The sequence below is a fragment of the Lentibacillus sp. JNUCC-1 genome (genome assembly GCF_009741735.1).
Classification (GTDB): Bacteria; Bacillota; Bacilli; order Bacillales; family Amphibacillaceae; genus Lentibacillus_B.
Genome location: NZ_WHOH01000003.1, coordinates 687,130 through 802,472 on the forward strand (window position 1 = coordinate 687,130; position 115,343 = coordinate 802,472).

The 115,343-nt window shown below is 42.5% G+C and carries 109 protein-coding genes, 2 rRNA genes, 10 pseudogenes, 3 riboswitches and 1 other annotated feature (2 of these 125 only partly in view); of the genes and pseudogenes, 87 read left to right on the top strand and 34 right to left on the bottom strand.

Annotation, left to right across the window (positions count from 1 at the left end; genetic code table 11):
* Positions 1-1,221 carry the 3' portion of a hemolysin family protein gene (locus JNUCC1_RS13920; protein WP_156647128.1) on the top strand. 78 nt of this gene lie to the left of the window's left edge, so 1,221 of the gene's 1,299 nt are visible here — the last part of the coding sequence; its start codon lies beyond the left edge, outside the window; its stop codon occupies positions 1,219-1,221.
* A gap of 80 nt (positions 1,222-1,301) precedes the next feature.
* Positions 1,302-2,105 carry a VLRF1 family aeRF1-type release factor gene (locus JNUCC1_RS13925; protein ID WP_156646031.1) on the top strand — a complete coding sequence of 268 codons (804 nt, stop codon included), beginning with the start codon at positions 1,302-1,304 and terminating at the stop codon, positions 2,103-2,105.
* 46 nt (positions 2,106-2,151) lie between these two features.
* On the opposite strand, the gene JNUCC1_RS13930 is transcribed toward JNUCC1_RS13925, so the two are convergent.
* The 4 genes and pseudogenes from JNUCC1_RS13930 to JNUCC1_RS13945 all read right to left on the bottom strand — a co-directional run bounded on the left by JNUCC1_RS13930 (position 2,152) and on the right by JNUCC1_RS13945 (position 5,140).
* Positions 2,152-2,565, bottom strand: a complete 414-nt coding sequence (locus tag JNUCC1_RS13930) for a Fur family transcriptional regulator (RefSeq protein ID WP_156646032.1) — start codon at positions 2,563-2,565, stop codon at positions 2,152-2,154.
* A pseudogene (locus tag JNUCC1_RS13935) lies at positions 2,534-3,408 on the bottom strand (metal ABC transporter permease). Before JNUCC1_RS13935 ends, JNUCC1_RS13930 begins: the two are co-directional and overlap by 32 nt.
* Entirely contained in the window at positions 3,405-4,181 is a 777-nt protein-coding gene (locus JNUCC1_RS13940) for a metal ABC transporter ATP-binding protein (RefSeq protein WP_156646033.1), read from the bottom strand. The pseudogene JNUCC1_RS13935 and the gene JNUCC1_RS13940 overlap by 4 nt, the downstream one beginning before the upstream one ends.
* Before the next feature lie 20 nt (positions 4,182-4,201).
* The gene (locus tag JNUCC1_RS13945) at positions 4,202-5,140 is read right to left on the bottom strand and encodes a metal ABC transporter solute-binding protein, Zn/Mn family (protein WP_156646034.1); all 939 of its coding nucleotides are present in this window, start codon (positions 5,138-5,140) and stop codon (positions 4,202-4,204) included.
* 188 nt (positions 5,141-5,328) lie between these two features.
* On the opposite strand from JNUCC1_RS13945, the gene JNUCC1_RS13950 reads away from it, so the two are divergent.
* Positions 5,329-5,622 carry a metal-sensing transcriptional repressor gene (locus JNUCC1_RS13950; RefSeq protein WP_156646035.1) on the top strand — a complete coding sequence of 98 codons (294 nt, stop codon included), beginning with the start codon at positions 5,329-5,331 and terminating at the stop codon, positions 5,620-5,622.
* Positions 5,623-5,634: 12 nt separating this feature from the next.
* Positions 5,635-8,018 (top strand): annotated as a pseudogene (locus JNUCC1_RS13955) (heavy metal translocating P-type ATPase).
* Between the two features lie 55 nt (positions 8,019-8,073).
* Here JNUCC1_RS13955 and JNUCC1_RS13960 read toward each other — a convergent pair.
* Both JNUCC1_RS13960 and JNUCC1_RS13965 read right to left on the bottom strand, forming a co-directional pair.
* Positions 8,074-8,253, bottom strand: a complete 180-nt coding sequence (locus JNUCC1_RS13960; protein WP_156647129.1) for an H-type small acid-soluble spore protein — start codon at positions 8,251-8,253, stop codon at positions 8,074-8,076.
* A 50-nt stretch (positions 8,254-8,303) separates the two neighbouring features.
* Positions 8,304-8,663 carry a hypothetical protein gene (locus JNUCC1_RS13965; RefSeq protein WP_156646036.1) on the bottom strand — a complete coding sequence of 120 codons (360 nt, stop codon included), beginning with the start codon at positions 8,661-8,663 and terminating at the stop codon, positions 8,304-8,306.
* A gap of 249 nt (positions 8,664-8,912) precedes the next feature.
* Between JNUCC1_RS13965 and JNUCC1_RS13970 the strand changes: the two are divergent.
* From JNUCC1_RS13970 to JNUCC1_RS14070, 22 genes and pseudogenes are all read left to right on the top strand, one after another.
* Positions 8,913-11,311 (top strand): annotated as a pseudogene (locus JNUCC1_RS13970) (3-hydroxyacyl-CoA dehydrogenase NAD-binding domain-containing protein).
* Positions 11,312-11,332: 21 nt separating this feature from the next.
* Positions 11,333-12,508, top strand: coding sequence for an acetyl-CoA C-acetyltransferase (locus tag JNUCC1_RS13975; protein ID WP_331713791.1), 1,176 nt, complete (start codon positions 11,333-11,335; stop codon positions 12,506-12,508).
* Between the two features lie 36 nt (positions 12,509-12,544).
* On the top strand, positions 12,545-14,329 hold the full coding sequence (locus tag JNUCC1_RS13980) for an acyl-CoA dehydrogenase family protein (RefSeq protein WP_156647130.1): 1,785 nt from the start codon (positions 12,545-12,547) through the stop codon (positions 14,327-14,329).
* Positions 14,330-14,438: 109 nt separating this feature from the next.
* The gene (locus JNUCC1_RS13985; protein WP_156646037.1) at positions 14,439-14,801 is read left to right on the top strand and encodes an arsenate reductase family protein; all 363 of its coding nucleotides are present in this window, start codon (positions 14,439-14,441) and stop codon (positions 14,799-14,801) included.
* Positions 14,802-14,868: 67 nt separating this feature from the next.
* Complete coding sequence (gene gcvH / locus JNUCC1_RS13990) at positions 14,869-15,255, top strand: glycine cleavage system protein GcvH (RefSeq protein WP_156646038.1); 387 nt, start codon at positions 14,869-14,871, stop codon at positions 15,253-15,255.
* 125 nt (positions 15,256-15,380) lie between these two features.
* The gene (locus tag JNUCC1_RS13995) at positions 15,381-15,734 is read left to right on the top strand and encodes a toprim domain-containing protein (protein ID WP_156646039.1); all 354 of its coding nucleotides are present in this window, start codon (positions 15,381-15,383) and stop codon (positions 15,732-15,734) included.
* Between the two features lie 39 nt (positions 15,735-15,773).
* Positions 15,774-16,094, top strand: coding sequence for a thioredoxin family protein (locus JNUCC1_RS14000; RefSeq protein ID WP_197431794.1), 321 nt, complete (start codon positions 15,774-15,776; stop codon positions 16,092-16,094).
* Positions 16,095-16,161: 67 nt separating this feature from the next.
* A riboswitch (SAM riboswitch) is annotated at positions 16,162-16,277 on the top strand.
* 107 nt (positions 16,278-16,384) lie between these two features.
* A complete protein-coding gene (locus tag JNUCC1_RS14005; RefSeq protein WP_156647132.1) occupies positions 16,385-17,416 on the top strand; it encodes a methionine ABC transporter ATP-binding protein in 1,032 nt (343 codons plus the stop codon).
* A complete protein-coding gene (locus JNUCC1_RS14010) occupies positions 17,406-18,074 on the top strand; it encodes a methionine ABC transporter permease (RefSeq protein WP_156646040.1) in 669 nt (222 codons plus the stop codon). The genes JNUCC1_RS14005 and JNUCC1_RS14010 overlap by 11 nt, the downstream gene beginning before the upstream one ends.
* A gap of 746 nt (positions 18,075-18,820) precedes the next feature.
* Entirely contained in the window at positions 18,821-19,675 is an 855-nt protein-coding gene (locus JNUCC1_RS14015) for a MetQ/NlpA family ABC transporter substrate-binding protein (RefSeq protein ID WP_156646041.1), read from the top strand.
* Between the two features lie 209 nt (positions 19,676-19,884).
* The gene (locus tag JNUCC1_RS18320; RefSeq protein WP_197431751.1) at positions 19,885-20,055 is read left to right on the top strand and encodes a hypothetical protein; all 171 of its coding nucleotides are present in this window, start codon (positions 19,885-19,887) and stop codon (positions 20,053-20,055) included.
* 264 nt (positions 20,056-20,319) lie between these two features.
* Positions 20,320-21,105: a Fe-S cluster assembly ATPase SufC gene (sufC, locus tag JNUCC1_RS14020; protein ID WP_156646042.1), complete on the top strand. Its 786-nt coding sequence runs from the start codon at positions 20,320-20,322 to the stop codon at positions 21,103-21,105.
* 15 nt (positions 21,106-21,120) lie between these two features.
* Positions 21,121-22,434: a Fe-S cluster assembly protein SufD gene (gene sufD, locus JNUCC1_RS14025; protein WP_156646043.1), complete on the top strand. Its 1,314-nt coding sequence runs from the start codon at positions 21,121-21,123 to the stop codon at positions 22,432-22,434.
* Positions 22,435-23,655 carry a cysteine desulfurase gene (locus tag JNUCC1_RS14030; protein ID WP_156646044.1) on the top strand — a complete coding sequence of 407 codons (1,221 nt, stop codon included), beginning with the start codon at positions 22,435-22,437 and terminating at the stop codon, positions 23,653-23,655.
* Positions 23,645-24,094: a Fe-S cluster assembly sulfur transfer protein SufU gene (gene sufU, locus JNUCC1_RS14035; RefSeq protein ID WP_156646045.1), complete on the top strand. Its 450-nt coding sequence runs from the start codon at positions 23,645-23,647 to the stop codon at positions 24,092-24,094. The genes JNUCC1_RS14030 and sufU overlap by 11 nt, the downstream gene beginning before the upstream one ends.
* A 41-nt stretch (positions 24,095-24,135) precedes the next feature.
* On the top strand, positions 24,136-25,533 hold the full coding sequence (gene sufB, locus JNUCC1_RS14040; protein WP_156646046.1) for a Fe-S cluster assembly protein SufB: 1,398 nt from the start codon (positions 24,136-24,138) through the stop codon (positions 25,531-25,533).
* 201 nt (positions 25,534-25,734) lie between these two features.
* Complete coding sequence (locus JNUCC1_RS14045) at positions 25,735-26,553, top strand: sulfite exporter TauE/SafE family protein (RefSeq protein ID WP_156646047.1); 819 nt, start codon at positions 25,735-25,737, stop codon at positions 26,551-26,553.
* A gap of 12 nt (positions 26,554-26,565) precedes the next feature.
* On the top strand, positions 26,566-27,960 hold the full coding sequence (locus tag JNUCC1_RS14050; RefSeq protein WP_156646048.1) for a bifunctional metallophosphatase/5'-nucleotidase: 1,395 nt from the start codon (positions 26,566-26,568) through the stop codon (positions 27,958-27,960).
* A gap of 69 nt (positions 27,961-28,029) precedes the next feature.
* Positions 28,030-28,335, top strand: coding sequence for a YunC family protein (locus JNUCC1_RS14055; RefSeq protein ID WP_156646049.1), 306 nt, complete (start codon positions 28,030-28,032; stop codon positions 28,333-28,335).
* Positions 28,336-28,411: 76 nt separating this feature from the next.
* The gene (yunB, locus tag JNUCC1_RS14060) at positions 28,412-29,188 is read left to right on the top strand and encodes a sporulation protein YunB (protein ID WP_231784227.1); all 777 of its coding nucleotides are present in this window, start codon (positions 28,412-28,414) and stop codon (positions 29,186-29,188) included.
* A 184-nt stretch (positions 29,189-29,372) separates the two neighbouring features.
* Positions 29,373-30,913 (top strand): annotated as a pseudogene (locus JNUCC1_RS14065) (sodium-dependent transporter).
* The gene (locus tag JNUCC1_RS14070; protein ID WP_156646050.1) at positions 30,914-31,018 is read left to right on the top strand and encodes a methionine/alanine import family NSS transporter small subunit; all 105 of its coding nucleotides are present in this window, start codon (positions 30,914-30,916) and stop codon (positions 31,016-31,018) included.
* 41 nt (positions 31,019-31,059) lie between these two features.
* On the opposite strand, the gene JNUCC1_RS14075 is transcribed toward JNUCC1_RS14070, so the two are convergent.
* Positions 31,060-32,067, bottom strand: a complete 1,008-nt coding sequence (locus JNUCC1_RS14075) for a M23 family metallopeptidase (protein ID WP_156646051.1) — start codon at positions 32,065-32,067, stop codon at positions 31,060-31,062.
* Positions 32,060-32,662 (bottom strand): YhcN/YlaJ family sporulation lipoprotein, encoded by a 603-nt coding sequence (locus tag JNUCC1_RS14080; protein ID WP_231784229.1) that lies wholly within the window; start codon positions 32,660-32,662, stop codon positions 32,060-32,062. Before JNUCC1_RS14080 ends, JNUCC1_RS14075 begins: the two co-directional genes overlap by 8 nt.
* 126 nt (positions 32,663-32,788) lie before the next feature.
* Here JNUCC1_RS14080 and JNUCC1_RS14085 point away from each other — a divergent pair, with 126 nt between their 5' ends.
* Positions 32,789-33,064: a YutD family protein gene (locus tag JNUCC1_RS14085; RefSeq protein WP_331713792.1), complete on the top strand. Its 276-nt coding sequence runs from the start codon at positions 32,789-32,791 to the stop codon at positions 33,062-33,064.
* 18 nt (positions 33,065-33,082) lie between these two features.
* On the opposite strand, the gene JNUCC1_RS14090 is transcribed toward JNUCC1_RS14085, so the two are convergent.
* The 4 genes from JNUCC1_RS14090 to JNUCC1_RS18805 are packed head-to-tail and all read right to left on the bottom strand — an operon-like array spanning position 33,083 to position 34,844.
* Positions 33,083-33,370 (bottom strand): hypothetical protein, encoded by a 288-nt coding sequence (locus tag JNUCC1_RS14090; protein ID WP_442915485.1) that lies wholly within the window; start codon positions 33,368-33,370, stop codon positions 33,083-33,085.
* Between the two features lie 45 nt (positions 33,371-33,415).
* Entirely contained in the window at positions 33,416-33,730 is a 315-nt protein-coding gene (locus JNUCC1_RS18795) for an amidase family protein (protein ID WP_331713793.1), read from the bottom strand.
* Positions 33,697-34,155 (bottom strand): hypothetical protein, encoded by a 459-nt coding sequence (locus tag JNUCC1_RS18800; protein ID WP_231784230.1) that lies wholly within the window; start codon positions 34,153-34,155, stop codon positions 33,697-33,699. Before JNUCC1_RS18800 ends, JNUCC1_RS18795 begins: the two co-directional genes overlap by 34 nt.
* Positions 34,152-34,844 (bottom strand): amidase family protein, encoded by a 693-nt coding sequence (locus JNUCC1_RS18805; RefSeq protein ID WP_231784231.1) that lies wholly within the window; start codon positions 34,842-34,844, stop codon positions 34,152-34,154. The genes JNUCC1_RS18800 and JNUCC1_RS18805 overlap by 4 nt, the downstream gene beginning before the upstream one ends.
* A gap of 320 nt (positions 34,845-35,164) precedes the next feature.
* Between JNUCC1_RS18805 and JNUCC1_RS14100 the strand changes: the two genes are divergently transcribed.
* The 28 genes and pseudogenes from JNUCC1_RS14100 to JNUCC1_RS14230 all read left to right on the top strand — a co-directional run bounded on the left by JNUCC1_RS14100 (position 35,165) and on the right by JNUCC1_RS14230 (position 57,989).
* Positions 35,165-35,914: an SAF domain-containing protein gene (locus tag JNUCC1_RS14100; RefSeq protein ID WP_156646053.1), complete on the top strand. Its 750-nt coding sequence runs from the start codon at positions 35,165-35,167 to the stop codon at positions 35,912-35,914.
* Positions 35,915-35,990: 76 nt separating this feature from the next.
* Positions 35,991-37,124, top strand: a complete 1,134-nt coding sequence (locus JNUCC1_RS14105) for an AAA family ATPase (RefSeq protein ID WP_156646054.1) — start codon at positions 35,991-35,993, stop codon at positions 37,122-37,124.
* Positions 37,125-37,148: 24 nt separating this feature from the next.
* Positions 37,149-38,515 (top strand): annotated as a pseudogene (locus tag JNUCC1_RS14110) (CpaF family protein).
* On the top strand, positions 38,487-39,416 hold the full coding sequence (locus JNUCC1_RS14115) for a type II secretion system F family protein (RefSeq protein ID WP_156646055.1): 930 nt from the start codon (positions 38,487-38,489) through the stop codon (positions 39,414-39,416). Before JNUCC1_RS14110 ends, JNUCC1_RS14115 begins: the two are co-directional and overlap by 29 nt.
* Positions 39,417-39,419: 3 nt before the next feature.
* Positions 39,420-40,355 carry a type II secretion system F family protein gene (locus JNUCC1_RS14120; RefSeq protein ID WP_156646056.1) on the top strand — a complete coding sequence of 312 codons (936 nt, stop codon included), beginning with the start codon at positions 39,420-39,422 and terminating at the stop codon, positions 40,353-40,355.
* An 18-nt stretch (positions 40,356-40,373) separates the two neighbouring features.
* Positions 40,374-40,592 carry a hypothetical protein gene (locus JNUCC1_RS14125; protein ID WP_231784232.1) on the top strand — a complete coding sequence of 73 codons (219 nt, stop codon included), beginning with the start codon at positions 40,374-40,376 and terminating at the stop codon, positions 40,590-40,592.
* A 43-nt stretch (positions 40,593-40,635) separates the two neighbouring features.
* The gene (locus JNUCC1_RS14130) at positions 40,636-41,439 is read left to right on the top strand and encodes a hypothetical protein (protein ID WP_156646057.1); all 804 of its coding nucleotides are present in this window, start codon (positions 40,636-40,638) and stop codon (positions 41,437-41,439) included.
* The gene (locus JNUCC1_RS14135; protein WP_156646058.1) at positions 41,424-41,801 is read left to right on the top strand and encodes a vWA domain-containing protein; all 378 of its coding nucleotides are present in this window, start codon (positions 41,424-41,426) and stop codon (positions 41,799-41,801) included. Before JNUCC1_RS14130 ends, JNUCC1_RS14135 begins: the two co-directional genes overlap by 16 nt.
* Positions 41,802-41,836: 35 nt before the next feature.
* Entirely contained in the window at positions 41,837-42,058 is a 222-nt protein-coding gene (locus JNUCC1_RS14140; protein ID WP_231784233.1) for a hypothetical protein, read from the top strand.
* A 165-nt stretch (positions 42,059-42,223) separates the two neighbouring features.
* Positions 42,224-42,388 (top strand): hypothetical protein, encoded by a 165-nt coding sequence (locus JNUCC1_RS18325; protein WP_231784234.1) that lies wholly within the window; start codon positions 42,224-42,226, stop codon positions 42,386-42,388.
* 59 nt (positions 42,389-42,447) lie between these two features.
* Positions 42,448-43,542, top strand: coding sequence for a hypothetical protein (locus JNUCC1_RS14145; protein WP_197431753.1), 1,095 nt, complete (start codon positions 42,448-42,450; stop codon positions 43,540-43,542).
* An 18-nt stretch (positions 43,543-43,560) separates the two neighbouring features.
* Positions 43,561-44,394 carry a hypothetical protein gene (locus JNUCC1_RS14150; protein WP_156646061.1) on the top strand — a complete coding sequence of 278 codons (834 nt, stop codon included), beginning with the start codon at positions 43,561-43,563 and terminating at the stop codon, positions 44,392-44,394.
* 6 nt (positions 44,395-44,400) lie between these two features.
* Positions 44,401-44,679 carry a hypothetical protein gene (locus JNUCC1_RS18330; RefSeq protein WP_197431754.1) on the top strand — a complete coding sequence of 93 codons (279 nt, stop codon included), beginning with the start codon at positions 44,401-44,403 and terminating at the stop codon, positions 44,677-44,679.
* A gap of 23 nt (positions 44,680-44,702) precedes the next feature.
* Complete coding sequence (locus JNUCC1_RS14160) at positions 44,703-45,419, top strand: hypothetical protein (RefSeq protein ID WP_156646063.1); 717 nt, start codon at positions 44,703-44,705, stop codon at positions 45,417-45,419.
* A gap of 17 nt (positions 45,420-45,436) precedes the next feature.
* The gene (locus tag JNUCC1_RS14165; protein ID WP_156646064.1) at positions 45,437-46,249 is read left to right on the top strand and encodes a hypothetical protein; all 813 of its coding nucleotides are present in this window, start codon (positions 45,437-45,439) and stop codon (positions 46,247-46,249) included.
* A gap of 111 nt (positions 46,250-46,360) precedes the next feature.
* A complete protein-coding gene (locus JNUCC1_RS14170) occupies positions 46,361-47,716 on the top strand; it encodes a hypothetical protein (protein ID WP_197431755.1) in 1,356 nt (451 codons plus the stop codon).
* A gap of 72 nt (positions 47,717-47,788) precedes the next feature.
* Positions 47,789-48,607 carry a hypothetical protein gene (locus JNUCC1_RS14175; RefSeq protein ID WP_156646066.1) on the top strand — a complete coding sequence of 273 codons (819 nt, stop codon included), beginning with the start codon at positions 47,789-47,791 and terminating at the stop codon, positions 48,605-48,607.
* Between the two features lie 13 nt (positions 48,608-48,620).
* Positions 48,621-49,328, top strand: a complete 708-nt coding sequence (locus JNUCC1_RS14180; protein ID WP_156646067.1) for a hypothetical protein — start codon at positions 48,621-48,623, stop codon at positions 49,326-49,328.
* Positions 49,329-49,358: 30 nt separating this feature from the next.
* Positions 49,359-50,180, top strand: coding sequence for a hypothetical protein (locus JNUCC1_RS14185; RefSeq protein ID WP_156646068.1), 822 nt, complete (start codon positions 49,359-49,361; stop codon positions 50,178-50,180).
* Between the two features lie 33 nt (positions 50,181-50,213).
* A complete protein-coding gene (locus tag JNUCC1_RS14190; protein ID WP_156646069.1) occupies positions 50,214-50,711 on the top strand; it encodes a hypothetical protein in 498 nt (165 codons plus the stop codon).
* A 48-nt stretch (positions 50,712-50,759) separates the two neighbouring features.
* Positions 50,760-51,596: a hypothetical protein gene (locus JNUCC1_RS14195; protein WP_197431756.1), complete on the top strand. Its 837-nt coding sequence runs from the start codon at positions 50,760-50,762 to the stop codon at positions 51,594-51,596.
* Positions 51,597-51,648: 52 nt separating this feature from the next.
* Positions 51,649-52,467: a hypothetical protein gene (locus JNUCC1_RS14200; RefSeq protein ID WP_156646071.1), complete on the top strand. Its 819-nt coding sequence runs from the start codon at positions 51,649-51,651 to the stop codon at positions 52,465-52,467.
* A 39-nt stretch (positions 52,468-52,506) separates the two neighbouring features.
* Positions 52,507-53,325, top strand: coding sequence for a hypothetical protein (locus JNUCC1_RS14205; protein WP_197431757.1), 819 nt, complete (start codon positions 52,507-52,509; stop codon positions 53,323-53,325).
* 27 nt (positions 53,326-53,352) lie between these two features.
* Positions 53,353-53,748, top strand: a complete 396-nt coding sequence (locus JNUCC1_RS14210; protein ID WP_331713794.1) for a TadE/TadG family type IV pilus assembly protein — start codon at positions 53,353-53,355, stop codon at positions 53,746-53,748.
* On the top strand, positions 53,745-54,461 hold the full coding sequence (locus JNUCC1_RS14215) for a pilus assembly protein TadG-related protein (RefSeq protein WP_156646073.1): 717 nt from the start codon (positions 53,745-53,747) through the stop codon (positions 54,459-54,461). Before JNUCC1_RS14210 ends, JNUCC1_RS14215 begins: the two co-directional genes overlap by 4 nt.
* Positions 54,462-54,474: 13 nt before the next feature.
* On the top strand, positions 54,475-54,990 hold the full coding sequence (locus JNUCC1_RS14220; protein ID WP_156646074.1) for a hypothetical protein: 516 nt from the start codon (positions 54,475-54,477) through the stop codon (positions 54,988-54,990).
* A 98-nt stretch (positions 54,991-55,088) separates the two neighbouring features.
* Positions 55,089-56,435, top strand: a complete 1,347-nt coding sequence (locus JNUCC1_RS14225) for an Mbeg1-like protein (protein ID WP_156646075.1) — start codon at positions 55,089-55,091, stop codon at positions 56,433-56,435.
* A 213-nt stretch (positions 56,436-56,648) separates the two neighbouring features.
* Positions 56,649-57,989, top strand: a complete 1,341-nt coding sequence (locus JNUCC1_RS14230) for an RDD family protein (protein ID WP_231784235.1) — start codon at positions 56,649-56,651, stop codon at positions 57,987-57,989.
* 42 nt (positions 57,990-58,031) lie between these two features.
* Here JNUCC1_RS14230 and JNUCC1_RS14235 read toward each other — a convergent pair whose 3' ends face one another.
* Positions 58,032-58,301: an SAV0927 family protein gene (locus JNUCC1_RS14235; protein ID WP_197431758.1), complete on the bottom strand. Its 270-nt coding sequence runs from the start codon at positions 58,299-58,301 to the stop codon at positions 58,032-58,034.
* Positions 58,302-58,458: 157 nt separating this feature from the next.
* Between JNUCC1_RS14235 and JNUCC1_RS14240 the strand changes: the two genes are divergently transcribed.
* Genes JNUCC1_RS14240 through JNUCC1_RS14250 form a run of 3 tightly spaced genes read left to right on the top strand, consistent with a single transcriptional unit; the run spans position 58,459 to position 60,332 of the window.
* Positions 58,459-58,866 carry a DUF86 domain-containing protein gene (locus JNUCC1_RS14240; RefSeq protein ID WP_231784236.1) on the top strand — a complete coding sequence of 136 codons (408 nt, stop codon included), beginning with the start codon at positions 58,459-58,461 and terminating at the stop codon, positions 58,864-58,866.
* Positions 58,867-58,880: 14 nt separating this feature from the next.
* Positions 58,881-59,516, top strand: a complete 636-nt coding sequence (locus JNUCC1_RS14245) for a helix-turn-helix transcriptional regulator (protein WP_156646078.1) — start codon at positions 58,881-58,883, stop codon at positions 59,514-59,516.
* A gap of 45 nt (positions 59,517-59,561) precedes the next feature.
* Complete coding sequence (locus JNUCC1_RS14250; protein ID WP_156646079.1) at positions 59,562-60,332, top strand: TIGR01457 family HAD-type hydrolase; 771 nt, start codon at positions 59,562-59,564, stop codon at positions 60,330-60,332.
* 231 nt (positions 60,333-60,563) lie between these two features.
* Here the strand turns inward: JNUCC1_RS14250 and JNUCC1_RS14255 are convergent, their stop codons facing one another.
* Positions 60,564-61,076, bottom strand: coding sequence for a phosphatidylglycerophosphatase A family protein (locus JNUCC1_RS14255; protein ID WP_156647137.1), 513 nt, complete (start codon positions 61,074-61,076; stop codon positions 60,564-60,566).
* 65 nt (positions 61,077-61,141) lie between these two features.
* On the opposite strand from JNUCC1_RS14255, the gene JNUCC1_RS14260 reads away from it, so the two are divergent.
* On the top strand, positions 61,142-62,113 hold the full coding sequence (locus JNUCC1_RS14260) for a hypothetical protein (RefSeq protein ID WP_156646080.1): 972 nt from the start codon (positions 61,142-61,144) through the stop codon (positions 62,111-62,113).
* A 23-nt stretch (positions 62,114-62,136) separates the two neighbouring features.
* Positions 62,137-63,102, top strand: coding sequence for a 2-hydroxyacid dehydrogenase (locus JNUCC1_RS14265; RefSeq protein ID WP_156646081.1), 966 nt, complete (start codon positions 62,137-62,139; stop codon positions 63,100-63,102).
* Between the two features lie 33 nt (positions 63,103-63,135).
* Here the strand turns inward: JNUCC1_RS14265 and JNUCC1_RS14270 are convergent, their stop codons facing one another.
* Positions 63,136-63,360: a NifU family protein gene (locus JNUCC1_RS14270; RefSeq protein ID WP_156646082.1), complete on the bottom strand. Its 225-nt coding sequence runs from the start codon at positions 63,358-63,360 to the stop codon at positions 63,136-63,138.
* A gap of 178 nt (positions 63,361-63,538) precedes the next feature.
* Here JNUCC1_RS14270 and JNUCC1_RS14275 point away from each other — a divergent pair, with 178 nt between their 5' ends.
* Together JNUCC1_RS14275 and JNUCC1_RS14280 are read left to right on the top strand one after the other, a co-directional pair.
* Positions 63,539-63,865 (top strand): YuzD family protein, encoded by a 327-nt coding sequence (locus JNUCC1_RS14275; RefSeq protein WP_156646083.1) that lies wholly within the window; start codon positions 63,539-63,541, stop codon positions 63,863-63,865.
* A gap of 71 nt (positions 63,866-63,936) precedes the next feature.
* Positions 63,937-64,293 carry a HesB/IscA family protein gene (locus JNUCC1_RS14280; RefSeq protein WP_156647138.1) on the top strand — a complete coding sequence of 119 codons (357 nt, stop codon included), beginning with the start codon at positions 63,937-63,939 and terminating at the stop codon, positions 64,291-64,293.
* A 190-nt stretch (positions 64,294-64,483) separates the two neighbouring features.
* On the opposite strand, the gene JNUCC1_RS14285 is transcribed toward JNUCC1_RS14280, so the two are convergent.
* Positions 64,484-65,470, bottom strand: coding sequence for an NAD(P)/FAD-dependent oxidoreductase (locus tag JNUCC1_RS14285; RefSeq protein WP_156646084.1), 987 nt, complete (start codon positions 65,468-65,470; stop codon positions 64,484-64,486).
* Between the two features lie 330 nt (positions 65,471-65,800).
* Between JNUCC1_RS14285 and JNUCC1_RS14290 the strand changes: the two are divergent.
* From JNUCC1_RS14290 to JNUCC1_RS14300, 3 genes and pseudogenes are all read left to right on the top strand, one after another.
* Positions 65,801-67,016: pseudogene (locus JNUCC1_RS14290) on the top strand (NAD(P)/FAD-dependent oxidoreductase).
* Positions 67,017-67,105: 89 nt separating this feature from the next.
* A complete protein-coding gene (locus JNUCC1_RS14295) occupies positions 67,106-67,417 on the top strand; it encodes a YuiB family protein (protein WP_156646085.1) in 312 nt (103 codons plus the stop codon).
* Positions 67,418-67,504: 87 nt separating this feature from the next.
* Complete coding sequence (locus tag JNUCC1_RS14300) at positions 67,505-68,149, top strand: 3D domain-containing protein (protein WP_156647139.1); 645 nt, start codon at positions 67,505-67,507, stop codon at positions 68,147-68,149.
* Between the two features lie 123 nt (positions 68,150-68,272).
* Here the strand turns inward: JNUCC1_RS14300 and JNUCC1_RS14305 are convergent, their stop codons facing one another.
* The 3 genes from JNUCC1_RS14305 to deoD form a co-directional block, all read right to left on the bottom strand.
* A complete protein-coding gene (locus tag JNUCC1_RS14305) occupies positions 68,273-68,746 on the bottom strand; it encodes a divergent PAP2 family protein (RefSeq protein ID WP_156646086.1) in 474 nt (157 codons plus the stop codon).
* 110 nt (positions 68,747-68,856) lie between these two features.
* Positions 68,857-69,459, bottom strand: coding sequence for a biotin transporter BioY (locus JNUCC1_RS14310; protein WP_231784237.1), 603 nt, complete (start codon positions 69,457-69,459; stop codon positions 68,857-68,859).
* Positions 69,460-69,592: 133 nt separating this feature from the next.
* On the bottom strand, positions 69,593-70,300 hold the full coding sequence (deoD, locus tag JNUCC1_RS14315) for a purine-nucleoside phosphorylase (RefSeq protein ID WP_156646087.1): 708 nt from the start codon (positions 70,298-70,300) through the stop codon (positions 69,593-69,595).
* A gap of 237 nt (positions 70,301-70,537) precedes the next feature.
* Here deoD and JNUCC1_RS14320 point away from each other — a divergent pair, with 237 nt between their 5' ends.
* The 3 genes from JNUCC1_RS14320 to JNUCC1_RS14330 all read left to right on the top strand — a co-directional run bounded on the left by JNUCC1_RS14320 (position 70,538) and on the right by JNUCC1_RS14330 (position 72,557).
* The gene (locus JNUCC1_RS14320; RefSeq protein WP_156646088.1) at positions 70,538-70,801 is read left to right on the top strand and encodes a phosphocarrier protein HPr; all 264 of its coding nucleotides are present in this window, start codon (positions 70,538-70,540) and stop codon (positions 70,799-70,801) included.
* A gap of 82 nt (positions 70,802-70,883) precedes the next feature.
* Positions 70,884-71,372: a cation:proton antiporter regulatory subunit gene (locus tag JNUCC1_RS14325; protein ID WP_156646089.1), complete on the top strand. Its 489-nt coding sequence runs from the start codon at positions 70,884-70,886 to the stop codon at positions 71,370-71,372.
* Positions 71,373-71,378: 6 nt separating this feature from the next.
* A complete protein-coding gene (locus JNUCC1_RS14330; protein WP_156646090.1) occupies positions 71,379-72,557 on the top strand; it encodes a cation:proton antiporter in 1,179 nt (392 codons plus the stop codon).
* Between the two features lie 63 nt (positions 72,558-72,620).
* On the opposite strand, the gene JNUCC1_RS14335 is transcribed toward JNUCC1_RS14330, so the two are convergent.
* The gene (locus JNUCC1_RS14335) at positions 72,621-73,019 is read right to left on the bottom strand and encodes a kinase-associated lipoprotein B (protein ID WP_156646091.1); all 399 of its coding nucleotides are present in this window, start codon (positions 73,017-73,019) and stop codon (positions 72,621-72,623) included.
* A 96-nt stretch (positions 73,020-73,115) separates the two neighbouring features.
* On the opposite strand from JNUCC1_RS14335, the gene JNUCC1_RS14340 reads away from it, so the two are divergent.
* Both JNUCC1_RS14340 and JNUCC1_RS14345 read left to right on the top strand, forming a co-directional pair.
* Positions 73,116-73,325, top strand: coding sequence for a hypothetical protein (locus JNUCC1_RS14340; protein ID WP_156646092.1), 210 nt, complete (start codon positions 73,116-73,118; stop codon positions 73,323-73,325).
* An 883-nt stretch (positions 73,326-74,208) separates the two neighbouring features.
* A complete protein-coding gene (locus tag JNUCC1_RS14345) occupies positions 74,209-74,781 on the top strand; it encodes a superoxide dismutase family protein (protein ID WP_156646093.1) in 573 nt (190 codons plus the stop codon).
* Between the two features lie 35 nt (positions 74,782-74,816).
* On the opposite strand, the gene JNUCC1_RS14350 is transcribed toward JNUCC1_RS14345, so the two are convergent.
* From JNUCC1_RS14350 to JNUCC1_RS14370, 5 genes are all read right to left on the bottom strand, one after another.
* Positions 74,817-75,992 carry a MalY/PatB family protein gene (locus tag JNUCC1_RS14350; protein ID WP_156646094.1) on the bottom strand — a complete coding sequence of 392 codons (1,176 nt, stop codon included), beginning with the start codon at positions 75,990-75,992 and terminating at the stop codon, positions 74,817-74,819.
* A 213-nt stretch (positions 75,993-76,205) separates the two neighbouring features.
* Positions 76,206-77,552 carry a glucose-6-phosphate isomerase gene (locus JNUCC1_RS14355; protein ID WP_156646095.1) on the bottom strand — a complete coding sequence of 449 codons (1,347 nt, stop codon included), beginning with the start codon at positions 77,550-77,552 and terminating at the stop codon, positions 76,206-76,208.
* Between the two features lie 136 nt (positions 77,553-77,688).
* Positions 77,689-78,057, bottom strand: coding sequence for a S1 domain-containing post-transcriptional regulator GSP13 (gene yugI / locus JNUCC1_RS14360; protein ID WP_156646096.1), 369 nt, complete (start codon positions 78,055-78,057; stop codon positions 77,689-77,691).
* A gap of 77 nt (positions 78,058-78,134) precedes the next feature.
* Complete coding sequence (locus tag JNUCC1_RS14365; RefSeq protein WP_156646097.1) at positions 78,135-79,154, bottom strand: potassium channel family protein; 1,020 nt, start codon at positions 79,152-79,154, stop codon at positions 78,135-78,137.
* A 102-nt stretch (positions 79,155-79,256) separates the two neighbouring features.
* Positions 79,257-79,814, bottom strand: a complete 558-nt coding sequence (locus tag JNUCC1_RS14370) for a thioredoxin family protein (protein ID WP_156646098.1) — start codon at positions 79,812-79,814, stop codon at positions 79,257-79,259.
* 137 nt (positions 79,815-79,951) lie between these two features.
* Between JNUCC1_RS14370 and JNUCC1_RS14375 the strand changes: the two genes are divergently transcribed.
* From JNUCC1_RS14375 to JNUCC1_RS14385, 3 genes and pseudogenes are all read left to right on the top strand, one after another.
* On the top strand, positions 79,952-81,025 hold the full coding sequence (locus JNUCC1_RS14375) for a M20/M25/M40 family metallo-hydrolase (protein WP_156646099.1): 1,074 nt from the start codon (positions 79,952-79,954) through the stop codon (positions 81,023-81,025).
* Between the two features lie 664 nt (positions 81,026-81,689).
* A pseudogene (locus JNUCC1_RS14380) lies at positions 81,690-85,987 on the top strand (S8 family serine peptidase).
* Between the two features lie 131 nt (positions 85,988-86,118).
* A riboswitch (FMN riboswitch) is annotated at positions 86,119-86,265 on the top strand.
* Positions 86,266-86,427: 162 nt separating this feature from the next.
* Positions 86,428-87,012, top strand: a complete 585-nt coding sequence (locus JNUCC1_RS14385; RefSeq protein WP_156646100.1) for an ECF transporter S component — start codon at positions 86,428-86,430, stop codon at positions 87,010-87,012.
* Between the two features lie 531 nt (positions 87,013-87,543).
* On the opposite strand, the gene JNUCC1_RS14390 is transcribed toward JNUCC1_RS14385, so the two are convergent.
* Entirely contained in the window at positions 87,544-87,930 is a 387-nt protein-coding gene (locus JNUCC1_RS14390; protein WP_156646101.1) for a hotdog fold thioesterase, read from the bottom strand.
* An 18-nt stretch (positions 87,931-87,948) separates the two neighbouring features.
* Positions 87,949-88,881: a 1,4-dihydroxy-2-naphthoate polyprenyltransferase gene (locus JNUCC1_RS14395; protein WP_156646102.1), complete on the bottom strand. Its 933-nt coding sequence runs from the start codon at positions 88,879-88,881 to the stop codon at positions 87,949-87,951.
* Positions 88,882-89,896: 1,015 nt separating this feature from the next.
* Here JNUCC1_RS14395 and ltrA point away from each other — a divergent pair.
* The 9 genes and pseudogenes from ltrA (at position 89,897) to ytkD (ending at position 99,437) form a co-directional block, all read left to right on the top strand.
* Positions 89,897-91,216 carry a group II intron reverse transcriptase/maturase gene (gene ltrA, locus JNUCC1_RS14400; protein ID WP_442915481.1) on the top strand — a complete coding sequence of 440 codons (1,320 nt, stop codon included), beginning with the start codon at positions 89,897-89,899 and terminating at the stop codon, positions 91,214-91,216.
* A gap of 355 nt (positions 91,217-91,571) precedes the next feature.
* Positions 91,572-92,969, top strand: coding sequence for an isochorismate synthase (locus JNUCC1_RS14405; RefSeq protein ID WP_156646103.1), 1,398 nt, complete (start codon positions 91,572-91,574; stop codon positions 92,967-92,969).
* The gene (menD, locus tag JNUCC1_RS14410) at positions 92,966-94,708 is read left to right on the top strand and encodes a 2-succinyl-5-enolpyruvyl-6-hydroxy-3-cyclohexene-1-carboxylic-acid synthase (protein ID WP_331713796.1); all 1,743 of its coding nucleotides are present in this window, start codon (positions 92,966-92,968) and stop codon (positions 94,706-94,708) included. The genes JNUCC1_RS14405 and menD overlap by 4 nt, the downstream gene beginning before the upstream one ends.
* Before the next feature lie 38 nt (positions 94,709-94,746).
* Positions 94,747-95,510: pseudogene (gene menH, locus JNUCC1_RS14415) on the top strand (2-succinyl-6-hydroxy-2,4-cyclohexadiene-1-carboxylate synthase).
* A gap of 16 nt (positions 95,511-95,526) precedes the next feature.
* Positions 95,527-96,344: pseudogene (gene menB / locus JNUCC1_RS14420) on the top strand (1,4-dihydroxy-2-naphthoyl-CoA synthase).
* A gap of 68 nt (positions 96,345-96,412) precedes the next feature.
* Positions 96,413-97,864, top strand: coding sequence for an o-succinylbenzoate--CoA ligase (locus JNUCC1_RS14425; protein ID WP_156646104.1), 1,452 nt, complete (start codon positions 96,413-96,415; stop codon positions 97,862-97,864).
* Between the two features lie 103 nt (positions 97,865-97,967).
* A complete protein-coding gene (locus JNUCC1_RS14430) occupies positions 97,968-98,288 on the top strand; it encodes a hydrolase (protein WP_156646105.1) in 321 nt (106 codons plus the stop codon).
* A gap of 106 nt (positions 98,289-98,394) precedes the next feature.
* Positions 98,395-98,934, top strand: coding sequence for a hypothetical protein (locus JNUCC1_RS14435; protein WP_156646106.1), 540 nt, complete (start codon positions 98,395-98,397; stop codon positions 98,932-98,934).
* A gap of 26 nt (positions 98,935-98,960) precedes the next feature.
* The gene (ytkD, locus tag JNUCC1_RS14440) at positions 98,961-99,437 is read left to right on the top strand and encodes an RNA deprotection pyrophosphohydrolase (protein ID WP_156646107.1); all 477 of its coding nucleotides are present in this window, start codon (positions 98,961-98,963) and stop codon (positions 99,435-99,437) included.
* A 92-nt stretch (positions 99,438-99,529) separates the two neighbouring features.
* On the opposite strand, the gene JNUCC1_RS14445 is transcribed toward ytkD, so the two are convergent.
* The 4 genes from JNUCC1_RS14445 to pckA form a co-directional block, all read right to left on the bottom strand.
* A complete protein-coding gene (locus tag JNUCC1_RS14445) occupies positions 99,530-100,336 on the bottom strand; it encodes an ABC transporter permease (protein ID WP_156646108.1) in 807 nt (268 codons plus the stop codon).
* Positions 100,320-101,132, bottom strand: coding sequence for an ABC transporter ATP-binding protein (locus JNUCC1_RS14450; protein WP_331713798.1), 813 nt, complete (start codon positions 101,130-101,132; stop codon positions 100,320-100,322). Before JNUCC1_RS14450 ends, JNUCC1_RS14445 begins: the two co-directional genes overlap by 17 nt.
* 12 nt (positions 101,133-101,144) lie before the next feature.
* Positions 101,145-102,101 (bottom strand): ABC transporter substrate-binding protein, encoded by a 957-nt coding sequence (locus tag JNUCC1_RS14455; RefSeq protein ID WP_156647142.1) that lies wholly within the window; start codon positions 102,099-102,101, stop codon positions 101,145-101,147.
* 297 nt (positions 102,102-102,398) lie between these two features.
* Entirely contained in the window at positions 102,399-103,985 is a 1,587-nt protein-coding gene (gene pckA, locus JNUCC1_RS14460) for a phosphoenolpyruvate carboxykinase (ATP) (protein WP_156646109.1), read from the bottom strand.
* Positions 103,986-104,194: 209 nt separating this feature from the next.
* A riboswitch (SAM riboswitch) is annotated at positions 104,195-104,301 on the top strand.
* Positions 104,302-104,407: 106 nt separating this feature from the next.
* Here pckA and metK point away from each other — a divergent pair.
* Positions 104,408-105,607 carry a methionine adenosyltransferase gene (gene metK, locus JNUCC1_RS14465; RefSeq protein WP_156646110.1) on the top strand — a complete coding sequence of 400 codons (1,200 nt, stop codon included), beginning with the start codon at positions 104,408-104,410 and terminating at the stop codon, positions 105,605-105,607.
* Positions 105,608-105,699: 92 nt separating this feature from the next.
* Here the strand turns inward: metK and JNUCC1_RS14470 are convergent.
* Positions 105,700-106,214: pseudogene (locus JNUCC1_RS14470) on the bottom strand (gamma carbonic anhydrase).
* A gap of 192 nt (positions 106,215-106,406) precedes the next feature.
* Between JNUCC1_RS14470 and JNUCC1_RS14475 the strand changes: the two are divergent.
* Positions 106,407-107,768: an IS4 family transposase gene (locus JNUCC1_RS14475; RefSeq protein ID WP_156646111.1), complete on the top strand. Its 1,362-nt coding sequence runs from the start codon at positions 106,407-106,409 to the stop codon at positions 107,766-107,768.
* A 258-nt stretch (positions 107,769-108,026) separates the two neighbouring features.
* Here JNUCC1_RS14475 and JNUCC1_RS14480 read toward each other — a convergent pair whose 3' ends face one another.
* Entirely contained in the window at positions 108,027-108,608 is a 582-nt protein-coding gene (locus tag JNUCC1_RS14480) for a tRNA (mnm(5)s(2)U34)-methyltransferase (protein WP_156646112.1), read from the bottom strand.
* Between the two features lie 138 nt (positions 108,609-108,746).
* Positions 108,747-108,962, top strand: a binding site (T-box leader).
* A 49-nt stretch (positions 108,963-109,011) separates the two neighbouring features.
* Here JNUCC1_RS14480 and leuS point away from each other — a divergent pair.
* Positions 109,012-111,426, top strand: a complete 2,415-nt coding sequence (leuS, locus tag JNUCC1_RS14485) for a leucine--tRNA ligase (RefSeq protein WP_156646113.1) — start codon at positions 109,012-109,014, stop codon at positions 111,424-111,426.
* A 63-nt stretch (positions 111,427-111,489) separates the two neighbouring features.
* Here the strand turns inward: leuS and JNUCC1_RS14490 are convergent, their stop codons facing one another.
* Positions 111,490-112,242, bottom strand: a complete 753-nt coding sequence (locus JNUCC1_RS14490) for a hypothetical protein (RefSeq protein WP_156646114.1) — start codon at positions 112,240-112,242, stop codon at positions 111,490-111,492.
* A 477-nt stretch (positions 112,243-112,719) separates the two neighbouring features.
* Between JNUCC1_RS14490 and JNUCC1_RS14495 the strand changes: the two genes are divergently transcribed.
* Positions 112,720-114,286, top strand: a 16S ribosomal RNA gene (locus JNUCC1_RS14495).
* 186 nt (positions 114,287-114,472) lie between these two features.
* Positions 114,473-115,343, top strand: a 23S ribosomal RNA gene (locus JNUCC1_RS14500); it runs 2,049 nt beyond the window's last position.
* Together the 16S and 23S rRNA genes form the textbook arrangement of a ribosomal RNA operon.

Genomic DNA, 115,343 nt, shown 5'->3' on the forward strand with positions numbered 1-115,343 from the left:
ACTGAATTTGCGATTGTTAAAGTAAGAGCAACACGCATTAATCATTTGATTGAAACAGGAAATAAAGGTGCAAAAAACGTAAAAAAAATCATAGAACATCTTGATGCCTATTTATCTGCATGTCAGTTGGGCATTACAGTGACAGCGCTTGGTCTTGGGTGGTTAGGGGAGCCTACCGTGCAAGCGTTGTTCACACCACTTTTTGACAGTTTAAACATGTCTCCTGCTGTAACTAAGATTGTGTCTTTTGCTGTCGCCTTTTTCATTGTGACTTTTCTGCATGTTGTGGCAGGAGAACTCGCACCAAAAACAATAGCCATCCAAAAAGCGGAAAAAGTTGCATTGTTATGTGCGAAACCCTTGATCTTCTTTTATAGGGTGATGTATCCATTCATTTGGCTTTTAAATGGTTCTTCCCGTTTGTTTATCCGTCTCTTCGGTTTTAGAGCGGTTCAAGAAAGTGAGGTAGCTCATTCTGAGGAAGAATTGCGCCTGATTCTGTCTGAAAGCTATAAAAGTGGAGAAATCAATCAAACTGAAATGACTTACGTTACGAATATATTTGATTTTGACGAACGCTCAGCCAAAGAAATTATGGTGCCGCGGACAGATATGGTTTGTTTATACAAAGACACCAGCCATCAGGAAAACCTGGACGTGATTAAAGAGCGCCAATTCACCAGGTACCCGGTAGCAGAGGGTGATAAGGATCATATTGCCGGCTTAGTTCATATAAAAGAATTAATGACATATGAATTGGCCAACGACGGGGGTTCTATTTCCAGCTTGATTCGACCCGTACTCCATATCTCTGAGGGAACGCCAATCAAGCAAGTTCTGATTTCCATGCAAAAAGAACGTATTCATATGGCCATAGTTATAGATGAATATGGGGGTACAGCTGGGTTAGTTACTGTTGAAGACATTCTTGAAGAAATTGTCGGAGAAATCCGGGATGAATTTGATACCAATGAAAAACCTATGTGGGAACAGTTGGATGAGCATACATATCTTGCAGACGGTAAGCTGCTGCTGGAAGATATTAATGAACGATTAGATACAGATCTGCACGATAAGGAAATTGACACGATCGGCGGCTGGATCCTCTCACATGATATGGATGCAGGACACGGCACAGTGATTGAACACAATGGCATTCAGTTTATAGTAGAAGAGATCGACGGCTTTCGAGTGAAAAAAGTTAAAATCATCATAGAATGATACCACAGAAACGAATTATGTTTAGATTGTGCGATTTTAGGTTAAATCCCTATTAAGAATGATACAAGGGGTGAAGCATTTTGAATTTGCATGATTATATTAAACGCCTGGAGAATGTTACAGGTGATGAGAAGAACAAAGTATTCACAATGTATTTAAACACTGACCCATCAGACCCCGATCAACAAGGGGGAGAATGGAAGATACATTTAAAAAATGGCTTGAGAAATTTTGAAAGCTATCTAAAAGAAGATGATGATAAGACAGAACTGAATCATTTCAAGCACGTGAAGGAAAAAGTTGAAAAATACATGCACGATAACGAGCAGTCCTTACAAAAAGGCGTGTTCATCTTTGCAACTGGTGACGATGAATTGTGGATAGCCGAGCGGGTGCAAATGCCTGTGAAAACCGATTTCTTTTGGGAAACGACACCTGCTTTAGACCAGCTCAAAGAATTGCATCAAACTTATCCGAAAACAGGTGTGGTCCTTGTGCAAAATGATCAGGTTAAAGTGCTGAAAGCGAATGCTAATGAAGTTGAAGACACGAAAATGTACGAGCTTAATATTGACACAGATCAGTGGCATTTGCACGAAGGTCCGCATAGAGCTGATGCTTCTATGGGTTCAGGAGGAAAGAATCTGCAGCAGGACCAATTTAAAGAACGTTTTGAGGCAAATAAACAACGCTGGTTTAAGAGCATAGCACCTAAGCTTGATAAGCAGGCAAAAGATGACGGCTGGGAAGAAATTGTCATTATGGGCGAATCGGATGAAGCGGACGAACTTGCATCTCAAATGCAAAAAAACCCGGATAAACTGATTTATAAAAACATGCTTGACCACAAAGAAGATGCAATTCTTGAAGAAATTTACAACTAACACGATTAAAGACCGAGCCAAGGTATATACCTTGGCTCGGTCTTTTCTATGCTGTCTGACATGATGGGCATAGTCCATATATTTCAAATTTATGATCGTCAATCTGATAGCCTGAAAGGGACCGTGTCAAATTGTCCATGGGGCAAAGATCAATTTCTTTCGTGGCCCCACACACGTTACATATGAAGTGATGGTGATGATCATGGGAACAACGCAACCGGAAATGTTTTTCTCCTTGCAAAGTGGTCGATTCCAATAGCCCCATTTCCTGATAGAGATGCAAATTCCGATATACCGTATCAAAACTGATTGTAGGGTAGATATTTTCCATATACGTATTGAGATCTTTTGCAGTGCGGTAGCCATCAGCCTTTTCAAAAAACCGTATAATATCCAACCGTTTATCTGTTACTTTAAAGTTATGGGTCTTAAGCATGTTGAGTGCTTCCTGTTGATTCATCTTCGTAACCCCCTTTAGGTCTTGTTGAGTGTCGTTTATATAGCAATGTTCCAATTAAAATGAGGATCGCTGTAACAACTATGGTTCCGCCCGGGGGATTCCGAGCTGGTAACCGGAAATAAGACCAATAACAACGGCCAATTCCCCAAAAACAACCGACATGATCACCATTTGCTTAAATCCCTTCACAACTCTGATGGCAGCTGCGACAGGAAGGGTCATCAAAGCGGATACAAGCAGCACACCAACAATCCGGATTGAGGCGGCAATGACGAGCGCAGTCAGAACGATAAACATCAAATGAATCCATTTGGCATGGATCCCCGAGGTTGCTGCGTGCTCCTCATCAAACGACAGGGTCATTAACTCTTTGTAAAATAAAACAAGAATGCTCACGACGAATATGGATACGCCAAGAATTACATAGAAATCTGTTTGACTGACAGCTGATACAGACCCGAATAAGTAGTTAAACAGATCCGTGTTAAACCCATTGGCCAGCGAAATGAAAATGACACTTAGTCCAACACCGCCAGATAAAATAATGGGAATTGCAAGCTCTTGAAACGCTTTGTAAACACGGCGCAAGCGCTCGATCAACACCGAGCCGCCAACTGAAAAAACCATTCCGCCATAGAGCGGAGACAACGCGAATCCCCAGGTTTTATCAAGGAACAGAGCAAATGCTATCCCGGCAAGTGTGACGTGAGACAAAGCGTCGGCTAAAAGCGACAGCCGTCTCACAACAATGAAGGAACCGAGAAGCGGGGCAATGATGCCGATTAACAACCCGGTATAAAACGTATGTCTTAAAAAATCATAATGTATAAAGTCGGAAATCAAGAGTGGGCCTCCTTCTGATGGTGATCATGGGTCACCAGCTTTACGGGATAGCCGTAAAACTTTGATAAATCCTCAGCCGTTAACGATGTGTAGTCATCTGGCTTGCCATGAAAATGCAACGTTTGATTAATGCAGACAATGTCAGTCGCGTGTTCGGTCATTGTACCTGTATCGTGTGTGACCAGGAGCATGGTGATGCCGTTGTCTTTATTCAAATGGTTCAATAAGTCGTAAAACCGGTCCACATTCTCGGCGTCAACCCCCACTGTTGGTTCGTCTAAAATCAACAGCTCCGGATCACTGACGAGTGCTCTTGCAATAAAAACACGCTGTTGTTGTCCACCGGATAGAGCACCAATGTTCCTGTGGGTAAACTCCCCCATCCCGACTTGTTCAATCGCTGAAATGATTTTCTTTTTATGCTTTTTGGTTAAAAACTTCAAATAACCGACTTTTGAAGTCAGTCCCATTGAAACAACCTCATAAACAGTCGCAGGAAATCCTTTATTAAATGCGTTTGATTTTTGTGATACAAATCCAATCTTATCCCAGTTTTTGAACTGCTGAATGGGCTGGCCAAATAACTGAATATCCCCTTTTTGCGGCTTGAGCAAGCCGAGCATCAATTTTATTAAAGTTGTTTTTCCGCCGCCATTCGGACCTGTGACCCCCATAAAAGCACCGCGGGGAAGTTCAAAATCTATATGATGAAGAACGTTTGTTTTTTCATATGTGTAAGCGACGTTACGCATGGTAATGACTGGTTGTTGCATGGGGTTCAGCCTCCTTATCGTTAATAGGATGTAGCAGTGTCAAGCACTTGCAGATTGTCTTTCATAATCGACAAATAGTCCCGGCCATTGTCGATGTCGTTTTCAGTGAGCACGCTCAAATTATGGATGACGAGCGCTTCTGCACCAATATTTTCCTGAATGATTTCAGCGACTCTGTTAGATGTGTTTTGTTCAAAAATCATATATTTAACGTCATATGCTTTAGCCTGTTCAATAATCGATACGAGCTGTTTTTGAGAAGGTTCTTCGCTTGAAGACAGACCGCTTACCGGTATTTGCTCAATGCCGTATCGCTCTTCCCAATACCCATAAGCAGCATGGGAAACCACGATCTGACGTTTAGGGTTATTTTGGAGTGTGTGTTGAAAGTCCTGATCCAAATCTTCAAGGTCGTTTTTTAATGACTTGAAGTTTGTTTTAAATTCGTCTGCGTGAGCTGGATCGAGTTCAATCAGAGCTTCCTTCACAATGTCAGCCATATTTGTCATTCTTATGGGGTCAAACCAGATATGTGGGTCATGATCACCATGATCATGACCGTCATGTTCATGGTGATCATGATGACCTTCTGCAAACAATTCATGGTGTTGGCCGATTTCCACGAGCATAGGACTGTCCTCATTTGAAGTCAGTGCCCCGGCTGCAGTTTCGGCAAAGCTCTCCATCCCCATTCCCAAGTATATAAAAGCATCACTGTCCGCAATGTCTGTCATGTCTTTTGCAGATGGTTCATACGTGTGGGCATCTACACCGGGTGGGTAAATGGTTTTGGCAACGATATGACCGGCTCCTATACGCTCAACAGCATATTGTATCGGATAGATAGATGTATAGATGGTTAAATGTGCCTGCTTACCCTCAGCGTCATTTGTGCTGCACGCAGTTGCTATGAGCACCAAGCATGAGAGTAAAATCAATAGTGGAGATAAACGCTTCATTGCTGTATAATCCTCTTTTCATTACAAGTGATCATTATTATATCGGAATCATTCCGATTTGTAAATCATAATTGTTACGATTTAATGACCAAACCGTATTAAAATTTGATTTTTATACAGTAGGGGGTATAGTATAAGTGTGAAGACATTTAATGCATTTATCTTATATATAGAGGGAGCGATGGCATATGAAACATGAGCATCCGGTTGTTCCAAGAACCGATGAGGAAAAGACGGCCCTTGTCAACCGTCTCAAACGGATTGAAGGGCAGGTAAGAGGGATTCAAAAAATGATTGAAGAAGATCGGTATTGTGTTGATGTTCTTGTTCAAATCAGTGCAATTAATGCTGCTTTGAAAAAAGTTGGTTTTACATTGACCGAACGACATATGAAACATTGTGTGAGCGATGCTGTTCAGTCAGGTGAAGGCGATGTTGCGATAGAAGAATTAATGGATGTCCTGAAACAATTCAGCAAATAAAGGGGTGGCAATATGAGCACAACAAAACATGCTGATCTGGGTGTCACCGGGATGACCTGTGCTGCCTGTTCAGCACGAATTGAAAAAGTGCTGAACAAGATGGACGGCGTCTCAGCAGAAGTGAATCTAACGACTGAAAAAGCAACGATTGATTACAATCCGGAACAGACGGATATCGATGCCATTTCGTCCCGCATAGAAAAGCTCGGTTACGGCGTTCTAACTGAAAAAGTTGAGCTGGATGTATTTGGCATGACCTGTGCCGCATGTTCTGCTCGAATAGAAAAGGTTTTAAATAAACAATCAGGTGTGCAAACGGCAGCTGTCAATCTGGCCAATGAATCGGCTATGATCGAATACACGCCGGGTTTGATTGATCAAGATACCCTTATTAGCCGCATCCGGAAATTAGGATATGATGCTAAAGTCAAGGCTGATGATCAGGAGAAACAAACCCATAAAGAAAAAGAGCTTAAACGCATGAAAGTCAAGCTGGTGGCTTCTGCATTGTTATCCATCCCATTGCTTATAACTATGCTGGATCACTTATTTGGCATCGCTTTGCCAGCCGTTTTTAACAATCCCTGGTTTCAGTTCGCCTTAGCCACGCCTGTGCAATTGATCATTGGGTGGCAATTTTACCGGGGAGCATACAAAAACTTGCGAAATAAGAGCGCCAACATGGATGTTCTTGTAGCCCTCGGTACAAGTGCCGCTTACTTCTACAGTTTGTATGAAGCCATTAAAACCATTGGCAATCCGGGTATGCACCACACCTTTATTTCGAGACAAGTGCGATCTTAATTACGCTGATTCTGTTTGGGAAATACTTGGAGGCTAACGCAAAAGGAAAAACAACCCAAGCCATCGCGAAGCTTCTGAGTCTCCAAGCGAAACAAGCACGGGTGATCCGTAATGGGGAAGAAGTGATGATTCCTGCTGAAGACGTTCAGATAGGTGAGCGGATAATTGTAAAACCCGGTGAAAAGATTCCTGTTGATGGCCGAATAGAGTCGGGCAGTACATCAATTGATGAATCGATGATCACAGGAGAGTCGATCCCTGTTGAGAAACAAGTCGGAGCTGATGTAATCGGTGCGACGATGAATAAGAATGGCACCATTGAATTGACCGCAACGAAAGTCGGAAAAGATACGGCGCTTGCTTCTATTGTAAAAGCCGTAGAGGATGCCCAGGGCAGTAAAGCGCCTATTCAGCGGATGTCGGACGTTATATCCGGTTATTTCGTGCCTATAGTCGTCGGCATTGCATTATTGACCTTTATGATTTGGTATTTCGTCACAGCTGCGAACGACTTTGAAATGGCTTTAACTGTGGCGATTGCTGTACTGGTCATTGCTTGTCCATGTGCCCTTGGTCTGGCTACCCCAACATCTATTATGGTCGGAACAGGAAAAGGCGCTGAAAACGGTATACTGTTTAAAGGCGGGGAACACCTCGAGCGGACGCATCAGCTTGACACTATTATTTTGGATAAAACGGGGACCATTACAAATGGCAAGCCTGAAGTCACCCATTTTTCCGGTGATCAAGAAGCTCTGCAAATGCTGGTTAGTGCAGAGAAAGGTTCAGAACACCCGCTTGCAGATGCAATTGTCGCATATGGGCAAGAGAAGCAGGTTGAACTGCTTGATGCAGAAACATTTGAAGCTGTCCCAGGGCATGGCATCCGTGCTCGGATTGCTGGCAAAGATGTACTGGCAGGGACTCGTAAACTGATGAAGGAACAGGAAGTTGACGTTTCAGAAATGGAAGATGAACTCATCAACTACGAAACGAAAGGTCATACGGCTATGCTATTGGCAGTTGATGGTATCATACGTGGTATGGTGGCGGCAGCAGACACTCCTAAGACTACCTCTTTGGAAGCGATCAGACAATTGAAAGAAGAAGGTCTTGAGGTCATCATGCTTACCGGCGATAATGAACGAACAGCCCGCGCTATTGCTGCAGAGGTCGGAATCGACCATGTAATTGCGGAAGTGCTGCCGGAAGAAAAAGCAGCCAAAGTAGCCGTGGTTCAGAAGCAAGGCAAAAAAGTTGCCATGGTAGGGGATGGAATCAATGACGCCCCAGCTCTTGCCACAGCGGACATTGGCATTGCAATCGGTACTGGAACTGAAATTGCAATTGAGGCAGCAGACATTACAATCTTGGGCGGCGAGCTGCTGCTGATTCCAAAAGCGATCAAATTAAGCCATGCCACGATAAGAAATATCAAACAAAACCTGTTTTGGGCTTTTGGCTATAATAGCGCCGGTATTCCAATTGCAGCATTGGGATTGCTGGCACCTTGGGTCGCAGGAGCGGCCATGGCCCTTAGCTCAGTAAGTGTGGTCTCAAACGCGCTACGATTAAAACGAGTGAAAATATAAGGAGTGAAAAAGCCCTGCTGTATTCGATGAATGTCGATATACGCAGGGCTTTCAATCATCCTTCATTGAGTTCCTCTATATTCACTTCAAATTCATCAGATGGGTCATCTAGCGCATAAACACGTGCGACTTTGGCACTTTCATCCACGTGTTGAATGAAGATCTGCTGTCCATCATAATTCACACGAATCAAATCACCCGACTCCACGATCTCGCTCGCACGTTCCACATTCATCAAAAAACTCCCTCCTTCCATTTTGACGGGCCAGTCCCCTAAATCTAAAGTCACAGGGGACCGGCTCCGGATAAACTGATTTGGTAGACGCCGCGGTCTGTGGTAATTATGAAAGTGTTGCCGTTGTATTCATACAGGGAAGTGTCTTCCAGTGGAATTTCATAAGTCATATTAGGAAGGGACTGAAAATCATCGGCAGTCAATGTTTCACCGTAGCCATTTAACAGCAGAGCATACTTTGACACGTATCCATCCATTCCTTCGGGTTCTTCTGAGTATGAAATGTGATCCAGCTCTACACGAATCATATCTACGTCGTCCATTTCAATTTTTTTAATGATAATATTTTTACCATTCCATTGGTTGATTAATTCATTGAAAGCCTCAATCGATAAAAATTGCGGTTCCATCTCCATCCCTCCTATGTATAACATGCCAGCCATATAGAATTTCATGCGGCTGATCGACTGGAAAAAATCGGTGCGTCCATGTTAGTTCAGTCAGCAAAAATCATATTTTCACACGAATCTGATCTATTTGTATTGCGAAAAACTAAGGAGTCCTCTATAATGGAAAATAGGTGGATAGGCAACTATCTTTATTTTTTCAACCGAAAATGAATGAGTATTCATTCAAGCATACAGATTGGGGGATAAAACATGAACCGTACGATCAAACGTGCAGCTGTTCTCGGGTCCGGTGTTATGGGCTCTGGCATTGCAGCACACTTGGCAAATGTCGGCATTCCAACTATTATGCTGGATATCGTGCCTAAAGAATTGACTACACAGGAAGAGCAAAAGGGTTTAACCTTGGATGACGCAACTGTTCGAAATCGAATGGCTGCACAAGGAAAGAAAGCCCTGTTGAAACAAAAACCATCTTTGATCACATCGAAAGCGAGTCTTGATCTGATCGAAGTTGGGAATATGGAAGATCATATGGAGAAATTGAGCGAGGTGGACTGGATCATAGAGGTCGTAGTTGAAAACCTGGACATTAAGAAAAAGGTATTTGCCAATGTCGATAAATACCGACAGTCAGGTACAATTGTGACATCCAATACATCCGGCATTTCAGTTGAAGACATGTCAGCTGATTGCTCTGAAGACTTTCGCAAGCATTTCATGGGCACACACTTTTTTAACCCGCCCCGTTATTTAAAACTGCTTGAGATCATACCAACAAAAAGTACAGATCCAGAAGTATTGTCTTTTATGAAAACGTTTGCTGAGGATGTATTGGGTAAGGGCGTGGTCGAGGCAAAAGACACACCGAACTTTATTGCCAACAGAATTGGAACATACGGATTGCTTGTAACCGTGCAGGAAATGCTTAAAGGTGGTTATTCTGTAGGTGAAGTGGATTCAGTGACAGGTCCTATGATTGGCAGACCTAAAAGCGCGACGTTCCGGACGCTGGATGTGGTTGGTATCGATACGTTTATTCACGTGGCGAACAACGTATACCACCAAGTTGAGGGTGAAGAAAAAGAAATATTTGCAGTTCCTGACTTTATGCAAAAGCTTCATGATAAAGGCTGGATTGGCGAAAAAAGCGGACAAGGCTTTTATTTAAAGAAAAAAGGTAAAGACGGCAGTGTGATCTATGAACTAAATCCTGAAACGATGGAATATGAAGACCGTCGTAAACTCAAGACAGCTGCTACTGAAATGGCTAAACAGGAAAAAGGCTCACAACGTAAATTGAAAGCATTAATTAAAGCAAAAGATGACAAAGCGGGAAAACTGGTCTGGAACGTGTTAAAACCGACATTGCTTTATTCAGCTGAGCTTCTCGGTGATATTGCCGATGATGTTACAGCGATTGATAATGCAATGAAATGGGGCTTCGGCTGGGAAATGGGTCCATTTGAAACGTGGGATGCCATTGGTGTAGCTAAATCAGTCGAGCGCATGCAGAAAGAAGGCGAGACAATTCCAGACTGGATTCTGAACATGCTTGAATCCGGACATGATCAATTTTATAAAACCGAAAATGGTGATGTTTACTACTACGATCAAGGTGAATATCATAAGCAAACGTTTAACCCAAAAGAGATCCATTTAAGCCGTGTAAAAGAATCAAATGGTGTAATTAAGAAAAATGCCGGTGCAAGTTTAATAGATTTGGGGGACGGCGTGGCGTGTCTTGAATTTCATTCTCAAAGTAACGCCATCGGTCTCGACATTATCCAAATGGTGAATTATGCGATTGAAGAAGTCGAGATGAATTATGAAGGTCTTATTATTGGCAACCAAGGCAAAAACTTCTGTGTCGGCGCAAATATCGGCATGATGCTGATGGCTGCTCAAGACCAGGATTTCTTTGAACTTGATATGGTTGTTCGTCAGTTCCAGAATATGACAATGAATATTAAATATGCACAAAAGCCCGTTGTGACAGCGCCATTTAACATGACCGTTGGAGGTGGTGCAGAGGTATCACTTCCGGCAGCGGCGATTCAGGCCTCGGCTGAAACCTATATGGGGCTGGTGGAATTCGGTGTGGGTCTTATCCCTGGCGGTGGGGGAACCAAAGAATTGTATCTGAAAGAACTGCGAGGGATCCCTCAGGATGTCGATGTTGATCTGACAAAGGTAGCATCTGATGTATTTGAGAAAATTGCCATGGCTAAAGTATCCACGTCTGCTGAAGAAGCCCGGGAAAATGGGTTTATGAGCGGAAGGGATGCCATAAGCGTTAATCCGGATCATTTGCTTTATGACGCAAAACAAAAAGTCCTTGCACTTTCTCAAACAGGGTATACAGCACCTAAGAGAGAAAAGATTCCAGTTGTGGGGGACCCCGGGTATGCAGTGATGCTGCTTGGAGCGAAAACGCTGCAATTTGGGGCTATGCTTCTGACCATGACGTCAAGATAGCTGAAAAATTAGCTTATGTTTTGTCAGGTGGCAGAATTAAGCAGGGTTCTGTTATTGATGAACAGACCATGCTGGATCTCGAACGCGAAGCATTTCTTAGTTTAATAGGAGAACCAAAAACGCAGCAGCGCATGCAGCATATGCTGATGAAAGGCAAACCGCTTAGAAACTAATTTGCAGAGGGGGAAGATAAGGTGAAAGAAGCAGTTATCGTAGCAGGTGCCAGAACACCTGTAGGAAAAGCAAACAAAGGATCACTTGCACATACACGGCCCGACGATTTAGCAGCTCTGACAATCAGGGAAACGCTGAAACGTGCCGGCAACTATGAAGGAACCATTGACGACGTTATCATCGGCTGTGCCATGCCAGAAGCTGAACAAGGCATGAACATGGCCCGAAACATTGCAGGGCTTGCCGGATTGAAGGACGATGTACCGGGAATTACGATTAATCGTTACTGTTCATCAGGATTGCAAAGCATCGCCTATGCTTCAGAACGGATTATGGTTGGCGGAAGCGACACTGTTATTGCTGGAGGGGCAGAGTCGATGAGTCTTGTCCAGATGCCCGGTCACGTGGTCAAACCTAATCCTGCGCTCGTAGAAAATGCTCCAGGATATTATATGGGGATGGGGCACACGGCTGAAGAAGTGGCACAACGTTTTAATATCTCCCGAGCAGATCAGGATGCTTTTGCAGTACAAAGTCATCAGCGCGCAGCAAAAGCAATTAAGGAAGGTAAATTTGAAGATGAAATTGTTCCCGTAGAAGTTAAGGAAAGAATTCTGGGTCAAAACAGTAAGATAGAAGAGCGCTCACAAATGTTTAAGATGGATGAAGGTGTGCGGCCAGGGACCACCGAAGAAGTACTTGCCAAATTGCGGCCGGCATTTCATGTCAGTGGCTCTGTAACAGCTGGAAATTCTTCACAAATGAGCGACGGTGCTGCATCAGTCCTTGTTATGGAACACGAAAAAGCCAAAGCAGAAGGTCTCACGCCACTGGTGAAATTCCGTTCGTTTGCTGTTGCAGGCGTAGAACCGGAGATCATGGGTGTCGGTCCTGTCGAAGCCGTTCCAAAGGCATTGAAACTTGCAGGTCTAGAACTTTCGGATATTGGACTATTCGAATTGAATGAGGCGTTTGCTTCTCAATCTGTTCATGTCATTAATCAGCTGGGGTTGGATCCATCGATTGTCAATGTCAACGGCGGTGCGATCGCACTTGGTCATCCGCTTGGGTGTACTGGAACAAAACTAACTCTGACACTGGTACATGAAATGAAAAGGCGCAATGTCCAGTTTGGCGTCGTAACGATGTGTATTGGCGGCGGAATGGGTGCTGCCGGGGTATTTGAATTAATGTAAATTGAGTCCAATCCTATAAATGAAAGGATGTTTATGATGAGCGAAACAAAAGAAAAGCTGTTTAAAGGCGGGGCGTTTTTAATTGAAGATCTGACAGGAGACGATGTGATTACGCCAGAGGATTTCACTGAAGAACATAAGATGATCTCCAAAACGACTGAGGATTTTGTAGTTGGGGAAGTCGTTCCTAAAATTGACAACCTGGAGAATCACGAATTCGAGCATTCAGTAGATCTGTTAAAGAAAGCCGGGGAGCTCGGTTTGCTAGGTGCGGATGTTCCTGAAGAATATGGCGGCCTTGGTCTGGATAAAATCAGTTCATCTCTTATTACGGAAAAGTTTTCCCTTGGAGCCGGCTTTTCAGTTACACACGGTGCACATGTCGGAATCGGATCTTTGCCGATTGTGTTTTTTGGCACGCATGAACAAAAAGAAAAGTACCTCCCGAAATTGGCAACAGGTGAATTATTGGCAGCGTACGCATTGACTGAACCAAGCTCAGGGTCAGATGCTTTAGGTGCAAAAACAACTGCTAAGCTCAATGATGCTGGTACGCATTACCTGTTGAACGGTGAAAAGCAGTGGATCACAAACTCTGCGTTTGCCGATGTGTTTATCGTTTATGCCAAAATTGACGGCGAGCATTTCTCAGCGTTTATCGTTGAACGAGATTTCCCAGGAGTGTCAACTGGGCCGGAAGAGAAGAAAATGGGTATTAAGAGTTCATCAACAAGAACTCTTGTACTAGAAGATGCCGAAGTACCAGTAGAGAATCTTCTGGGGGAAAAAGGCCGCGGACACATTATTGCTTTTAACATCTTAAATGTGGGTCGTTATAAACTGGCTATTGGCGGTGTTGGCGGTGCGAAACGCGGCATCGAACTGGCAACAAAGTATGTCAACGAACGCAAACAATTCAATACACCTATATCCAGTTTTGCATTAACGAAAGAAAAACTTGGGACAATGGCGTCCAACACGTATGCCAATGAAAGTGCTGTTTACCGGACTGTTGGACTATTTGAGCAGCGAATGGGTTCTTTGACAGATGAGCAGATGAAAGACGGCCGTGAAGTTGCTAAAGCCATTGCGGAATATCAGATCGAATGCTCGATGAATAAATATATGGCCACTGAGCTGCTTGATTATGTTGTCGATGAAGCTGTCCAGCTTCACGGTGGCTACGGGTTTATGCAGGAATACGAAGTTGAACGCATGTATCGTGATTCCCGAATTAACCGTATTTTTGAGGGGACCAACGAAATTAACCGGCTCATCGTCCCGGGAACCTTGCTTAAGAAAGCGATGAAAGGTGAGCTTCCATTGCTTGATAAGGCACAAAATCTGCAAGAAGAGCTTATGATGATGGTGCCGGAAGAACCAGGCATAGAGCCACTTGAACAAGAAAAATATCTCCTCGGGAATGCAAAGAAAATGGTTCTTCTCGGTGCTGGGCTGGCAGCTCAGAAGTATATGCAAAAAATTGAAGACGAACAGGAAATACTTTCTAATCTTGCCGACATGACTGCGGAGGTCTACAATATGGAATCAGCCATTTTGCGGACTGAGAAAGCGTTCAGTACAACTGGCGAAGAGAAAAATACGCTAAAATTGTTATACACACAAGTTTATGTCCAAGAAGCATTCAACCGTATGGAAGCAGCAGCCAAAGAAATTCTGATTGCCGTTGAAGCAGGAGATAACTTACGTATGATGCTTTCATCATTGAGAAAGCTGACACGTCATACCCCTGTGAACGTGATTGCGAAAAAACGTGAAATTGCAGCTAAAATTATTGAAGAAGAAAGGTATCTCGTATAGTCAGTCATACATCCCCATGCACAGGTTATGTGCATGGGGATGCTTTTCGTCGAAATTACATATTGGTTTTGATATAATAAGGCTAGCTTTCAAAATCGGAGGGATGCGAATGGGCATGGTGTTTTACTGGTACCCGAATTGCAGTACATGCAGAAACGCAAAAAAATGGTTGGATGCCAACGATCTTGCGTATGAATCTGTACATATCGTCGAACAGACGCCATCGAAAGAGGAAATTCTTAAGTTGATTGAAACAAGCGGTCTGCCTGGCAAGAAATTTTTTAACACAAGCGGCAAAAAATATCGTGAGCTGGGTATGAAGGATAAAATGAAAGATTTATCCACGGACGAAATGGCAGCTTATCTTGCTTCGGATGGTATGCTCATTAAGCGTCCGATCGTCACGGACGGCACACATGTAACGGTTGGCTTCAATGAAAATGTTTTTAAAAACACATGGTTGAACCAATAACATGAAAAGTAAATTATAAACGTGTTATACTACAAGAGAATGTGTATGAACTAATGGAGGGATATTCATGAATTTACCAAAGGATTTATTATACTCAGAAGAACACGAGTGGATTAAAAAAGAGGATGGCAAGGTCAGAATCGGTATTACCGAATTTGCTCAAGATGAGCTTGGTGACATCGTTTTTGTTGAACTTCCAGAAGTAGGCGATGAACTTGAAGCAGACGAGCCATTTGGCAGCGTTGAATCTGTTAAAACCGTTTCAGAATTGTATGCACCGCTAAGTGGTAAAGTTGTGGAAGTTAACGAAGAACTCGAAGACAGCCCTGAGCTGGTTAACGAGTCCCCTTATGAGAAAGCATGGATGGTCGTAGTAGAACCTTCTGACGAATCAGAGTTCGATGACTTGCTTTCAGCTGAAGGTTATAATGAAGTCATCAGTGAGGATGACTGAGCATAGAATAAACTATAAAGGCTGGCTGGCACCTCATCGAGGCGTGCCAGCCTCTATACATTTAAAAAGAATTCGCAGGTGTAAGCAAGCGTTTTTCTTGAACGGGTAAGGAGTGCTGTGGCAAGATGACAAACATACCTGAAAAAATTATGATCGTTGAAGGTTTGACTGATAAGAAACAGGTGGAAACGGTGCTTGATGACGATGTATTAGTGGTATGCACGAATGGAACCCTCGGTGTCGAAAAGTTTGATGAAATGCTTGAAGAATATGATCTCGATCACAAAGAAGTATTCATTCTTGTGGATGAAGACGAATCCGGATTTAAACTCAGACGTCAGCTTCGGCATGAACTGCCGCATGCAGTTCATATTTATGTCTCCAGTGAATACCGTGAAGTGGCCACTACCCCGTTTGACATTCTGGCGACAGCTTTGGCAGGCCGCCATATCAATGTTAATCCTAATTTTCTTATTTGAACCATTTTTAGCGACCATGAGACACACCAATTGAACAGGATGATTGAGTTGCAGCAAATAACTGAAACGCGTCTCAAAGAAGATAGCTACCTATTGTATATTCACACCCCTTTTTGTGGAACATGCCACTTGGCAAGGACCATGCTGGAAAAAATAGAAGCTGTTCATGCTCAAGATATATTTTATGAAATGAATGCTTCTTTGTTTCCGGAATTTATGCAGGAAGCCAAAGTGGAAAGTGTCCCATGTTTCTTGATTAAACAAGGAGGAGTGGTTCAGGAAAAGGTTTACGCTTTTAAATCAACGGCAAACATTTATACGTACTTGCTCAAGTACAAACCTGAGCTTTTTGTAAAGTAGACGTTGACATCAATTAAATGTCATGCTATGATTTTATACACTTAATTAAAACTTAATGAAAATCGAACTCTTATCAAGAGCGGTGGAGGGACTGGCCCTTGGAAACCGCGGCAACCATCAGACGCATTTTTAGTCTGGTAAAGGTGCTAACTCCAGCAAAGCATAAGCTTTGAAAGATAAGAGAACGTGAAGACATATACTCACGTCTTTCTGTTCTCTTACAGAAAGACGTTTTTCTTTTGTGTTACAGTGTCCAACGCATTTGTTTGTACAGGAAGGTGAGGATGAAATTGATCTCGATTAAGGCTTTAAGCAAACAATATGATACAAAAGGTGACGGTCCAATTAAAGCAGTCGATGGCCTGACGCTCGATATATCTGAAGGAGAAATTTTTGGCATTATTGGATATAGTGGTGCGGGTAAAAGCACATTTGTCCGTCTGCTCAATCGACTGGAAGAACCGTCAAGTGGCAGTGTCACGATTGACCGTGAAGATATCACAAAAATGAGTTCTAAAGCGCTGCGAATCGCGAGGCAGGATATCGGAATGATCTTCCAGCATTTTAATTTGCTGTGGTCACGGACAGTCGAGGACAATATTGCGTTTCCGCTTGAAATAGCAGGTTACCCTAAAGCAGAACGAAAAAAGCGTGTTCAAGAACTCGTACGACTTGTCGGATTATCAGGAAGAGAATCCGCGTACCCTTCACAATTAAGTGGCGGACAGAAACAACGCGTCGGTATCGCCAGAGCGCTCGCTAATGAGCCTAAGGTGTTGCTGTGTGATGAAGCGACTTCAGCACTTGACCCTGAAACGACCGATGCCATACTCGATTTGCTTGTGGACATTAATCAGAAGTTAGGTCTTACGATTATTCTTATTACCCATGAAATGCATGTCATCCGGAAGATCTGTAATCAGGTGGCAGTTATGGAGTCTGGAAAAATAGTTGAACAAGGCGAGGTTTTGGACGTGTTTTCACATCCTGAACAAAATGTCACCAAACGGTTTGTGGCGCAGGTTATGGGCGAGGATGAGACAGAATCATTCGAACTGCTGACCGAAGACTTCCCCGAAGGCACGTTGGTCAGATTGCAGTTTGTGGGCGAAACGGCTAATAAGGCACTCATCAGTCAACTTGCCAAACAATTTCCGATTGACATTAATATCGTACAGGGAAAAATCACACAAACTAAACACGGCTCATATGGAACACTCGTTGTGCAATTGCTTGGGGAAACGGGTGAATTGGAGCAGGTTGTACAATATATAAGAAAAGAGACGGCAATTGGTGTGGAGGTGTTAAGCCATGTGGAATGAATGGTTTCCAAATATTAAGCTTGAAGATTTCATCGAAGCGACAAATGAAACATTTTACATGACGATTGTAGCCTTGATCGGAACCTTCATTTTTGGAATATTACTCGGCCTCCTTCTTTATCTTACAAGCAAAGGAGGTCTCTGGGAAAACAAATTAACCAATATGATAACAGCATCTGCAGTTAATATTTTCAGGGCTATCCCTTTTATTATTTTGATCTTGCTGCTCGTGCCGTTTTCAAAGTTCCTCATTGGGACGATGCGTGGGCCAAACGCGGCACTCCCGGCCTTGATTATTGGGGCGGCGCCGTTTTATGCGAGGCTTGTGGAAATTGCTTTGAAAGAAGTTGACAAGGGAGTCGTGGAAGCCGCACAAGCTATGGGAGCTAAAACACGAACCATTATCTTTCGCGTCCTGCTGCCGGAATCTATGCCGGCTTTGGTTTCGGGTTTAACAGTTACAGCCATTGCGCTTATTGGGTATACGGCCATGGCGGGTGTCATCGGTGCAGGTGGTCTTGGGAACTATGCCTATTATTTTGGGTTCCAGCGCCGCGATCAGGATGTTGTATTCATATGCTCAGTAGCCATTGTCATCATCGTATTCCTTTTCCAGTTTATCGGCGACTTCATTTCCAACAAACTCGATAAACGCTAAAGCAAATAAACAATATTTCCAGAGTACTGATTGTTACTAGTTATTAAGGCACAGTATAAGTAAACTGCGAACTAACTAGTTAGATCTAATTTGGGATTTTATGACTGCCACTGGCAACCGCTCGGGGAAAACACTTCGCGTCCAGCGGGCGCTGCTGAGCCTCGGGCCCACAGGACGTGGGTCATGAAGGCGTTGCGACAGGACGTCGCGGTTTTAGCCTCCCTTCCCCTATGACGACCTCCGGGGTCTCACCGAGGCTTTGCATCCCGCAGGAGTCTCCGCGTTTTCCCCCGAGCTAGGTTAGAGGGTGTAAATGTCCCAGATGAATATGTGTGCAGGGCCGTCCAAGCCACTGAACAAACATAAAGTGATTGGAGCGGAGGGAAGTCGACTCCTGCGGGAACAGCACGAGTCCGAAGACCCCACAGCGAGCGGTTTTTGCGAGCGAGGAGGCTGAGGCCGTGCCCGCGGAAAGCGACTTCCCGCAGCGGAAATCACGATGCTCTTCCGAACATATATGGTGTTTGGCTTAGCTATATCGGAAAATCACATGAAATTACTATACGAGTCGCAACCTAAAACTTCACAGGCTAGGGGTCTTAAGTTTTTTTCATTAGTTCGGAGTTTGTGTCTACTATGCGTTAGGCGTTTTAATGTGAAAGCCACGTTTTTAGAAAAGTGTTTCCGAAGCTAATGTGCATTTTAGCTTTTATATAAAAATTCATTGTAAAGAGGAGAGAAGTTATATGAAGAAGTTGGTTGTGTTTTTAGGTCTTTTACTTGTTGTATTTTTGACGGCTTGTGGGGATGGTGAGACAAATTCAAATGATGAGGGTGCTGCAAATGGGGGTTCCGATGAGGAAACGAGCATTAAGGTCGGGGCGACGAGTGTGCCGCATGCTGAGATTCTTGAAGAAGCAAAACCGATTTTAGCTGAAAAAGGTATTGAATTGAACATCCAGGAGTTTCAGGATTATGTAACGCCAAATGACGCACTGGCTGAGGGTGAAATTGATGCCAACTATTTCCAACATATCCCTTATCTTGAGCAAACAATAGCAGATACAGGATACGATTTTGATCATTTTAAAGGAATTCACATCGAACCAATGGGCATTTACTCCAAAGATTTCACGAGTCTTGACGATGTTCCAAAAGGTTCTGAAGTCATCCTCAGTAATTCAGTAGCAGATCATGCCCGTGTGCTTGCCCTTTTCGCTGAAGCCGGTTTGATTGAATTGGATGACTCTGTGGAGGCAAGTGAATACACGTTTGACGATATCACGGCCAACCCTAAAGAACTTGAATTCCTGCCTGATTATGATGCAGCATTTTTACCGGAACTGTATGAAACAGAAGATGATGTACTTGTTGTCATCAATACGAACTATGCCATAGAAGCTGGACTCAATCCACTTGAAGATGCGTTATTTATTGAAGGTGAAGAATCCCGTTATGTAAATGTGGTTGCTGTGCGTTCAGAGGACAAAGATCATGAAGCACTGAAAACATTGGTGGATGTCCTGCACTCGGATGAGATTCAAACATTTATTAAGGAAAAGTATGATGGAGCAGTCGTACCTGTAGGCGGAAATGAATAACTGAAAACAAATATTGAGTAATATTAAGCATTTCGACGATATTAGCTCAATATATCAAGGAGAAAGATTTGAATGATTCACAGCTCAAATGGCTGATTTGTATCAAGTTTAAACCGGAGTTATCCGTGTTGTGTATCCTCTTGTGTGTATGTTAAAGTAATACCTGACATAACATGAAAGGATGATTCACTATTAATAGTGACATTAGGATGGATTATACGCCCAAAATGGAAAAAGCGATGCAACAATCGCATAAGATGGGCTATGCGGAATACAGCAGAAACTTGGATAACCGCTTGGCAGTTGAAAAAAAACGCCACCAAGAATACGAAAAAAGCAAAATGATGGTTACTGAAATGAAACATCAAGTTTACAAATAATATATGTCAAAAATACAAAATGGTGCCTCTTTAAACAGAAGGCACCATTTTACATATTAAACACCTTTGATTCTCAATACAACATCGAGATAGTAGAAAGTAGTCGATAAGTGTATTACAATAGAAGATAGGTTTTAAAAGGTAAGTGTTAAAAGGTTGTATTTACTTTTTAAATGCTTTAAAATTGTAATGAGAATAAATTGAGAATGGACGTGGCTGTCTGGGCTCAATAAAAATAAATACAAGTATTTGGAGGTATCGAACATGGCAGGATCAGTTCTAGAAATCAAAAATCTTCATGTAACCATTGAAGGGAATGAAATATTAAAAGGTGTTAACCTTACGATAAAGGGTGGCGAGTTCCACGCGGTTATGGGGCCAAACGGAACAGGGAAGTCAACATTGGCTTCAGCAATCATGGGACACCCTAAATTTGAGATCACAGAAGGCAGTGTTCACCTGGATGGTGAAGATGTACTCGAAATGGAAGTTGATGAACGCGCACGTGCCGGTCTGTTTTTGGGTATGCAGTACCCAAGCGAGATCAGTGGTGTAACAACATCTGATTTCTTACGTTCTTCTATTAATGCACGTCGTGAAGAGGGCGATGAAATTTCCTTAATGAAATTCATCAAAGAGATGGACGAAGTGCTTGATTTTCTTGAAATTGATAAAAACATGGCCCAGCGTTATTTGAATGAAGGTTTCTCAGGCGGTGAGAAAAAACGTAATGAAATTCTTCAACTCATGCTGTTGAAGCCGGAAATTGCGATTTTGGATGAAATCGACTCTGGCCTTGACATCGATGCATTGAAAGTGGTCTCTAAAGGGATTAATAAAATGAGAGAGGATAACTTTGGCTGCTTGATTATCACACACTATCAGCGTTTGCTGAATTACATCACCCCAGATTATGTCCATGTTATGATGCAGGGCAAAGTTGTTAAATCCGGTGGTCCAGAGCTCGCTCAGCGTCTCGAAGCTGAAGGTTATGAGTGGATCAAAGAAGAACTTGGCATTGAAGATGAAACAGTCGGGCAAAACGCATAGAGAAGGAGGGGTATCATGACGGTTGAAACAAAACGATTATATGATAAAGCTTACGTTGAACAATTTTCAAAGGCACATCAGGAACCGGAGTGGATGACGACTTTGCGTCTTCAGGCCCTTGAACAAGCTTATGCGCTTGACTTGCCAAAACCTGATAAAACAAATATCACGAGATGGAATTTTACTCGTTTTAAACATACTGCAGAAAAAGAAGCTGCAGAGATTACATCACTGCAGGAACTTCCTGAAACGCTTCAGGATTTCATCGATCAAGAAAATATTACAGAGAACCTGCTTATTCAGCGTGACCAAACGGTGGCGTACGTGAACGTCAGTCAAGAGCTTAAAGATAAAGGCGTTATTTTTACAGATATATTCACCGCTTTAAGAGACCATGAAGATCTTGTTAAACGTTATTATATGAAAGATGCGGTTTCAGTTGATGAACATCGATTGACAGCTTTGCATGCCGCGCTCATGAACGGTGGAATATTTGTCTACGTCCCTAAAAATGTTGAAATTGAATCCCCTCTTCAGACGATTTTCTGGCAGGAAGATCCGGAAGCAGCTCTATTCAACCATGTGCTTGTAGTAGCAGATGAGAGCAGTTCACTCACATACGTTGAGAACTATGTTTCCAATAATGATGAAGAAGAAACGATTGCGAACGTTGTAACAGAAGTAATCGCCAACGATAATGCCAATATTTCTTTTGGTGCAGTTGATCACTTTGCAGCTGGCACGACAACCTACATGAACCGCCGTGGTGTTGCATATCGCGATGCCGTCATTGACTGGGCACTTGGACAAATGAACGACGGCCATACTGTATTTGAAAATGTGACCCATTTGGTTGGAGACAACTCAGCCACACATCCAAAAACAGTAACGGTTGGCAATGGCAAACAAATCGTTAACTTTACAACGAAATCTGTTCATAGCGGAAAAGATTCCGAATCTCACATTCTTCAGCATGGTGTGATGAAAGATAAATCAACGGCTATCTTTAACGCCATAGGAAAAATATACAATGGTGCATCAGGGTCAAATGCAGAGCAAGAATCACGTGTTCTGATGCTCAGTGAGAAGGCACGCGGAGATGCGAATCCAATTCTGCTCATCGACGAAAACGATGTAACGGCCGGGCACGCCGCTTCTGTTGGCCGAGTGGATCCGCTGCAGCTGTATTATCTCATGAGCCGCGGGATATCCAAAGAAGAAGCAGAGAGCTTGATCATCTTTGGCTTCCTCGCTCCTGTTGTAAACTTGCTGCCAATTGAATCTGTCAAGAAACAATTGACACAAGTGATTGAAAGGAAGATGTCCTAAATGGATGTCAAGGCGATTCGTAAACAGTTTCCAATTCTTCAACAGGAAGTAAACGGACACCCGCTTGTATATCTCGATTCGTCAGCAACATCGCAAAAACCGCTTCAAGTTATTGAAGCGGTGGATGCTTACTATCGAGAGGACAACTCTAATGTGCACAGAGGTGTTCATACGCTCGGTTCACGTGCCACTGAGAAATATGAGGGTGCAAGGGAAAAAACCCGCCGGTTCATAAATGCTAACAGCAGTGCTGAGATTATTTTCACACGGGGAACGACAACAGCGATTAACCTCGTGGCAACAAGCTACGCAAGGATGAATCTCGGACCTGGTGATGAGATTGTTATTAATGAAATGGAACATCACAGCAACTTGATCCCATGGCAGCAAGCGGCAATGGCAACAGGTGCAACCTTAAAATATATACCACTGCAGGAAGACGGCACATTGGCAATGGAAGATGTCAGAAACACCATCACATCCAACACAAAGATTGTTGCCGTTACACACGTATCTAACGTCCTCGGAACAATCAATCCTGTAAAAGAGATTGCGAAAGCAGCTCATGATCAGGGAGCAGTTATTCTTGTTGATGGTGCACAAGGCGCGCCCCATATGAAAGTAGATGTGCAGGAGCTTGATGTGGATTTCTATGCATTCAGCGGTCATAAGATGTGTGCGCCAACCGGCATCGGCGTTCTTTACGGTAAACGAAGCTTGTTGGAAAATATGGAGCCAATTGAGTTTGGCGGTGAGATGATTGATTTTGTTAATCTCTACGACTCCACCTGGAAAGAGCTTCCGTGGAAGTTTGAAGGCGGCACACCTATTATTGCCGGTGCAATAGGTCTGGGAGCAGCAATTGACTTCCTTGAAGATGTCGGGCTTGATCATATTCTTGAGCATGAGAAAAAGCTGGCCGATTATGCCATGAAACAAATGAATACAGTAGAAGGCATGGAGATATACGGTCCCAGAGAAAGAGCGGCACTCGTCACCTTTAATTTAAAAGATGTTCACCCTCATGATCTGGCCACCGTCCTGGATGCAGAAGGCATTGCTGTCAGAGCAGGCCATCATTGTGCACAGCCGCTTATGAAATGGCTTGACACAGTGGCTACTGCGCGGGCAAGCTTCTATTTATACAACACAGAAGAAGACGTTGATCGACTGATAGAAGGACTCTCTAAGACAAAGGAGTATTTTGGTGATGTCTTTTAACAACCTTGATACACTATACAGACAAGTGATTTTAGATCACTATAAAAACCCCCGCAATAAAGGCCACGTTGAAGGCGATGCCTTAACCGTGGATATGAATAATCCGACTTGTGGTGATCGTATTCAATTACAGATGCGCGTAGAAGACGGAAAGATTCAGGATGCCAAGTTTAATGGGGAAGGATGCTCTATCAGCATTTCTTCAGCTTCAATGATGACACAGGCCATTAAAGGCAAACCTGTTGATGAAGCGCTGCATATGTCAGAATTGTTTTCAGATATGATGCTGGGTAAAGAAGTGGACATGGACGCGTTAAGTTTGGAAGATATTGAAGCCTTACAAGGTGTTTCAAAATTCCCCGCACGTATTAAATGTGCGACGCTAGGCTGGAAAGCCATGGAAAAAGGTGTTCAGGATGAGGGATCCAAAGCAGAATAGTCGCATGCCAAACGGTTACTATTCATAAGGAGGTTTTACACATGGCTAAAGAAATGCCAGAAATGGAAGAGTATAAATATGGATTCCATGATAAAGATATTTCAGTTTTCCGCACGGAGAGAGGTCTCACGAAAACCGTCGTCGAGGAAATTTCACGTCAAAAAGATGAACCTGAATGGATGCTGGAACAACGCTTGAAAGCATTAGAAATATTTTACAGCAAACCAATGCCTCAATGGGGCGGGGATCTCTCTGAATTGAACTTTGATGAGATCATTTACTATGTTAAACCATCTGAAGCCCAAGGCAGATCTTGGGATGAAGTGCCTGAAGAAATTAAGAATACGTTTGATGCACTCGGTATCCCAGAAGCTGAACAAAAGTATCTTGCTGGTGTGTCTGCACAATATGAATCTGAAGTGGTTTATCAAAGCCTTGAAAAAGATCTCGAGGAAATGGGGATTATTTTTAAGGATACCGACACAGCACTAAGAGAACATGAAGATTTATTCCGTGAATATTTCGGGAAAGTCATCCCGGCTGCAGATAATAAATTCTCGGCCTTGAATACAGCAGTTTGGTCAGGTGGTTCATTCATCTATGTACCAAAAGGTGTGCAAACAACCTCGCCGCTTCAGGCTTATTTCCGCATTAACTCGGAAAATATGGGGCAGTTTGAGCGCACGTTGATCATAGTTGATGAAGGTGCTTCTGTCCATTATGTTGAAGGGTGTACGGCACCAGTATATACAACTAACTCCTTGCACAGTGCGGTCGTTGAAATCTTTGTTAAGAAAGACGCGTATTGCCGCTATACAACGATTCAAAACTGGGCAAACAACGTTTATAACTTGGTTACGAAACGTGCAACATGCGATGAGAACGCGACAATGGAATGGATCGATGGTAATATGGGATCCAAACTGACAATGAAATATCCGTCCGTACTTCTTCGCGGAGAAGGATCACGCGGTACGACGATCTCAATTGCACTTGCCGGTAAAGGTCAGCACCAAGATGCCGGTGCGAAAATGCATCACTTAGCACCAAACACATCGTCATCAATCGTGTCCAAGTCGATTTCCAAACATGGCGGAAAGGTGTCTTATCGCGGGATCGTTCACTTCGGCCGCAAAGCTGACAACGCCCGCTCGAACATCGAGTGCGATACGCTGATTATGGATAATATATCCACATCAGATACCATTCCGTACAATGAGATTTATAACGACAACATCTCATTGGAACACGAAGCAAAAGTCTCGAAAGTATCTGAAGAGCAGCTGTTCTACTTGATGAGCAGAGGTCTTGAAGAGCAAGAAGCTACAGACATGATTGTTATGGGCTTCATCGAGCCATTTACCAAAGAACTTCCAATGGAATATGCCGTTGAAATGAACCGTCTGATCAAACATGAGATGGAAGGTTCAATCGGCTAAGACACCAAAACCTCTTGCCACAACTTCTTTTGTGGCAAGGGGTTTTTTGATTGCATAGAACTCGATGGGGAGTGCCCAGGCGTTTCCGCTTTCGTTCTTTGTTTTACATATGCGCACTTGGCGTGCAAGACAAGTGTTAAATGGTGTATAGTATTAAATACATGCAATGAACGAACAACATAGGAGATTGAAGGGATTCTATTGGTTTATGTTATCTGTATTTTAATTGGTATTATGACTGCATTTGCCGGCAGCCTTATTGGTCTTGGCGGCGGAGTGGTGCTTGTTCCCACAATGCTATTGCTGTATCAGTATTCTGATGCATTCGGATGGGCGACGCCGCAGACAATTGTAGGGATTTCACTGGTGGCGATGGTGTTTACCGGGTTGTCCTCCACATTGACGTATTATAAAAAGGGGCGTATCGATACCAAGACAGGTACTCTTTTTTTATTTGGAAGTATTCCAGGAGGGGTCATAGGCGCTTGGTTGAATCAGTTTATTAATGCCGAGAGCTTTTCTTTGTATTTCGGCCTTTTAATGATCGGATTGTCATTGCTTTTTTTCATCAAGCGTAAAGACCCTGATCAAGGGCTGTCGAGTGAAGACAAACATGTTCGCACGTTTACACTGAATGGAGAAGTATACCGCTATAGAGTATCGGTCTGGCTCGCATTCTTTCTGTCGCTTGGTGTTGGAATGTTGTCAGGTTTATTCGGTATCGGCGGTGGTTCTATTATGGTGCCAGCAATGATCCTTTTATTCGGCATACCTGCCCACATTGCAGCCGCCACATCAATGTTCATGATATTATTTGCCAGCATCATCAGCTCTGGCACACATATTGCACTTGGCCATGTTGCCTGGGAGTATGTATTTTTCTTCATTCCTGGTGCTTATATTGGCGGGACCCTTGGGGCAAAAGTCAATCAATTGCTCAAAGGCAATACCCTTGAACTTATTTTAAGAATTATGCTCGTGCTTATAGGCCTCAGATTAATTTATGATGGAATTGCTTAAGGGGTTTTTTCTATGCAGGAAACGATCCATATTTATTATACCAACGATCTTCACAGTTATTTCGAGCATTGGCCTCAGGTCGTAGGTTTTTTGAAAGACAAACAAATGCAGGATGAGGTCAACGGTCATACTTCCCTTCGTGTGGACATTGGTGACCATGTTGACCGGGTGCATCCCATAGCCGAAGCATTTATGGGGAAAGCCAATATTGAGCTTCTGAATGAGGCGGATTATGATGTTGTCACACTTGGGAACAATGAGGGCATTACAATGGCACATGAAGATCTTGAAGACTTGTATAACGAAGCATCATTCAGCGTTGTATGCGCCAATCTTTCTAGTGAAACCGATAGAACACCGAGCTGGCTTCAGTCACACGTTCAAATTCAATCATTACATGGGCTCCGAATCGGGTTTATCGGGTTAACGGCTCCATTCAATGATTTTTATGAACTGCTTGATTGGCATGTTGAGAGCCCATATGTCACACTGGATGACCATCTGCATGACATGAAACAATCGTGTGATGTGATTGTGTTGCTCTCACACCTTGGTTTGAGTGAAGATCAGGAAATTGCCCGTCGTTTTCCAGAAATCGATATCATCATCGGCGGACACACGCACCATCTCTTAAAAACGGGTGAATACGTCGGGAATACACTAATTACGGCAGCAGGCAAGCAGTGTCAATATGTTGGAGAAGTTGTTTTACATTGGAATAATAACATCCAAAGGCTTGTTAAAAAAGAAGCTTATGCGGTTGATATCAGTCACTTGGCCAAAGATATGCCCACTTCCCAGAAGCTTCAGCAATTGGATGAAGAAGCAGACCGAATTTTATCTGTGCCTGTTGGTTATACGTCTCGTACACTAAAGGCACGGTGGTTCAATCATACGGAATTAATGCAGGCTCTGACGGATACATTGTTGAACTGGACTGGTGCAGATGTTGCGATGTTAAACGCGGGTCTCATTCTCGACGATATTCCGGCCGGAGAGATCACCTACAAGCGAATTCACAGCGTGTGTCCCCATCCGATCAACCCGTGTGTTGTGAAAGTTACTGGAGCGGAATTGCTTGAAATCATCCGTATGGCGGAAACGAAAGACTTCACAGAGATCAAGCTGAAAGGGTTCGGTTTTCGCGGCGAGGTTATTGGCAAAATGATCTATTCGGGAATAAGGCTGGAGACAGTCAAACGTTCTGACGGTGAGGAAGTTATTATAAATGCAACCATTAATGGGGTTTCCATTCAGCCGGATGAATCGTACCGACTGGCAACAGCGGACACCTTCACATTTGGCAGACTTCTCCCGGAAGTGGCTAAATCGGAAAGCAAAACATTTTTTCTGCCGGAGTTTTTAAGGGATCTGCTTCTTAAAACAGTGAAGAATCTTAAACTTTGAATACGGGTGACACTATGTGCCTCCTTTGCATACACTGCTGTGTACATGATAAAGGAGGTATGCAGATACATGATCACCGTGAATCCGCTTGAAATTGAAGGTATGATGTTTACTGCCATTCGGGTTGAACTGCCCAAGACGAATCTGCTTGTCATAACAAACGAAACCGGGTATGTTATGTGCGGCGCACTGGATGTTGAAGTATTTAACAGCCTTCTTGCGGACCGAAATGTCATCGCAGCGAGAGCCCTTGGTGTAAAAACGATCGATGAGTTGCTGGAAGCACCCTTAGAAAGCGTCACAGATGCATCACAGACATTCTATGGTTGGAAGCCTGGTATTCCGGTAAGAGAAGCCCTGTTAAATATCGCTTGAAGTCTTTAACTCCAAATTCAAATATGATTCTAACCCTCTTGAAACAAGCATATCTTGTTTTGAGGGGGTTTTTGTTATGATGAGAAAAAAGCGGTTGAAGCGAACCCGCACGCCGCCTCAGGCCAAAAATATTATGATTTTGACGAGTATTGTGTTTGCATTAATGGTTTATGGCAGCATTGAGTTAATTGACAAAGGGATCGAACCGACTTTAATGGACATCGGAACTGCAAAAACAAAAGCATTTGCGACACGGGCGATTAATACAGCCGTTAAATTCGCCGAGGATTATGAGTTTGAAGAAGTATCGACCGTTACTTATGACGATGAAGGAAAAGTTGCGACTTTTAATTGGAATTCAGCTGTAATTAGTGAAATCAATCGAGTTGCCACGGATCGGGTAGAGGAGTTCTTTCACAGTATGAACGAGGGAAAGTTGCCTGAGTATGATGAGGCACTAGAAGAAATACCGGAGTTTGGTGAAGGGGCTGAAGATTTATCCAAAAAAGATTTAACAGTAGTTGAAATTCCTGTGGGTCAGGCGACAGGCAATACCATTTTAGCTAACCTCGGGCCAAAAGTACCAGTGAATATGGAGTTTGTAGGCAGTGTTCATACAGACGTGGTAAGAGAAAGTGAACCCTTTGGTATTAATGCTACATTTTATACGATTTATTTAATTGTAGAAGCAGAGGTACAGGTGGTCATACCCTTTACGACAGAGGTAATGCCGGTGAAAACCCGGATTGACATCGATTCTGGCGTTATTATGGGAGACATCCCTGAGTTTTACGGCGGAGGTAATAATGATCCCTCAATTTCAGTTCCAAAAAAAGATATAACAGGGGATTAAATGATAACGCTGAGCTGATCATGAATAGCAGAATATAAAACATATACCAAATAATTTTAATATTGTTTTGACAATGTCTGCGAAGCGCGTTATAATCTAATTTAATATCAGAAAAAGAAAAAGATTTTAAGTTAAGCCAATATAATAATTCTATTGGCGAGTAGAAGAAGGAGGAGGAGATTACATGGAAACACGTTCTCAGTGGGGGACGCGAGCAGGTTTTGTACTGGCCGCGATGGGTTCGGCAATTGGTCTTGGGAACATTTGGCGATTTCCGGCAACAGCGTATGAAAATGGAGGGGGCGCATTTTTCATACCATACTTAATCGCATTATTGACGGCTGGAATTCCAATTTTGATCATGGAGTTTACAATGGGTCATAAGTACCGTGGCTCTGCTCCGTTAACATTCCGTAAAATCAATAAAAAATCAGAATTTGTTGGCTGGTGGGCTGTGATGGTTGCTTTTGTCATCTCTACCTATTATTCAGTCATTATTGCCTGGGCAATATCTTATTCGATTTTTTCTCTAAATTTATCTTGGGGAGACGACACAGGTGCATTTTTAATGGGGATTATTTAAACCGATCTGTGGATCCCGGACAGACAGGCAGTTTTGTACCAGGCGTGCTGATCCCACTTATTATCGTATGGATTGTTGTACTCGGTATTTTGTTCCGAGGTGTTCGTAAAGGGATTGAAACAGCAAATCGGATATTCATTCCAACATTGGCAGTTATATTTTTGATTATTGTTATTCGGGCTGTCACATTACCAGGTGCAATTGAAGGTCTGGAAGCTTTCTTCAAACCGGACTTTTCTCAGATATTTAATTCCGATGTATGGGTGGCTGCCTATGGACAAATATTCTTCAGTTTATCCATTGCATTTGCCATCATGATTACGTATTCAAGCTACTTGCCGAAAAAGTCGGATATTACCAACAACGCTTTTATTACCGGCTTCGGAAACTCGAGTTTCGAACTCCTGGCAGGCATTGGGGTGTTTGGGGTTCTTGGGTTTATGGCTACAAGTACCGGAGTGCCTATAGATGAAGTTGTTGAGGGCGGCGTTGGACTGGCATTTGTCGCTTTCCCTGCCATCATTAATGAGTTTCCGGCATTGAATGAGTTGTTTGGTTTCCTTTTCTTCGCCTCACTCGTTCTGGCTGGGCTTACATCACTTATGTCGATTATTGAAACGTATGTTGCGGGACTGTCTGATAAGTTTAATATCTCCCGTAGTAAGGCTGTCATATTTGGCGGTGGCACGGCCTTTATCGTGTCACTGTTGTTTGCAACTCAAGGCGGTTTGTTCTTCCTGGATGCAGCGGACTACTTTATTAACCAGTTTGGTGTCGCGATGCTTGGTCTCGTTGAAGTTGTGCTGATTGCCTGGTTCTTCCAGCAGCTTAAAAATCTGCGCACACATGCTGATGAAGTTTCGGATATCGGTTTGGGAGCTTGGTGGACCGTGAGTATTGGTGCCATCACACCGATTGTTTTGGGATACATGATGTTTGATCTCCTCAAAACAAATATCCTTAGAGAATTCGATACAGATACAGGGAACTATGAAGGATACTCGGATATGTTTATTTACTTCGGAGGCTGGTCTGTTGCAATTGGAGCCCTTGTAGTCGGCGTCATCCTTTCTATGATCGCATGGAGAGGTCCACATGCAGAGTCAGCAAGTTATAAATCCGAAACAAAGGAGGCCAAATAAATGAGTGGAAGCGCGATCGCTGTTATGGTACTCGGAATGGTCATTATTTGGGGAGGCTTAGCTGCCAGCGTGCTCTACGCTGCCCAGAAAGCCCGTAAACAATAAATAAAAATGAAAGCAGGGGTTGCGACAAGCGCCCCTGCTTTTTACTGGTTATTCTTACTCATGCGCTCCCATTTTCGTAAATAAGGGAAGGGGTCAAATGACCATTCGCTATAACCGTTATCTTTGTACATACCATAATGGAGGTGTGGTGGGAATTTGCCTGAAGTCCCTGGTGGACCATATCCCGTTGAACCAACGCTGCCAAGCTGGTCGCCTGGTTTGACGACAGTTCCTACTTTGATATCCTCTGTATAACCGCTCATATGGGCATAGTAATGATAGATGTTGTGAATATCACGGATCCCTATGCGCCATCCACCGTATAAATTCCAACCTTTTAATTCGACAACACCATATGTGGTTGATTTGACGGGAACGCCATAGTCAGCAAAGATGTCTGTGCCTTCATGAATGCGAAGGCCTCCAAATCCACGGCGGTCTCCCCAAGTATTCTTATAACTATAATTATAATTGGTCGCCACAGGGAAATCCCGATCGGTCAATTCAATGGATTGAAATTTCCGGTAAACTTTAGCCGTGTTTTTAATGGTCTGAACCGTTAAGTCACGCTGGTAGTAATTCCATAGGGCGATGTGAATATCCTCCATGGACGGGCCTTCTTTCATCAGTTGCACAGCAAATGTGTACAAAACATCTTCGGGATTTTCAATATCTGCTTTACCATCCCCATCCCCGTCAAGGCCAATACCGTTAAAGACAGTTATGGCATCCATATCATTTGCTAGGGTGATGTTGCCTGCACCATGCCATTCCAAAGGATCCATATCCAAGGAGATCATTTCATCATCTGGAACGTTCTTTTTAATGCTGCGTTCATATTGGTCGATTGCAGCTAAATAATACCAGGGGATGAGGGTTAGAGCCTCCGTTTTTTTATAAAGCGCCATGCGCTCATCCCATACAGTGTTTTTCGCTGAGTCATCTGCATAGATTGAAAGGGGGTGTGCCAGGAATATGACAACACCCAAAAACAGAATTTTAGTTTTATGACTGAACAATGGGCTCACTCCGTAAATTGTGTCATTCATTTTCGCCGTCAGATGGCATTTTTTTATTTTGATCAATGCCTTGAGGAGATTTTTTCATTTCAGTAATGATGCTTTCGATCGTATTCTTGTAGTCAGGATTGGCGACACTTGAGTTGTGCAAGCTGTGAATGTCGTTGATCAGTATCTTGTTGTCAGATACATAAACCTTATAAAAGCTTGGCATCACTGCGACGGCTGTTTGTTTCGCTATGTCGGCAGCTTGTTGCGCCTCACGGTCATCTGCCTTGTCATATGCAATCAAAACGGTGTCGCTTGTGACGAGTGTTGCGACCTCATCAAATCCCTTGTTCCGGAGTATGGTGCGTGTGATGATGTCAGCCATTTTTTTCCGGTCGACGGTGATCATGCGGTCATCTTCTGCATTTTGATCGAGCTGTTCTTTCTTAAACCTGACATAACCTAGTCGGTAATCTTTTTCGTTATCAGACGTATGGTCCTGATTACTCAGTTCTTCGTCGGGATGCAAGTTGTTAAGGGTGTCATTTCCATCATCAATAGCATTGTTATTATCGTTGGCACAGGCCGACATGAAGAGTAAGCCACTGCATGCCACTGTTAGAAATAATAATCGCAAAATCTGTCACCTCATCTTCTTGTTTAGGCTTAGTGTGGTTCAGAGGATCGTTTTCATACAACTATTTTTTATGGCTACAAGCGCTTAAACGTGGTAGACTAAAGTCAGATTAAGGGGGGAAGGCTCGTGGTGGAAATTAACGGCAAAACCTATGAAATCATAAAGAACGTTCGGGATGGTTTTGATGCTGAGGCCATAGAAGAGAAATACAGCGATATCCTGACCAAATACGATTACATTGTGGGTGATTGGGGTTATGAACAATTACGGCTGAAAGGATTTTATCAAGATCGGAATCCAAAAGCCAATTATGAATCGAAGTATAGTGCAATAGCAGATTACATATACGAGTATTGTAACTTTGGATGTGCCCATTTCATTTTGAAAAAAATAGATAAATAAGAGCAGCAGCTGTTGAGGCTACTGCTCTTTTTGATCAGGATCACCTGATTCATCATGAAGCGGATGAGAGCCCGGGGCTTGTCTTGGTAAATCATCGTGCTGCTCCTTATCCGCGTAGATAAAAGCGCTTTGCCGACGCTGACCTTCTTCCCATGGTGTGGATTTTCCGTAAGCGGGTTCATCCTGTCCAATGGGTGAGCCAAAGGAGCCTTCAGGAAATTCTTCAGGGATCAGCTCATCGCGCATGCTTTTCACATTGGCAAAGTCGGAGTAGCGGTCATTTTGTTTGTTCTTCAATGATATCACCCTTTCCAGCTTAGTATTGCCGGCGAAAGGGTAAGTTATAACCACTTACTGATCATGCAATGTGCACCTTTGATAACCGCCCCATTCTTTCTCGATCAACTCTCCTAGTTTGAATAACTTTTCCTCGTTACCATTTTTACTCATAAGCTGTACCGACATAGGCATGCCGTTGTCATCTTTTCCGACGGGAATTACAAGAGCTGGGAGCGCCCAGACATTCGCATACGCTGTATAGGTCATATATTCTGTATATGTTTTTCGGATGGAGAAGATTTCTTTATAGACATGTCCGTGTTTTTGGGCACCACTGTGATAGACCGGAGAAATCAGGACACGATTTTCAAAGTAATCATGAAGCACCTGGTCCCTTGTTTAATAACTTTTTTAATTTCCAGCTGTCTTTGAGACGATGGTTTAAAAAGCCTGGCCCCAACTAATGCCCATGTTAAATAAGGATGGTGGTCAGTTGAGTGGGTCAGCTTTTCTTTAATCAGTGTACCAAGTGCTGTTTGGGTGTCTTGTGTAAAAGCTGCACGTTTAACTGAATCACCCCAATCAATAGACATGATTTCCTGCCAAATCTGAGCGGCTTCAGCGAAATACGGCGGGACTGTATACTCATGTTGAAAAGCTGTCCCCAAACGTGTTTTCAGTTGCTGGAGAAATGTGCGCATGGTCTGCTGTAATGGGTAAGATATGTTCGGATCTAAGATAGCCACTTTCAAGTTGTCAAGGTCTGAGTTTGTTGAAGTAGGCTCAGCCATCACGTTATATAACAACCTCATATCGCGGACAGACTTGCCCATTGGCCCCATGCCGAGCATCCTGCGTTGTAAAGGGGGCCGGAAGGAGGGTAATGGCCAGCATCACTGACCTGATAACGCCCTGGCTTGAATCCTACGACCCCATTGAAATGGGCAGGGAAACGAATGGAGCCGCCAATGTCTGACCCTAAGCCAGCAGCGGCCCCGCCTGCAGCTAGCAGCGCACCTTCACCACCGCTTGATCCTCCGGCAGTACTGGTCAGATCCCAGGGATTGTTGGTTCTTCCATATAATTTGTTATCTGTTTCCTGGCAAAAACAAAGTGCAGGTGTGTTCGTTTTACCTAAAATAATGGCACCTGCTTCTCTCAAACGTCTAATAACCTCAGCATCATTTTTTGCACGTAAAACATGCCTGTGCACAAGGCCACCTGTCGTACTCATTCCTTTTACATCAAAAGATTCTTTGACACTAATTGGCACGCCTTCTAAGGGGCGGATGTTTTTACCGGAAACCAAACGTTCATCAGCCAGGCGCGCTTCGTCTAAAGCCTCTTTAAACCGATGTTCCACCATAGCATTTAATACGGGATTAATCGTTTGAATGTGTCCGATAAATTGTCTTGTAACTCCTTCACTCGTTATTTTATGAGCTCGCAGCATTTTCATAATATGGGTTGCATCCCAGGAAAAATCTGTTTTGTCGATCATGAGTAATAAGCCCCTTTCGACTATTTTGAATTCCATTATTTAACAACATTATACCATTGAAAACAAAAGGTTTTTAAAAACAGTAGAAAAGACCCACGCTATATTAAGTTGACATAAAAAAATAAGCAATAATCCCTATACATAATGTCACTTTTTGTTCATAATTTGTTTTTTATTTTATTAATTGATCGACAGTTTAGTTCTTAAGTCTTAAGTTGATATCTGGAACGATTTGACAACCGTTTTAAATATGTAAAAATTGGGTAGGTACTTTATAAGTATTAGAAAATTAGAAAGAAAATGAAGAGAGGTTTAGGGGAATGCTCGAGTCGAAAAGAAGAGCCATTATCTTTTTTATTATCGCTATTTTGCTTGCAGCCACATCAGGCTATTTGGTTCTTAAGAAAGTACAGACATTAAACGCCGATTTAGGAACCATGGTGAACGTTTATGTGGCAGGAAAAGATGTGTCATCACGGGCGGTGATCACACCAGATGACATCACGACGGAAGAAATGCCGAAGAAATACGTCAGAGATGAATACATACAAGATCCGGAAGATTTCAAGAACAAAGTCTCTGTCGTACCTTTGTCAGAAGGAAACATTATCACAAAGTCTATTCTTAAAGAAGCTTCTTCCGTTACAGAAGCAAATAACCGTTTGATTTCAATACCTAAATCAGATCCTGTATTTTTTGATGAAAGATTAACAGCACTTGACCGGGTGGATATTATCGTATCCCATGAGGTTGAAGGTGAGATGAAGACCGAGGTATTCATGAAGGATGTCAAGGTTGCAACAATCACTAAAATTGATGATAAATTTTCGGGTGTCCAATTGGAAGTTGCACTTGAAGATGCGCCGGAACTGATTCATATGCATCACTATGCAGACCGATTTCGTGTCGTAAAAGCAAATGTTGGTAAGGCAAAACGACCACATAACGTCCCGGCAACAGAAGAAAATGATGCAGAAGCTGAAAACGACGCACCAGCAGAAAAGAAGCTAAACAAGAGGACGCTGAAGACAGCAAAGAAAAAGAGCAAGAAGAGAAGCCAAAAAAGATGAAAAGAAAGATGACAAAAAAGAAGACAAAGAAAAATAACGAGGTCAAAAGCCACTAGAAACCGTTGGAGGAAGCCATATGAAAACGATGAGTGACATATATATATTCGGGCATAATGACGAGCTGTACCCAATTGTTGAAGCCACAGTAGCTGAAGGCTTTCAATTGAAACACGTGACGCCCGAAGACTTGAAGAAATTGACCATCCAGATCGTCTTGGTTCTTAAAACAGAGGAAGAGTCGCCGCTCGATCAAGTTCAACACGTTTTATCAGAACAGCCTGATGCAGCAGTTGTTTTTGTAAATAATCAGCCGGAATTCGAACTGCTGCGGGACTTGACCCGGCTTGGAGTGAATGACTATTTTGTTCTGCCTGAAGAGGAGTGGTTGCTCACAGAACGCATTAAAGGACTTGCTGAAGCAAAGCTCATTTCAAAAGAAAATACGACTGCTGAAGGATTTAGGCGGGGTGGCGGTAAAGTCTTTACCTTTTACAGCGGGAAAGGCGGTACGGGTAAGTCACTGATCAGTTCGACATTTGCTCAAACGCTTAAACTAGAATCTACTGGAAAGGTGCTCTACATTGACTTGAATATGCAATACGGGGGAGCCGAAACTTTTCTTGGAATTGACAGTGAGCGGTCTGTGATAGATTTGTTGCCTGTCATCAACGAGCTAAACGAACATCACCTCAGAAATGTATCAGAAACATTAGAGCCATCCGGGCTTGACGTGCTTGTGAGTCCGCGGGATGCCGAGATAGCCGAAAAAATTGATGAGTCCTTTATTATGCGGCTGATCCGGGCAAGTAAGAGAAGTTATGATTTCATTATCATTGATACCCCATCCAATCTTGATGTTAAAACCTTTACAGCACTGGAAGAGTCCGATCGAATCTATTACTTAATGAATCTTGATACCATATCCATTCGGGTCCTTAAAGGGGTTGAAACGTTACTAAAGCAGCTCGGTGTAGATCCGGAAGAACGTCTCGAACTTATTATTAACTTCAAAGGAAAAGACAATGAACTATCAAAGAAAGATATCGAGCGCTTCGTTACGTATACGATTGCCAGTGAAATACGCAGGGACTTTAAAGGCGTTCAAGCTCACATGAATAAAGGAGAACCTTTAAGGCGTGAGCCTCAAGAGAAGAAATTGACCCCCGTGGCCAAAGATATTCAGAAATGGGTTCGTTCAATGCTGAAATAATTGATAAAGGCAGGTGAATACAAGGTGGCGCTTTTTCAAAGACAATCAAGACAATCGCAAGCAGAGCGGGACCAGGACTTTAAAATTAACAATACATATATTGATAACCTCGTAGAACACTACAAGTCCAGGTTGCTGACAGAAGTCAATCTTGAACAGATCACAAGCCTTCCAGAAGCTGATAAGAAACTATCAATCGAGCGATTTATCAATCAGTTCATGGCAGAGGAAAAGGTCGTCATCCCAAGACAGGATAAAGATGCTCTCTTATCCATGCTGATTGATGAAAGTGTCGGGTTCGGCCCCTGGAGCCGCTTTTAAAAGATGATGATATCACTGAGATATTGGTGAATGGCCCAAGAGAAATTTATATCGAAAAACGCGGAAGACTGGAGCGCTCTGATGTGGCTTTCAAGGATGAGGCACATGTGCGGCACATTGTGGATCGGGTTGTTGCCCCGCTTGGACGCCGGATCGATGAAAGTTCACCAATGGTGGATGCCAGACTGCCGGACGGAAGCCGTGTAAACGCGGTCATTTCCCCCATCAGTCTTGGCGGTACCATCATTTCTATTCGTAAGTTCCGCAAAACACCATTTGAAATGAAAGATCTGCAAGGTTTTGAAACCTTTACGGAAGATATGTCAACGTTCATGCAAGCTTTGGTTCAAACAAAGCTGAATGTGTTGATTTCAGGTGGAACAGGAAGCGGTAAAACGACATTACTGAACGCCTTGGCCAAAGCCATTCCGCATTCAGAACGTCTGGTGACGATTGAAGACTCTGCAGAACTCAAATTCGATCGTTCCAACGTTGTAGGTCTTGAAGCCCGTCCACCAAACGTAGAGGGAACAGGTGAAATCACCATCAGACAGCTTGTAAAGAACGCACTGCGGATGCGGCCTGATCGAATCATAGTCGGTGAGGTTCGTGGAGCGGAAGCGTTTGATATGCTTCAGGCCATGAACACTGGTCACGAAGGTTCTCTGACGACTGTTCACTCCAATACACCGCGAGACGCCATTAATAGGGTAGAGGGCATGGTTGTCATGGCTGGTATGGATCTCCCAACACACATCATTAGAGAATACATTGTGGGAGCACTTGATTACATCGTTCAGGTTCAGCGGTTAACGGACGGCACAAGAAAGATAACCAATATATCCGAAGTGGCGATTGGTGATGAAGGCAAAATTGAAGTGAGAGACATCTTCCACTTTAAGCGAACTGCCATGGACCAGGACGGCACAATACACGGTTATTATACGCCGACAGGCATTGTACCTAAATGCCTGGAGCACTTAAATGTGTTTGGCATCGATTTTCCAAAAGAATTTTTTGAACCAGAGGGGGATGCTGTGGATGAATCTGGCCGTATCTATACTTTATAGTCTTGCCGTCTTATCCCTTCTGTTTTGGCTCTATTTCTATCTTGGCTATCGTAAGCACCGAAAAGAGTGGACACAGCAAGTGAGGCAATGGTACCCCGAGGAAAAAAGAAAAAGCTTCATCAGTAAATGGGGGGATAAGTTCGACGAGCGTGAAGGCGCACAAAAGCTGCGAAACAAACTGCAAAGTGCGAATCTGGGTCTTTTGCCCTCAGAGTATATCGGAATTTTAGTCGTCGGTTATCTCTTATTGTTTGTTGTTTTCTTCACCATTTTTAATATGGTAGCCAATTTGAGTATGATCCTGCCGCTCGGTATTGTTATTGCATCGCACTACCTATTATTTTATTTCAGAAAAAACAACTACGAACTGAGGTTTAACGAACAACTGGCTGAAATTTGCCGCTTACTTGCCAATTCGGCACGGTCGGGACTCACGATCAACCAGGGGATTGACTTGATTGCCCGAGAGGTTTCCGCACCGGCGGGTCCAGAGTTTAGCAGGATTTCGAACGAACTAAAGCTTGGTGTTTCGCTTGAAGTTGCCCTTAGATCTGTGCAAAAGCGTAATAAATCGAGGGATTTCAACTTATTTATAGCCACATTATTGATTCAGAAAAAGACGGGCGGAAATTTGGCCACAACGCTTGATACAATGGCCAATACATTCGAAGACCGCAAAGTACTGACGCAGACTATTAAAACCATGACCTCTGAGCAGCGGTATATATCTTTAGTTATTCCAATTATGCCGATTTTCTTGTTGCTTATTATGAACAACGTTATTGATGGTTTTATTGAGCCCCTTTGGTCAGGTTTTGGGCTCGTTATATTGTTCCTATTTCTGGGGGTCATTACACTGGCAACATTGCTCATTAGAAAAATAACGGATATCAAGGTGTAGCCTATGGACGCGCTTATCATACTTTCAATCATCGCATTTTGGTTTTGTATCGTTTTGTTTTTAAAACATTTCTGGTCATTTCTACAGGAAAAACGTACAGTTCTGCACCATGTTTCAGAAGTCACAGCCACAGATCCTTTCGAAAAGAAAATTAAAAAACGCAACAAACGTGCAGCCGTATTTCACAGAATCACCACATACGCGGACGATTTCTCGGATCTTGGTCAGCGCATTAATTTTTTCAGTGAAAATCATGATGTTGAAGAATGGCTGCGAAAATCAGGCAACCCGTTGAAATTGACAGTTGAGAGATTCCAAGGTTTAAAGATCTTCTTGTTTCTCGTAGGCGCTTTTGCTGGCGCCCTTGCACTTGTCATCGGGTTCCCGTTTGCACAATATATTTTAGCGTTTGGCCCACTATTGGGATACTTCTTACCTATTATTCTAGTAAGGAGGGAGGCTAAAAAGCGCCAGGAAAGGTTAAGAGCTGACTTGCCAGATTTTCTTGATACGGTCAGTACAAGTGTTCAGGCAGGCGTCAGTCTCGATCAAGCATTAAAGGAGGTGATTCGTCACTTTGATGGTCCCATTCGTGAAGAGTTCTCCAGGTTCAACCAGGAAATTGAATTGGGCGTTCCAAGAGAAAGAGCGTACAGGGAATTGTTGCGTCGAAATGACAATCAAGAATTTCAATCGTTGATTAAAGCCCTGCTCCAGGGTATGAATCTCGGTGTACCGATCGCTACAACATTTAAGATTCAAGCCGAGGACATGAGACAGATTCGTGAAGAGCAGGTTAAAGAACTGGCGGCCAAAGCATCGCCAAAGGTTACACTCGTCACAACGTTTTTAATCGCCCCAGTCTCCATCTTAATGATCGCAGGATTGATGATCATGAACATGTTGATGGGTGAAAACAGTATTTTTAATATGTTTTAAAAAATAGGAGGAATAAAAATGATGAACATGTTAACGAATTTGTATGCGAAGACAATGAGTCAGGTGAATGCTTGGAAGAAAGAGGAGCAAGGTTCACAGACGTTGGAATGGATTGGAATTGCTGCAGTAGTTATCATTGTAGTCGGTTTAGTATCAACAGCATTTGATGGCTCTGAAATTGGTGCTGACATCTATGACAAGTTCACAACTTTCCTAGGGAAAATAGGCGGGGAGTAAAGTATAACGGTTAAGTCACTCATCATAGGTAGGAGTTTTGTTAATGATAAATCTTAAATTGCCTTTAGTACTGGTCATTAGTGCAACCTTGCTAATAGGTTGCACAAGTGACGAAGATTCACAAAACGAGATCGAGGAAAACAAATCTAATCCAAAACAAGAAACTAGCGAACGAAATGATGAGTCCACCAATGATTCAATTAACGACATTACTTCAGAAGAGTCTTTCTTAGAATCGGTATCTTTTTTAGAGGATATTCCATCAACCCCGGGTACTGCTAAGGAATTAATTAATCAAGCTGAGGGTGAATTTGCTATCCATTCCTCAGAGTGGGGGGATGAGAAATACAGTGAACTTGCAAAAGAAACCGAAAAACTAAAACCGCTCCCTAAAGATGCTAGCGAAAAGGAATTGGACCTCTACTATAATTACATCTATTCATTGGTAGCTGAGGATTTTCCTGATCCACAAGAAACTATAAAAAAGTGGGAGTTTGGGTCATTTGGAGATCCTGACTTACCTGACTCAAGATACCATTTTAAGGAAAACTACAACATTGAAGTTCTGCTTGACGCAAGTGGGAGCATGGGCGCTTATATTGGCGAGCAAACCATGATGCAAATTGCTAAGGAGTCCATCAATAACTTCATGAAGCAGGTGCCAGAGGAAGCAAACGTTTCTTTCCGTGTTTATGGTCATAAAGGCACTGGTGACAGCAGCGATAAGGAAATGTCTTGCTCAGCCATTGAACAGGTTTATGGATATGCGACATATGATGAGGACAAATTCCAAAAAGAACTGGATAAAATAGAACCAGCCGGCTGGACCCATTGGCAGACGCTCTAAAACAGGCTGAAGATGCGCTTAAAGAATTTGATACCGCACATAACACAAATTTAATTTATGTTGTGAGCGATGGCGTTGAAACATGTGATGGTGATCCAGTGCAAGTTGCTAAATCATTAAGCGAATCAAATGCTCAGCCCATTATAAATATCATAGGCTTTAATGTGGATACCGATGCTCAAAAACAACTGAAACAAATGGCGGATGTATCAGGAGGAATATTTTCAACAGCAGATAACCAAAAGCAACTTGAGGAAGAGTTTAATCGTGCAGAAAAAGTTTTAGAAGCATGGGAAGCATGGAAAAAGATGCTCTTAAAGATGTTGATAGCATGGAGGTCCACAGTCAATTTGACATTTTAAGTTTTAACAATGAATGGACGACTAAGTCAACAAGAATGTTTAATAATCTGAGGCGTGTTCCAAAGCGCTTGGAAAAAGAAGGTATTATTAGCTCTGAACAATTAAGTGACCTCTTAAAAAGAAATAATGACATTGAAAAACTCATTAAGACTACTTCAAGTGAATTGAAGGAAGAGTTAAAAGATATCAACACTGAAAAACTGGAAGAAATGAAGCAGTCTATTAAGGACAAATACAATAAACAAACGAGTGAATAATCAAGGGTCTAAATGCTAGTAATCTTTGTTTTAACCATCATGAGAAGTCCCTGAATAAGTGCATGCCCCTTATTCAGGGACTTACTAAAAACTACGCATCCTGTCCACGGGAGGGCGTATGATGTCCAAAACTGAGAAAAAATGCGTACATTTTACCTCGTTATAATGATTTTTATTTATGTCAGTTATGTGCCTGTTACATTTTACGAATGGATATGGAGTGATGGCGGAACCCCATATACAGCATTCTTACTTGGAGTCGCCATCCCACTAATACGGGTGAATCATATACGGGATATCCGTAGAAAAGAAGAGGAATCCAGCATGTGAGTAATCATTAATAACGCTTATATGGGGTGATGACGATTGGGGCTCTATTTAAAAAGTGCATGTTATTAACAGCCGTCGTTCTAATAACCTTTTTTCCAGTATTGTCACCGACTGTGTATGCCATTAGTTCCTGGACAGGGGACTCGTGGGAAGGAAATCCTTGGAGTGGCAGTCCTTGGGATGGATCTAATCTTAAATGGATTGGAGAAGATATTAAACCATCACAAGCTAACGATATAGAGGTTCCAGAGAATGAAATTGAATTGCCATGGTATCTGGAAGGAGGGGAGGGAGACGATTCTTCCAGTGATGATTGGACAGCCGATGGATTTATAGGGAATCGAATTAATGGTAAGCCTACCGCTGGAATGATTGCAGAGGTTGGAAATGATGACTCTAATAAAAAAATAGCGGACTCCATGGAGTTTTTAACCACAGATATAATGGGTGGAAATGCAAAGTTTATATCTGACGGACTAAAACACCAACGATATTTGGATAGCGGACAAAATGGCTCTGGTTTTGGAGCTACCTCAAGAAGTGTGTATAGTAATATGCTTGTGAATGGTTTTAAGCTTTCTGGAGCAGACAACAAATACATGACTGCAGCAGAATCGGCTGTTTATTTTAATGAGGGTGTTCAAGGTTATAAAGTGATTAAAAATGCCCATGATTATAGACAAATTCCAACTAAAAAAAGAGATTTGTCTAGCAAAGCAAATACCATAAAAAACATCTCCAAAATGGGTGGAGTTGAAAAGGTTTTATCTAGATTTAGCATAGTTACTGCAGGGGTGAGCGCTGCCTATTCAGGATGGGATACAGCTATATTGTCTGCTGAGGCATCTAAAGTCGTGAAAAGTGATGCAAGTGGTACACAAAAAACAATAGCAGTAGCTAATGCAACGGAGAGCGCAGGAGACTTCCTTATAAGTGGAGGTGTTTTAGCTTCAGCGGTACCAGTGCCAGGATTTAGAGTGGCTGGAGGAGTAATAATTCTTATCGGAGCAGCACTATGGGGCGCTTCTAAAGTAGCAAAGTTTTATGCGAAAAATTGGGATACTATAAAACTTGGTTATAAAGCAGCTTGGGAAGGTATAAAGCATTTTGGCAAAAAAGGTCTGAAGTCTATTGTTAAAGGCTTAAATTCATAGAAATATATGAGTGAAGGTGTGATAGATATTAAGTACTTTGACAAACGTGTTAAAGAAGAAGCCAATAAATACAAAAGGCTGTTTGAAACATTTACCGTCAATCCAGGTGCCTCTCGAATTAACAGTCACGATTACTTTTTGGTTAATTATTATAGGTGGGGAAAAATAACCGGATGTGCAGTAGTTTCTTCTAATTCTAAAGCTGACAAAATTGAATACACTGCGGCTTTTGATGAACTGGTGGAATTTGCAACATTATTTTCTTCTGTTTTAGAAGTTGAGGAAAGAGCTCGTGCAAATATGGACGCGTTTATTACACTCGAAAAATTTCTAACTAATGTTTTGAGGGGCGGCGTTACACTACATGATGAAGATAAATCTGAATATCAATATTCTTTGAAAAGAATTCATTCCATTTTAAACCTTCAGGATCGCTTGAAGGAAATTTATAATACCACTGCAAAGAAACAAGAACAATACCATAATGGTTCGATAGAAGTCATTTCCAGGGAGGATATTCAAGAGGCAGCTAGGAGCTTAGGGGAAGTTGACTTTATTCAATACAGACAGGTATTAGCCATCCATGAACTCATCCCCAAATTAAAGTACATTAAAAACATGGAAAACGAGCAGTTAATCCGTTTTAAAACGTCAGCGGTTAAAAGGTATCTTGTGGAGTTTTCCAAAGGTGAAAATGAACAATTAAAGAACGTAAAGAAGATTGAATTCCAGTCCAATATGCAATCTTTGACAAAGGAGCAGCATATACAAGGCGCTTTAAAAGACTTCTATAAAAACTTGTCTCATGCTAATCGGCGATTCAGAAAAGATTTAAGGTACCCTGAAATTTAAAAACAGGTGCTGGCAATTTATGAATTCATACCTAAATTTAATTATATCAGAGGCTTAAGAAATCAGAAGATAAACCGTTTTAAAACGGATGAGGTTAAACGATATCTTGAGGAGTTTTCCAAGGGTGAAAATCAGCAGCTTGAAAATGTGAAAAGAATTGAATTTCTACTTAATTTAAGGGAACTGACAATGGAACAACATATTCATGAAGCAAATAAGTTATTTTATAAAAACCTCGCAGAAACAAATGCTTTATCCAGAAAAGAGCTGCGGTATCCAATCTGAAGTAGATAGAGGTGGTGAAGCTGATGGAAAAACCTTTAAAGACCACATGGGATGTATATACGGGTCAATTTGAAAAGATATTAATTCTAATGCTTTCAACAACTTTGCCTCTATTAATCTTGCATTCGTTTTTAACCAACTACATATATGCAATTACACCAAGTTATTCTGTCGTGTATTCGTTCGCTGATATTTATTATGCCCTTATAACTTTATTATTTTACTTATATGCACAGGTTCCATATATTCGTTATGTTTACAACGAGTATATGGGAGTCGAAAACAATTTACGTAATACTATATACACATTTATTACCAATGGTTTTACGGTATTTGTTTTTGCATGTATCGCTTCAACGCTCACCACACTAGGTTTTATGTTATTGGTGCTTCCTGGTTTAATCCTGATTACATTGTTGTTTCCAATCCCGTATATTAGTATTTTTGATAATAAATCTGTCTGGAAGTCTATTAAAGAAGGCGTGCGTCTTGGGAAAAAACATTTCTTCAAGATCTTAATGATCATTGGGCTTGTTGGGACAGCTGAATTATTATTCGGGATTTTTCTTACCTATCAACTTTTTACGATCACTTCATCCTTTGCAGCACAAGTCATTACTCAAATGGCCTTAAATATGATTGTATATCCATTTGTCATCATGCTTTTAACAGTTTACATAATAAAATGGCGCGGGCAGCAAGAGCTGTTGGATTCCCAGGGCGTGATGAAAGTGATGTAACCTGAAGGAGTATTTTTATGAATGTTGATGCATTAGCAAAAAAGCATAAAAAAATGTTCGAACAATACAGCTTCAATGCCGGTGGATGCAAGGTTAACGGTGATGAATTTTATTTGGTGAACTATAAAAGGTGGCATAAACTAACAGGGTGTGCCGTGGTATCACCACAGCAACCTTCAGAGCAAAAATCATATATGGAGGCGTTCTACCTACTAAACAATTATGCGCAGTACGCCTCCTTACTGCTCATTCATGGTGAATTTCGAGCGAACATAAACATGACGTCTTTCGAGAGAGTGAATGCGTTTATAGACACGATAAGTTCTATGAACAAAGAAGTCTCTCAAAAAGATGAGGAAATAATCATGAATTGTAAAGCTGCTACTGAAAGTATATTGAGACTGCAACAGGAGCTTGTAGATCAATACACCCCTTTTCAAGAGAAAAATGAACACATCTTTAATGGTAATAAGCCGTTTATTACGAAAGATGATGTTAAAGAAGCGCTAGAACTCATCGCTGAGGTTGAATACATTCAATATCAACAACTGTTATTGCAATATAGGACTATTGATGATTTTAAAAAACTTTATAAGATATGCAAAACAGATGATGAGATGCGCCGTTATATGAATGCAGAAGTGAAAACTTACATCAATGAATTCATTAGCAGTAAGGAAAACTTAAAGAAAAACATAAAAAACGTCACTTACCAAAAAGATATGGATCAACTTGACCGGGAACAATTTAAAGAGTTGATTAAAGCTGAAACTGTGAAGAATGTAGAAAAGGTTAATGCTGAGTCTTTGAAGGGATTGAGATTTCCTTGAAATTAAAAGGATTAATAATATAGCAAATAAAAGGAGGGGTTGGCAATTAAATCATGCATTAAAGGTTTCTTAGTTTCATTAGCAGTGCTTTTCATAGTATTTCAACCTGTCATGGTTCCTGTTTCTCATGCGGTGGAGTCTTGGACAGGAGATCCATGGAAAGGTGACTCCTGGGAAGGTGATTCCTGGGATGGCAGTAATTTTAAATGGGAAGGTGATTCATGGTCAGAAGATGGCTGGACCGGAGATGCCACTGAAGGAACTGAGGCTGCCAATGGCGAAGGGTGGAACGGGCAAAAATGGGAGAGTCAGCCATGGTACATGCGTGGCTGGAATGGCGGTAATGGTTTTACTGGCGATTCCTGGCAGGAAAATGGTTGGAATAGTGATGGCAGTCACACTGGTGATAATTGGAGTTATCCGGGCTGGGCAGGAGCTGCTTCAAAAGGAGATGGCTGGAACGAATCGGGTTTTCAAGGAAGTAATCCCTGGAATCAAAATGGATATCAGGGCGGTGATCCATGGTCTGAAGGTGGATATGCCGGAGATCCATTTTCGAATCAGGGTTTCGCTGGAGCCGGTTATAGCGGAGGCGCCTGGCAAGAAGCGGGAAGCAGTGGAGCAGGCGCATTTAGTGGACCTGACGGATATACACCTCCAGAGCGCTTTTATGATTCAAACGAATTTAAGGAAACGAAATTTGTTACAGATAAACTCATAACAGGCACGGCAAATTTTGTTCATGAAGGTTTAAATGACGGCTTTTCGTCTGAAAAGACTGGCTTGCATTTAACTGACCTGTTTGTAAGTGGCGCTAAGTTGCAGACCGGAGATCACTGGGCATATGATATGTATGATATGACGTCAACTGCCAAAGATGGTTATGACAAAGTATCGAAATTGGAAAGCCTGCGAAAAGCAGAAGTGGTAAGAGAGATCACCACAAGAAGCGCGTTTAGAGCTAACCAAATTTCTAATACATCCAAGGTACAGCAATATGCTTCGATTATTAAAGATTCTGCAGGCCAAGTATCTAGGAATATGGATATATCCAACGTATCTGGTACTTGGAGTAAAATGGGCGCCCTATCCAAGTTTAATTTTGTGACCTCAGGTGTGAATGCGGGCATTTCGGCTTATAAGACAGGTGCGAGTTTTTCGGATGCAGTAAATACATTTAATAGTGATGCTACCGGGACCGAAAAAACAGTTGCTGCCGCAAAAGTTGGAACCAATTTTGGTGAGACATTGATGAGTGCTGGTGGCGTCGCCGCAGCTGTACCTGGAGGTCAAGCAGTTGGGGCAGGGCTTGCAGCTGCCGGAGCCGGAGTTTTTGTTGTTTCTAAAGGTGTTGAACTGGTTGCGAAAAACAAGGAAAAGATTGCAGCTACAGCTAAAAAAGCTACAGACACAGTGAAAAAAGCGGCTAGTAAAGGCTGGAAAAAAGTTAAAGGATGGTTTTCATAATTAACGATTAAATAAGGGTGGGAAGCTTTCTACCACCCTTTAAATAAATTGAGTTTTTGAGGTGAAAAGAAATTGCTAAACGCACTGGAACAAGAGCAACTGCTGGAGCTCGGAAAAAAACATCAAAAAATGCTTGAATCAACTTCAATCAATGCTGTTGGCTACAAAACAGATAACAATGTATATTATTTGGCATTTTATCAAAGTAAATTTACCAATTCGCTGAAGGGCTGCGCAATAATACCTTTTAATTCCGACAATGCAAATGCCCCTCAGTCCATTCTTGAAAACTTAATGTACTTTTCAGTAAGCAGTAATGGTGCGTTAAGTATTGAGAAGAGAGCTAAGCAAGATATATCTGTATGGGAGGAAATCCACGCTTTTTTGAAATGGGTAATCGATGAATCTTTAGATGGCACATTTAGAGATTCGTATACAAATGCATACAAGGCAATGGAGCAAATGATAGAATTCCAGAAAGATATGGTACAGTTGCATGAAGAAGTGACGGCATTGGACCAGAACATTGAACAAGATGGATATTTCACAGAGGAATCCATTAATACTATGGTGCAATCCGTTATCAAGGCCGACTTGATTCAATATCGTCAGTTCTCCTGGCACTATGAAAATTGTATAGCTTTTGACAAAGTATACGATCATGTTCAACAAGAAAACCTTGCTAAAGATCACATTGATATACGCTTATTACACGAAATGACTTCTGAAAAAGCACAAATGGATTTAAGAGATTCCTTAGAGCGACTGGAAAAAGGAGAAAGTGTAAAGGGAATGTCAGATGAAGAAATATATGATACTTGGATGAAATCATATGAACAGGATCTTGACAATGAAGTATCTAAAATGAAAAAAATTATGCGCTTCCCGTAAAGAGGAGTTACTTATGAGAAATCCACTGAAATACACATGGCATTTATACACGAGTCAATTTGAGAAAATTTTATTGTTAATGGTGCTCACAACACTGCCTTTATTATTGCTTCATTCTTATACAACCAATTATATATACGCAATTACACCCACCATTAATCCAGTCTATTCGGTTGCTGATATATATTACGCATTAATAACGATTTTGCTATTCATAATCGCACAGACGCCATACGTAAGGTTTGTATTTAATGAGTACATTGGGAAGGAACCTAATTTAGGTAACACCTTTTATGTATTCTTAGTCAATGGCTTTACTGTTTTTGTATTTGCGCTGTTAGCTGCATTGGTTTCCACCATAGGTTTTACGCTGTTTGTATTGCCGGGGCTAGCTGTACTTGCATTATTATTTCCAGTCCCATACATCAGTATGTTTGACGAAAAATCAACATGGAAGTCATTTAAAGAAGGTATACGAATTGGAAAGAAGCATTTTTGGAAACTTCTCCTTGTTCTTTTAGTCACAGGGCTACTGGAAGGTATTTTTGGTGTTGTTGTTGTGGCTCAAATCTTTAAAATAACCAATTCATTCGCTGCTCAGATTTTAACCCAAATGACTTTAAATTTACTTATCTTCCCTTTTGTGGTTATGTATATTACCTCTCTAATTATTAAATGGAGAGAATCTCAAGAAGTTCTCGAAATGCATGGTGAATCATAAGCGCTGCTTAAGCTATTGGGGGGCAACACATTGAACGAAAAAGGGGAAAAACAATTATTAAAGCTTGGAAAAAAACATGCTAAATTTCTCGAAGACACATCAGTAAATCGGGAACCTTATGTAATTAATAATCATCGTTATTATTTGGTTACTTATCAAGGCCTTTTTAGCAGCACAGATAAAGGTAATGCCATCATTTCTCCCGATACGAACAATCGTGAGGAAGCAGAAATCGCACTTTATTTTTTAGCAGGCTTTTCAATTTCCTGGAATAACGTGGCTCAAAGTGTGGGTGAGCGTGCCCAAGTTGACTTCTCCATCTTAGAAGAAGTAGAGCATTATTTAAAAACAGTGTTGAACTCCGGAGTGCTTAGTGATAATGACCAGACCATATATGATAGATCACTAAGTATTATACAAAACATGCTCACATTACAGGAAGAAATGAAACAACTATGGAAGGAGGCTCAAAAATTAGAGGTTGCTATTCAAGAAAAAAAAGCTATCTCAGATTCGGATGTTGATCAATTATTGTTGATGAATGTTCAGGGTGGATGGATCCAATATGTGCAGTTTAAAGATCGCTATACCTATAGGCAGGACTTTGATGTGATTCATGCAAATCACAGTAGACCTGAAATACAGCAGTTTGAACGTTTTTCAGACCCACGGACATTAGAAAATATGACAAGTGAAGCGGCAGCAGATCAGCTTAAGGGTGCCATACAACGTCTCACGGAACATCACCATCCTATGGATAAGGATGAATATATTAATCATTTTTACTCAGTTACCAAAGAAAGATTGATAGAGCGGGTAGAACAAATGAAAAAAACATTACGCCATCCATAGAAGGTGATAAATTAAAGAGGGGAGATGAGATGAATGAGGACATTCATTCAATTATTGTTGCTTGTCTTGTTTATGGGGCTTGCTGCATGCAGTTCACCAGAAGCAGATGAATTAGCTGACTACCACAATCGCTATGTGGAGGAAGTCAACCCAAAAGCTGACAAAATTGATGAACACTTAAATAAGATTGCTATGATTGAAGCCATGGATGAAGCTTTAGCTTATCAGAAAGAAAATATTAATCCATTGGTTGAAGATATAATGACTTTCATTCAGCAGCAAGAACCAAATTCTGACGTGGTTAAAGAAGTTCATGAAATGAGAGCTGAACAACTGAAGCTTTGGAAAGAAGGCTTTGACCTTAGAACCGAAGCAATGAAAGAAGCAGCTAATGAAGCAGCTGAGGCCCAAATTAATAGCCTCGTTGAGCAATCTGATAACAAAATGATAAAGGCTGCTGAATACGCTCAACAAGCCAATGAAAAAATAGCAAGCTTGGCGGACCAGTATGAATTTGAGCTTAAAGAATGACCCCATTTTAGGAAACAACGCAATATATAAAAGACATATCTTTTTGGCTTGGTGATAACGATGAACGAAGCGGAGCAACAAAGACTTCTAGAATTGGGCAAACAACATAAAAAGTTTTACGAGGATGTCTCGATAAATATCGAGGGTTATAAGGTTAATCATCGCTTGTTTTTCTTGGCAATGTATATGAATAAATTCAGTGACAATACGAAAGCGTATGCTGTTGTGTCATTTGAAAAGCATAGTTATGAGGAAGCGATGGAGGCCATGTATCCGTTAACTTCATATTTCGTAACATGGAATAATGTATTAGATTCAATTAAACATAGGGCTCAAGTTGATTTTTCGATTCTTGAGGAAGTAAGAGACTACCTTAAGCGAATAGTTAACGCTCAAGTCTCTGGAATAGATATTTCTGTATATGAGCGATCCTTACGTATCATCCAAAGTATGCTTGATCTTCAAGAAGAGATGAAGCAACTGTGGCAAGAAGCTGATAAGATGGACAAAAACATACGGGAGAAGGTTTTTTTTGATGATCAGGAGATTGAGCAATTGATTATGTATAACCTTAAGGGCAATTGGATCCAATATGCTCAGTTCAAGGATCGTTATGATTATTGCGATGATTTTGATGTCATATACGATAATCGCAATATACCTGAAGTAAAGAAGCATGAAAGTTTCACTAATAAAAAGACACTGTTTAATATGAGAAGTAATATCGCTGCTGATCAATTAAAAAAATCAATTGATCGTTTGACAGAAGGCAAGGCTCCAATGGATTATGAAACGTATATGGAGCATTTTTATGTAGTCTACAAAGAACGGCTGGTGGAAAGTTACGAAAGAGATAAGAAGATGTTGCGCTATCCTTTAAGCTAACGCTTGGTGATATATGTTTAAACACCAGATGATTGAAGTGAGGTGGTGAGGGTTGAATGAAACGGATCAGCAAAGACTCCATGAATTAGGTAAAAAACATAAGAAGTTCCTTGAAGACTACACGATTAATATCGATGGTTATAAGGTGAATAACCACCTGTTTTTCCTAGCTATGTATATGAGTAAATTCAGCGAGAATCCAAAAGCATATGCTGTTTTTTCACTTGAGCATCATAACCGTGAAGAAGCAAAGGAAGCTTTTTATCCTCTATTTTTTTACTTTTCAACTTGGAACATTATTTTAGAGGTGGTTCAGCATAGAGCTCAAGTTACTTTTTCGATACTTGAAGAGGTAAGAGATTACCTTGCACGTATTGTTAATGCTCGACTCTCCGCAGTAGATATGACTGTATACGAGAGATCATTAAATATTTTACAAAATATGCTTGATTTGCAAGAAGAGATGAAACACCTGTGGCAAAGCGCAGATCAAATGGACAAACAAATAACTGAAAAAGGCTATGTTGATGACCAGGAAATTGAACAATTAATTTTATATCATATTAAAGGTCATTGGATCCAATATGCGCAATTTAAGGACCGTTACACTTATCGCAAAGACTTTGATGTCATTTATGATAATCGGAATATACCCGAAGTAAAAAAGCATGAAAAGTTTACTAGAAAAAAGACGCTTTACAATATGAGAAGCAACATTGCTGCTGATCAATTAAAAAAATCAATTGCTCATTTGACAGAAGGAAAGGCTCCAATGGATTATGAAACATTTATGGATCATTTTTACGACGTTTACAAAGAACGTGTTCAACAACAGTTCGAAAAAGTTAAGCCGATGTTACGTTATCCATAAGGTAAATGAACTGTTTATGGGGAGATTTGGTGATAAGTGATGAATAAATCTGAACAACAAAGACTTCTAGCGTTGGGCAAAAAACATAAAAAGTTTTTCGAGGACGTTTCCATAAATTTGGATGGGTACAAGGTGAGTGGTCGATTATTCTACTTAGCACGGTATACTGGTAAATTCAGGACAAAATCCAAAGGTGATGCGGTTATTTCGCTTGAAAAACATACACCTGAGGAAGCACAACGCGCTCTGTTACCGTTAGTATCATACTTTATTACTTGGAATAACATTTCGGACTCGATAGGTGAAAGAGCTCAGGTCGATTTTTCTATACTTGAAGAGGTTAGAGATTATTTAGAACGAATTGTAAATGCTGATATCGCAACAATTGATATTCCTGTTTATAAACGATCGCTTTCCGTCATTCAATCCATGCTTGATCTGCAGAAGAACATGAAGCAGTTGTGGCAGGAGGCTTCTCAATTTGATAAACACGTTAAAGAAAAAGACTACTTTACCGATTCAGAGATTGATCAGTTGATTATGTATAACATTGAGGGTGGCTGGATCCAATATGCACAATTAAAAGATCGGTATCAACATCGTCGGGATTTTGATGTCGTATATGCCAATAGGGATAAACCTGATATAAAAAAATATGATAGATTTTCAGATAAGCATACTTTATACAACATGACGAGTGACTGTGCTGCTGAACAATTAAGACAAAACATTGATCAGATGACAGATGGCAAGGCACCAATGGATTATGACACATATATTGATTACTTTTACAACGTATATAAAGAAAGATTGAAGGAACGGGTTGAAACCCTGAAGAAAACGTTGCGTTATCCTTAAGACAGAAGATCAAGGAGGGTGGTTGACGTGGAGAAGTTTTCTTGGATGAGGCGAAATGAAGAGGGCAGTGCGACCATTGAATTTCTGGGTATCGTACCAATAGTATTGATTGTCATGATGGTTGTTGTGCAATTTGTCGTTGGAATCCATGGGGTGATTGTAGCTCAGTCGGCGGTAAACGAATATGCGGATGTTTATTCCGTGACAGGGGACAGTGGCGAGGCCGGGGCAACCGCGCAAAAAATATTGGATACGACCAGTTATGTGTCTGGTAATGTTGCGGTATCCCAGGTGAATGACAAATATTTTACAGCAGATATTGATGTAGATATCAGTTTAATATTCTTACCGAAAAAGCTGCGTAATGGTTATATTCCGGATATTTCATATAGCACGTCAACATCAGGCAGGGTGATTGAATGATACAGCGTTGTAAGAAGCTATTAAACAATGAAAATGGGAACACGATGTTGTTTGTGATGGGCGCCGTTGGTTTGTTGATGCTTTTATTTGTATTTGTTTTTAATATGGGCTCAGCTTTTGTGACGAAAGAAAAATCAGCAGCAACAGCGAGCCAGGCAAGTCTTGCTGCGACAAGTGCCTTTTATGAAGATTTAAGAGATGCGCTTACTGGAGAGGTCTTTCCACTTGGTGAACCTGATGACGAAGATGGTGGCGGCGAATCTGAAGAAGGTGGGGACGATCCAGATGATGAATCGAGTGAAGAAGAATGGGATTTTGATGAAGAAATAACGGAGGCAAAAGAAAACAATCCAATTGGAAGCTTAAACCCGAATGAGTGGGAGATAGAAATTTTGGAACAGGTTGTACAAAGTGGATTGGACACGCCAATTCTTGGTGAGCTGTTAGAAGCGTATTTACAATCCAGCATGTCTTCTGAGAAGGTCGTCAATGCTGCGCGGCAGGCCGTTCTAAAAAATGGCGGCAAATTGGACGGTGCGATGTTAAAAGTGGAAGATGACCGGTTTAAAGTGAAAGCAGCGAATGAATTTGAATCAACATCATTTGATGGTTTTATGCAGGGAATTAAACAGAAACTATATAAGGATTCAGCTGGTCCTACTGGGGAATTGATTGAAACGTTGTGGACAGGTGACTCCACTTATGATTTATAAGGAGAGAAAATACATGAAAAAATTATATATGTTGAGCCTCATGGTTTTAATGACAGGATTGTTGGGGGCTTGCGGAGCATCAGAGGAAGCAGAGGAGTTGGCAGATTATCATAATAGTTATGTGGAAACGGTCAATGATTTAGCAAGTCAGGTAGATGAGGAAATGGCGCGTTCTTATAATGCTGGAACCCCTGAAGAGGCTTTACAAATTCAAGAAGAGAAAGTCATGCCTCTTGTAGACGAGATTATGGGCTATATAGACTCACTAGCCCCCAAAACAGATGTTGTCAAGGAACTTCATGAAAAACGCAAAGAGCAGCTAGATGTCTGGTCACAGGCAATGACGATGAACGTTGAGGCGCTTAAGAAATCAGTAGAAGGTGCCAATGAAGAAGAAGTAAATCAATTACTTGGACAGTCAGATGAAAAGCTGACAAAAGCTCGAGAAAATGCTCAAAAAGCGGATGCCTTCATGGCAGAAATGGCTGAAGAGCATGATGTGGAAATAAAGGAATTGGATGAAAAATAGTTTAATAGCAACGTATGCACCATGCAATATGGTGCACGTTTTATAGATTTCATGTCTGAATATTCCTTCTCTGTAAAGGACAGGAGGTTAGATTCATAATGTTTAAGCCGCCAATGAAAAAAGCTGTTTCTGCATTATTTGCTGTTGCATTGGCATTTCAGTTTATTTGGGTTCCAAGTGCTGGTGCAGTTGAATCCTGGTCAGGCACCCCTTGGCAGGGAGACGCCTGGGAAGGCACACCATGGAATGCTGAGGATTTTATTTGGCAAGGCGACTCCTGGGAAGGTGAAGGGACTGAAGGCGATGGGACAGATGGGCAAAAAACGGATGGGAACGGTGTAGACTCCAGTGGTAACGGTGACATGCAAACAGATGAAGCCCAAGAACAAAATGACGCGCAGGAATCAGATACAGATGCACAAGCAGAAGTCGTGGAGGAGTGTCTCCCATCCCCAGACAATGCTGACTGTGATGATGATGCGGATACATTAGACTTGTCCACCAAAGAGAAAATAAAAGAGGCAGTTGTACAATTTGAAAAGGACAATCCTTATTTGTTTTTGCCGGATTCACCAGTTTTTCAAGAACAGCGGGAGGAACAATTCGCGCGCTTGGAAAAGGAGTTTGCCAAGCTTGTTGAGCGTCCGCATGGGCGTGTGGATGATATTACAATTGCTGACAATGTTATGGCAACATTGGCTGATTCAGGCTATAGCGACGGGAAACTTGGAACAGAAGTCCAAAATCAAAATGAAGCATTTTTGGCCCAGCATGGCTGGAATGAAATTGGAACTCAATTTAATGATGATTCAGGTTTTCATGCGCGTGCATTTAACCAGGCTGAAGAAGGCACAATTGTTGTTTCATTTGCAGGAACGGAAGACTTGCAAGACGGAATAACGGATGCTGCCCTTGCTTTTGGATATGGTTCAAAGCAGTTTGAAGAAGCTGCCGAATATGTAGAGGAATTAATAGAACAATATCCCGGTCATCAAATCGTTTTAACGGGACATTCTCTTGGAGGGGCAATTGCACAATATACTTCCTTAAATACAAATGTTCCGGCTATAACTTGGAATGCTCCAGGCATTAAAACGCGCGATTACAGTTTTTTTGAAAACCCTCTCAGTATCGGGATGAGTGACAGTAATGTCGATGTCCCGGCTAAATTTTTTGATGAAAATGGGCTTTTTGATGATTTAATTGTGAACCATATGATGGAAGAAGACGATATTGGTACGTATCACATTCACGCAGGGCAGTCGATTGTTTATTCAGATGACGGGACTTCTTCAATAAGAGATGATTACAGTGGTGAGGCTCACAAATCGAATACTTTGTGGTCCTTGATCGGAACGGCGATTGGTAAAGGGTTTGACTCCTCCACATCAATGTTCGGAAGCCATGGTCTTGGAAATTTCTTTGCTTTAATGGGATTGTGTTAAGGAAGGAGGGATCCGTATCTCACGTGTAATTTTGGCCGGATTTTTATCTGTGTTGTTTCCAGGGCTAGGTCAGGTTCATAACCGTCAGATGTTAAAAGGCAGTTTGTTGATCCTTGTTGAACTGTTGATCCTGTATTTAACAGTGCCAGGGCTTCTGATGGTCATACTTTACAGGAGTATTTGGATTTATGCAATGCCATTGTTATAGCGCAATTGATCCGAAAGAATAAGAAAGAGATTAGGTTGAGGCGAAGTGTGCGCGATTTCCTTCCTGTGATTCTGACAGCGATGTTGGTGTTGCCAATTGGGTGGTTGCCGGCTTTTATGCCGCAAATCATGCATAAATTGGCGATCAAGGCTCAGCAACCCGATATACCGGAAGAACAGTTGGAGAAAGATCTTGATACTTATCAATCGTATTTAACCCGGAAATATAACATGGAAGCAACATTTGATGATGAGGCCTTCAGTGAAGCAAATGGGCATTATACAGTATCAGCTGTACCGGTTAATGGGGAGAATATCCCTTTTACTGTCTCACAGGACCATAACGATAACATTAGAGACACTTATATTGGATCTTTATGGTCTAAGGAAATATATGACGTTTTTGACCCTATGGTTAGTCAGCTTTATGAAAATGTTTGGATATTCGAAACTAAGGTAACCACTTTTCGGGAGATGGATCAGTATGTCCTAGACAACTATGAAGCTATTCCAGACTTTTTCGACGTATACAGCGAATTCCCTAATGGCTATCGTTTTTGTATTACACTGTATGTGTTTAATGACTTTTCCAATGAAGAGGAAGAGCAAGTAAAGATTTATAAGTTGGTTGAACAGCTGCAGGAGTCTGGCATAACCCTCACAGGTTTTGAATTAAAGTACTATGATCAAGCGTTGTATGAACAGGCGGGAAAAGATATGAAGCCGACCAATGAACACAGAACATATGCCTCACATTTCCTTGCACTGAATCAACAACAGCTTGACAGCATACAAACCCTGAAGACGTTAGAGAATATCTGGTTAAATTGGAAAAGTTCTATCAAAAATAGAGGTGGTCATATGGTGTCAGTTGAAATGGGTCACGAATGGGAAGAAGAGGACAACGGAACCCCCGCAGGTTTTTGGATGCGTCTTGCTGCATGGGGCATTGATGTTCTGCTGGTTACATTCTGTCTGGTGTTTACCAAGATAGCGCCACATGGATCCGTTGCTCTCACTGGCTTGCTGTTTGGAGACAGGCCTGCCGACGAATATCTCATGAACTACTGGGTGATTCAAATTACGATGGTATTGGCGGTTTTTTGGCTGTACGACGCCATACTTGAAAGCAGTCCATTGCAGGCTACCGTCGGTAAAATGCTTGTGAAAGTTAAAGTTTCCGGTGAGTTCAATACGAAGATCTCCTTTACCAAAGCGAGCGGGAAATTTGTTCTGAACGTTATATCTCTTATGCTTCTTGGCATCGGACAGTTCATCTCTCTTTTCACCAAAGATAAACAAACCATTGTCGACAGAGTGCTTAATTATGGCGTATATAAGGCATGAACGCACAGAGGGAGCCCGCAGCAACCGGGTCCCTTCATGCAGTTAAAGAATACTTTTTAAGAATGAAATGAGTTCTTCGGCTTCAAAGCCGGACACTTGGAATAAATGAGCAATCTCAGCCTGGCTGCCAACTTTGTCCTGATCCACTAAAGCATAACGGTTTTTATTCAAGTCGATCACAAATATTTTATTCTTATCGACAGTATGTGTCATGAGTGCAACATCATAACGATTATAATCACCCATAACACTTACATATCGCACGTCTTTTTGAACCGTTTGATCTTTAATCAATTCGAATGATTGTGCCATCCTATCATCCTCCATAGAATTATAATTGACTTTTTTTACTATATCATTGTTTATTCTAATAGCGGTACTGATATGTTAAAATAGAATAAGATGTTTATGTAAAATGATGTAATGGGGGAAGCGTCATGTATTTTGTAGAACGTAAAAAATTGAGCAATTGCTTGTTCATATTGATCAGCTGTTGGCGTTGTATGATAAGGAGAAACCCTTTAATTCCAATGTGGAACACCTTGCATTGGAACGGCTTACGCATACACTAATTGAGTCAATGCTTGATGTTGGTAATATGATGATTGACGGGTTTATTATGCGAGACCCTGGGAGTTATAATGACATTATTGACATCATGGTAGATGAGCGTGTTCTGCCTGAAAGCGATCAGCAAGCCTATCACAAGCTAATCGAACTGCGTCAGTTGCTTGTACAGGATTATGCAGACATAGATCATAAAACATTAACCAATGTATTATACGAATATCAACAGGTGCTGGAGAAATTCAGTACGCATGTAACAGCGTATTTGGATAATGAACTGGGAGTCGCCAACGCATTTACGAAAGATTGAAAGGAGGCTGTGAAATGAATAAGCTGCCTTCAACAAAACAGAAGTTATTAAATGTGTTAAAGAAGACACAACCATGTACGATTGATGGGGTAATGCTCCACTTCTCTATTTCAGAAGTTGCGGTGAGAAAGCATTTGGGCGAACTGGAACGACAGGGCTTTATTGAACGTCGTACCCTTAAACAAAAGATCGGTCGACCGTTGCACGAATATCGTCTGACCGATAAAGGGCACAGTACTTTTCCCAATCAGTATGAGCAACTGCCAGTTGAACTGCTCAAAGATCTAGAGGCCGTGCAAGGACGTGAAGCCGTTCATGCTGTTCTAAACAGGCGTAAGGAACGGGAACAGGCCCATTTTGATGAAGCATTTCAAGTCGATGACTTTGATGAGAAGATCGCACAGGTGACAGGCATACAGAACGAAAAGGGATATATGGTTGAAGCTGAACAAAAAGACGAGGGTTTGTATGAACTGACCCACTATCATTGTCCCATCATAAAACTTGCTGAGGAATACGGGCAAGTATGTCTAAATGAAAAAGAAGTATTTACAAATATATTTGCTCCCGGTCATGTCGAACAGCAATCTTGCATTACGAAAGGTGACGGGGTTTGCAAATGGACCATTAAAGAGACGAAGGAAGGATGAATCTGAAATGGGTTCATCTTTTTTCAGCATTTGGAGGACGAAATAATGACAAGTTACAGCGGTTATTTAATTGATCTTGACGGAACGATGTACAATGGAACAGAACCGATTGATTCAGCGATTCAGTTTGTGTGTCGGTTAAAAGAGCAGAACAAATCTTATTTGTTTGTAACGAATAATTCATCAAGCACCCCTGAACAAGTGGCAGATAAATTGCAGAAGATGGGAGTTCCTGCAGCGAGCGAGCAAATCATCACCTCAAGCTTAGCAACAGCCACTTACATAAGAGAGCAATATGGGGCTGCACGCTGTTATGTTATCGGAGAAGAGGGGTTGAAGCATGCGCTTGAAGAGACGGGTCATACAATCATAGATGATGACAGTCAGGTAGACGTAGTTATTGTCGGCATCGATCGTTCGGTCACATATGAAAAGTATGCTAAGGCATGTCTTCATGTTCGGGCCGGGGCAGCATTTATTTCAACAAATGGAGATATCGCTATCCCGACCGAGAGAGGCATGCTGCCTGGAAATGGTGCATTGACGTCAGTCATTGAAGTCAGTACAAAAGAAAAGCCCGTATTTATCGGTAAACCCGAGACGACAATCATGAATACCGCTCTAAAAAGAATGGACTTGAGCAAAGCGGCAACAGTCATGATTGGAGATAATTATGATACTGATATTATGGCAGGTGTTAATGCTGGTATGGACACATTAATGGTCCTGACAGGGGTTACAACCACATCGCAGCTGTCCGAAATCAAACATAAACCCACACATGTGGTAAATGATCTGTCAGAGTGGCTCATTTGACCCAAAAGTAATAAAACCGGGGTGTTCCTTTAATAGCAGGAATACCCCGGTTTTGTGTATGCTTAAGAAATTATAAATATTCGAGCTGTTGATAAATGTTGTCAAAGGGCACATCCAGCTCCAACGCCTACCCCCTCGAGTCATAAGTATGAACGTTCGTGGCAAAGACCGCCACTACACGTTCTTGCTTATGATTTTCGGGGGCAACCAAGACGTTTCCGCTTTTGTTTATCAATCATCAAGTAAAGCGTCGTCTGCGGTGGCATGAGCCAAACGACTTGATGCTGCGGCTGCGATAGCACCCACGATGTCATCAAGAAATGTGTGGCATTCCCCGGTGGACTTATCGTTCAAATGTTTCAGAATACCTGGTTTTTGCTTATCGATATAACCATAGTTGGTAAAGCCGATTGAGCCGTACACGTTTACAATTGAAAAGGCAACAATTTCATCGATGCCATACAAGCTTTCATCTGTTTCAATCGTTTCCTGCAGCGGGCTGTCGAGTTTTCCGTCTTCAGCGAGTTTATCAAGCTGAATGCCTGTTAAGATGGCGTTTTGCACCTCTCGTTTTGTCAGGACTCTGTCAACGTTGTACAGGCAGTCTTCCATTTGAAGATCTTCATGATATTTAGCCTGGAGGTAATAGACCAGTTCAGCAATATCCTCCAGTTTGACGCCTCTTTGTTTAAGCCATTCTCTTGCAACTGATTCTAAAGTTTTATTATCTGTATTTTTATCCATCATACAACACCTCTTCTTTCTTGTTTTATTCTTCATATATATTTTATAAAGCATTAGGAGGGATCATGATGAAAGCATTTCTTGAAATGCACTATAATATCCGTGACACGTATTCCACGCATATAGACAACCGTAGCCTATTGACCGATGGGGAATACGTCTATCTTATCATTCCAGTCGAAAACAAGGAAGCAATGTATATGGAACAAGGTGCACTTTCTGCATTTTTACACCAAAATGGGTATGAATTGGTTTCGCGTTTGCTGCCCAACAGAAATGGAGAATGGGTAACCTCTCATGAAGGGGTTTCATATATGCTGATGTACGCATCTCTTCCACGCGTTCCACAAGAACATTCCCACGGCAGGCAACTCGCACATTTGCATGCAGCAGGGGCAACGCAACAGTTTGAACCACAGCATATATCTAGTTTCGGTCAATGGAAACAAGTATGGATGAAAAAATTAGACCTTTATGAAGGCGAGATTCATCGTCAAGCATCTCAAAATGAGTCAGCTTACATGAACCTGCTTTTGGATAGCCTACCATATATTATTGGTATAGGAGAGAATGCCATTCAATATGTTCAAGAAACGGAAGGAGAATGGCGGACAAATGAATTTGACATAGGCACAGTTTGTTTTCACCGCTATACAAAACAACTACGAACCAGCGTTATCTGGTCACATGAATTTGTTTTTGATCATGGGGTAAGGGATTTGGCAGAGGGGATCAGATTCTATTGGATTCGGGGTAAAGAGGAAGAAGCTCTTCGCTTGCTTTATGATTATACAGAGGTTCGCCCTTTATCCATTCTTGCATGGCGAGCACTTTATGCGAGGCTCGTGATGCCGCTCCATGTGCTGGATATCATTGGAGAAAGCTTTCTTGCAAAAGACCAAGAGGCTTACTATTATGAAAAACTCAACGCACTTCTGGCACAACAACCTGATTATGAAGCACGGCTTGGTCGTTTTTATGAAGAATCGGGCGTAGATGTTCATGCGATCAACGTTCCTGTGATACACTGGTTATAGTATATGAATTGGAGGGGAAACGTTTGGCTAAAGGAAAAATATACATTACCAGAAATATTCCAAATGACATCATACAACCTTTTGAAGATGCTTTTGAAATTAAAATGTGGAAAGAATCGGAGACCCCTGTGCCGAGAGATGAACTGCTTCGACAGACGCAAGATGCGGATGGGCTTGTGTGCATGTTATCCGATGCCATTGATGAAGAACTTCTTTCACAATCTCCGCAACTTAAAGTAGTAGCCAATGATGCTGTCGGTTTCGATAATATAGATCTTAAGGCGGCAAACGACAGAAATGTGGTGGTTACAAACACGCCTGATGTACTGACCGACACGACAGCTGACCTGACATTCGCTTTATTGATGGCAACAGCGAGAAGAGTTGTTGAAGCGCGAGACTATGTATTGGATGATAAATGGCAAAACTGGGCTCCTTTCCTTCTTGCTGGTCAGGACATCCATCATAAAACAATTGGTATTGTCGGTATGGGACGGATCGGTGAAGCAGTGGCCAGACGGGCAAAAGGATTTGACATGAACATTCTTTACCATAATCGTTCCCGCAAAGAAGCAGCTGAGCAAGAACTTGGAGCCACATATGTGTCTTTTGACGAATTGCTCAGGAATTCTGATTATGTCGTCGCTTTACTCCCTTTAAATAAAGACTCTGAGAAGTTGTTCAATGCGTCAGCGTTCAAACAGATGAAGTCTTCAGCCATTTTTATAAATGTGTCACGTGGAAAAACAGTGGACGAAACAGCGCTTTACAAGGCTTTAAAAGACGGAGATATCCACGCAGCAGGGCTGGACGTGTTTGAAACTGAACCGATCGATTCAACACATCCATTGCTGGAACTGGAGAATGTGGTCTGTCTGCCGCATATAGGTTCCGCGAGTTATGAAACGCGTTGGGAGATGCTCAAGCTATGTCTCGATAATATCAAAGCGGTTTTGAACGGTAATGACGCGCTCACACCGGTCAAATAAAAAACCAGGCGTTCGTTTTGAACGCCTGGACATTTAAAAGACCTGTTCGATTTCTCTCACACCGGGAACTTCAGCCATCAAGGCGCGCTCGATACCGGCTTTCAATGTGATGGTTGAGCTGGGACAGTTGCCGCAAGCGCCCATCAGACGAAGAAGTACAATTCCATCTTCATCAACATCAACGAGTTCTACGTCTCCTCCATCACGAAGCAAAAATGGACGTAATTTATTCAAAACTTCCTGTACTTGTTCCTGCATATGTCATCTTCTCCCTTCCGCTTAATATAGTATAGGATGATCTGCAGAAAAAATCTATGTCTAATTGAGAACATCAATCAATTGGTTACTTTCATTTTAACTTTAAACGCAGATTTTGTAAAATGAAATTGATGGGTTTTTCCGGAATACCGGTAAAATAAATAAAGGGGACAGCAAAATGACAAGTTCAATATTGATTACAGTGTATGGGGCTGAACAAATCTGTGCCAGCTGTGTCGGTGCACCAGGATCTAAAGATACCTACGAGTGGCTGCAAGCCGCAATTGGCCGCAAATATGAGGACGATCATATCGCTTATGAATACGTAGATATCGATCAGCCTCAAAACGATGAACAGCACCATGCGTTTGTGGAACGTATTTTTGACGAGGATTTGTTTTATCCCATTGTGTTTGTTAATAATGAAATGGTTGCAGAGGGCATACCACGCTTGAAAGAAGTTTATAAAGAACTTGATGCTTCTGGGCTAAGCAGAAATAATTGAAGTATCCGCTAGGTTGGTTGTATACTTGATAGAGAAAGAAATCGTACAAAAAGGAGGTAGTTGCATTGGCATTGCCATTTACATTAACAGACAGTGCAAGGGATCAAGTACGTGAAATGATGAAAGAAGAAGAAAATGATGTCCGGTTGCGCTTTGGCATTCAGGGCGGTGGCTGCAGCGGCTTGTCCTACAGCCTCGGTTTTGATGATGAAATAAACGAAGACTTGGATTTAACAGAAGATATAAATGGAATTCCAGTCGTTATATTTAAGCAGGATATTCCTATTATAGAAGGTACAAAAATTGACTTTAAGCAAAATATGATGGGTGGCGGGTTCGCAATTGATAACCCGAACGCCATCGTTAATTGTGGCTGCGGGTCTTCTTTCCGGGCAAAAGACAAAGAAGGCACGCCAGAAAAATGTTAATACCATACAAAAAGAACCGGTGCTAAAGCATCGGTTCTTTCTTAATAATTAAGGCGCTTCTGCTTTTTAACGTCCAGCTCCAGCGCCTATCCCCTCGAGTCATAAGCAATACCGCTACGTGGCAAAGACCGCCACTGCGCGTTCTTGCTTATGATATTCGGGGATGACCAAGGCGCTTCCGCTTTTGATCCTAAAACATGCTGGTTGAGTGTTTTGGTTGTATACGTGCTTTGGGATCGATGTATTGTTTGGCGTTGTTAATGGCAGTTGGTCCTTCTCCAAATCCTGTGGCAATCAATTTTACTTTCCCAGGATATGTGGTGATATCTCCTGCAGCATAAATTCCGGGAATGTTGGTCTCCATTTTAGTGTTGACAACAATGCTGTTTTTATCGATTTCCAATCCCCAGTCTTTGATTGGACCAAGCGTTGAGACAAACCCATAATTACATAACACAGCATCGACATCTAAGGTGATCTTGTCATCGCCCTTAACTTCTTCAAGCTTCAGCTGATTAATTTGATCGGTTCCGGAAACATCAATCGGTACATAAGGGGTAAGGATATTAACAGTCGAGTCCATTAGTTGGGCCACACTGCTTTCATGTGCTCTGAAAGAATCACGACGGTGAATCAAGGTGACTTTTTTAGCAATGGGTTCCAACATCAAGGCCCAGTCCACAGCCGAATCGCCACCGCCTAGTAATGCCACATGTTTATCCTTGTAATGGTTCATGTCTTTCACATGATAATGCAAATTGATATCTTCAAATTGTTCTGAGCCTTCAATCTTAAGGCGTCTGGGCTGGAATGCGCCATTTCCGGCTGTGATAATGATGGTTTTTGTGAAATGTTTGTCACCCGTATTGGATGTGAGTTCAAATGTTCCATCCTCATGTTTAACCACTGTTTCGATGGCCTGGCCGAGCACAATATCCGGATTGAATAAACGTGCTTGTTCCTCTAGGTTGTCGATCAGTTCTTGGGCGCGAACTTTCGGAAAACCAGCTACGTCATATATATACTTCTCGGGATACAGAGCTGTCAATTGGCCGCCTGTGTGAGGCAAGCTTTCAATGATTTTGACACTGGCCTGGCGCATACCGCCATAAAACGCGGTAAATAAACCGGTGGGCCCCGCTCCGAGAATGGTTATATCGTATATTTTATCTGTCATGGTCTGTCCCCTCCATTAATAACATATAGAAAGAAAACGACTCTTTCTGTCTTGCATCCACAAATATAGTATCATAAAAATGCATGGCATTGCATTGTTCGTGAGTTGTAAACAACGAAAGACGTTAGGTTTAATTGTGGAAAAACTTAAAAAGGGGTTGCATCAGACGTCTGAACAAGCTAATATATTTATGGTTAAAGTATTACAGTTTGGTTACAGAGTCGCCATGATTTTTGATCGACAGTTCATTAGCGACTGTTTATACGTGAACACACTCACAAGAATAGGGTAAATAGACATATAAAATAGAGATAGATAGGTGATTTAACAGTGAAGAATCCAAGCATTGTCATTTTAGGTGCGGGTTATGGGGAATCATGACCGCAGTCAAACTGCAGAAAGCTCTTGGAATTAATGAAGCACAGATTACATTGGTCAACAAACACGATTATCACTATCAGACGACTTGGCTCCATGAGAATGCGGCTGGCACCAGGCATCATGACCAGACTCGGATCCCTATCCAGGAAGTTGTTAATCTAAGTAAAATAAAATTTGTTCAGGACACAGTGATTTCGATTAAGCCAGATTCAAATAAGGTAAAACTTGCTTCAGATGAACTCGATTACGATATCCTCGTGATCGGCCTTGGTTTTGAATCAGCTACATTCGGAATACCTGGTCTCGAAGAAAATGCCTTCATGATCAACAATATAAATACTGCCCGTTTATTGCGCGAACACATTGATTACAACTTTGCCATGTATCATAATGAAGCGGAGAAAAATGATGGTCGTTTGAATATTGTGATAGGTGGCGGGGTTTTACTGGAATTGAATTTGCAGGAGAGCTGGCTAACCGAATTCCTAGGTTATGCCGGGAATATGATATTGATCCAGCCAAGGTAAGAATGATTACTATAGAAGGCGCACCAAATATAATGCCTGGGTTTGATCCTCAGCTTGCAGAATATGCCATGAATTCCCTGGAAGCTCGGGGTGTTGAATTTATCACAGGCGCCATGCTGAAATCATGCGAAAAAGATAAAGTTGTATATGAAAAAGATGGCATGAGTGAAGAAATTCCAACCTTAACAACCGTTTGGGCTGCAGGTGTAAGAGCCAATTCTATTGTGGAGAAATCCGGATTTAAAACAAACCGCGGCAAAGTTGAAGTTTGTGGGGATATGCGCACACCAGAGTATGATAATGTGTTCGTAGTCGGAGATTGTGCTTTAATTATGAACGAAGCATCCGGAAGGCCGTATCCGCCGACAGCTCAGATTGCCATTCAGGAAGCAGAAACCGCAGCACGGAATATAAAAGCATTGGTGCGCGGTGGGGATATGGAAACTTTTGAACCCAACCTCAAAGGGACTGTTGCATCACTCGGACACGATGATGCCATCGGTGTAATCTTTAAAGATACAAAGATATTCGGCTGGAAAGCAACATTTATGAAAAAAGTGATTGATAATCGTTATTTACTCAAACTTGGCGGCCCGAGTCTTATGTTGAAAAAAGGAAAGTTCAATATTTTTTACTAAAGATCTTTAAGCAAAGGCACAGAGAGGATGCCTTTGCTTTTTCGGGCTAATAAGATACACTATAGGGTGGATAAACAGGAGGGAACGACATGATTCAGGCATTTGTTGAAGTGATCTTATTTTTTGTGATGTTTTTTGGACTGGCATTTATTTTAAATATGCTGTTGCGGCGTACTTGGCTGATGTCAGGACTTTATATTATTATCATTATCATTATGATCGACGGGGTATCGACTATTGAATATTTCACCAATCCAAAATCAACTTTCAGTATCGCATGGGATAAACTGACAGGCATTGGCGCATTTGATTATATTGTGTTTTTGGCAGGTTTTATAGGGACGATCGTCTCGGGTATTGTCATTAAAAAACTAAGAAAAAGTGGCTATCAGATGTTTTAAATGAATAAAAGTGCTTCGTTTAGGGGATGATACATCAGAGAGGTGTTTTCATTGATAAAAACGAAGCATTTTTTAAAGCATTGTTTAATGATCGGATTATTCTTTGCAGCGCTCTATTCTACATTTATGTTTGTAACCAATATGTCCCTTTCAGATGTTCATACCTTCATGAACACAGAAAAAGGTGAAGAAGAAATTGCTGCAACGCCAACTGCTGCTTCAAAAGATAGAGATATAGCTTTACAGCTTAAAAATGTAAAAGCAGATAGCTCGGGCCAAGGAATGGACAAGCCTAAAACCCTTGAGGACACAATCGACTTATCGGGATACCCACGTGACCGAGTCATTGCCACTGGGTATACGGCAGGTGCTGAATCAACTGGAAAAACGTCAGACCACCCACAATACGGTATTACGTATTCAGGACTCGAAGTCGAACGTAACATTTATTCAACAATAGCAGCTGACTTGGACGTATATCCTTTAGGGACCATACTTTTTATCCCAGGTTATGGATATGGTGTGGTGGCAGATAAGGGCTCAGCAATCCAAGGGAATAAAATAGATCTTTATTACCCTACAGTTAAAGAAGTATTTGCCAATTGGGGCAAGAGAGAACTAGATGTCTATGTGATTGAAATGGGAGATGGCGATTTAACGGAAGAAACATTTAATAAACTGAATGAAACAGAAGCGTTGCAAGTATTTCGAGAACAGATTATTAATCCTTAAAAAAATGATTGAACAAAATGTGGCTTAAAAGACTTCGTGTTTGCGAGGCCGTTGAAGATCAGAAAAAACCCGAAACTGTCCATAATAAAGTGGAGGTGTTCGGGTTTTTTATGCAATCATTTTTTAGTATAAGTTATACAATAAAAAAGCGAGTATAATTCCGGAGATACTTCCAAAAAAAACTTCTATAGGCTGGTGACCGAGCAGCTCTTTTAATTCTTTGCGTTTTTCATAAGCTTCTTTTCGCTGCCAGTCTTTTGCTTCGCCGACAAAATATTGGAAATCCCTGATCAGCTGGTTAAGCAAAATGGCGTGCTCGCCTGCTTGCCTACGAACTCCCGAGGCATCAAACATAATAATAATGCTAAAGACACATGACACGGCAAACAACGTAGAGGAGACACCGTCGATGATCCCGATTCCTGTTGTAAGAGCTGAAACAGCTGCCGAATGGCTGCTGGGCATCCCGCCTGTGCTGAAAGCAAGCCCCGGCTTGAATTCATGGGTAACAATTAAGCGAATTGGTATTTTGACAACTTGGGCAAAAACGATTGCAGACAAAGCTGCAATTAAGGGGAAATTGAGTATTAAATCCATCTGTGTTGCAACATCCTTTCTGTGTTGCTTTTTTGTCTGACAATTGATATGTCTAGTTTAGCATATCTGAGACTTAAAGCATAACAGGTTCAGAAGGAAATGTTGATGATTTAGGCAAGTTGTTTTGTGCGTGTTTGTGTCCAATGAGTGGGCAGCCGTTTGCTGATTTGCACCATGAAAACTGCAGCAAGAACAGCCATGCCTGCGTCTTTAATAAGAAATGGAATCATACCACTCCAAGCCACTGTATAGGAAATTTCCAGATCAAGCCAGCTGTTCATGGCGAGATACATATAATTGACTCCAACCATATAGTTGATCGTTAACCCTGCAATTGCCCCGGTCATATAAATTCCAAGTGATGGTTTCTTTTTCTGCTCAGCAATCCACCCTGCAATAACAGCGACTAAAATAAATGATAAGATAAATCCCCCAGTAGGCTTAATAAGCTGTACGGGGCCTGCTTGTAAGTTGGCAAATACAGGGACGCCCGCTATGCCGATCAGAACATAGGTAAGAAGAGCCATTAAAGCCCGTTTCGCTCCCAACATCAGACCAGTAAGAATCGCAAAGAAGGTTTGCAGAGACAGTGGAACGCTCGCACCACCAATGGGTATTGCAAGGAACGGAAACCATACTGTAATGTTAGCTCCGATTGCCATTAAACATACAAAAACAGCTCCAAACGTTAAATCAACAGTTCTTAGTTTCAAGACTTCATCTCCTTTCATTACTATATTAAAAAGGAGAAACGGAACAATGTCAACCTTTATACGTAAAAGGTTAACAATCGGATAGACAAAAAAGATCCCTGCAACAGTTTGGCGAGGGATCCTTTGAAGAAGCTTATTGAATGATGGCATCCAAAGCAATTTCCATCATATCATTAAAGGTTGTTTGTCGTTCTTCTGCTGTCGTTTCTCCACCTGTCAGGATATGATCGGAAACGGTTAGAATGGATAATGCCTGACGACCATATTTAGCTGCAAGGGTGTATAGCGCTGTCGTTTCCATTTCAATTGCAAGCACCTTATAAGCGGCTAACAATTCATTCACTTCTTTGGCGTTGTCTCTGTAGAAAGTATCACTTGTGAAGACGTTTCCGACTTGAGTGCTTAACTTCTTCTCTTGGGTGAGATCATATGCTTTTTTGAGCAAATCAAAGTCTGCCAGTGGCGCGTAATCAATACCGCCAAAAATCATCTTGTTGACCTGTGAATCGGTTGTAGCACCTTGGGCCAGAATAACATCACGCACTTTGATGTCTTTTTGAATGGCGCCACAGCTGCCGACACGAATTAATTTTTTGACGTCATAACTCTGGATCAGCTCGTTGACATAGATTGAAATAGAGGGTACTCCCATACCAGTTCCCTGAACAGAAACGCGTTCCCCTTTGTACGTTCCAGTGAATCCATACATTCCGCGAACTTCATTATATTGAACAACATCGTCGAAATATTGTTCCGCTATGAATTTGGCACGGAGCGGATCTCCTGGTAAAAGTATTTTATCTGCAATTTCGCCTTTTTTTGCTCCAATATGTACACTCATTAAAATAAGCCTCCTGAAAGCTATATTGTTTTCCAAGTAAAAGATATCATAACCCATGTATAAAAACAAATAACTGCACAACCTATGAAGACGCATTATTCGTGTTCTAAATATCATAACTGTTTCATCATAGCGGAATTTGTATTATAATATACGTGTACTACTATTAAGTGAAACGGTTAACAACTTCTGTATGTACAATAATAAGATTATACTTGAGGAAGGATGGAAGTCGTCATGAAAGAACAAACATTTACAATTACTGCTGAAACAGGTGTCCACGCTCGTCCTGCCACATTGTTGGTGAATAAGGCGGGACAGTATCAGTCAGAGGTAGAGGTTTCATATAATGGCAAAACAGTTAATTTGAAGTCAATTATGGGCGTTATGTCACTGGGGATTCCTAAAGGAGCAGAAATCACTGTGAAGGTTGACGGAAACGATGAAGAAGATGCCATGAATGGCGTTGCTGAAGTGATTAAAGAACAATTGGGTGAATAACTTGCAATTAAGCCGGAGAAAATATAACTCTGGCTTTTATTTTTATCGGAAAAAGACTTTTGTGAGATGATGAGGTGAGAGTATGAAGATATCTGTTTCCAAACTGCCCGGAATTGGACAAAAAATTACGTTTAAAGCCTCTGAAGGCAGTATGCTGGTGATTGTTGTTCATCATACAGGAAAAAGAGAGTTATATTTTTTTGAAGACAGTGATCAGGATGAAGCTGATTTTGTAATGGATTTATCTCCTGATGAAACAAGGGAATTAGCTGCTCAACTGCTAGGGGCAACATACCAGCCCGCAGACATTGAAAAGATTCGAATGTTCAAGAAACAGATCATCGTTGATTACATTAAAATTACTGAGCAGTCACCGCTTATATACAAAACGATAGAGGAATCAGATATCCGCAACCATACAGGTGCTACAATTATCGGCATCGTGCATGGAGACGATGTCATTGCTATACCGGAAATCGATACGACATTAAAGCCGGGCGATGTCGTCATGGCAGTCGGCAAGGACGAGCAGATATCGGCATTGTCAAAGCTATGTAAAGGCGAAGGGTGATGCGTTTTGCTGGATAATTTGCCGATTTTGCTTGATGCCGGACTGATTTTAATTGGAATATTCCTCCTCGGCTTCTTTGCTTTAAAAGTCAAGATACCCAGTGTTGTGTTTTATATTCTATTCGGTATTTCATTAACTGGCCTTCTGGATCATAACCAGTTGCTTCACTTTTCAAGCGAAGTCGCTATTGTCTTGCTATTCTTTTTGCTGGGATTGGAATTCAGTACGAAACGTCTTGGAGACATTGCCAAGAAAATTTGGCATGCTGGTTTGCTTGACGTCGTGCTGAGTTTTGGCATAACGATGTTGATCGCAATTTTATTCGGCATGGATCTGATGACAGCCTTCTTGATCGGTGGTATTACGTACGCAACCAGCTCATCCATCACGGCAAAGCTTCTGGATGATAAAGGGCGCATGGCTAATACAGAAACAGAGTTCATGCTTGGTTTGCTTATCTTTGAAGACTTAGTTGCCCCAGTTGCAGTGGCAGTCATGATTGCTCTTTCAACCGGTGAGGCGTTTACAACTGGTGCGTTGCTGATTTTAGTTGGAAAAATAGTCGGTCTGGCCCTTGTCGCTATAGTGCTTGGCAAGACCTTATTTCTGCATTTTGAGGAATTTCTTGAGAAATTGGAAGAAGAGGATATCAAAATTGCTTTGCTTGTGGGAATTGCCATTTCTTACGGCGGGCTAGCAACATACTTAGGGCTCTCTGATGTTCTTGGCGCATTTCTTGCGGGCGTGATGCTTGCTGAGATTGGGAAAGTGGAACTGATCAAAGGTATTGTCACACCAGTAAGAGATTTGCTTTTGCCTACTTTTTTCGTTTACTTCGGGACAACCATTAGCCTTGGCGCTGGTGTTCCGATGCCTGTGTTGCTTGTGGTGTTGCTCATATGGTCAATTGTGGCAAAAGTGCTCGTTGGCATGATTGGCGGGAAGTGGTATGGGTTATCACCGCGCGTATCATTTAGAGCTGGGCTGTCCTTCTGTGCGCGTGGAGAGTTCTCGGTCGTCATCGCAAGTATAGCCGTTGGTGCGATAAAAGTATTCTCAGGTGTTTATATTGTCCTGGCCGCTTTTCTCGGCATGATTTTGTTTAACATGGCGCCGGCGATCACTACTAAAGTTTACGGTAAGCCTGTTAAGAAAAAGCAAGGCATCAAGGTTCCAGGTTCATAAACACAGCTTGAAAAGGCTGAGCCCCTTATGATGACAGGGAGCTCAGCCTTGGTCTGATATTACTTATGTGTAGTACAACTGATGGTACACGGTCTGTTCAAGATTTTCTAATGTCTGTAGCGCTTTATGGTTAAATGGTGTGTCTTTTTTGGATAGTTTGTTTTTCAGATCTTCAACTGCTTGTTTTAAAGAAGGACCATAGTCGGGAATAGCGCCTTCATAAGGATGAACCGCTGCTTTTTTAACATTCATTTTTTCATGTGGCGCCAGAGCCTTTCGTTCATGAAAAAAGACGCCCTCTGTCTGTCCATAATTGTGAATATCGCCTTGCAGCGGATGTTTTTCGACAGCGAGGACTTCCACTAAATACTGTTCTCCGCGGTCTTGTATGATTTTCCCTATGTATGTGCCGGATTTCTGATGGGCGCGTACGGTCTCTCCTGTATTAAATACTTGTGCCATTTTTCATTCCTCCTCTTGTCCATTGTGCCAGAATCCAGCCTGTTTGGCTAATGAACGATAATTTGCTATAATGATTTTGGAAGGACGTGAGTCACCATGATGGAGTTTTTGTATTTTCCTGAAGATAAAATGGAATATATACCGGCATTTATTTCATTAACGATATTTATGATTGGCGCAGTTGCGGCAATGTACTTTTTTTATAAAAAGTCCAAAAAAGATGAACAGGCGTTTAATGAAAAATTTGAGGAACAGCTGAAACAAGAAGAAAAACATTCAACATATAACGACCACAGTATACAATAGCCAGAATATCTCACTTGAGCGAAGCTTCTAACCGACAGAAGCTTCTTTTTGTTTGCTGCTTTTGTATAGATAATTACTGCGTATGCATATTAAGGCACAATATAAGTAAACTGCGAACTAACTTATGACTGCCTTATGCAGCCGCTCGGGGGAAACACTGCGCTTTCCGCGGGCGCTGCTGAGCCTCCTCGGTCTGCCGACCTCCGGGGTCTCATCGAGGCTTTGCATCCCGCGGGAGTCTCCGTGTTTCCCCCGAGCTAGGTGTGGAATGCTCACCTTCTTTCTCTTGCTTAAGCAGAACGGTTGAGGGTGTGAATGCGCATATAGGAGTTGGGATCACTTATAACCGGAAATAAATGCTCATAAGCAAACCGTGATTACGCATAAATCGGAATTAATAGCATAAGTGGACCTAGTACTAACTGCTAAAGAAGTGTTTACGTTCTTACTTGAATTTTGAGCAGAACCGTCCAAACACCACTTTAACATAAAGTGATTGGAGCGGAGGGAAGACTCCTGCGGGAACAGCACGAGTCTGAAGACCCCACAGTGAGCACATTAAGGATGGTCGACTAAGACCGTCCTTTGCGGACAACGTCGACATACCCCTTGCCGGGGCAAGGAGGATGAAGCCGTGCCCGCGGCTAGAAGACACTGTGAAAGTGTCCTTCTTGAACAGATGTCGCACTTGAGCTGTGATAAAGTTAAAGCGACTTCCCGCAGCGCAAATCACGATACTTTCATTGTGGTGGTTAGTTGCCAGAAGCAGCCATCCAAGTTTTCATTAGTTCGCATTTTGTGTCGACTATTTATGATAAAGGGGATTTGTTTACATATTTAATCAGGATTCGGCAAAAAGTATCAGTGAAAGGAAGTATGGCGTATGCGTGTATTTATTTTGACACTGATGCTTTTTCTGATGGCCTGTCAGCAGCAGGAGGATACCACACGAGATGTGGATATGTATAACTCATCTGGGGATATGATTGGTACAGCGAAATTATCGGAATCTCCAGAGGGTGTGAATGTTAAATTGAAGTTGGAAGGTCTGATTCCCGGTTTTCACGGAATCCATGTTCATGAATTTCCTAAATGTGAGGGTCCGGATTTTAAAAGCGCAGGGAATCATTTTAATCCTGAAGGCAAAGAACATGGGCTGTTGCATCCGGAAGGTCCACATTTAGGAGACTTGCCAAATATTGAGGCAGACAGTGGCGGATTGGTAGACGCTGAGCTTATGGTGAGTGGGGCAACGCTTCTTGACGGCAAGAAGTCTATCCTGCAAGGAGAGGGAACGTCACTGATTATACAGGAAGGGCCTGATGACGGCATGAGTCAGCCTGGTGGTGATGCAGGCGCACGAATTGTCTGTGGTGTTATTAAAACAGATGAAGAGGCTGGTGGTGAAGAAAGCCCCACAGACCCTACAGATTTCAATGAAGAACAAGAAGAGTAACGATGCTTAAAAAAGAGGGGTGTATGCCCCTCTTTTTAAAAGCGTCTATTAACCGCCTCCACCACTCGCGTGACGCCTTCTTCCAAAGTTTCATGCGGGCAGGCAATGTTCATGCGCATATATTGAGAGCCTTCTTCACCATATGCAGCCCCATTATTTAAACCAACTTTCGCTTCTTTAACAAGAAAGTCTTTAATTTCTTCATTTGTCATACCTAACTTACTGAAATCAATCCAAAGAAGATAAGTCCCCTCAGGCTCTAGAACGTTTAATTTGCCGTTTGTATCTTCTGTTAATCGTTTTATAACATAGGTCTTATGGGATTCCAAAGTCGTCATCAATTCGTCCAGCCATTTTTCACCGCACCGATAGGCCGCTTCAAGAGCAAAATTGCCCATTGTGTTCAACATTTTAAGCCCCTGTTTTTCAAAAGCTTCATCAAGCTGTTTGCGTTTGTCGTCATCTTCAGTAATTATGTAAGATGCTTGCAAACCAGCGAGATTGAATGTTTTTGAAGGGGACATACAGGTAATGGTCTGCTTTTTGATGTCATTTGACAAAGATGCAAGCGGGATATGTTTAAAGCCTGGATAAACCAAGTCACAATGAATTTCATCTGAAATCATTAGAACATCATATTCAAGACACAATTCAGCCATCCTTTGAAGTTCATCCTTTGTCCAGACACGGCCGACTGGGTTGTGAGGCGAGCACAAGATAAAAGCTTTAACCCCTTGCTTTAATTTATTTTCAAAATCCTCAAAGTCAATGGTGTAGTAACCATTTGTTTCAGTGAGTGGATTTTTAATCAATGTCCGGTCATGCTGTTCGATCACGCTGTAGAATGGTGTATAGACAGGAGATTGAATAAGGATGCTGTCTCCCGGTTCTGTAAACGTCTGAACTGCAATATGCAGGCTTGTTACCACGCCAGGACTAAAGGTTAACCATTCCCCCTGAATGTCCCAGTTATGCCTTTTGCTGATCCAATCTATAATGGCGGAGTGGATATCATTGTCAATGCTTGTATAACCATATACGCCATGATCGACCCGCTTTTGCAATGCTTGGGTCACGGCCTCAGGCGCTTTGAAATCCATGTCAGCCACCCACATTGGCAAGACGTCATCTGTTTCAAATAATAACTGAAGTGCGTCCCATTTGACCGAACGTGTGTTTTTGCGGTCAAGAAGTTGCTCAAACTGTCTCATCTTTAAACCTCCAAATATCAAATTAACTATATTATAACGTACAATCACCATTTACCATATGAATTGAGCTAACAGCTCGGGTATTTTATAATTTCCTAAGAAATAAAAAAAGACAAAGCGAGGGTTCGCTTTGTCCACAGGGGGAATACGAGAAAGTCTTACGTTATTAGTATTACCCCTGTGTATAAATTATAAACCTCCAAGAGTAGAAATTTATAATCTTTTTTCAAGTATTTTTCTTTGTTCTTCAAAGCCCGGCTTGCCTAAAAGGGCAAACATGTTTTGTTTATAGGCTTCAACACCTGGCTGGTCAAATGGGTTAACTCCGAGTAAATAGCCGCTTAAAGCACATGCTTTTTCAAAGAAATAAACGAGATACCCAAATGAATCAGCATCAAGTGCTGGAATTTCCACAACCAGGTTTGGAACGCCCCCATCTGTATGGGCAAGTAAAGTGCCCTTAAATGCCTGGTCGTTAATATCATGAAGGTCCATACCTGCTAAATAATTAAGTCCATCTGTATCATCTTCGGTTGCCTCAACTGACAATTGATGACGTGATTGTCCCACATGCAGAACTGTCTCATATATATCACGTCTACCCTCTTGAATATATTGTCCCAGTGAGTGCAGATCAGTCGAAAAATTGGCTGAAGAAGGGAAGACGCCTTTATGGTCTTTTCCTTCACTTTCGCCAAATAACTGTTTCCACCACTCAGCGAAATATTGTAAGTGTGGTTCATAGTTCACAAGCATTTCAATCGTTTTGCCTTTATTGTATAGAACCTGACGAACTGCTGCATATTGATAAGCCGGGTTTTGCTTGATGTCGGGTTCATTAAGGTCTTCCATGGCTCTCTTGGCCCCGTTCATCATATCTTTAATCGATATGCCAGCAGCGGCAATTGGAAGAAGGCCGACGGGGGTCAGAACAGAATAACGGCCTCCTACATCGTCTGGAATAACGAATGTTTCATAGCCTTCACTGTCCGCAACTGTTTTAAGGGCGCCTTTTTTACGGTCTGTGGTCGCATAGATACGTTTGCCTGCTTCTTCTTTGCCATACTTTTGCTCAAGATACTTCTTGAAAATACGAAATGCCAAAGCAGGTTCTGTGGTAGTGCCACTTTTTGAAATCACATTGATAGAGACATCTTTATCTTCGAGCACATCAAACAGATCTTTCATATACGTGGCGCTCATATGATGTCCAACGAAGAGGATTTGCGGTGTTTGTCGTTTTTCTTTCGGCAACAAGTTCTGGAAAGAATGTCCAAGCATATCGATTGCGGCGCGAGCTCCAAGGTAAGAACCGCCTATTCCAATCACAAGGAGCACATCAGAATCGTGCCGGATTTTCTCCGCAGAAGCTTGAATCCTCGCAAATTCTTCTTTATCAAATGTTTCATGGAGATCAACCCAGCCAAGGAAGTCTTTGCCTTGTCCGGTTTTGTTATGAATCATCTGATGAGCTGTCTCTACAAAAGGAGCAAGGTAGTCCAGTTCCTTTTCTTCAAAAAAGGGTCTGGCATTGTCATGATTAAATTTAATATGTGTCATAGTTACCTCCTGAAGAATAGATACTTGATAATGTAACTTTATCGAAAACAGGCATTGAAAGCAAGACAGGTCAACTTGCGCCATACAAAAAGCTGTTCACATTTTAACGTTATGTGAACAGCTTTTTTTAGTAGGTTTATTTTTTAAATGTGGAGGACTGTTCGATCCAGTCTTCAAGTTTGTCTTTAAGTGTGTTAAAGCCTGAAGCGTTAACGTCCTGCTCTTTTTGTTTCGGTTTTTGTTTCTCTTGCTTTTGCGGTGCTTCTTGAGTAGCTCGGATTGATAAGGAAACTTTATTGTTGGCCTCATCCACGCGCAAGACTTTAACTTGAACTTCATCCCCTACAGATAGATAGTCATTCACATCGTTGACATACCCGTGTGTGATTTCAGAAATATGCACCAGACCTTGTGTTTCTTCGTCCAGTGCGACAAAGGCACCATAAGATTGGATGCCTGCAACCTTTCCTGTCAAAACTTGACCTGTTTCAAATTTGCCTGACATACTGTAACAACTCCCATATTTATTCGATTCTTGTTTGCACAATTAAACATTATAGCATGAAAAAAAGCATGCGACAATTATTCAGGCGCTTTTTTATTTGTCCAACTGGCAAACATCAGAAGGGTATCCGTGTTTTTAAACGTATAGTTGGGTCCCGGATTTATTATCCATTTGTCTTCACGAATCACGCCGAGCAATATTTGGTGTTGTTCAAGGAGTGCCGCCGACGCTTCTTGGAAAGTTTTGTATGACTCTATTTGGTCATAAGAGACCTGTTTAAATTGTTGGTTATTTAGAAGTTGTAAAATGTTTTCAAAGGGAGTTGCATGTGGGGTGTGCATGAGTTCGTGATACAGCAATGTGCTTAAAAAGTCATTTGGGCGAATGATCGTGGTCGCTCCTGCACGTTTAGCATTATTAATATGTTTATCTGTTAGGATTTCTGTTACAACCGGAACTTTTTGATGATGCCCTCTGACAGCAAGAGCAGTCAGAATGGTCATTCGATCTGCTTGGTCTTCACTCTGACTTGTATTAGCTGTAATCAACACACGCTCAGCACTGTATACCCCCGCTTTTTCAAGAGTGAGATCGAGGGCAGGATTGCCGTGAATATAGTGAATGAATGAATGGGTCTCTGGTTTTGTTTTTAAAGTTTGGTCAATCACAATAACAGCTTTGGAAGGATCTTTTTGATATACCATTTCTATTAGCTGGCGTGTCCGTTCATTCCAGCCAATAAAGATGAAATGATCAACACCGTTATAAGCAAGCTCCCCATGTCTTTCTTTGAACTTCCGGTCAACAGCTACAGCTGATAAGGTTGTTATATAATACGCGAGCATCCCGCCACCAGTCAAAATAATCATGATACCGATGAGTCTCCCGGGTGTGCTGAGCGGAACATAGTCGCCATACCCTACCGTTGCACCGGTGACAAACGCCCACCAGACGCCATCAAATATTGTAGGAAATTGTTTAGGTTCTATAAGATGAACCGCCGTTCCAAAGAGAGTCATAATAAGGGTGATCCCAATTAAAAGGCGGATGAGCTTGGGGATGCTTACATAAATATGTTTGAGTAATGATACATTCATAATGTCACCTGCGTTTTCTTTTAGTATCTGTAAAGAGATGAGGTTAATATACGCAGGAAATGATAATCACCGGCCCCACATATGTGGAGTCGGTGATTTGTTTTAAAGTGATGATTCAAGACGCTGTTTGATGCTGTCATAAACATCTTTCCAGTAACGGGGGTTATCGCGATATGATTTGGTGAGAAAAAGATACATTTCTTTTTTCTTTTCATCATGATCGGCATCATCTTGCGGCGGGAGGGAGGACAAAGAGTGATTAACGAACGTCTGTATGACATCGGCACGGGGGCCCCATTTGGCAACTTCATTACCTTCTTCGTCAATAAAAATGAAAATAGGGATGGAGCGAGATTTGCCGTTGGTTAGATATTGATCCATCAAGTCTAGGTTTGTATCTCTTTGAAGAATACTGACAGGCATATTTGCTGCTTCTGCAATGTTCAGCAGTACAGGAACGTTCAGCATTGCATCTCCACACCAATCTTCTGTTAACACAATTACCCTTAAACTCCTATCTTTTAAGGCTTGGAGAAAAGCCTCATCATCAGGTATTTGAAACTGCTCATAAATGTGCTGTGTTTCGTCTTGAAAATGATTCATAGCATTTATATATTTTTCTGGTGTCATCCCAATTGAGAACCAATCGTTAAGATTCAAATAAAACGCCTCCTTGGTTTTTGTGTACTTATTTAAATTGTAATCGGGGAAACGCGTCAGGTAAATCAAAGAGCTCTGAAAAAGACAATTTTATGGAAATATAGTATAGTATGCACGTAGCACAATGATATTGGGAGATGGTTATATTGAATAAAGAAGATTTGAAGCAAGACTTCTTAATTGAACTGTTGAATACACCGTCGCCATCCGGACAAGAGATGGACATCCAAAAGAAATGGATCAATTATGTTGAAAAATTTGCAGATGAAATTAGAACGGATCACGCAGGTAATGCTATTGGTATTTTAAATCCTGATGCACCGTTTAAAGTGCTGCTCGCCGGCCATTGTGATGAAATTGCGCTTGTGATTAACAGGATAGATGAAAGCGGCTATCTTCACTTTGATAAAGTTGGAGGCGTTAATCCTAAATCAGCGGTAGGGATGAAAGTGACTGTATTAGGACTGCATGATTCCGTTACAGGAGTGATTGGTGTTAACGCCCAACATCATGGAGGTCTGAAGGATGACTTCGGGCTTGAGGATTTGTTTATTGACTGCGGATACCCATCTAAAGAAGAAGCTGAAAAAGATGTTCAAATAGGCGATATGGCTGTTTACAAGACAACGCCTGAGATCATGCAAGAACGTTATGTCTCAGGAAGAGGTCTTGACAATCGTACGGGGGCATTTATTGTAGCAGAAGTACTCCGACAGTTGTCAAAGGAAGACTTGAATGTAGGGGTTTATGCAGCCAGCACGGTTAATGAAGAAACGAATATGGGCGGCGCATATTTCGCAGCCGCCGGCATTGAACCAACTATGGCGATTGCATGTGACGTTACCTTTGCAACGGACTATCCTGGAGTGAATACCAATAAGCACGGTGATATCACCCTTGATGGTGGACCAGTTCTAGCAAAGGGTGCACCGATTAACCGTAAAATAAATCAATTGCTGGAGCAAACTGCCAGAAAGCTGAATATTAAACTCCAATATGAACTTACCACTGCCATGACAGGAACAGATGCCGACAGAATGCGTTTAACGGGTCAGGGTGTTCCGGTATCACTTGTTTCCCTCCCACTCCGATATATGCATTCACCTGTCGAAACAGCAGCTTTTAAAGATATAAAAGAAGAAATCACACTTCTTGTTGAAATGATCAGTACCATGACAGGCGAAGAAAGTTTGAATCCGCTTGATGATTAAATAAGATTTGGGCCAGAACCGCTTTGCATATTGAGATGCAGAGCGGTTTTTGAGTTGCTTATGATTTTCGGGGGTGACCAAGGCGTTTCCGCTTTTGTTCAGTGAAATCAATTCGAGTCGTTCTGTATCTTTAGTCTGAAGGATTATAAGTTAAATGCTTCTAAGGACATGGTTAAGCCAATTATATACCTTATTTTGCAGGCTAAACGATTCAGAGGGTGCTGTAAAAAGGGGCGCAATGAACAATTCTTTCATGAATGATAGATATAAAGTAATGTTTATTTGGCTTAAAGTTGAAATTCAAGTATGTAGGTATAACGTACCGAGGTCAATAACCCTTGATATATCAAGGGTTCACACACATTTCAAAATCACGCTAGGACTTTAACCCAGTTATCAATATTTACAGACTATTACTAATTAACCAATTTAGAAAAATCGGAATAAATTCGACAATAATCGACACAATTAGGCATTGAGGGCATGTATAGTTGAATGTGACAACTCAGAACGGCGGACAGTACAAACCGATCATACAAGGGGGGAATACATCTGATCAGTGCTGTCACCTGCTGCAGAAGTTGAAAAATAAGGGGAGGAATCAATTTTGGGGAAAAGACGTAAGCTTCAAATCCGCACATTTAGCATTTTGTCGACTCTCATCATGATTTTCTCGCTCATTTTACCAGGCATGACTGTTGCCGCTCAGGCTGATGGCAAAGTGCATCACGCACTTAATGACTCAAAGGCAGCGGCAAAAGAAAAAATGAGCAATCGTCTCCAAGATGTCTTCAAAGAACAGGACAAAGTCACTTTCCTTGTTAAGTTTAAGGAAAAAGCCGATACGAATAAAGCGGCTACAGAAGGAATAGCGAAAGCGCAAAAAGCCAATCTTTCCGGCTATAGAACAGAGCTTATGCAGCGTTCCTCTGTCATATCAGCTTTGAAGACAACATCAATTGAATCGCAGCAGGATGTTAAAACATATGTGGAACAGGAAATAGAAAATGGCAATGCAGATGAGTTTAACAGCTACTATATTGTCAATGGCATGGCTGTAACAGCGACAAAAGAAGTTGCTAAGAAAATCGCAGCTTTTGCTGAGGTAGAGAAAATACTACCAAACGAAACAAGGGAGTTGTTTTCGTCAACCATTGCTCCTGCATTGGACAAGCCTAAAGCGGATGTTGCAGATGACGTTGAGTGGAACGTTGATCGTGTTGCTGCACCACAAGCATGGGACATGGGGGTTGACGGAACCGGCACTGTTGTCGCTTCCATTGATACAGGTGTTCAGTGGGATCATGCAGCCTTAAAAGAAAAGTATCGTGGATATGATGAGGCAACAGGGGAAGTAAACCATGATTATAACTGGTTCGATGCCACTGTTGGAAACAGCGTGCCATATGATGATCAAGGACATGGCACACATGTTACGGGTACGATGGTTGGTGGAGAACCAAGTGGAAGCAATCAGGTCGGAGTTGCCCCTGGTGCCGAGTGGATTGCTGTCAAAGCATTTACAGAAGATGGTGGATCTGACACGGATCTTCTCGCAGCGGCTGAATGGATCATGGCTCCAACTGACGCTGATGGAAATGAACGTGTAGACATGGCTCCGGATGTTGTCAATAACTCCTGGGGCGGTGGAGCTGGTCTGGATGAGTGGTACCGTGATGTTGTTATTGCATGGCGTAATGCCAACATCTTCCCGGAATTTTCAGCAGGTAACACAACACTACTCAATCCGGGTGGACCTGGATCGATTGCGAACCCTGCTAACTATCCGGAATCATTTGCCACTGGTGCAACAGATATTGATGATAACTTAGCTGAGTTTTCTCTCAGAGGTCCATCTCCTTATGATGAGATCAAACCTGATATCTCTGCACCTGGTGTCAACATTCGGTCATCGGTTCCAGGTGACGGTTATGCAAATTATAACGGGACATCCATGTCAGGGCCGGCAGTATCGGCTGTAGCAGCGATGCTAAAACAAGCTGATCCTAACTTAACTGTGGATGATATGGAAGAGATTCTTCTTAATACAGCGATACCAATGACAGATGGAGAATACCCTGAATCTCCAAACAACGGCTATGGATATGGACTTGTCAATGCGTATGAGGCTGTATCTACCATTGTAAGCGGACTCGGTACGATTGAAGGTGTCGTAACAAAAGATGGTGAAGACACAGAAGCACCCGAATTTAACCACGAAGGACCATCTGAAACGTATACAGGCATGGATTTGAATTTGGAAATTGATGTTACAGATAATGTCAGTGTAACGTCTGTCGAACTGACTTACAATGCAGACGACGGACAAACTGAGACAGTTGAAGCAGAACGTATTGCCGGTGACTTCAAAGATGGATCTTACAAGGCTGTCATTCCAGGTGATGCGATTAACGGCAGCGAACTGACTTACAGTTGGACCATCAATGACTTTGGAAATAATGAAGTCACGAGTGATGCATATGTTGTGGAAATTAAAGAAGGCATCTCCCACGGCTATTTCGAGGACTTTGAAGCGGCTCCAGCCGGCTGGTATTCCTTTGGTGATAATGACAGCTGGGAACGCGGGGTACCGACTTCAGGACCTGAAGAAGCTGTTTCAGGTGAAAATGTATATGCAACAAACTTGTCAGGAAAGTATGACAACAACATGGACGCAACACTTGCTATGCCACCTGTGACATTGCCAGAAGGGGAAACCTACTTGCAATTTGAACACTGGTATGACCTGGAGATATTCTCCTCAGGTAATGCGTATGACTTTGGATATGTCGTGGTGTCCACAGATGGTGAAAACTGGACACAAGTTACCACGTATGAAGGCCTTTCTGATGGCTGGGAAAGTGCAGAAGTTGATTTGAGTGAATACAGCGGTCAGACGATCTTTGTTGGTTTCCAGGCCACATCAGACTTTTCAGGGACGTATGATGGCTGGTATATCGACGATGTCGGACTTTCCGCCACATCAAATGCTTCCAAAGTCAGCAACGGGCTTCATGGTTCAAACCAAGTGCAGCCTGTTAAAGAAGACAGCACATCTCTGAAAGATGAGGCGAATAGACTTTCTTCACTTCCAATGCGTGCTCAAGTGACTGTCCTTGAAACTGAACGTTCTACAACGACTGACCCAGCTACAGGCGGTTACAGTATGAAACACGCCCCTGGAGACTACACAGTCAAGGCTGAAGCTTATGGCTTTGCATCTGAAGAGCAAGCTGTAGAGGTCGTTGATGAGGGTACGGCTACTGCAAATTTTAATTTGCAAGAATTGCCTACAGGAACAGTTACAGGAACAGTTACACATGAAAAAACTGGTGAGCCAATTGAAGGTGCAACACTTCTATTGAAAGAAGACGCAAACATTGCGCCGGTGGAAACAGATGCGAATGGGGCGTATAGCCTTACAGCATACGAAGGCGAATACACCTTGAAAGTTATGGCTCAAGATTTCCACAGTACTGAAGTATCAGTGGTTATTGATGGCTCGGTTACGCAAGACATTACTCTAGAGCCGTTCTACACAATACCCGGTGGTGAAATCGGTTATGATGACGGCACAGCAGAGAACGCCCGTGCATTTTACGATGCCGGTAACGGGTGGGCTGTTAAAATGTCACTCCCTGAAGGAAAAGAGCAAGCCGTTGTGACTGACGGTGTTTTCCAGTTCCATGACACAGATTTTCCGAGCCCTGGTGACACACCATTTGCAGTTGAAGTATGGAGCGCTGGAGAAGACGGCATGCCTGATGAAAAGTTAGCAGGCCCGATTGATGCTGAAGCCATAAGGGATCTGGATCAGTGGACGGTGGTTGATCTGAGAGATGAGAACATCATCGTTGATGGAGATTTCTTTATGCTATACAGACAGACGGATGACAATCCATTCGTACCAGGTCTTGCTACTGATGAAAGCAGTCCAAATGCCGGACGCAGTTATCAGGTGGTATCTGGCACATGGTCGCAATCTCCTGCTGACGAAGGCAACTATATGATTCGTGCACGTGTTGCCTATGAAGTAGGTGCGCCAGAGATCACTTCTCCTGAAGAAGGCAAGATCACAAATGAACCAAGCATTACTGTCGAAGGAACCGCTTCACCAGAAACGACGGTAAAGCTAATCAACAACAACGAAGAAGTTGATAGTCAAGAGATTGGTGACGATGGCCAGTTTGCAATTGACGTGTCGTTAACAGAGGGCGACAATGAACTGAAAGCAGTAGCTATGGTTAATGGCGAGGAAGCCAAAGCGTCTGAACCTGTGAATGTGACGCTTGATACTGAACTTCCTGAGCTAACGATCGACAGTCCACAAGATGGTGATAAGACAAATCGTGAGACAGCTACTGTTGAAGGAAATGTGTCTGATGAGCATCTTGATACTGTTACCGTTAACGGACAGGAGGCAAACGTAGCTGGGGATGGTTCATACTCGAAGCGGATATTGCTCGATCCGGGTGAAAATCAGATTGAAGTGATCGCTACTGACCTTGCTGGCAATGCCGTAACGAAGACTGTTACAATTAACGCCAAGTACACAGCACCTGAGATCAGCAATTTAACACCTACAGAGGATAAGGATTTGAAAGCAGGCCAAAGCGTCAAAATTGAATTTGACAGCGAGCCTGGTCTGAACGCAACTTTCAGCATCTTGATGCCACTTACGAATGTTGGAGCACAAGTGTCAAATGCCATTGAATTGCCGATGATGGAAACTTCAGAGGGCCATTATGTCGGCTACTGGACAGCCCGAGCAATGTAGTCGCTGACGGCGCTGTTATCGAAGTTAAAGTTAAAGATGATTATGGCAACAAGACAACGAAGCGTGCAGAAGGTGAACTTAAGATCAACGTCGATGATAACGACGCCTCTGGTAAAGACAAACCAAAGGACAAAAAGAAAGAAAAACAAAAGCCATCTATTGGTGCAAAAGGAAGCAAGAACTAACGTAAAGGCAACTGGCTCAGCGATTGAACGCTGAGCCAGTTTTTTAGTGTGAATAAGTGTGAAGAATTATAAACAAAATGGTTGAAAAATTAAAGCACGTAGGCTAGAATGTAACTATAATAAAATATCGATTCTATCTTCGGGGCAGGGTGAAATTCCCGACCGACGGTAAGAGCTGTTATATCAGTTCAAGTCCGTGACCCGCTTGGCAAATGCCATGCGGCTGATCCGGTGCAAGTCCGGAACCGACAGTACAGTCTGGATGGGAGAAGATACCGCGTACAACAGTGGTGTGCATTTAGCATCCCTGTGTTTCCATGTATACCCAAACCCTAAAGCCCCTTTAGCTTTAGGGTTTTTATAGTGCTATTAGAAACATGGAAAGAATGACGGGTCCTTCATCAAGATTGGAATCGATAAAAATGATGGAGGAGATTGAAATGCAAAAAACACGTTCGACGAAATTATTAAAAATGATTATTCTGGCACTACTTGGGACAGTTTCTTTGGCTTTGATATTCCTGAACTTTCCGTTGCCAATGCTTCCCCCGTTTCTGAAAGTTGATTTCAGTGATGTACCGGCTTTAATTGCATCCTTTATATTTTCACCGCTTGCCGGGGTTGTTGTAATCGCCATTAAAAACGTGCTGTATTTATTATTTGGCTTTGGTGAACCAGTAGGTGTAGCAGCGAACTTCCTAGCAGGTGTCATGTTTGTTTTGCCCGTTTCACTTCTGTACAAAAGATATAAAACCACTAAAAGCATCGTTTCAGGCCTTGTTACAGGGACGATTATTATGGCAATTGGCATGAGTGTCTTGAATTATTTTGTTCTTCTGCCGATCTACGCTATGTTTATGGGAATGGAAGAATTCAGTTCAATTGAAGCTGTGCGTCAAGTCGTTGTGATCGGTGTCCTGCCGTTTAACATTATAAAAGGTATCATAGTAGGGGCACTATTCATCCCGCTCTTTAAGAAAATGCGCACCTGGATCGAACGAGAACGCACCACATTCGCATCTTAACCACACAGAAAAGCCGACTGCACCCCAGTCGGCTTTTTACATGCTTTTTTGCACTTTCCCTAACGAACAATTGCCACAAACTGCGAATTAATGAAAACTTGAATGACTGCTTCTGGCAACCGCTCGGGGAAAACACTCCGCGTCCAGTGGGCGCTGATGAGCCTCCTCGCGCTGCGCGCTGTGGGGTCTCATCTAGGCTTTTTCTCCCACAGGAGTCTCCGTGTTTTCCCCGAGCTTGGTGAGGTATGTGTTCTATCCCTTTTTTTATAAAGCAATTCGCTAATCTAAGCCGCCCACAAACATGCCATAAATAGGGACACATATAGCGGAGAAAATACATGAAGACTCCTGCGGGAACAGCACGAGTCCGAAGACCCCACAGCGGTGGTCTTTCCGCGAGGAGGCTGAGGCCGTGCCCGCGGAAAGCGAAATGTATTTTCGGAGCGACGGCTTTCCTCGTACAAGCTTAGTTAGTTCGCAGTTTACTTTAATTGTGATTAAAAAAATACTTGTTAGTAGTGCGGGTGGTTTTTATTTGGATTTTGGTACGACTCCGATTGTGCATCTTGAGACGCAGATGAGTTGTTCTTTTTCGTCTGTTATTTTGATATCCCAGACCTGAGTGGTTCTTCCGACATGAAAGGGGACTGCTCTGGCTGTTACGGTTCCATCACGTTTGCTTTTAATATGATTGGCATTAATTTCAAGACCGAAAACAAGGTATTGTTCCAGATCAACCTGCAAAGTAGCTCCGACGCTTGCAGCTGTTTCTGCCAATGCAACACTTGCTCCTCCGTGTAGATATCCAACAGGCTGACGTGTCCGATCATCGACCGGCATGGTCATTTCTACAAGGTTTTGATCTAATGAAGTAATTTCAATACCCAGTGCATTCATTAAAGTCTCTTCGGATTCCATACACTCTCAACCTTCCCCTCAGTTAATAAAAGCGCTTATTAATAGACTCAACCCAAGCAGCAAACCAAATAATGAATTTGTTTTGCCAGTGGCCACCATGGCTGGCATCATTTCGATCGGCATTGTCTTCCCTTTGAAGTTTTGAATGACGTCTGCTGCCTTTTTCGCGGAGAGCAGTACGATCAGGGATAAAATGGGAAGAATACCTAAAATAACGTAAATAACAGTTAAACCATAAGCAACGGTGAACATGACGGCCAACAACACAATAGCTTTCGGTCGTCCGAGAAGAATTGCAATGGTTTTACGACCGTTCTCTTTATCGCCATCAAGATCACGTATGTTGTTCGCGAGCAAAATCGCTCCGATGAAAATAGCAGTCGGCACAGAAATCCATATGACGTCTGAAGTAACAGTACCAGTCTGAATAAAATAGCTGATACCGATAATGACAGTGCCCATCAAGAAACCTGAGAAAAACTCACCAAATGGGGTATAGGCAATCGGAACTGGGCCGCCAGTGTATAAATAACCAATTAGCATTCCTACTGCTCCGATTAGCGCGACCCACCAGCTGGTTTCGATGCTGATGTAGATCCCAAGTAAAACCGCAATTCCAAAGAACGCGAGGGCGAGACTTAACACAGTTCTTGGGGCGATGCCGTCACGCACAATCGTGCCACCAATCCCGACTGATTTATCATTATCCAACCCTCTTACAAAATCATAGTATTCATTAAACATGTTTGTTGCAGATTGAATCAGCATAGCTGCAATGAGCATGGCTGCAAACAAGAGCCCATGGAGCGTCCCTGTTACGTAAAAAGCTATCATCGTTCCTATGAAAACAGGCACGAATGATGCGGTTAATGTATGGGGGCGCAACAGCCTCCACCAAACTTGCCAGCCGTCTTGTTCATTAAGCGCGGCTCTTATATCTGTTTTACTCATGACTAAATAATCCCCCTGTCGTCCGTATCATATTAAGTTTAGGCAATTCCCCATAGGGTGTCAATGCCCAACAATATTTTACAGTTATTCTTCCAAAACGGCATCATAAAAAATGATTTAAAGTGCCCCCATTGATGAATATAAGACACAAACTGCGAACTAGTGAAAGTTTTTAAGAGCGTTCTTACTACATAAGATGAAGGCAAATCAATGTGCATAGTAAGCAGATCGTGATTTGCGCTCCGGGAAGTCGCTTTAACTTTATCACAGCTCAAGTGCGACATCTGTTCAAGAAGGACACTTTCACAGTGTCTTCTAGCCGCGGGCACGGCCTCAGCCTCCTCGCTCGCAAAGACCGCTCACTGTGGGGTCTTCGGACTCGTGCTGTTCCCGCAGGAGTCGACTTCCCTCCGCTCCAATCACTTTATTTAATTCAGAGGCTTGGACGGTTCTACTCACATAAGAGTTAGGGAATAATCACTCATACCAAGCTCGGGAGAAACACGGAGACTTCTGGTGCGGCCGAGCATAGGTCGTAATATATAACGGGTGGAATCCCCGTCGAGAAAGAACTAGCCATTCACTCGTAGCGAGTCTTGGACGGCAAATGGTAACATTTGCCCTTAAGCGTAGACAGCGAGGTGATGGGCCGTAAGCCAAGCGGTTGAAGGGATTGAGCTCCGAAATTCGTGCTTTCAGGAAGGTCGATATGCTCAGGAGCATAGAAGGCAACATTGCTATGATCGACAAGGCAAGATCATAACAGCTTCCTCGGAGTCGGTGACCTCGGCACGTCACACATTGATATATTACGGCAACTCGGGAGGTCCTTTAGATCTCTTCTGACGAAGAGTAATGACGAACAAGCGATAATAAAGTAAGGGCTGTCAGATGTCTAAAGGAAGTCGGATAGCGGCATAGTACCAAAGAAATCGGGTAACTCCGATGGAGGGAAGGCCGCTACCTGTCATCGACCTTGAAAGGGAAACATTATCTACACACAGAGGTGGAATTAATGATGGAAACGAAACTAACAAGGATAGCAGAATTAGCTAAGAAAGATAAGAATATGGCGTTTACGTCATTGGCACATCTCTTAAACGTGAACAATCTTAAACAATGTCATTATGAATTGCCTAGTGAAAAAGCCAGAGGTACAAAAGGAATTTCTAAGGAAGGCTACGGCGATAACCTCAATGAAAATGTCGATGATCTGGTCAAACGGCTTAAGAACAATGCTTACCGCCCTGTACCAGTCAGACGCACTTACATTGATAAGCCGGGCTCGAGAAAGAAAAGACCTTTAGGTATCCCTGACCATGAGGATAAGATTGTTCAACGGGCTATAGGGAAGATTCTTAATGCCATATATGAGAATGATTTTCTTGAAAGCTCTTTTGGCTTCCGCCCTAACAGAAACTGTCATGATGCGTTGAAAATCCTGAATGTATATATTGAAAAGCGCCCCACCAACTTTGTGGTGGATGCTGATATTAAAGGATTCTTTGACAATGTTGATCATGACTGGATGATGAAGTTTCGGAACCATCGTATCAAAGACCCGAACCTCTTAAGAATCATCCGACGCTTCCTTAAGGGAGGTTACATGGAGGAAGGAAAGTATTTTGATACGGATAAAGGGACTCCGCAAGGAGGGATCATTTCCCCCATTTTAGCGAATGTGTATTTGCACTATGTACTAGACCTATGGTTTGAGAAACGGGTCAAGAAGCAATGCAAAGGACATGCATACATCGTGCGCTATGCCGATGACTTTGTATGTTGTTTTCAGTATGAGGACGAAGCAAAAGCTTTCTACTCAGCATTAATTAAAAGACTAGCCAAATTTGGCTTGGAAATAGCTGAAGACAAAACAAGTATCATTTCATTTGGTCGAAACGCTGGAAATGGAGGATCTGGAAAGCCATCTACATTTGATTTTCTTGGCTTCACGCACTATTGCAGTAAAAGCCGAACCGGTAACTTTCGTGTTAAACGAAAGACCAGTCGCAAGAAAATGAAAGCCAAGCTAGCGAATCAAAAGGAGTGGCTGAAAGCCAATCGAAACAGAGATATTCAAGAGATTATGGCAAGACTCGATCGGTCACTTAAAGGATATTACAACTATTATTGTATTACAGATAATACGTTGGCGGTGGAGGAATTCCTCTACCGGGTCAAGCAATTGTTATTTAAGTGGATGAATCGACGGAGTCAAAGGAAATCTTTTAGTTGGGATAAATTCAACTTATTCTTAAGAAAATACCCCTTGCCCAAGCCGAAAATGAAAGTGAACATTTACGAACTAAGAAACGAGATTAGCTATATTTTGTAAATGATGATAGGAAGAGCCGTGTGCGGTAATACTGCACGCACGGTTCTGTGAGGAGTGAGGAATACTCTCGAAAACTAGAGAGTATTCCCGCTTACTCGACCGGGATGCAAAGCCTCGATGAGACCCCGGAGGTCGGCAGACCGAGGAGGCTCAGCAGCGCCCGCGGAAAGCGCAGTGTTTCCCCCGAGCGGCTGCATGAGGCAATCATAAGTTAGTTCGCAGTTTACTTAAACTTTGAACTTTTAGTAGCACAACTAAAATCGTCCTTGTGTTAAAAGGTGATTCCTTGAGAAAGCTGTCAATAAAGCATAAAATGAAGTAGGGCTATGATTGATATTTAATGGAGGACTTGTTCATGATAGATACAAAACATGCTGGCTTGTTTGATTTCCTCAATAAAGGAATTGCTGAGGCGAAATCTGCAGGTCACGGTCAATTACTTAGCATAACTGAAAAATTCAAAGTGACATCACTTTTAAGATGCTTTGAAAATGCAGGGAAGTCAGCCATGTCCCGCGCGTTCTGGATGAATCCAGATCATTCATTTACGATGGTTGGAGCGGGTGATGTCTATTCAATGATCGAAAAAACTCAGGAAAATTATAATATACGTAAGGAATGGGCTGATATTCAAGCTCAAGCGATCATCCATAATCCTTATGATGTTCCAGGTACAGGCTTGGTAGCAATGGGAGGGATGTCTTTTGATCCATTAAAAAAATCGACGTCGCTCTGGCAGCAATTCCCTGAAAAGAAATTTATTGTGCCTGCATTTGTGATCGTTCAAAATGAAACAGGTTGCTTTTTAACAATGAATGTTCTAGTAAATGGTGATGAGGATGCTTCCCGTATAGAAATGCAGCTCAAGGCTACCGCTGAAACACTTTTGCGCGATCAGTCCATTCCAAAAAAAGATTCTTTTACTGTTAAAAAGCAGATGGAAATAGAACCCGACACGTGGAAAAAAACAGTGGAAAAGGCGATTGAAACAATCCAAAACGGACCAATAGAAAAGATTGTCCTGGCGCGGGAAATGCGCTTATATTTCTCTGATCCTGTGAGTCATCATGAAGTACTGAAGCAATTAATCGAAACCCAACCTAATAGTTACGTATTTGCTTTTCATTTTGGAGAGGCTTGCTTCATTGGGGCAACTCCGGAGCAACTTGTCAAAATTGACGAGGGGCTAGTGTTCTCTATGTGTCTTGCAGGGACAGCTCCACGAGGTGAAACTCCAAGTAAAGATGCTTCTCTGGCAGATGAATTATTAAATGATCAAAAAAATAGGCAGGAGCATGATTTTGTTGTGCAGATGATCCGGAATTCTCTTGAGGATCATTGTGAGGATATTGCAATTCCGGAGATGCCTCATGTACGCCAGCTGAAGAATTTACAACATTTATATACGCCTGTGACAGCTAAGCTAAAGCAGGGACATGACTTGCTTCAATTGTCTGAAGCCTTGCATCCCACTCCAGCTCTGGGAGGTGTCCCACGGGATGCCGCGCTTGCTTTTATTCGCGAGGAGGAAAAGCTGGACAGGGGTTGGTATGGGGCACCAATCGGTTGGATGGACAGCCATGAAAATGGCGAATTTGCTGTAGCTATCCGCTCAGGACTGATTCGGAAAGACCAAGCGTCTTTATTTGCCGGCTGCGGCATTGTTGATGACTCTGATCCGGAAGCAGAGTACGAGGAGACCCTTATAAAACTTAAACCTATGCTGAACGTGCTTGGAGGTTCTTCCACATGAATCACACAGAACACCTTACAAAATATATCGGTCAATTTGTCGACGCATTGTGGCGGGGTGGCATGACAGACGTGGTCATTTCTCCTGGTTCACGTTCAACGCCGCTTGCGATGTTGTGTACTGAGCATGATGGGTTGAATGAATGGATCATAATTGATGAACGTTCAGCAGCATTTTTTGCACTTGGGCTTGCTAAGCAAACAAAACGTCCAGTTGGATTGATCTGCACATCGGGGACGGCTGCAGCCAATTATTTTCCTGCTATAGTCGAAGCCTATTACAGCCGCGTACCACTCGTTGTTATGACCGCAGATAGACCTCATGAACTAAGAGACGTTGGTGCGCCCCAGGCAATTGAGCAAATTAAACTGTACGGAGACTATGTTAAGTGGTTTCAGGAGATGGCGCTCCCGGAAGCGACACAGGGGATGCTTGAATACGTGCGGAATAAAGCCGTACGTGCCATACATATGGCGAAAGAAGGTAATGCCGGTGCCGTTCACCTGAATTTTCCTTTAAGGGAACCACTCATTCCAGATTTGGAGATGCCCGATAAATGGCTTGAAAAACAAGAAGGTTTATCAGCATTTCACACAGAGGGGCAAAAGCAGCTGCCAGCAGAGGATCTTCAGTCGTTAACGAATGAATGGCAATCTGCTTCTAAAGGTTTGTTCGTCTGCGGACCACAACCGGATCGTGACTTGGCTGCTCAATTGGTTAAGCTGGCAGCAAAGTGGGGGTGGCCAATTCTTGCTGATCCGCTTTCCCAGGTACGTTCTCTTGGCGGAACTGAGGATGTCGTGATTGAAACGTATGACGCTGTATTAAAAGAACCACAACTGCGCGAACGCTTTAAACCGGATGTAATCGTCCGTTTTGGGGCGATGCCGGTCTCAAAATCGTATTTATTTTTTGTGAAAGAAGCGGCAAGTGCGAAACATTATATTGTGGAACCGTCTCATGGTCACCGGGAACCGGCGGGGTTGCCCTCTCAATTTATTTATGCGGATCCGGTTATTTTGTGTAAAGCTTTAAATGAGCAACCAGCTTTACCTAAGCATCATTCACAATGGCTGGAGCAATGGCAGTCTGCTAACCAAACAGCCGCGGGGATTTTGCAGCAAGATCCTGATATTTTAACAGAAGGACAAGCTGTACGCATGATGGTGGATGCTCTTCCTGAGAACAGTACACTCTATGTTGGGAACAGCATGGCGATCAGAGATTTGGACAGCTTTCTAGTGCACAACCATAAATCCTTTGAGGTTTTGGCCAACAGAGGCGCAAATGGCATTGATGGCATGATTTCAAGTGGGGTTGGGGCCGCAGCTGCAAAAAAACGGGTTACACTCCTGCTTGGCGATCTCTCTTTTTTTCATGATATGAATGGGCTCCTTGCGGCGAAGCACTATGAACTGGACGTGACCATCCTTTTGATTAATAACAATGGGGCGGTATCTTCTCGTTCTTGCCTCAGGCTAAAAAAGGCAAGCACTTTGAAGCCTTGTTTGGCACGCCTCTTCATATTGATTTTAGCCATTCAGCTGCACTATATGATCTTGATTACCAGCTTGCTGAAGATGAAGCCAGCTTGCAGCATGCTCTTACCAACAGCTATAATCAACGTGGTACGTGTATTGTGGAAGTCCAGACAAACCGTGAAGACAATGCCGCGTGGCACAGGCAATTGTGGGCTGATATTGCCCGTGAGAATGATAAATAACAGTGGTGAAATTTGATGTATTTTACAAATGGGGAAGACAGTTATTGGTATGAGATGTATGGTGAGCGCGGGCCTGTAATCGTATTTCTTCATGGTTTTACCGGGCGAACAACAACCTGGAATGATGTGATACCTTTTTTTAATGAAACACATCGCGTGGTGCTTGTGGACCTCCCCGGACATGGACGAAGTAGGAGTGGTCAAAAGACGATGCAACAATGTTGCAAGGATCTTGAAGCTTTGTTCAGTTACTTAGAGCTTAATCATATCCATCTAGTCGGCTACTCCATGGGGGACGTACAGCTCTATCCTATGCAGTGGCTTTTCCTGAGCGGGTCAAAACACTTGTATTGGAGAGTGCTTCTCCAGGACTTGCAGAAGAAGCTGAAAGACAAGCACGAATTGAACGTGACGAGGTACTGGCCAGAAGAATTGAATCACAAGGCCTTGTTGCTTTCGTTGACTTTTGGGAGAACATCCCCCTGTTTGATTCTCAGAAACAATTGGCATCTGAGGTTCAGAAAGCTTTAAGAGCTGAACGCCTCTCCCAAACAGAAGCAGGTTTGAGTTCATCTCTGAGGGGAATGGGAACAGGGGCACAGCCTTCACTATGGCATCATTTAGAAGAGTTGGCCTGTCCGGTTTTGCTGATCACGGGAGCGTACGACCCCAAATTCGTCCGTATTAACACAGAGATGGAGGCGGAAATTCCTAATCCCCAGCTGGACATTGTACCACAATCAGGACATGCAATTCACGTGGAATTTCCATCGGTTTTTGGTAAAATATTAAGTACGTTTTTAGAGCAACATACTTAGATTGAGGAGGTCTATTATGACTGTAAACTGGGAAAAAGCAAGAAACTATCAAGAAATTGTATATGAAAAATATGACGGTGTAGCGAAAGTGACGATGAACCGTCCAGAAAAACGCAATGCCTTTACACCGCTCACTGTGAATGAAATGATTGACGCATTTGCAGATGCACGTGACGACTCGTCAATTGGTGTTATAATATTGGCGGGTGCTGGTGACAAAGCGTTTTGCTCAGGCGGCGACCAATCTGTAAGAGGTCATGGTGGATACGTAGGTGAGGACCAGGTTCCAAGACTAAATGTGCTCGATCTGCAGCGGTTGATTCGCACAATACCGAAGCCGGTTATTGCAATGGTCTCGGGTTATGCCATAGGTGGAGGGCATGTCCTTCACGTTGTGTGCGATTTGACAATCGCAGCAGACAATGCGATTTTTGGGCAGACCGGTCCTAAAGTCGGCAGTTTTGATGCTGGATATGGCGCAGGACTTTTGGCAGAAATGGTAGGGCAAAAGCGTGCGCGTGAAATTTGGTACCTATGTCGCCAGTATAGTGCTGATGAGGCATATGAAATGGGAATGGTTAACAAAGTCGTGCCGCTTGATGAATTGGAAACAGAAACCCTTCAGTGGTGCGAAGATATTCTTCAAAAGTCACCAACTGCGCTTCGTTTCCTGAAAGCATCGTTTAATGCTGCGACAGATGGCCTCGCAGGGTTACAGCAAATGGGGGAGACGCGACGCTCTTGTATTATACAACTGAGGAAGCTAAAGAAGGCCGAGATGCCTTTAAAGAAAAGAGAACACCGGATTTTAAACAATTTCCGCGTTTCCCATAAGTTTGTTTTAGAGAAAACCTTTGCCGAGCGCGAAGGTTTTCCTTTTGATCATTGGAAGGAGAAATCTTATGAGTGAAAGTATGGTTCCACATTGGCTGACAAAACAGGCGGAATTAAATCCGGATGCTACAGCTATTGAACTTGATTCGGGTGAGCAGATTTGCTTTTCTGAGCTTGAACAAAGAAGTAAAACGTATGCCCGGAAACTCGCGCAGGCCGGTGTCAAAGAGGATATGCATGTTGGGGTTCTATCCTCCAATAGCGTACAGATGGTTACATTGATTCATGCGCTCAGCTATCTTGGTGCTGTTGCTGTCATGCTTAACATTCGCTTAACCGATCAAGAGCTCAGTTATCAAGTCGATGATGCAGATGTGGAGAAAGTATTTGTACATGATGAGTTGAAATCAACGGCTTCAAAAATGCAATTTGCCTCAAAGGTGCACACTTTTTCTGATGTTGAGCAACTAGAAGAAGTTGAGGTTTTGTTAAAAACAGAGCTCGATTTGAATAAACCCTGCACCATTATGTATACGTCTGGTACAACAGGACACCCAAAAGGCGTCGTACATACTTATGGAAATCATTGGTGGAGCGCGGTGGGATCTGTTTTGAATCTTGGTCTGAAGCCTGAAGAAAAATGGCTCTGCGTCTTGCCGCTATTCCATGTTGGCGGATTCTCGATTCTGATTCGCAGTATGATGTACGGAATGCCTGTTTATTTATTGGAATCATTCAATGCGCAGGCTGTTAACCATGCCATCTGCCATAAAGGGGTTACGATTGCCTCGGTGGTCACCGTTATGCTGCAGCGTCTAATAGAAGATCTTGGAGACAATCACTATCCTGAAACCTTTCGGTGTATGCTCCTTGGTGGCGGGCCTGTGCCGCAACCAATCTTAGAAAAATCGAGCATCCTCTCGATCCCTGTTGTTCAAACATATGGTATGACAGAAACTTCGTCCCAAATTGCGACTTTGTCAGCAAGGGATGCACTTAAGAAAATTGGATCCGCTGGTAAAGCGCTCGTGCCTTCTCAGCTCCATGTTACTGCTGAACCGGGCGAAGTAGGGGACATTCTCGTTAAGGGGCCAATGGTCACAAAAGGGTATTATAAAAGACCTGATGCAACAAAAGCATCATTTGAGGAAGGGTGGCTGAAAACAGGCGATCTTGGCAGGGTGGATCAGGAAGGGTATCTCTATGTTGTGGAGCGTCATCATGACCTGATTATTTCTGGCGGTGAAAATATTTACCCCACCGAAATAGAAAATGTTCTGTATCAGATCCCAGAAGTGAAAGAAGCGGCTGTTGTTGGTCGGAGGGATGCGGAATGGGGGCAAGTTCCGGTGGCTTATGCAGTCGTTGGGCAAGAAGACGCCAATGCGTTAACAAAAGAACGTATGATGGCGGTTTTGATCAGAGAATTAGCCCCATACAAACGACCGAAAGACATTATTTTCCTTGACCAGCTGCCGCGAAATGCTACTAATAAAATCATGCGCCATAAACTTCGTTAAAAACAGATTACCAAGACTAAGGACTTGAGGGCTGAATCCCCACTCTCCGTTTACGTACATGTTTTTGCTGCTTTGGTGAAAACTGAGAGTGGAGGTGTATGATATGAAACGTAAAAAATATTACGTCAACATCGGCTCTACTGAGATTTCCCAAGTGACCTATGGTGATAATGCAGATTTTGTTGTTTATGCGACAGAGGCAGAGGTACTGCGGCTTCGAAGTTTAATGGATCAGATGTACACAGCAGATATGCGTTCTTTTTTCCGATCTCACGTTCCGATCATGTCTTACCATAACGACCAATCGAATGATGATCATGACAACCGTCTGACGGATGCTTTTCAACTCATATATCAATTGGGCAATGATGAAACAAAATCACATATTGAACACATGGGCGTGCTCAAGGATAAGCCGCTTTAGGTTTAGAAAGCCATCTCGAATACACCATTTCAATTCATGGTTTACAAAGCTGTTTTAAAAGGTATATAACCAATAACTAAAAAAACAGTCACCAGGGGGTGTCGAGATGGCTTTGATCAAACGGTTTTTCATGGTAGGATGTTTATTAAGTGCACTAATTGCGATCGCTTTGTTTATGACGCCACAAATAAACGGCTCGGCTAAAAGCAGTGATCAAGCAGATATTATACATAGAGAAGTTGCAGCGAAAGAACAAACAGTACCTGCAATTGACGATGAACACGTTAAACAGATTATCAATGAATTTATGGATAAAATTGTCCAAGATATTGATAAGGATAATAAAGTGACTGATTTCGATACAAAAAAAGCACTGCTGAATGATTTTGAAACCATTGCATCACGTGATGTTGCCGAACCTTATGTTGATTACTTCTTCAACGAAGATCAGAACGGGTTGTATATTGTCCCGACTGAAACACCACCATGGTTCGAACCTGAGGAGCCCTATGAATTAGAACGAATGACAGATCATAAAGTTCTCGTAACACAACAAAACAATTCGGTATTCTATGGTTCATATACAATGGAAATTGAATTAACCTATGATGAAAATTGGAAAATCACACATGTGAACGAGTACTGATTTTAGATGAAGGCAGCTGAATTTTTATGCACACATTCAGGGATTATTACAAGAACCTTGTAACGCTCTCTTTTGAGGACCATCCATTCAGTGAGCAACCAAAACATATTCTTGTTATTTGTGAATATAATGGTGAGTGGCTGCTGACCAAACATAGTGACCGCGGTTTGGAATTTCCCGGGGGAAAAGTTGAACCGGGCGAAACGGCTAAACAAGCTGCAGTTCGGGAAGTTCATGAAGAAACAGGTGGTATTGTTAACGCCATTCAGTATATCGGGCAGTATGTGGTCGAGGGAAAGGCCGAAACAGTATTTAAAAATGTTTATTATGCCACGATAACACGCTTGGAAACACAGTCTACGTACTTTGAAACAGAAGGTCCGGTTCTCAGAAAAGAGCTGCCGAAAGACATGAAAGTCGATCAGAATTTCAGCTTTATTATGAAAGATGAGATTGTCCCGAGGAGTATTGAACAAATTACACGTACAATAAAATCAATCTAAAAAAAGGCCTGGCATCTTCAAACATGCCAGGCCTTTTTAGTTGCTTATGATATTCGTGGTGACCAAGCCGTTTCCGCATTTGTTCATAGAATTCAACTTGTATGCTTAATCAGCCAACCTTCCACTTTTTCGACGCCTTTATACATGAGGGCTGCCACAATAGCGATGAGAATTAAGCTTGCCATAACAAGCGTGAAATCGAACACCTGGAACCCATATACAATTAAATATCCTAAACCTTCTTTCGAGACAAGAAATTCACCAACGATGACCCCAACCCACGCAAGCCCTACGTTTACTTTCAAAGTTGAAATCATAGCGGGGAGTGTAGCTGGGAAGACCGCTTCTTTAAAATATTGAAAACGTGTCGCTCCAAAACCTTGTAGTACTTTTATATAATTGGGATCCACTTCTTTAAAGGATGAATAGATGACAATGGTGGTGATCACAACTGAGATGGTTATCCCCATCGCAATAATGGATAAATAGCCCGGACCCAACGCAACAATGATAATCGGACCTAGTGCAACTTTTGGCATAGCGTTTAATATGACAAGGTAGGGATCCGCGATTTTCGATAGTCTGGTAGAAGCCCATAAGATACTTGCAAAGAGAATGCCTAGAACAGTTCCTAATATGAAACCGAGAACTGTTTCAAGCACTGTGATTTGCAGATGGTTGATAATGGAGCCATCTGCAAATTTATCAAACAGAAGCTGAGTGACTTTTGTTGGAGAACTAAAAATCAGCGGATCGATCCAGTAGCGTCTGCTGAACAACTCCCACGCTCCGAAAAAAAGGATCAATATAGCGAGCTGCCATGTAAGCACGATACGCCGTTCTCGTTTAAGTCCTAGTTTATACTGGTCAAAAAGTGATTGATCAGTCGGTTGTGTCATTATTGGCCCCCTCCTTATCACCGTATGACATGGCATCCTCATTATTTAATTCGTCCCATACTTTATCAAACAACACTTGATACTTTGGGTGCCTGCGAACAAGAAAGGGATCTTCATTACGTAGTTCAATTGGAACTTCAAAAGACTTCGAGATCCGTCCTGGATTTGCATCCATGATCAGAATACGGTCGCTCATGGAAATGGCTTCACCAATATCATGTGTGACAAGTAAAGCAGTTTTATGATAGTCTTTTAACATTTTTGAAACCAGATTTTCCAGCTTTAGTTTAGTTAAATAATCTAGAGCGGAGAAGGGTTCATCCAATAAGAGGATCTTTGGATCAGTTAAAAGCGTTCGAACAAGGGCCACTCTTTGCCGCATTCCTCCAGATAGCGAATCAGGATAGGCAGCTTCAATATCGGGAAGCCCGACCTCCTGCAACAAATGTCTGGCTTTTTCCACGGTCTCCGTCGTTTTTGTTCCTGCGATCTTGGGGCCCATGCACACGTTTTCTATGATGGTTTTCCAAGGGAACAGATAATCTTGCTGTAACATATAGCCAATAGCCATAGATGAATCCTGGATTGGTGCCTCATTTAGACGGACATGGCCTTCCGTTTGTGAAATGATGCCGGATATGATTGATAAGATTGTGGATTTGCCGCAGCCGCTTGGCCCAAGCAATGCTACAAATTCACCTTCGTCAGCAGCAAAGGTAATATCTTGCAGTGCTTTCGTGTAGTCTGTTTTGGAAAAGTAATGGTGAGAGACGTGATCAAGTTCTAAAAAAGCCACATAATTCCCTCCTTAATCGTCCATAACCTCTTTTGCAATCTCTGTATTAACTAGAACATCATATGGAGCTTCCTCTGGTAATTCACCTGCTTCATCCATAATCGCTTTGAGATTATCCCATTCTTCTTCATCTAGAATTGGATCTGTAGCAAAAGAACCTTGTTTTTTGTAACGTTCTACAGAAGATGCAATCATATCCAGTTCGGTATCTTCAAAGTAAGGCTGGATAACCTTAGCGATTTCTTCTGGACTGTTTTCTTCCACCCATTGTTGTGCTTTGTAAACAGCACGTGTAAAAGCTTCTGCATGGGCGCTATTGTCTTCAAGAAAGCTTTCTTTTGCCATGAAAACTGTGTAAGGCACTTTCCCAGATTGCTCTCCAAACGAGGCGATGACGTGTCCTTTGCCTTCTTTTTCAAACACACTCGCAGTCGGTTCAAACAACTGGACATATTCAGCGTCCCCCGAAACAAAGGCACCCGGGATGTTGGCGAAATCGATGTTCTGTCTTAAGTCGAGATCCTGGTGGGGGTCAATATTATGCTGCTTCAGCACATATTCTCCGACCATTTGCGGCATTCCCCCTTTACGCTGACCTAAAAAGGTGCTGTTCTTTAAATCATCCCAGGAGAAGTTAGGCTTTTCTTCCTTTGCAACCAAAAATGTACCATCGGTTTGTGTCACCTGTGCGAAATTAACGGCGAAATCTTTCGGGTTTTGTCCGTAAACATATACGGACGTTTCAGAGCCGACCAAAGCGACATCAGCCCCTCCGGATAGAAGTGTCGTCATTGTTTTATCCCCGCCCCAGGTTGTTTGCAGTTCAACATCGAGTCCTTCTTCTTCAAAAAATCCTTTTTCTAAGGCAACATACTGCGGTGCATAGAAAATTGATCGTGTGACTTCAGCGATTGTGATGGAGGTGTTTTCTTGTGTCTGACAGCTTGCCAAAATAAACAGCGCAGTCATTAATAAAAGGATATATTTTATTCCTTTCTTCACGTTATCCAATCCTTTCAGCTTGGTTTTGTTTGTCAGGATAGTTTATGTGAGGGTGAAAAATGTGTGAACGCCTATATGCTACAAAAGCTTAAGCACCTTGTTTATGATATGGGGGTTGGACATTGAAAAGGTGAGCAGGGTACATACTGAAAGCTGTGGTTATAACGCTTGTTCTATAAATAAAACCAGCCCCGGGCCGAATTGTGCGGCCCGGGGCTGGTTAATGCTAATTATATAAAACCCTCTTGGGATGAGGTCGTTGGGTTAAGGCCTGTAAATAGGCCCTGCTTGAGCGATGTCGTTTCCAGCATGCTTAAACTGTTTAAAGTTTTCATGGAATTTCCGAGCTAGTTCTTTCGCTTGGGCATCGTAAGCTTTTGGATCTGACCAGGTATCTTTCGGAATGAGTACCTCATCTGGAACACCAGGGACGTGCATTGGTATTTCCAGACCAAAAACGTCATCCTGGACGACTTCAACAGAATTCAGTTCTCCTTCAAGTGCTGCATGCACCATTGCGCGGGTATAAGAAAGCTTCATCCGTTTCCCAATGCCATAAGGTCCACCAGTCCAGCCTGTGTTTACGAGGAAAACACTTGAATTGTATTGATCAATTTTTTCACCCAGCATTTCAGCATAGGTGGATGGGGCAAGTGGTAAAAATGGTGATCCGAAACATGTTGAAAACGTTGCTTCTGGTTCTGTAACACCGCGCTCTGTTCCAGCAAGTTTACTTGTGTACCCGCTTAAAAAGTGATACATCGCCTGCTCTTTGGTCAGTCTGCTGATGGGCGGCAATGTGCCGGAAGCGTCTGCTGTCAGGAAAATAATCGCATTTGGGTGACCTGCAACACTTGGTGTGACAATGTTATCTATATTCTCAAGTGGATAGGCGGCGCGTGTGTTTTCAGTCATGGACGTATTGTCATAATCCGGCAATCTGGTTTTGTCGTTGAGCACAACATTTTCCAGAACCGTTCCGAAACGAATCGCCTGATGAATTTGTGGTTCCTTTTCGGGGGAGAGGTTGATGCATTTGGCATAACAGCCTCCCTCGATGTTAAAGACACCATTTGGACTCCATCCGTGTTCATCATCACCGATCAAACGACGGTATGGATCGGCGGAAAGGGTTGTTTTACCGGTTCCTGAGAGTCCGAAGAACAGGGCAACATCACCTTCTTTTCCAACATTGGCTGAGCAATGCATCGGCATAACATTTTTTTGTGGGAGAATATAATTCATAACTGAAAAAATAGACTTCTTTATTTCTCCTGCATATTCAGTACCCCCGATTAACACCACTTTTCGTTTAAATGAAATGATGATGAAGGTTTCTGAATTTGTTCCGTCGACTACAGGATCAGCTGTAAAGGAAGGGGCGGAAATAACCGTGAACTCTGTTTTATGCTCGTCATATTCTTCTTGAGATGGTACAATAAATAGCTGACGGGCAAATAAATTATGCCAGGCATACTCATTAATAACTGTAATGGGCAATCTGTATTTTTGGTCAGCACCTGCAAACCCTTTAAAAGAAAACAATTCATTCTGTTTCTGCAGATGATCGGTTACTTTATTGTAAAGCTGATCGAAGGAAGCTTCATCAATCGGCTGGTTAACCGGGCCCCAATTGACAAGCTCTTCGGTTGTTTCATCTTTAACGATAAATTTGTCTTTGGGTGAGCGTCCTGTATATTTCCCGGTTGTTGCACGTACTGCTCCAGTAGCGGTCAGGATACCTTCTTTGCGTTCAAGAATCTTTTCAATCAGGTGTGACACAGATGCATTCTTATGCAGCGTGTTATGATTAAGCAATTGCTCAAGCCTTAAAGACTCTACTGTTTCCATGAATTCAAAACCTGCCTTTTTAGGTAATTGTATGTGAATAATTATAACATACAGACACAAACCAGAAATTCTGATATTAGTATAACACATTACACGATATAGTCCATACTAATATTCCATTTTATACAAAAAAATCAACAATGTGAATACCGTCGAAAAAAGTTGACACTCCTGTCAGCTTTCGATAGCATAAAGAACGAACGGATAACCTCTTATTCAGAGTTGGCGGAGGGACTGACCCGATGAAGCCCGGCAACCATCACGATTGTGAACAGGTGCTAACTGGTGCAAGGATTTTGTCCTTGAACAATAAGAGCGAAAGGCAAACTCAACCCTTTCCTCTTCATGTGGAAAGGTTTTTTGTACGATAGATCCCTGATGGAGGCGTTCCGTAATTCATACAGAAGGAGGGTTTTAGCCACATGGCTAAAAATCGCCGTTTATTTACATCGGAATCTGTGACTGAAGGTCATCCCGATAAGATGTGTGACCAGATCTCAGATGCGATACTTGATGAAATTCTTAAAAAAGATCCTAAGGCACGTGTTGCCTGTGAAACTGTCGTCACGACCGGACTTGTTCTTGTCTCTGGTGAAATTACGACCCATACTTATGTGGATATCCCCGCATTGGTCAGACAGACCGTTAAAGAAATTGGTTACACACGAGCTAAATATGGTTTTGATGCAGATACCTGTGCGGTACTGACAGCAATTGATGAACAATCACCTGATATTGCAGGAGGTGTTGATCAAGCATATGAAGTAAGACAAGGCCAATTAACCGATGAGGAGATTGCTTCTATTGGAGCGGGTGATCAAGGTTTAATGTTCGGCTATGCCTGTGATGAAACTGAAGAATTAATGCCGATGCCTATTGCGCTTGCACATAAATTGTCCAAACGGCTTTCTGACGTCAGAAAAGATGGAACACTTGATTATCTGCGTCCCGACGGCAAGACACAGGTGACAATTGAGTACAATGAATATGACCAGCCTGTGCATGTTGATACGATTGTAATTTCCACACAGCATCATGAAGACATAACCCTTAAGCAGATTCATGCCGATTTGCTTGAACATGTAATCAATGAGGTGGTTCCGGCCGATTTACTGAGCGAGCAGACCAAGTACTTTATAAATCCGACAGGGCGCTTCGTCATTGGCGGACCACAGGGAGATGCAGGGCTCACCGGGCGCAAAATCATCGTAGATACATATGGCGGTTATGCACGACACGGCGGCGGAGCATTTAGTGGGAAAGACGCAACCAAAGTTGATCGCTCTGCAGCCTATGCCGCACGTTATGTAGCGAAGAATATTGTTGCTGCAGGCCTTGCTAAACGGTGTGAAGTGCAACTGGCTTATGCGATTGGTGTTGCTGAACCGGTTTCAATTTCTGTTAATACGATGGGAACCGGTGTCGTTGGAGAGGAAATCTTGGCTGACGCTATTCGAAAGCTTTTTGATCTGAGACCTGCAGGCATCATCCGTATGCTCGACCTCGAGCAGCCGATATTCAAAAAAACAGCAGCTTATGGGCATTTTGGCCGGACGGATGTAACATTTCCATGGGAAAAAACGGACAAGACGGATGAACTCCAAGCGCTTGTGAAAGAATAAAATACATTTAAAAAGCCTGTCCTTATATAAGGACAGGCTTTTTTCTATTTCATATAACCTTTGACCAACAGGCCCTCGATCTAAGCTATTGTTCACATTGATGTATGGGCTCTGTAGTATTCTGCGCGTGCGACGTAACTATTCCGTATGCGTTCCATTTCCTCGTAATCCGCTTCAGTCAATTCTCTGACGACTTTAGCAGGGCGGCCGAGAGCTAAGGTTCTGGGGGGATCTTTTTTCCCGGCGGCACCAAGCTTCCAGCGCCGAGAAAGGCATGTTCTCCGATTTCAGCTCCATCAAGAATCAGGGATCCCATTCCAATCAGTGCGTTTTTACGAATAGTGGCTGCATGTAATGTGACTTGATGCCCGATTGTGACATCATCTTCAACAGTTACCGGTGAGTCTGGACTCTGGTGAACTAAAGTCAAATCTTGTATATTGACGCGATTCCCAATCCTTGTTGGTGCCACATCTCCCCGTATGACAGTTTGAAACCACACGCTTGATTGTTCACCTATGTGAACATCACCTATAATGGTCGCGTTTTTTGCAATGAACGCTGTTTCGTGAATGTTTGGAAAGGTGTTTTTGTATGGTTCTATCATTTGAATCCTCCTGCATATTATGATGACTCAACTTTCGCACCAAAAAAGTCTTAATGAATTCAACGCCTATCAGGACCCGTTGGGTCTGACATATAGCGCTTGACTTTAGACTTTAACATGAAAAAACACCTCAACTTTTGGTATAGTTGATTTGATGAGAATCACATACCATAAAGAAGAGGTGCTCTCTATATGATAGCTAAAAACAACTCGAATAATCAACTGCCAAATGAAATAAAATCAACATTTAAGGAATTAAAAGTGCTCAAGCACTTGCGTAACGCTGGCATTACAAAGTCCTTTGGCTTTTCGTGTGCTTACATTTTCCAGCTAATCTTTAGTTTGATCTTTGAAAATAAAAATTGGTTTCGAACGCTGGAAGGCAAAAGAGCCGCGGATGTTCCGGCTAAGGATACTATTTACCGGTTTCTGAATCAGTCGACGTTTAACTGGCGCCGATTTTTGCTTTCACTAGTCGCTTATACCATAAGTAAGGTATCAAAGCTCACACGTCATGACCGTCCAAAAGTATTCATCTTAGATGATTCGTCTTATGATCGGAACCGAAGTAAACATGTAGAACTTCTGGCTCGCTGCTTTGATCATGCATCACAGAAAATGCGTTTTTACAAAGGGTTTCGCATGCTGACACTGGGATGGTCTGATGGTGCTACATTCCTGCCTGTTGATTTTTCGCTGTTAAGTTCGAAAAAAAGCAAGATTAATGGAATCTCTGAAAATATTGATAAACGCAGTTCTGGTTACAAGCGTCGTCAAGAAGCGTTACAAACAGCGCCGGAACAGATTCCAGGTATGATTAAACGTGCGATGAACGCTGGTATCGATGCTTCTTATGTACTGATGGATTCATGGTTTACACAACAGCCCCTTGTTAAAGATCTGACAGAACAAGGTCTTGACGTGATTGGCATGGTTAAAAAATTAAAGCAGCGTTATCTGGTAGATGGCAAACGTGTTAGTCTGGATGAATTGTATCGTATGGCTGCCCTGACTGATGGAAAAAGTGGCATTTTACGCTCCATCCACACAACGCAGGCGAATGGTGTGCCGGTTAAAATCGTGTTCGTACGTAACCGAAATAAGAAAAGTGATTGGTTGGCTATTTTGAGCACAGATTGCACATTAAGTGACCGGGAAATTATTCGAATTTATGGCATGCGCTGGGATATTGAAGTTTTCTTCAAAACGACGAAGTCACTTTTGAAACTCCAGAAGGAGTTCCAGAGCCGCTCTTATGACGCTCTTATCTGCCATACAACCATTGTGTTTGCAAGGTATATTGTCTTGTCATGGCAAAATCGTTGTAGTACAGATGAACGCACATTGGGCGGTATATTTTACGAATTATGTGATGAAGTTAATGACCTCGATTGGGCTGTGGCTTTACAGCAGTTATTCGAGCTTCTTGAAGATATCTTGAAAAAGACGAATAAGAAAATACAGCAACTCATCAAAAGTCAACTACAACAATGGATTGCGGGTCTGCCGAGTTATATCAAGGTTTACCTGCCTATTTCAGTCTGCGAAAGTTGAGTGATGATATATAGAGTATAACAAATATCCATTCATATTGTAGGATGACGAACGGAGGAAGGAACGTGTCTCATCGTGTTACAAGTACACCTGTTGGACTCATGAATGCTATCTATAGAAGAATTTTTCTATAGGTAAAACGGGATGATGTCCCCACAAGTCTCTTCACAGCATGGTGGTCAACAATCTTGTGGGTTTGTCTGGCTGGCAAGAAGTTTCTTAACCTTCAAAGCGGCGATCGGATGACACACTCGTACATTAATGGTCCTGATGTGCTTTTTTATGTAAAGCAAGTATAAATGGCGGATTATTTTTCTGATTTACAAACCCATAGTACAGCACGTTGCAAATTTGTTGATCAATAGAACGTACATAATGCATTAAGGCATCTTTTTCAGTTTTTCCGCCTGAGTGTCCATGATAAACGACAAGTACAATGGTTCCGCCGGGTTTGAGGTGCTCTAGAATACCTTCAAGCGCTAATATAGTAGATTCGCCTTTTGTTACAACTGATTTATCACTTCCCGGCAAATACCCAAGATTAAAAATGGCCCCTCCAATGCGGTTGAGTCTATCCACTGGTATATGGTTAACAAAATTGGCGTGACTGTCCTGGATAATCGTCGCATTTGTTTGGTGGGCAGCGGCTAATCTTTGAGCTGTGTTCGTAATCGCCTGCTCCTGAATATCGAAAGCGTAGACGTGTCCATTTGCACCAACCGTCTGACATAAAAACAAGGTGTCATGTCCATTTCCGCACGTTGCATCAATGGCTGTATCACCAGGCTGAAGGCTTTCCTCTAACAAAGTATGGGCATATTGCAAAATACCCTTGATCATAGTAAGCACACTTTCTTTAGTAGGTTTGGTTTCTTTAAGGTTATAGTAGCACGTCAGAGGGCGGCGGGGAAGCATTTCATGTTGGGGATGTATACCTTGACAATGCCGGAAGCTTCCATTATAATTAGCGGTACATATGTAAAAACGTTGAAGAGGATCAGTAGTAACAGAATTTGGTGAAAGAGAGGCAGTGGCTGGTGGAAACTGTCCCTGATCTGTTATGAACTCACCTTGCAGTTGCAGAAATGAACATCAGTAGTTTCTGTCGTTCGTCCGCGTTAAGGACTTAAGCGAACGCCGTTTTGGCGTTAATGTGGGTGGTACCGCGGGAACAAAATGCTTCTCGTCCCTTTTCAGGGATGAGAAGCATTTTTTATTTACCAATACAGGAGGTTGGATAGTCATGTCTTTTGACCATAAGACAATTGAAACAAAATGGCAGACATACTGGGAAGAGAATAAAACATTTAAGACAAAAAGCAGAACAGAAAAACAAAAATTTTACGCTTTGGATATGTTTCCATACCCATCAGGAGCAGGGTTGCATGTCGGCCATCCGGAAGGGTATACAGCTACAGATATTTTATCTCGAATGAAGCGTATGCAAGGCTATGAAGTCATGCATCCGATGGGGTGGGACGCATTTGGACTTCCAGCTGAACAATATGCCCTTGATACCGGCAACAGCCCAGCTGAATTCACAAACAAAAATATTGCCACATTTAAAAGGCAAATCCAAGAACTTGGCTTTTCCTACGATTGGGACAGAGAGATTAGTACGACAGATCCGGACTATTATAAATGGACACAATGGATTTTTACAAAGTTGTACGAACACGGCCTTGCTTATATGGATGAGGTTGCTGTCAATTGGTGCCCAGCGCTTGGAACAGTCTTGGCGAATGAGGAAGTAATAGACGGAAAAAGCGAACGCGGTGGGCACCCTGTTGTGCGGAAGCCGATGAAACAATGGATGCTTAAGATAACAGCATATGCAGACAGACTGCTGGAGGATCTGGATGATCTTGATTGGCCTGAAAGCATTAAAGATATGCAGCGGAACTGGATAGGGCGCTCTGAAGGGGCTGAAATCACATTTAACATCTCAGATCATGATGAAGCATTTACGGTATTTACGACCCGTCCAGACACCTTATTCGGGGCGACCTATGCCGTGCTTGCCCCTGAACACCCGCTCGTTGACCACATTACCACAGCTGAACAAAAAGAAGCGGTTAATGACTATTTGAACAAAGTACAAATGAAATCAGACTTGGAACGGACTGAATTGACGAAAGAAAAAACGGGTGTATTTACAGGCGCCTATGCCATCAAACCAGCTAACGATGAAAAAATTCCCATTTGGATTGCTGATTATGTTTTAATGACTTATGGCAGCGGGGCAATTATGGCTGTACCTGGACATGATGAACGCGATTATGAATTTGCCACCACGTTCGAATTGCCAATTGTTGAGGTGGTATCGGGTGGAGATTTGTCTAAAGAAGCACATACTGGTGATGGGGTTCTAGTCAACTCGGGCTTTTTGAATGGGTTGAATAAAGATGAAGCCATTCAAAAAATGATTGAGTGGCTGGAAGAACAAAAACTGGGGACAAAGAAAGTGACATACCGGTTGCGGGACTGGTTATTTTCCAGACAGCGTTACTGGGGAGAACCGATCCCAATTATTCACTGGGAAGATGGTACAATGACAACTGTCCCAGAAGAAGAATTACCTTTGACGCTTCCTGTCATGACTGAAATCAAACCATCTGGCACCGGCGAATCTCCGCTTGCCAACAGTGAATGGGTTCATGTGACAGATCCTGAAACAGGGATGAAAGGAAGACGGGAGACGAACACCATGCCTCAATGGGCGGGAAGCTGCTGGTATTATTTGCGTTTTATAGACCCGGAGAATCCTGATCAGTTAGCGGACCCAGGGCTTTTGCAAAAGTGGCTTCCGGTTGATATTTATATCGGCGGTGCTGAACATGCGGTTCTTCACTTGCTGTATGCCCGTTTCTGGCACAAGTTTCTTTATGACATTGGCGTCGTGCCAACGAAAGAACCATTTATGAAGTTATATAATCAAGGCATGATTCTCGGGGAGAACAATGAAAAAATGAGTAAGTCTAAAGGGAATGTTGTCAATCCGGATGATATCATTGCTTCACACGGTGCTGACACGCTGCGGTTATATGAAATGTTTATGGGACCGCTGGATGCCGACGTCTCCTGGTCAACGAACGGTCTTGATGGAGCCAGGCGTTTTCTTGATAGGATCTGGCGTCTGTTCATTGCTGAAGATGGATCCTTGGCTGAAAAAGTAAGGACTAACCCATCTGATGCCTCTATGGAGAAGATCTATCATAAAACAGTAAAGAAAGTCACGACAGATTTTGAGAATCTTCATTTTAACACAGGCATTTCTCAGTTGATGGTATTTGTGAATGAAGGGTATAAAGCTGAAGAGATTGCAAAGGATTACGTGGAAGGTTTTATTAAAATGCTATCACCTGTCGCACCGCATCTGGCGGAAGAATTATGGCATCGCCTTGGACACGAGGAGACACTCAGTTATGAGTCTTGGCCTGTTTACGATGAAACGAAACTCGTGGAAGATGAAGTTGAAATCGTGGTGCAGGTTATGGGCAAAGTTCGTGCTAAGCTGAACGTTCCTGCTGAAGCTTCCAAACAAGAACTTGAAGAACTCGCGCTTGCCAATGAAACCATTCAGGAATGGCTTGCGGGCAAAGCGATTCGAAAGATTATTGCCGTACCAGGTAAATTGGTCAATATCGTAGCAAATTAATTATGAAAAAGATAAGCACAACGTGTTATATCAGCGTAGTGCTTATCTTTTTTAGTTGAATCACTATTTCTCGTTTGGAGTGACCCAGGTTTTATAAACATTAAGCCATTCATTTTCTTCGGTATACTTCCATAATGTCTTAACATACCCAATTAACGGGCCTTGTTTGTTTGAGGCTTTGATTGGCGTCTCGCCTTCTAACATCACATCCGGTTTATTCCCTAATGACAGGACATTATATTCGGTGTTGTCATGAATCCATAACTCGTGATCGTCTTTTATTTTTCCAGAGGAAGTAAAAATCGTTTCCTTATATTTATGATCAGATAAATCTGCTGATATCTGACGTTCATAAGGTGCGGTCTGGAACGTAAGCGTAAATGGTGCCTTCAAATCTGTTTTCAGGTAATCAAGTTCTGGAAGGTCAAGTGGTTTAATCTTCTTGTTTTTGATTGTATATAATGAAGATCTTTTAAGAGCGTCATTTTCGGTTGAAGACTGCATTTGTATAAAAATAACAGGTGCGCTGTCTTCAGCTATTTGAATAGCAGTAACCTCTGGATAATAACCACTGCCGATATGTACGTATTGCTCGGTTTGTTCATTTGTAACATAAAGCGCAATATCATGGACGAATTGGGAATCTCCTTTGAGAGGATACCCTTTTAAGGAAATCTGTTCCTTGAGGCCATCCCCGGAAACATCTTCATAGAAAGTATGTAAATCAACGCTTTCACTTGGAGAGGTGGCTCCAACAAGCGAAACAGGCAGAATTAATAAGCAGCTTAGAAATACGATTTGGGTTATACGATTCATTTTAATCGCCTCCTTGTTTATTAGAGTGGCTTATTAGTTGGCAGTTATACGAATAAATCCAGTAGAAATCATCGCTGACATGGTTCTTCATATTTTTACCAAAAAGAAAAGCTTTTTTTCTATTGCTTTTCTAGAGCTGTTGGTATAAAATAGATTTTCAACAGCAATTGATGACATTAAACAGGATGTGTTGACAAAAACCGTGCTGGGTGATAATATGAATGTGCTGTTGAAGACAGCAAGGTGTTAATAAAAAGTAAAAAAAGTTGTTGACATCTTCTATTGGTTTTGATATATTAATAAAGTCGCTTTTTTGAAGAGCGCACAGCAATTTTGTTCCTTGAAAACTGAACAAACAACGAAGCAGGTGTCTGTAAAACAGATGTCAGAGGTAAGAAGTTATAAACTTTAAACCCTGAATCAATTTTTTAAGAAGCTAAGACCGTTCATCGATTGGTGTCGATGAACAACCAAACTTTTATGGAGAGTTTGATCTTGGCTCAGGACGAACGCTGGCGGCGTGCCTAATACATGCAAGTCGAGCGCGTGAAGCAGGCAATTGCCCTTCGGGGCATGCGCCTGTGGATCGAGCGGCGGACGGGTGAGTAACACGTGGGCAACCTGCCTGTAAGACTGGGATAACTCCGGGAAACCGGAGCTAATACCGGATAACACCTTTCATCGCATGGTGAGAGGATAAAAGATGGCCTTTGGCTATCACTTACAGATGGGCCCGCGGCGCATTAGCTAGTTGGTGGGGTAAGAGCCTACCAAGGCGACGATGCGTAGCCGACCTGAGAGGGTGATCGGCCACACTGGGACTGAGACACGGCCCAGACTCCTACGGGAGGCAGCAGTAGGGAATCTTCCGCAATGGACGAAAGTCTGACGGAGCAACGCCGCGTGAGTGATGAAGGTTTTCGGATCGTAAAGCTCTGTTGTCAGGGAAGAACAAGTGCCGTTCGAATAGGGCGGCGCCTTGACGGTACCTGACCAGAAAGCCCCGGCTAACTACGTGCCAGCAGCCGCGGTAATACGTAGGGGGCAAGCGTTGTCCGGAATTATTGGGCGTAAAGCGCGCGCAGGCGGTCCTTTAAGTCTGATGTGAAATCTTGCGGCTTAACCGTGAGCGGTCATTGGAAACTGGAGGGCTTGAGTGCAGAAGAGGAGAGTGGAATTCCACGTGTAGCGGTGAAATGCGTAGAGATGTGGAGGAACACCAGTGGCGAAGGCGACTCTCTGGTCTGTAACTGACGCTGAGGTGCGAAAGCGTGGGTAGCAAACAGGATTAGATACCCTGGTAGTCCACGCCGTAAACGATGAGTGCTAGGTGTCAGGGGGTTTCCGCCCCTTGGTGCTGAAGTTAACGCATTAAGCACTCCGCCTGGGGAGTACGGCCGCAAGGCTGAAACTCAAAAGAATTGACGGGGGCCCGCACAAGCGGTGGAGCATGTGGTTTAATTCGACGCAACGCGAAGAACCTTACCAGGTCTTGACATCCTCTGCCAGCGCTGGAGACAGCGTGTTCCCTTCGGGGACAGAGTGACAGGTGGTGCATGGTTGTCGTCAGCTCGTGTCGTGAGATGTTGGGTTAAGTCCCGCAACGAGCGCAACCCTTAACCTTAGTTGCCAGCATTTAGTTGGGCACTCTAAGGTGACTGCCGGTGACAAACCGGAGGAAGGTGGGGATGACGTCAAATCATCATGCCCCTTATGACCTGGGCTACACACGTGCTACAATGGATGGAACAAAGGGCAGCGAAGCCGCGAGGTGTAGCAAATCCCATAAAACCATTCCCAGTTCGGATTGCAGGCTGCAACTCGCCTGCATGAAGCAGGAATCGCTAGTAATCGTGGATCAGCATGCCACGGTGAATACGTTCCCGGGCCTTGTACACACCGCCCGTCACACCACGAGAGTTGGCAACACCCGAAGTCGGTGGGGTAACCTTTATGGAGCCAGCCGCCGAAGGTGGGGCCAATGATTGGGGTGAAGTCGTAACAAGGTAGCCGTATCGGAAGGTGCGGCTGGATCACCTCCTTTCTAAGGATATCTAGCATAGATGCCCGTCAAACGGCATCACAGCTAAATTAACGGAAAGACATCACTTCGTTTGTTTGTTCAGTTTTGAGGGAGCAAATCTCTCAAAACTTTGTACCTTGAAAATCAAATAAGAGCAATCAAGACATCAAATAAATCGTATGTTTATTCATTGAAATAAAACACGCCAGTTAAGTGAATAAGGGCGCACGGTGGATGCCTTGGTACCAGGAGCCGAAGAAGGACGGGACTAACACCGATATGCCTCGGGGAGCTGTAAGTAAGCTTTGAACCGAGGATTTCCGAATGGGGGAACCCACTGTTCGTAATGGAGCAGTACGCACATCTGAATACATAGGATGTGTGAGGCAGACCCGGGGAACTGAAACATCTCAGTACCCGGAGGAAGAGAAAGCAAAAGCGATTTCCCAAGTAGCGGCGAGCGAAACGGAATCAGCCCAAACCGGCAGGCTAGCCTGTCGGGGTTGTAGGACACACCATATGGAGTTACAAAGCTGTTTGTTAGACGAATCGATCTGGAAAGATCAGCCAAAGACGGTAACAGCCCGGTAGTCGAAAAGAAGCAGCCTCCGGTGTGGATCCTGAGTACGGCGGAACACGAGGAATTCCGTCGGAATCCGGGAGGACCATCTCCCAAGGCTAAATACTCCCTGGTAACCGATAGTGAACCAGTACCGTGAGGGAAAGGTGAAAAGCACCCCGGAAGGGGAGTGAAAGAGAACCTGAAACCGTGTGCCTACAAGTAGTCGGAGCCCGTTAATGGGTGACGGCGTACCTTTTGTAGAATGGACCGGCGAGTTACGATTGCATGCAAGGTTAAGTGGTAGACACGGAGCCGCAGCGAAAGCGAGTCTGAATAGGGCGTATGAGTATGTAGTCGTAGACCCGAAACCGTGTGATCTACCCATGTCCAGGGTGAAGGTCAGGTAACACTGACAGGAGGCCCGAACCCACGTATGTTGAAAAATGCGGGGATGAGGTGTGGGTAGGGGTGAAATGCCAATCGAACACGGAGATAGCTGGTTCTCTCCGAAATAGC

What these genes read in the sequence shown, in the direction of transcription:
- pckA (WP_156646109.1), bottom strand. Translation starts at nt 103,985, where the DNA reads ATGGAAACAGTAGAGTCTTTAAGGCTTGAGCAATTGCTTAATCATAAC.
- JNUCC1_RS13985 (WP_156646037.1), top strand. Translation starts at nt 14,439, where the DNA reads ATGGGCATGGTGTTTTACTGGTACCCGAATTGCAGTACATGCAGAAAC.
- JNUCC1_RS14220 (WP_156646074.1), top strand. Translation starts at nt 54,475, where the DNA reads ATGAAAAAATTATATATGTTGAGCCTCATGGTTTTAATGACAGGATTG.
- JNUCC1_RS14375 (WP_156646099.1), top strand. Translation starts at nt 79,952, where the DNA reads ATGGTTATATTGAATAAAGAAGATTTGAAGCAAGACTTCTTAATTGAA.
- JNUCC1_RS14235 (WP_197431758.1), bottom strand. Translation starts at nt 58,301, where the DNA reads ATGGCACAATCATTCGAATTGATTAAAGATCAAACGGTTCAAAAAGAC.
- JNUCC1_RS18325 (WP_231784234.1), top strand. Translation starts at nt 42,224, where the DNA reads ATGATTTTTATTTATGTCAGTTATGTGCCTGTTACATTTTACGAATGG.
- JNUCC1_RS14160 (WP_156646063.1), top strand. Translation starts at nt 44,703, where the DNA reads ATGGAAAAACCTTTAAAGACCACATGGGATGTATATACGGGTCAATTT.
- JNUCC1_RS14225 (WP_156646075.1), top strand. Translation starts at nt 55,089, where the DNA reads ATGTTTAAGCCGCCAATGAAAAAAGCTGTTTCTGCATTATTTGCTGTT.
- sufU (WP_156646045.1), top strand. Translation starts at nt 23,645, where the DNA reads ATGTCTTTTAACAACCTTGATACACTATACAGACAAGTGATTTTAGAT.
- JNUCC1_RS14205 (WP_197431757.1), top strand. Translation starts at nt 52,507, where the DNA reads ATGAATAAATCTGAACAACAAAGACTTCTAGCGTTGGGCAAAAAACAT.
- JNUCC1_RS14395 (WP_156646102.1), bottom strand. Translation starts at nt 88,881, where the DNA reads ATGAGTAAAACAGATATAAGAGCCGCGCTTAATGAACAAGACGGCTGG.
- metK (WP_156646110.1), top strand. Translation starts at nt 104,408, where the DNA reads ATGGCTAAAAATCGCCGTTTATTTACATCGGAATCTGTGACTGAAGGT.
- JNUCC1_RS14435 (WP_156646106.1), top strand. Translation starts at nt 98,395, where the DNA reads ATGGCTTTGATCAAACGGTTTTTCATGGTAGGATGTTTATTAAGTGCA.
- deoD (WP_156646087.1), bottom strand. Translation starts at nt 70,300, where the DNA reads ATGAGTGTACATATTGGAGCAAAAAAAGGCGAAATTGCAGATAAAATA.
- yugI (WP_156646096.1), bottom strand. Translation starts at nt 78,057, where the DNA reads ATGTCAGGCAAATTTGAAACAGGTCAAGTTTTGACAGGAAAGGTTGCA.
- JNUCC1_RS14190 (WP_156646069.1), top strand. Translation starts at nt 50,214, where the DNA reads ATGAGGACATTCATTCAATTATTGTTGCTTGTCTTGTTTATGGGGCTT.
- leuS (WP_156646113.1), top strand. Translation starts at nt 109,012, where the DNA reads ATGTCTTTTGACCATAAGACAATTGAAACAAAATGGCAGACATACTGG.
- JNUCC1_RS14100 (WP_156646053.1), top strand. Translation starts at nt 35,165, where the DNA reads ATGCTCGAGTCGAAAAGAAGAGCCATTATCTTTTTTATTATCGCTATT.
- JNUCC1_RS14305 (WP_156646086.1), bottom strand. Translation starts at nt 68,746, where the DNA reads ATGGATTTAATACTCAATTTCCCCTTAATTGCAGCTTTGTCTGCAATC.
- JNUCC1_RS14180 (WP_156646067.1), top strand. Translation starts at nt 48,621, where the DNA reads ATGAGAAATCCACTGAAATACACATGGCATTTATACACGAGTCAATTT.
- JNUCC1_RS13995 (WP_156646039.1), top strand. Translation starts at nt 15,381, where the DNA reads ATGACAAACATACCTGAAAAAATTATGATCGTTGAAGGTTTGACTGAT.
- JNUCC1_RS14430 (WP_156646105.1), top strand. Translation starts at nt 97,968, where the DNA reads ATGAAACGTAAAAAATATTACGTCAACATCGGCTCTACTGAGATTTCC.
- JNUCC1_RS14140 (WP_231784233.1), top strand. Translation starts at nt 41,837, where the DNA reads ATGTTTAATAATCTGAGGCGTGTTCCAAAGCGCTTGGAAAAAGAAGGT.
- JNUCC1_RS14355 (WP_156646095.1), bottom strand. Translation starts at nt 77,552, where the DNA reads ATGACACATATTAAATTTAATCATGACAATGCCAGACCCTTTTTTGAA.
- JNUCC1_RS14270 (WP_156646082.1), bottom strand. Translation starts at nt 63,360, where the DNA reads ATGCAGGAACAAGTACAGGAAGTTTTGAATAAATTACGTCCATTTTTG.
- JNUCC1_RS14345 (WP_156646093.1), top strand. Translation starts at nt 74,209, where the DNA reads ATGCGTGTATTTATTTTGACACTGATGCTTTTTCTGATGGCCTGTCAG.
- JNUCC1_RS14300 (WP_156647139.1), top strand. Translation starts at nt 67,505, where the DNA reads ATGATCGGATTATTCTTTGCAGCGCTCTATTCTACATTTATGTTTGTA.
- JNUCC1_RS18805 (WP_231784231.1), bottom strand. Translation starts at nt 34,844, where the DNA reads ATGATCGACAAAACAGATTTTTCCTGGGATGCAACCCATATTATGAAA.
- JNUCC1_RS14475 (WP_156646111.1), top strand. Translation starts at nt 106,407, where the DNA reads ATGATAGCTAAAAACAACTCGAATAATCAACTGCCAAATGAAATAAAA.
- JNUCC1_RS14255 (WP_156647137.1), bottom strand. Translation starts at nt 61,076, where the DNA reads ATGGATAAAAATACAGATAATAAAACTTTAGAATCAGTTGCAAGAGAA.
- JNUCC1_RS14445 (WP_156646108.1), bottom strand. Translation starts at nt 100,336, where the DNA reads ATGACACAACCGACTGATCAATCACTTTTTGACCAGTATAAACTAGGA.
- sufC (WP_156646042.1), top strand. Translation starts at nt 20,320, where the DNA reads ATGGCAGGATCAGTTCTAGAAATCAAAAATCTTCATGTAACCATTGAA.
- JNUCC1_RS14405 (WP_156646103.1), top strand. Translation starts at nt 91,572, where the DNA reads ATGATAGATACAAAACATGCTGGCTTGTTTGATTTCCTCAATAAAGGA.
- JNUCC1_RS14030 (WP_156646044.1), top strand. Translation starts at nt 22,435, where the DNA reads ATGGATGTCAAGGCGATTCGTAAACAGTTTCCAATTCTTCAACAGGAA.
- JNUCC1_RS14285 (WP_156646084.1), bottom strand. Translation starts at nt 65,470, where the DNA reads ATGACAGATAAAATATACGATATAACCATTCTCGGAGCGGGGCCCACC.
- JNUCC1_RS14325 (WP_156646089.1), top strand. Translation starts at nt 70,884, where the DNA reads ATGAAGATATCTGTTTCCAAACTGCCCGGAATTGGACAAAAAATTACG.
- JNUCC1_RS14335 (WP_156646091.1), bottom strand. Translation starts at nt 73,019, where the DNA reads ATGGCACAAGTATTTAATACAGGAGAGACCGTACGCGCCCATCAGAAA.
- JNUCC1_RS13945 (WP_156646034.1), bottom strand. Translation starts at nt 5,140, where the DNA reads ATGAAGCGTTTATCTCCACTATTGATTTTACTCTCATGCTTGGTGCTC.
- JNUCC1_RS13940 (WP_156646033.1), bottom strand. Translation starts at nt 4,181, where the DNA reads ATGCAACAACCAGTCATTACCATGCGTAACGTCGCTTACACATATGAA.
- JNUCC1_RS13980 (WP_156647130.1), top strand. Translation starts at nt 12,545, where the DNA reads ATGAGCGAAACAAAAGAAAAGCTGTTTAAAGGCGGGGCGTTTTTAATT.
- JNUCC1_RS14000 (WP_197431794.1), top strand. Translation starts at nt 15,774, where the DNA reads ATGATTGAGTTGCAGCAAATAACTGAAACGCGTCTCAAAGAAGATAGC.
- JNUCC1_RS14105 (WP_156646054.1), top strand. Translation starts at nt 35,991, where the DNA reads ATGAAAACGATGAGTGACATATATATATTCGGGCATAATGACGAGCTG.
- JNUCC1_RS14075 (WP_156646051.1), bottom strand. Translation starts at nt 32,067, where the DNA reads ATGAATGACACAATTTACGGAGTGAGCCCATTGTTCAGTCATAAAACT.
- JNUCC1_RS14365 (WP_156646097.1), bottom strand. Translation starts at nt 79,154, where the DNA reads ATGAATGTATCATTACTCAAACATATTTATGTAAGCATCCCCAAGCTC.
- JNUCC1_RS14250 (WP_156646079.1), top strand. Translation starts at nt 59,562, where the DNA reads ATGACAAGTTACAGCGGTTATTTAATTGATCTTGACGGAACGATGTAC.
- JNUCC1_RS14385 (WP_156646100.1), top strand. Translation starts at nt 86,428, where the DNA reads ATGCAAAAAACACGTTCGACGAAATTATTAAAAATGATTATTCTGGCA.
- JNUCC1_RS14480 (WP_156646112.1), bottom strand. Translation starts at nt 108,608, where the DNA reads ATGATCAAGGGTATTTTGCAATATGCCCATACTTTGTTAGAGGAAAGC.
- JNUCC1_RS14350 (WP_156646094.1), bottom strand. Translation starts at nt 75,992, where the DNA reads ATGAGACAGTTTGAGCAACTTCTTGACCGCAAAAACACACGTTCGGTC.
- JNUCC1_RS13930 (WP_156646032.1), bottom strand. Translation starts at nt 2,565, where the DNA reads ATGAATCAACAGGAAGCACTCAACATGCTTAAGACCCATAACTTTAAA.
- JNUCC1_RS14320 (WP_156646088.1), top strand. Translation starts at nt 70,538, where the DNA reads ATGAAAGAACAAACATTTACAATTACTGCTGAAACAGGTGTCCACGCT.
- JNUCC1_RS14390 (WP_156646101.1), bottom strand. Translation starts at nt 87,930, where the DNA reads ATGGAATCCGAAGAGACTTTAATGAATGCACTGGGTATTGAAATTACT.
- JNUCC1_RS14245 (WP_156646078.1), top strand. Translation starts at nt 58,881, where the DNA reads ATGAATAAGCTGCCTTCAACAAAACAGAAGTTATTAAATGTGTTAAAG.
- JNUCC1_RS14425 (WP_156646104.1), top strand. Translation starts at nt 96,413, where the DNA reads ATGAGTGAAAGTATGGTTCCACATTGGCTGACAAAACAGGCGGAATTA.
- JNUCC1_RS13950 (WP_156646035.1), top strand. Translation starts at nt 5,329, where the DNA reads ATGAAACATGAGCATCCGGTTGTTCCAAGAACCGATGAGGAAAAGACG.
- JNUCC1_RS14455 (WP_156647142.1), bottom strand. Translation starts at nt 102,101, where the DNA reads ATGACTGCGCTGTTTATTTTGGCAAGCTGTCAGACACAAGAAAACACC.
- JNUCC1_RS14055 (WP_156646049.1), top strand. Translation starts at nt 28,030, where the DNA reads ATGATCACCGTGAATCCGCTTGAAATTGAAGGTATGATGTTTACTGCC.
- JNUCC1_RS14215 (WP_156646073.1), top strand. Translation starts at nt 53,745, where the DNA reads ATGATACAGCGTTGTAAGAAGCTATTAAACAATGAAAATGGGAACACG.
- JNUCC1_RS14125 (WP_231784232.1), top strand. Translation starts at nt 40,374, where the DNA reads ATGATGAACATGTTAACGAATTTGTATGCGAAGACAATGAGTCAGGTG.
- sufB (WP_156646046.1), top strand. Translation starts at nt 24,136, where the DNA reads ATGGCTAAAGAAATGCCAGAAATGGAAGAGTATAAATATGGATTCCAT.
- JNUCC1_RS14130 (WP_156646057.1), top strand. Translation starts at nt 40,636, where the DNA reads ATGATAAATCTTAAATTGCCTTTAGTACTGGTCATTAGTGCAACCTTG.
- yunB (WP_231784227.1), top strand. Translation starts at nt 28,412, where the DNA reads ATGATGAGAAAAAAGCGGTTGAAGCGAACCCGCACGCCGCCTCAGGCC.
- JNUCC1_RS14115 (WP_156646055.1), top strand. Translation starts at nt 38,487, where the DNA reads ATGAATCTGGCCGTATCTATACTTTATAGTCTTGCCGTCTTATCCCTT.
- JNUCC1_RS18320 (WP_197431751.1), top strand. Translation starts at nt 19,885, where the DNA reads ATGGATTATACGCCCAAAATGGAAAAAGCGATGCAACAATCGCATAAG.
- JNUCC1_RS14145 (WP_197431753.1), top strand. Translation starts at nt 42,448, where the DNA reads ATGTTATTAACAGCCGTCGTTCTAATAACCTTTTTTCCAGTATTGTCA.
- JNUCC1_RS14120 (WP_156646056.1), top strand. Translation starts at nt 39,420, where the DNA reads ATGGACGCGCTTATCATACTTTCAATCATCGCATTTTGGTTTTGTATC.
- JNUCC1_RS14490 (WP_156646114.1), bottom strand. Translation starts at nt 112,242, where the DNA reads ATGAATCGTATAACCCAAATCGTATTTCTAAGCTGCTTATTAATTCTG.
- JNUCC1_RS14295 (WP_156646085.1), top strand. Translation starts at nt 67,106, where the DNA reads ATGATTCAGGCATTTGTTGAAGTGATCTTATTTTTTGTGATGTTTTTT.
- menD (WP_331713796.1), top strand. Translation starts at nt 92,966, where the DNA reads ATGAATCACACAGAACACCTTACAAAATATATCGGTCAATTTGTCGAC.
- JNUCC1_RS14170 (WP_197431755.1), top strand. Translation starts at nt 46,361, where the DNA reads ATGGTTCCTGTTTCTCATGCGGTGGAGTCTTGGACAGGAGATCCATGG.
- sufD (WP_156646043.1), top strand. Translation starts at nt 21,121, where the DNA reads ATGACGGTTGAAACAAAACGATTATATGATAAAGCTTACGTTGAACAA.
- ltrA (WP_442915481.1), top strand. Translation starts at nt 89,897, where the DNA reads ATGATGGAAACGAAACTAACAAGGATAGCAGAATTAGCTAAGAAAGAT.
- JNUCC1_RS14050 (WP_156646048.1), top strand. Translation starts at nt 26,566, where the DNA reads ATGCAGGAAACGATCCATATTTATTATACCAACGATCTTCACAGTTAT.
- JNUCC1_RS14070 (WP_156646050.1), top strand. Translation starts at nt 30,914, where the DNA reads ATGAGTGGAAGCGCGATCGCTGTTATGGTACTCGGAATGGTCATTATT.
- JNUCC1_RS14165 (WP_156646064.1), top strand. Translation starts at nt 45,437, where the DNA reads ATGAATGTTGATGCATTAGCAAAAAAGCATAAAAAAATGTTCGAACAA.
- gcvH (WP_156646038.1), top strand. Translation starts at nt 14,869, where the DNA reads ATGAATTTACCAAAGGATTTATTATACTCAGAAGAACACGAGTGGATT.
- ytkD (WP_156646107.1), top strand. Translation starts at nt 98,961, where the DNA reads ATGCACACATTCAGGGATTATTACAAGAACCTTGTAACGCTCTCTTTT.
- JNUCC1_RS14275 (WP_156646083.1), top strand. Translation starts at nt 63,539, where the DNA reads ATGACAAGTTCAATATTGATTACAGTGTATGGGGCTGAACAAATCTGT.
- JNUCC1_RS14010 (WP_156646040.1), top strand. Translation starts at nt 17,406, where the DNA reads ATGTGGAATGAATGGTTTCCAAATATTAAGCTTGAAGATTTCATCGAA.
- JNUCC1_RS14260 (WP_156646080.1), top strand. Translation starts at nt 61,142, where the DNA reads ATGATGAAAGCATTTCTTGAAATGCACTATAATATCCGTGACACGTAT.
- JNUCC1_RS13960 (WP_156647129.1), bottom strand. Translation starts at nt 8,253, where the DNA reads ATGAATGTGGAACGTGCGAGCGAGATCGTGGAGTCGGGTGATTTGATT.
- JNUCC1_RS14340 (WP_156646092.1), top strand. Translation starts at nt 73,116, where the DNA reads ATGATGGAGTTTTTGTATTTTCCTGAAGATAAAATGGAATATATACCG.
- JNUCC1_RS18800 (WP_231784230.1), bottom strand. Translation starts at nt 34,155, where the DNA reads ATGAGGTTGTTATATAACGTGATGGCTGAGCCTACTTCAACAAACTCA.
- JNUCC1_RS14015 (WP_156646041.1), top strand. Translation starts at nt 18,821, where the DNA reads ATGAAGAAGTTGGTTGTGTTTTTAGGTCTTTTACTTGTTGTATTTTTG.
- JNUCC1_RS13965 (WP_156646036.1), bottom strand. Translation starts at nt 8,663, where the DNA reads ATGGAACCGCAATTTTTATCGATTGAGGCTTTCAATGAATTAATCAAC.